Genomic DNA, 115,343 nt, shown 5'->3' with positions numbered 1-115,343 from the left:
GATATCCAGATGGTTATTGGGTTCATCTAAGAGCCAAATATCGGCACCAGACAATAACACCTGCAAGAGAGCTAGCCGATGTTTTTCCCCGCCGGATAAGTGGTGAGGCGAATCACTCCAGCGGGCTTCAAAAAAACCCATCGCTAAGAGGTGTGATTTGACGCGGGTTTCCCATTCGTACCCTCCTAAATCGGCAAATCGTTCGGATAACGTGCCCCAGCGTTCCATCAAATCATTAAGTTGGTCAACAGCAAGGTCGGTTCGGCTCATCGCTGTTTCGATTTGTTGCAATTGGTCGGCCAGATGATGGATTTCCTGATTGGCGAAATAAGCACAATCCCAAATCGTGGGGCATGACAAGGGTTGCCATTGGCTCAGCTGAGCTATTTTGGGTTCTCCGAAGAGCTTTCTAGTCCCGGCATCGGGTTCCAGTGTCCCGCCTACTATCGATAAGAATGTTGTTTTACCCATACCATTAGGTCCGACAATACCGATGCGATCGCCGGCACTGATATTCAAGGTTATATCGGTCACAAGCGTCTTGCCGCCTACGGTAATGCGTAATGACTGTAAAGACATCCATGCCATAATCGTTTGTGACCTCCAAAAAATTTTGCCCATTACTTTTTGATGGTATCATAACGCGGTGCTAAAAGGGAAAAGATAGTGTTGCATCAAGTCCTAAAAGGTGTTATTATATCAAAGCTGTCCGACAGGGCAGCACGGCCACGAGGTGAAGACCTCGGGTAGTCGGTCCTTGAAAACTATATCGTCATGGTGAAGATGAGATTAGACGGTATTAATGATGTCAGCAGATAAACGAGTCATGGAGAGTTTGATCCTGGCTCAGGACGAACGCTGGCGGCGTGCGTAATACATGCAAGTCGAGCGGACCTTCGGGTCAGCGGCGGACGGGTGAGGAACACGTGAGTCATCGGGCTGTGAGTGGGGGATATCGGGCCGAAAGGCGCGGCAATCCCGCATACGTTCCGGGGAACCGGAAGAAAGCTTGGCAACAGGCGCTCACAGGGGAGCTCGCGGCCCATTAGCTAGTTGGGGGGGTAACGGCCTCCCAAGGCGACGATGGGTAGCCGGCCTGAGAGGGTGAACGGCCACACTGGGACTGAGACACGGCCCAGACTCCTACGGGAGGCAGCAGTAGGGAATCTTCCACAATGGGCGCAAGCCTGATGGAGCAACGCCGCGTGAGTGAAGACGGCCTTCGGGTTGTAAAGCTCTGTCTGTCGGGACGAAGACCGGCCCGCGAGGGCCGGGGAGCCGGTACCGACGGAGGAAGCCCCTGCAAACTACGTGCCAGCAGCCGCGGTAAGACGTAGGGGGCAAGCGTTGTCCGGAATTACTGGGCGTAAAGGGCGTGTAGGCGGTGCGATACGTAGCGGTTTTAAGCCTCCGGCTCACCCGGAGGAGGGCGGCTAAACGGTCGCGCTGGAGGGCAGGAGAGGTGCGTGGAATTCCTGGTGGAGCGGTGAAATGCGTAGAGATCAGGAAGAACACCCGTGGCGAAGGCGGCGCACTGGCCTGGCCCTGACGCTGAGGCGCGACAGCGTGGGGAGCGAACGGGATTAGATACCCCGGTAGTCCACGCCGTAAACGATGGGTACTAGGTGTCGCCCGGGTCCACCGGGCGGTGCCGGAGCTAACGCACTAAGTACCCCGCCTGGGGAGTACGGCCGCAAGGTTGAAACTCAAAGGAATTGACGGGGGCCCGCACAAGCAGTGGAGCATGTGGTTTAATTCGACGCAACGCGCAGAACCTTACCAGGACTGGACACGCGCGTGAGCGCCGCGAAAGCGGCGGGCCCTTCGGGGAGCGCGCGCAGGTGCTGCATGGTTGTCGTCAGCTCGTGTCGTGAGATGTTGGGTTAAGTCCCGCAACGAGCGCAACCCTTGTCGTGTGTTGCCAGCGGTGCGGCCGGGCACTCACACGAGACTGCCGGTGACAAACCGGAGGAAGGTGGGGATGACGTCAAATCCGCATGGCCTTGATGTTCTGGGCTACACACGTGCTACAATGGTCCCGACAACGGGATGCGACGGCGCGAGCCGAAGCCAATCCTTCAAACGGGATCTCAGTTCGGATTGCAGGCTGCAACTCGCCTGCATGAAGCCGGAATTGCTAGTAATCGCCCATCAGCATGGGGCGGTGAATTCGTTCCCGGGCCTTGTACACACCGCCCGTCACACCACGAGAGTCGGCCACACCCGAAGCCGGGCGATCCAACCGCCACCGCGGAGGGTCCCGTCGACGGTGGGGTCGGTGATTGGGGTGAAGTCGTAACAAGGTAGCCGTATCGGAAGGTGCGGCTGGATCACCTCCTTTCTAGGGAGCTTCCCATGACGATATGGTTTCCGAGGACCGGCGTCCGCACGCGTTAACGTGCGGGCCCTGTCAACGGACAAGGAGGGCCGATGGCGCAGTGGTTAGCGCACCCGCCTGATAAGCGGGAGGTCGGTGGTTCAAGTCCACCTCGGCCCACCATTTGACGGACCTTGACAACTTTACAGGAGAAAGAGACAACCAGCACACGGGGGATGCCTCGGGTGCGGATGGGGCGAAGAAGGTCGTGGCACGCCACGAAAGGCCTCGGGGAGCGGCGTCGCACGCAACGATCCGAGGGTCACCGAATGGGGAAACCCCCAGACCGGCAGGTCTGGACGGTTCGCCACAGGGCGAAACCGAGTCCAAAGCGGGGAACTGAAACATCTCAGTACCTGCGTCGAGAAAGCGTCAGCGAATCCCGTAGTAGCGGCGAGCGAACCGGGACGAGTCCAAACGTGCGCCGCGTGACCGGACATACCGGCGCGGCGCACGGGTTGCGGGCCTGTCTTGTCGGCGTATGTCGACCGACACCGGCCCTCCGGCCTTGATCCGAAGCTGTTGGAATGCAGCGCCCGAGCGGGTGAGAGCCCCGTCGGAGCAGAGGTCCGGAGGCCGGGACAGGTTCCAGAGTACCACGGTCCTCGTGGAAGACCGTGGGAAGCCGGGCGGCCCACCGCCCAAGACTCCCGACCATCCGTCACCGATAGTGGAAAGTACCGTGAGGGAACGGTGAAAAGCCCCCCGGGAGGGGAGTGAAAGAGATCCTGAAACCGTGTGCTGTCAAGCCGTCAGAGTGGGGTTCGCCTCATGATGGCGTGCCTATTGAAGAATGAACCGGCGAGTGACCGGCAGGCCGCGAGGTTAACGACCGGGAGGTCGGGAGCCGGAGCGCAAGCGAGTCTGAAGAGGGCGGCCAGTGGCCGCCGGTCGACCCGAAACCGTGTGATCTAGCCGGCGCCAGGCTGCAATCCCCTTAAGCCGGGATGAAGGGCCGCACCCGTGTCCGTTGAAAAGGGCTGGGAGGAGCGGCGGCTAGGGGTGAAATGCCAATCGAACACGGAGATAGCTGGTTCTCCCCGAAATCGCTTGAGGGCGAGCCTCCCCGACCAATACCGACGGGGTAGCGCTCTGTGAATGGAAGGGGTCCGTGAAGGATTACTGCCTGTTCGCAAACGACAAAGTCGTCGGTAGGCGGGAGAGAGTCAGACGTTGGGGGATAAGCTCCAAGGTCAAAAGGGTAAGAGCCCAGATCGTCCGCTAAGGTCCCCAAATGACCACTGAGTGGCAAAGGTCGTCGCGTGATCGAGACAGCCAGGAGGTTGGCTTAGAAGCAGCCATCCTTGAAAGAGTGCGTAATAGCTCACTGGTCGCAGTCGCGCGGCGCCGAGAATGTGCGGGGCTAAGTGGTCTACCGAAGCGGCGAATCGGCCTCCTACGGGAGGCCGGTGGTAGGGGAGCGTCCGCCGGGGGGCGAAGCGTGCGGGGAACCGTGCGTGGACCGCGGCGGAGTGCGAATGCCGGTATGAGTAGCGAAAAGGCCCGTGAGAATCGGGCCCGCCGAAAGCCGCAGGGTTCCGGAGGCAGGATCGTCCGCTCCGGGTTAGTCGGGCCTAAGGCGAGGCCGTTCAGGCGTAGTCGATGGAGACACGGTGGAGATTCCGTGACCAGCCGATCACGGCGAAGGAAGCAGGACGTGGCCCGCGGGGGTCTGCGCCCCGTTGGTGGTGGGCGTCCCGCAAGGGGGACGGAACAGACAGTACGGAAGAGAGCTCGGCGGACCACCGAGAAAAGTGCGACTGGAGTGATCGGGTGTCCGTACCCGAAACCGACACAGGTAGGCGAGGCGAGGAGCCTCAGGCGCGCGAGTGACCTCTCGTTAAGGAACTCGGCAAATTCCCCCCGTAACTTCGGGAGAAGGGGGCCCGGCCGCGCCCGCGGCCGGGGGCACTACAGCGGCCCAAGCGACTGTTTACCAAAAACACAGGTCCCTGCGAAGTCGTAAGACGCCGTATAGGGGCTGACGCCTGCCCGGTGCTGGAAGGTTAAGGTGAGGGGTGCAAGCTCCGACCCGAAGCCCCAGTCAACGGCGGCCGTAACTATAACGGTCCTAAGGTAGCGAAATTCCTTGTCGGGTAAGTTCCGACCCGCACGAAAGGCGTAACGACTTGGGCACTGTCTCAACGAGAGACTCGGTGAAATTGCAAGTCCTGTGAAGATGCAGGATCCTTACGACTGGACAGAAAGACCCCGTGGAGCTTTACTGTAGCCTGCCATGGAACGCGCGCGACGTGTGTACAGGATAGGTGGGAGGCGGAGAAGCCGCCGCGTCAGCGGCGGGGGAGCCATCCTTGGGATACCACCCTCACGGCGTGCACGATCTAACCGCCGCCGTCACCCGGCGCGGGACAGTGGCAGGGGGGCAGTTTGACTGGGGCGGTCGCCTCCTAAAGCGTAACGGAGGCGCCCCATGGTTCCCTCAGCACGGTTGGACAGCGTGCAGGGCGTGCAAAGGCACAAGGGAGCTTGACTGCGAGCGTGACAACGCGAGCAGAGCCGAAAGGCGGGCTTAGTGATCCGGTGGCACCGCGTGGCAGGGCCATCGCGCAACGGATAAAAGCTACCCCGGGGATAACAGGCTGATCTTCCCCAAGAGTCCATATCGACGGGAAGGTTTGGCACCTCGATGTCGGCTCATCGCATCCTGGGGCTGAAGTCGGTCCCAAGGGTTTGGCTGTTCGCCAATTAAAGCGGTACGTGAGCTGGGTTCAGAACGTCGTGAGACAGTTCGGTCCCTCTCCGTCGTAAGCGCAGGATACTTGAGGGGCGCGACTCCTAGTACGAGAGGACCGGAGTGGACGAACCGCTGGTGTGCCCAGTTGTGTTGCCCAATGCAGCGCTGGGAAGCTAGGTTCGGAGCGGAGAAGCGCTGACCGCATCTAAGCGCGAAACCGACCCCAAGATGAGGTATCCGAGGCGGACCTCTGGGTCCGCCACGAGACCCCCACACGACCAGTGGGTGGATAGGTGGTCCGTGGACACCCGGTAACGGGCGGAGCGAGACCATACTAATCGGTCGAGATCTTTCTCCTGTGAAGTTGTGAGGGTCCGGAAGACTCTCTACGCTTGTCGGTGCCTCAGGTGGCGTGTGTTGACCCGTTCCCATCTCGCACACGGTCGTCCCCCACGCCGCCGCTGGTGGTACTGGATCCGTCGGGATCTGGGAGGCCCAGTCGTGCCGACAGATTTTTATTTTGAACCCCTCTCACATAGGATGAGAGGGGTTTTTTTATTGATCAAGCATGTACTAGATCAAAAAATCAGCAGGTAACATGACGAACTTAAGGCTATGGCGTTTGTGCTATTGAGACAATCCTCTATTAGAACATATGGACATGATATTTGACCCTGTATAGTAAATACGCCACTGCAGGAAAATTTCTTCCGGTGAAATTCTTCACAATTCAATAAATTGGGTCCATTAAGCCCTTCGATTCTTCCCCCATAAGGCCTAATTTCTATGGCCAAAGAGCGAGATAATTGATGCTAAGAATGGGAACAGCAAAGGGGGAACACTCATTGCAAAAGGTTGCAATTATTGCCAGTGGCGAAAATATCGATTCGGCCTATAAAGTCTTAAATATAGCTAACGCGGCGGCCACCATGGACGTCAAAGTCATTGTCTTTTGTACTTTTGGCGGTCTTCAAATGCTTTTTAAGGATCCACAATATCCAATGATTCCGCTTCTCGAACCTTTTCAAGATCGCCTTAAAGATATTCCGACAGTCAAAGAGTTACGAGAATCGGCCATGGAAATGGGCGTGACATTTATTGCCTGCCAAATGACGATGGACCTCATGGGGATTACTGCGGCTGATTTAGTTGATGGCATTACGACAGCGGGCGCCACTGCGTTTATGGAAGAAGCTCTCGACGCTGATTCCACGATTACCTTTTAGGGTAGTGTGATTTAGAGGTATTGCAAAAACGCTCTCAATGTATGAGAGCGTTTCTTTATTGGCGCCACTATTGATAGAAAAAAGTTTTCGTCAACCTCGTGAATTTTGTGATAAGGCCGTAAATCTATCCCACAAGTATCTTGGTCATAAGATCTCTTAGGGAGAAAACATAGTTATTTCGATAATCGAAATCGAATTTATGAACAATAAAGTTAGCGAAAACGACTAGAAAAGGAATGGTCGAATGGTCCTATGGGCGAAGTTCAGTTTCCCTTTATACTCGCTATAGAAATATTTATAGTGGTGGTTAATTTTTCTAAAAGAGCTTATAAAATTTTTTAACTAAGAAAGTGTCGACGAGCAATGGCGGAAAAATTGATGGTAACCAGTGATATTCGACGAGTGCGCTTCATTGTGGAAGGAACAGTACAAGGTGTGGGATTTCGTCCCTTTGTCTATCTCCTTGCGCAATTATATGAATTAAACGGGTTTGTCCGCAATGACGGGCAAGGCGTCATTATCGAAGTGGAAGGCCCTTATCACATTATCCAAACATTTCGCTCAAAACTCGTGAACGATCTTCCAGAGCTTGCAACCATTACATGCCTCCGTGAAGAGCATTGTGAAGTTCGCCATGCGACAGGGTTTGACATTCAGGATAGCACGTACGGAATTCGGCGTACGCTCACTATTCCTCCCGATGTGGCCTTGTGTCCGGAATGTCGGAATGAACTTTTTGATACTTTTAACCGGCGGGTTGCCTATCCATTTATTGCATGTACGCAATGTGGTCCGCGTTTTACCGTCACCCAAACCCTTCCCTATGACCGCACGGCGACAACGATGGTCGATTTTCCGCTGTGTGAAAATTGCGATAAAGAATATCATGATCCCGCAAATCGTCGGTTTCATGCGGAAGCCACCGGCTGCTCATCATGCGGTCCAACGCTTGAACTGCTTACAAAACGTGAGAGGTTAACGACCGCAGTGATTGCTCAAGCGACGCGTCTTTTGGCCCAAGGAGGCATTGTCGGCATTAAGGGCATTGGAGGATATCACTTAGCCTGTGCAGCATGGAATGATGATAGCATCGAACGCCTTCGGCAAATTAAAGCCCGTCCTAGCAAACCTTTTGCTCTGATGGCCCGTGATTTGGATACTATCCGCAATTTTTGCGTGGTGACGCCTAAAGAAGAAACATTACTAGTGTCATCTGTGGGTCCCATTGTGCTACTGGCCCACCGTCCAGACGATTCCCTCTTATCAAGTCGTATTGCTCCTGGATTGATGAAAGTGGGAGTGATGCTGCCCTATGCCCCACTGCATGCCCTGATCCTTGAACGCCTCAAAGAAGAGGGATATCCCCCCATTGTTGTCATGACAAGTGCCAATCATCACGGAGAACCGGTGATATTCGACGATTATATTATGGAATCTTTTTCTGACCAAGTTGATGCTATATTACGTCATAACCGCCGGATTCAGGTCCCTGCTGATGATTCTGTAGTACATGTTACTGATAATGGTACGCCTATTATCTTGCGGCGGGCTCGCGGATTTGTGCCGGCACCGATCAAATTGCCCATCTCGATATCCCTATCGACTTTAGCTCTTGGCAGCCATATGAAAAGCACCTTTTGTCTTACGCAGTGCGGTGAAGCGATTTTGAGCCCGCACATCGGCGATTTAGATACCGCCCTTGTGCAAGACCGCTACCGCTATGTTCTAGCTCACATGCTCGCTCTCGGCGATATTGAGCCTGCCACTATCGCTCTCGATTTACATCCACAATATGCCTCAAGCAATGTGGCCAGCGCTTGGCCTGAGGCCGAAATCATCGGAGTGCAGCATCACCACGCGCACATTGCTTCTGTGATGGGCGAGCATTTCATTACGGAACGGGCAGTTGGATTAGCCTTAGATGGCACGGGGCTCGGCGATGATGGAGCGATTTGGGGTGGAGAAATTTTTGTGGCTCGTCTCACCGATTTTGAGCGGTCGTGCCACTTGCGTTATGTGCCGTTGGTGGGCGGTGATAGGGCTATCCGTGAACCCTGGCGTATCGCGGCAACGTATCTTCAATTGATTTTTGGTGATGCATGGCTGCAATTTCCCTTGGAGTTTGTTCGCACCGTGCCGTTACAGTCCTGGCGCATTGTGAAACAACTCCTGGCGCGTAACGTGCATAACCATCTAACATCGAGCACAGGAAGGCTTTTTGATGCAGCGGCAGCTTTAATCACTGGACGAATAGCAGTAGATTATGAAGCCCAAGCGGCCATGGAACTCGAACAAATTGCGCGCGAAGATGTTGAACCGTATGGATTGCCTGTCATGGCGAGCCCTCTTCAAACGGGAATAATTGATCCCTTCCCACTGATCCGGGCTGTCATCACTGATTTATTACACCATGAAGATAAAGGGATAATCGCTGGGAGATTTCACAAAACCTTAGCATGGATGTTTGCCGATGCGGCAGCTGATATTGCAGGAAAGCAAGGCATTGCGCACGTTGTAGGCGCAGGAGGCGTTATGCAAAATCGTGTTTTCGTCAGGGCCCTGAGAAACCGGCTAGCTGCACGGGGTTATGAGCTCAAGGTGAACGAAAAAGTTCCCCCTAATGATGGCGGGCTGAGTTATGGCCAGGCTGTGGTGGCTCAGGCCATTTTGGCAGCACGGCATAGACAAAATCCCAATAGTGGAAAGGAGTACCAACCATGTGTTTAGCCATTCCTGGAAAAATCGTGGAAATCGAAAATGAAACCGAAGCCAAATTGGATGTAACTGGAGTCAAACGGCGTGTTGATGTGTCGCTTTTGAGACAGCAAGGTATTGCGATTGCCCCAGGCGATTGGGTTGTGATTCACGTGGGATTCGCCATGAATAAAATCAACGACCATGAAGCTCAGAGTATGCTACAAGAACTTCACAATCTGGGACCCGAAAACTATCAGGATGAATTGCGGTTATGGGATGTTGCATCGTCTGACACACACGAGTCTAAGGAGTCCCAACGATGAAGGCGGCGTGGTACTTAACGATTCCGGCCGCTTCCCATGATGACAGCGAAGTGGTGTGTGTGACATGCAGTGATGCTGCCGAAACCATGGAAATTGAACGTCTGGAATCTTTATATGAAGCGGTGGCATTGAGTGAACGTGGGCCGGTACGGATCGATGTATCCCTGATTGAGACTCCATCCGCCGGGCAAAAAGTCTTAGTGCATGGCGGCGTTGCCCTCGGCATTGTTACCGAAAACGATTGAAGGACTGACTATTAAGGAGTAGGCCATGAAATATATGGATGAGTATCGCGACAAAGATCTTGTTGCACGGGTAGCCGAAGAAATTGCCCGCATCTCAGATGGGATGCCGGTCAAGATTATGGAAGTCTGTGGAGGCCATACCCATGTCATTTTCAAATATGGGTTAGAAGATTTGTTACCCGCGAATGTAGAAATGGTGCACGGCCCCGGGTGTCCTGTCTGTGTTTTGCCTATTGGTCGCTTGGATGATGCCATGGCTTTGGCCCAAATTCCCGGTGTTATTTTTACCACCTTTGCCGATATGATGCGGGTTCCGGGTTCGCAGTTCAGTCTTTTAGACATTAAAGCGCAAGGGGCTGATGTGCGGTTCGTCTATTCTCCATTGGATGCGCTAAAAATTGCCCAACAAAATCCCGATAAACAGGTCATCTTTTTTGCGATAGGATTTGATACCACGACGCCATCGACAGCCGTTACGCTAACGCGCGCCAAAATGTTAGGCGTAACTAATTTTAGTGTATTTAACAATCATGTCATGCTCATACCGGCCTTGAAAGCCTTACTCGATGCGCCAGATTTAGACATTACGGCCTTTCTTGCCCCGGGACATGTCAGCATGGTAATCGGTATGAATCCCTATGAGTTTATTGTGCGCGATTATGACAAACCCGTGGTGATTTCGGGATTTGAGCCCCTTGATGTCTTGCAATCGGTCTTGATGGTGGTGCGCCAATTGAGAAAAGGCGTGCGGCAAGTGGAAAACCAATATAGCCGGGTAGTGTCCCCTCAAGGTAATGTCTTAGCCAGGCGCATGATTAACGAGACGATGGAACCCCGTGAGGAATTCGAGTGGCGAGGGCTCGGCACGATTCCCCATAGTGCCTTGAAATTGCGTTCAGCATTTGCCGCATTTGACGCGGAACAGCGTTTTGAGATCCCCGGGCGCAAAGTCCCTGATCATCCTGCATGTCAATGTGGATCGGTTTTGCGCGGCACAATTAGACCATGGGAGTGTGGGGTATTTGGGACCGCGTGTACTCCAGAGCATCCTATTGGCACCTGCATGGTGTCTTCAGAAGGAGCCTGTGCAGCTTATTACAATTACGGCCGCTATTCGATGGCGCGAGAACGACAGCAACTGACGGGAGGGAAGTTGTGATGGGTCAGGTTCGAAGAACTCAAGAAGAGGTTTTAGAGAATATTACCAAAGCGCAGCAGGCAAGGCGAAGACACATGACGTTAAAACAAGACATGATCACCATGAGTCATGGCGCTGGTGGGAAATCCAGTCATGAATTGATAGAAGGTTTAATTCGACCGATTCTTGCGAATCCCGTATTGGATACCCTCGACGATGCTGCAGTGCTGCCCTTGAGCCGGTTTATTTCCCTAAGCAATGGGAGTTTTCCTGAATTAGCCTTTACCACAGATAGTTATACTGTTAGCCCGGTGAAATTCCCTGGGGGCAATATCGGTGATTTAGCAGTGAATGGTACGGTCAATGATTTGGCTATGAGTGGTGCCCGCCCCATTGCCTTATCCTTAGGGTTGATTTTAGAAGAAGGATTACCGGTTCCGCTCTTGCGTGAAATCCTAGAAAGTATTGCGATGCATGCCAAAGAACTGGGGATATCTATCGTTACCGGAGATACCAAAGTGGTGCCACGCGGGAAAGGTGACGGTATATACATTAACACTGCAGGAATTGGAATTGTGGAGCGTACGTGGCCCATGGGCCAGCATATGATTCAACCCGGTGACAAAGTTCTTATTAGCGGCAGTGTGGGTGATCATGGGATTGCGGTAATGCTGCAACGAGAAGGCTTGGAGATGGAATCAGAAGTGCAAAGTGACACCGTGAGCTTATATGACCTCGTTCACCATCTTTTTGTTCATATTGGCAGTGCCATTCATGCCTTAAAAGATCCCACTCGTGGTGGAGTTGCGACCACGCTCAATGAAATGGCTGTCAGTTCCGACGTGGCTATTAAAGTTTATGAAGAGGCTGTACCGGTGAAGGAATCCGTGCGCGGAGCTTGTGAGATTTTGGGTCTTGATCCCTTAACTATTGCTAATGAAGGCAAAATGCTTGTGGTGGTCGCTAAAGAGCGGGCCGATGAGGCCTTATCCCTCATGCGTCAGCATCCCAAGGGGCAAGATGCCCGCATTATCGGAGAAGTGCAAGAAGAACCCCGGGGCATGGTGTTTTTAGAGACACTTTTAGGGGGCACAAGGGTGGTGGATATGCTCGTCGGAGATCCCTTGCCACGTATTTGTTAGCACCCAGACAAGCTGCCATTTTTGACAACGAATAAGGAGGAGGAGTTCAATCATGTGGTCCAATTTATTAGATCCAGCCCATTTGATTATTTTGTTAGTCGTGGTGTTATTGATTTTTGGTCCAAGGCGTTTGCCTGAGCTCGGATCTTCATTAGGGAAGACGCTAAAGATGTTTAAAGATGCCCAAAAAGGTCTAGAAGACACCAACGCTCGGGACCAAAATCCTCCCCTACCAAAGGAGTAAGCACGCGTGCAAACGGTAGAAAATGATACGCAAGGGCTTTTGCGATTTAGTCGCTACGCATTTCCTCCTAATCGCTTAGGATACTGCGGTGGTGAGGATCATGCCGGCTTATATCAATACATGGCGGCCCAAAGAGTCGATGGGGGATTGAGAGATATGGCCAAAAATTTTGAAGGCGCCTATCCCTATCTGCGTTTGATCGCTCACAGTGTGGGCATTGAAGATCCCCTGGATGAACGGGTCGTCGAAGCCTATTGGCTGGGAAACGCGTGGCTCGACAGGGTTGCTCCCTATGATTTTTATCGGTTTTTGGAACAGTATTACAAAAAAGTTATGGCACCCGCCCGATTTGACATACTTAAAGATTCGCTCACTCAAGGAGCTCGTCCGCATCATAATTTTCATGTATTTGGAATTTTTCTTTATTTACAAAAATCCTTGACAGGTTCCGTTCCTCGCATGGAACGGGTATTAGGTGCGGTCGATGGATGCCGAATTAGCTGGGGTCAGGTGATTGCGGTAATCGGCAATCAACTGGTCGTCAACCGGCCACCGGTGATGATCAAAGACGATCAATGGGTGATTGGGAAACCGGTACCTGTCCGCGTGGACTGGAAATTGGACCAGGATGGGCGGCTTGCCGAGGTGCACGTAGGAGACATCGTCTCCATCCATTGGGGATGGGCTTCAGAGCGTCTATGGCCGCCTCAAGTGGCCCGGCTCATCACAGATACCCGAACCTTTCTGAAATTGGCGAATCAACGGTTTTTATGTGAATAACTGCTGTGAGTACAAAATCCCGGAAAAGGAGTGAGGCATGATGCCATACACTGTGTGGTCCTTAGCGTCTTTGGGACCCTAAAAGAGGGCCGAAAGACGTGATCATCAAGGAAGGGGGATAGGAATGGATTCATCAATTAATTGGGATGATTTGCCCAAAGTTAGTGGCCGTCCACTGGAAGGTATTACTGAACACACGGCTCAGGATGTCCAACAAGCTGTCCGGGAGGTAGACGAAAGACTTAACGCGATTGATCCTGATGGCACTGTTTCTCGCAATTTTATTGATCGTTTCATTGCCATGGGTTTAACCCGGAGAGATTTCATCAAATGGAGTTCTATGATGACCGCGGCGTTAATGCTCCCACCCATATTTGAAAGTCGGGTGGCACGAGCTGCGGCCGTATCCACGAAGCTTCCGGTGGTATGGATTAACTTGCAGGATTGTGATGGCAACACGGAGTCTCTGTTGCGAACGTCTGATCCGGGATTTGCATCGTTGATTTTGGACACGATTTCTTTGGACTATAACGAAACAGTGATGGCGGCCGCAGGCTATCAGGCGATGGACCGTTTGAACGAGGTCATCGCTAAACACAAAGGTCAATATGTCGCCATTTTTGAAGGATCCTTGCCATTAGGAAATAATGGCACCTTTTACACCACCGGAGCCAATGCCGAAACCGGTATTTCATTGACTAAAAGAGTGGTTGCGGGCGCCAAAATGGTTATGGCAGCGGGAACGTGTGCTGCTTTTGGTGGCATTCCGGCCGCGCAGCCTAACCCGACGGGCGCCAAAGGTATTGGCGACGGCTTAAATATTCCAGTTGTCAATATCTCAGGATGTCCGGCTAACGCGATCAATTTGGTTGGAACCATTTTGGAAGTGGTGATGTTCAACGACAATCCGGCGTTAGACCGTTATGGTCGGCCGCTTTGGGCGTATGCACACCGTATTCACGACAATTGTGAGAGGCGCGGACATTTTGATGCCGGTGAGTACGTGCTGAATTGGGGCGACACCGCGGCACAAAATGAATGGTGCCTATTCAAGATGGGCTGCAAAGGTCCGTACACCTATAATAACTGCCCGCAAGTACGGTGGAATCAGCAAGTGTCTTGGCCTATTCGTGCGGGACACGGCTGTATTGGTTGTGCTGAACCCAATTTTTGGGACACGATGAGTCCCTTTGAACAACCCCTGGGTGCGAAAGTCTACGGGTCAGCCTTAGGGATCGGGATTGACGCTTCTGCGAATACCGTAGGTGAAGTGGTTGTCGGAGCGGCCGTCGCTGGAATTGCCATTCACGCTACTGCGACGTGGATCCGTGATAAACAATCACCAGGCTGGAAAAATCCGCAGTCTAAAGATATCCCACCCAAACCCCCTTTGAATCAGTAACGACAGAACGACAGGAGGAAGAATGATGGCTCAGTTAAAACGGTTCACCATTGATCCCATTACCCGCATCGAAGGGCATTTGCGGATTGAAGTGGACTTGGATCCCAATAATGTGGTGAAAGATGCCTACAGTTCATCGGGCATGTTTCGCGGTATCGAACTTATTATGCAAGATCGGGATTTTCATGATGTAGGACTTTTTGCCCAAAGAATTTGCGGTGTCTGTACCTACACCCACTACCGCGTTGGAACCGAAGCCGTCGAGGCTGCTTTAGGCGTTCAAATTCCCACCGATGCCCGGATTGTGCGTAACCTGTTGCACGCGTCATTATTTTTGCATGATCACGTCGTTCACTTTTATCAATTGCATGGGATGGATTGGTTTGATGTGGTAGCGGCCTTAAGTGCCGATCCGGAAAAAGCGGCTGCCGTGGCGTTGAAATATTCTCCCACCCCGTATAACGCAGGTGCGGGTACGTTCCGCGCCGTTCAAGAACGGGTATCAGCGCTAGTAGCTTCCGGAGAATTAGGACCTTTCGCCAATGGTTATTGGGGCAATCCTTCGTATAAGTTGACACCGGAACAGGATTTAATCATGCTGTCGCATTATCTTGACGCTTTAGCGGTACAGCGAACTCTCGCGCAGGCTATGGCCGTTTTCGGTGGAAAAAACCCGCATCCGCAGTCGTTGGTGGTGGGTGGCGTCACTTCCATTATGGATATTGTGGATCCATCCCGGGTCGCGGAATTCTTGGGCAAGATGCAAAGTGGTGCCCAGTTTATTCAAAATGCCTATCTCCCCGATATCCGCATGATTGCTGACGCCTATATCCAAGAAGCGAAGTCTGGTGAAGGATATGGCGTGCCGGACTTCATGTCCTATGGAGCTTTTCCTTTAGACAATATTCCGTGGCCTAAAGGAGCGATGCTATTTCCGTCAGGGGTCTTTAATCGCAATACCCAAATGGTCACCGATCTGAATGCGGATCAAATTAAGGAAGATGTGACTCGAGCTTGGTATCAAGGACCCAATGAGGGTGTGTATCCTGGCGAAGAATCTACAATTCCTGATTACACCGGTTATGAAGCGGATGGTGCTTTAAATCGGAGCGGGAAGTACAGCTGGATTAAAGCGCCACGTTATCAAGGCTTGCCCATGGAAACGGGACCTTTAGCGAGACTTTTGATTGGGCGTGCCCGAAAAGATCCCCTTATTGAAAAGGCTATGACAGACTTTGAACGGTCTGTGCCTCGAGGTTTTAGCCCTGATGAGTGGTATTCCACAGTGGGGCGCACGGCGGCACGGGCCGTGGAAGCGGACATCATTGCCTCGCAAGTCGGGGCTTGGGTGGATGAACTAGCAGCTAATGTTGGACAAGGACAAACCCAAACGTACACCGCGCCGTCTAATACCTCGGGGGAAGGTTTTCGTCTCTTGGATGCACCCCGGGGTGCCTTAGGACATTGGATCCGCATTGAGAATGGCCGGGTTACTCATTATCAAGCAGTTGTTCCGAGTACATGGAATGCCAGTCCCCGTGATCACAAGGGTCAAATGGGACCCTATGAAGCCTCTTTGATAAACACCCGCTTGGCTGTTGCCAATCAACCCTTGGAAGTGCTGCGCACTGTGCATTCGTTTGACCCCTGTATCGGATGTGCTGTGCATATTGTCGATAGCAAAGGTGCTGAAGTAGCCCGGTTTCAGGTCGACGTGTAAGTCGGCCTGATAAACGGGGCATGAATGACGCCAGAAGGAGGAATCTTAAATCATGACGGAAGAAAAGACCCAGAAATCCAGACACGTGTTATTTTCTCCTGCAACGCGGTGGATGCACTGGTTGCGGGTGGGATTAATTGCCTATCTGGTTGTGACAGGATTCGAGATTGGTCAGCCCTTTATTCTCTATAATCCCCTGGTGCCCACGTGGAAGGATTTCTTGATGAACTGGGTCCGGGGTACACATGAAATGGCCGGATTCACGTTAATTGCGACCGAAATCGTCCGGATTTACGATTTTTTCCGTACGCATGAATTTAAAGATGCTCGCATCATGTTTTCCAAAGAAGCATGGAAAAAGCAGCTGCGGTACTATGGACTTTTTGGGCGTCAATACCGGCACCCCGGCGTGCGCTATGGTCCATTGCAATTCGCGTTTTATGCCGCGTTTTATGTGGCCTTGATTTTAATCTCGCTGACCGGAATTCTTCTCTTTGGTGCCAATTATAATGGGCCGGGATTTGGATCCTTCATCTATCATCAGTTAGGATTTTTTTACCCGCTGTTTGGAGGATTGGTTGGCTTACGGATGGTGCATATTTGGTTGGCATGGAGCATCATTTTCTTCGTGGTGGGCCATGTTTACATGGTCATTTGGAATACCGTGGAAAATCGGGATGGCACAATTGACACCATGTTGACCGGAACGCACATGCAGGTGGCTGACTCTCAGGAAACGGAGTAGGCGCATATGGAAAAAATACTGATTTTAGGACTCGGGAATATTCTGTTTTCCGATGAGGGACTCGGTGTGCACATGGCGCATTACCTCAGTGAAAAATACCGATTTGAACCGACTGTGGATGTCATGGATGGAGGCACCTTGGCTTATCAATTGATGGATCATATTGCTTTGTACGACCATGTTCTCATCGTCGACGCGGCCCTCATGTCCCAAGCTCCCGGAAGCATCTTTGCGTTCCGTTACGAAGATGCGGTCAAATGGGGATGGCATATTACCGCCGGAGCACACGAGATTGAAATTGTCGGTGTTCTCACGTCGCTGAAATTGCTTGGCGAATTGCCCGATGTAGAGTTTATTGCGATGGAACCCTATGACATTGTGAGCACACACATTGGGCTAAGCCCCGTGGTGCGAGACCGTATGAAGGCTCTGGAACAGGTGATCGTTGAAAAATTAGGGAATTGGGGAATTCAATGCACCCCGGTCCGTGAGGTCTCGTTTGACCGGAGCGACAAGGATCTTTTGGATATCGCGCCCGATCAGACAGGGAAGGAGAATAGTCATGTGTTTGGCGCTTCCGCTCAAAGTCGTCAAGGTTCTTGATGAATCCCGGTGCCTCGTGGAAGGAGGAGGGCGAACGAGACATGCCTTCTACGACGGCATTGAAGACCTGCATGAGGGAGATTGGGTTTTGGTCGAGGCGAATTTAGTGCTGGAAAAATTGTCGGAAGAAGAAGGTCGGCAAGCCATGGAAGATGCCTTGCGGTACGTATTTGGTAATGAGGATGATGAATCTCAGGTGTAAGGAGACAGGCAGATGCTTCTTATTCGGCTATTGCTTCAAAGGCCCAAACGAATTCGCCGCAATGAAGTTGTATCGCGTCGCGAGTTCTTTCAAGAGCTCTTACCGCTTCCACGCCCGGCACAACATGGGAATCCCGTGGTTGCAGATGCCGAAGATCATTCCGTTTCCTTTATGCCGCGATGTCGCCCTCCGGGAGCTGTTGCTGAGGACACGTTTATTCAACAGTGCGTCGGTTGTGCTCTATGTGCGGAGGTTTGCCCTGCTGGGGCCATCGTGCCTGATGATCAAGGCATGGCGATGATGGATGTGAATCGCCAACCCTGTCTGGCGTGCTTAGATGTGCCGTGCAGCCGGTCCTGTCCTCATGGAGCTTTAAAACCTCTGCAAGAGGCCTGGGAAATAGCTATTGGACGCGTAGTGGTGTATCCTGACAGTTGTTGGCGCCTGACAGCAGGGCAAGATTGTGGCGAAGCGTGTCTCAATGCCTGTCCCTTAGCGCATAATGCTTTGAAACTTTATCCGGGGCAGGCACCTGATATCTCCAATCTGATTTGTCTCGGCTGTGGACAATGCGTCAAAGCATGTCCAAGCCCCGGAACCATTACCATACAACCTCGTTAACACAAAGTGGCAAGAAGAGAAACAAAAGAAAGAAGGTAGTAGGATATGGATTGGCAAGTCTTTCGGGATGCCAAGGAAAGTGAACTGGCCGAGCAGAGGGCATTTGTCGAGCAAACATTGCAGTGGCGGGTTCCCGGGTTCCACTGGAGTGCAGCCAGTGTCAAACAGTGGTATGAGGAACGGAACCAGTGGCCTGAAGAAATCCAGCGTGCGGTCGAATTTCTCTACCAGTATGATTACCCTTTGCGTGTTTTGGAAGAAGAAATTGTCAAGGACGAGTCGTGGTTATGGAATGATTATGATGGAATGAGACAAAAACTTATGGAGACCGAAAACCATTTCTGGCAGAGTACTGCCGCCAGTGCCGGTGAGACTTGGACGGATGAATCCCCAAGCCATGATATGAGTATGCAGCAGTGGTGGCAGAGCGTGCGAGGACGACGAGGGCCACTTTTGGCTGTGTTGCGCTCAAAACTCCCCTTAGAAAAATATCTGCAGCATCTTAGCATGATTGCACAGTCCAATGATTATGAAGCGGTAGGACACCTGGGCGATACAGATCATGCTTCACTCCAGCTGGTTCCTAAACGATTTGTTGATCTTCTCCGTGATGTCAATCCCGATGTCATGCGTCTTCTTCCGCTCCACATGGATCTCTCCCGGGAGCAAGGCCGATTGTCCGTGACCTTAACGGATTGGATTGGGGAAAGCAGATGGCCAGAGAATCCTTCTGAGGATGTTTTGAAAGCATTGGCATGGTTTGATGTGACCGGCACCATTTTTCTCAACAGTTTAGGGTGGGTGCGTTAAGGAGGGCGTTATGCACGAAGCCGGGCTTATGGCTAGCGTACTAGAAATTATCGACCAGTCGCGTGTCGAAAACAATATTCGTCGGGTTACAGAAATTACTTTAAAAGTCGGCGTCTTAAATGGCGCCTTGCCCGATGCTTTGCAATTTGCCTTCGATGCCCTGCGCAGTGAATATGTGTGGCTCGATGCATCATCCGTTCTTCGGATTGAATCGGTTCCGGCGATCCTCTTGTGTTTTGAGTGTCAGTATCAAGGGCCCGGATCTGAGATGACCTGTCCAGCTTGTCAATCGGTTTTAACCCAGCTTATACAAGGCGAAGAATTTGACATTGTGGGTTTCGATGGTGAAGTTGATGAGCCGAGTAAATATCCTGCACTTCAGGAACCTCTTGGACGAGGAGGACATTAAGCATGCACGTAGATCTACACCAGGATGTATGGGCCTTAAATAACAGCGAAGGAAATCACAATCGTGAATGGCTCGATGATCATAAGATGTGGGCGGTCAATATCATGGGATCGCCTGGTGCGGGAAAAACGACGTTACTGGAACATTTACTACCGATTTTGCGCAAGGATTTCCATGTGGGAGTCATTGAAGGAGACGTGGCAACATCGAAAGATGCCTTGAGAATCTCCGCATTAGGGATTCCTGTTATCCAGCTTGAGACGCAAGGCGTTTGCCATTTGGATGGCCGCATGGTCAAGTCTGGTCTCCGGGCCTTGGAACCTTTGCATTTGGATTTGCTCTTTATCGAGAATGTGGGAAATTTAGTCTGCCCTGCAGACTTTTACTTAGGAGAACATGCCCGCCTCGGCGTTTTAAGCACCGTGGAAGGTGGGGACAAAATTGTCAAGTATCCTACCTTGTTCCGGCGCATTAACGCCCTCGCTATTACTAAAACTGATTTGCTCCCGTTCACAGATTTTGATATGGACCAAGCATCCAAAGATTTTGCGAGTCTTGGGGCGGGACGCCCACTGTTTCCCCTATCCAAAAATGAAGGAATTTCTGATTTAGCCCAGTGGATTCGTAACATGGCTCTTAATATGTCTACAACTGAGCAGGATGTCTAAAGGCCACTTATGAGAGAAAAAAGGAGGAATGACCGGTGTGTATGGATAAGAACAGCTACGAAGAGTGGCAAATCGTTGCAGAACAATATGCGGCCCAAGTCAAACTGTATGCGGACCACATAGAATCATGGAGTGACCGCTTTAATGCCGCGGGTTTGCCCGATGCGACCAAGACGTTCGAAAGAGCGGTACTGGCTTTGGATATGGCGTACAATGAACTGCTGAAGGCTAGAGACATTCTTCATGCCGAGCATGATCACGATCATTTCCATGTGGAAACGTTTAATGTCGGCCCATCGGCGTCAGAAATTCATGACCATGATCACAATACAGATGGAAGAACCCAGTATCATCCTCCCCATGATCATGCTCACCCGCATGCTCATGCCTAAATGCGGGATTTCGTCCAGCGATTTTGCACGATGTGACGTTTACAGGCTCTTTTGGCGGCATCACCGGAAATTTTGGAATCACCTGCGCGTTGCTGGGGAAGAGGTCGGATCACTTTAATAGGGTCCTGGGAAACCAGGACCCTCTTTAACATCGGTATGCGATTTATTTAGGAGTTGCAATAATACCATATTTCTTTAACAAATCTAAGGCGGTCTGCCGATCAATGACCCCAACATGAACCACTTGATTGTTGATAATGGTACTGGGGACACTACGAATATATAATTTGACGGCCAGTTCTCGTCCTTCCAACGTGCCCACATCTACTTCGCGCACCGTAAACCCATATTGATTCGCCAATTCCTTCCATTGGCGAATGGTGGCTGGACAGGTGTGACACCAGGGAGATGTGGCCACAACGACCTCACCCATATTGGTCACCTCTTAACTACACCGCATACACTGAATTTTGTCCCGGACAATCTTTTCGCGGTAGCGTGTGAGAGCCTCTTCCCCTGTAACCAGATGTCCCCAATCTTGTTGCGGGTCAATCTTGAGCTTGGCAATCCATGCTGTCCCGTAGGGATCAATATTTAACAGCGCGGGTTGGTCTTTTAAGACGGCATTGGTCTCTAAAATGGTGCCGGATAATGGGCAGACTAGAGGTCCCGCCCATTTCCCGCTTTCGAGCGATGCTAAAGATTTTCCCCGGGCAACATACGTCCCCGCCCTTTTAGGGCGCACAAATAAAATACGACCGGACAGAGTTTGGGCAGGGTCGGTCATACCGACCGAGACCACCTCGCCCTCCTCGTCGTCCTTGCTTTCCTTTCGTACCCAGACATTATTGTCAATGTCGTAATAAAGGTCTTCGGGAATATCACAGCCTTGAATTTCAGCCATCTTGCACCTCCTGTCTCTTCTGTTGGGCGCAGGTGGGAATTAATGGGTTGGCAAAGAATATTCCGCTTGGGACAAAAACTGTTCAATGAGGCTTAAGGCATCGGATTCCATGTCGCCCACATACAGTTCTTCAGGACGGTGGCCAAAAGCGATGCCCACTAGTTGGGTGTAGTACATGACCGGAAGTTTGGCGCCTTCACCAACGGCATCAATCGCACGCGGTTGCAACGCATCCAATCCTCCGGCACATTTCGGGCACATCAGGGCGAGAACATCGGCGCCGCTGGATTTTGCCTTGGACAAAATCCGCCCAGTTAATTTGCCCGAAGTCCTGCCATCAGACAACAGGTTCTTACCGCCACAGCACGTGGTTTCGGCCGGGTGAGAGACGACTGTGGCGCCAAGGGTCTTCAACAAATCATGCATGAAGTGCGGATGCTCGGTATCTTCCCCTGCAATTTGAACAGAGCTTAACATATTCCCGGGGCGGTGATAGAGACAACCGTAATAAGGTGCAACCCGAAGCCCAGTTAAAGGAACCCGCACATGTTGGGCAATCTTATCCAAGCCCACAACGTTAACGAGATACTCCAACGTGTTGCGTACGGACGGCTTTTCGGTGAGGGGCGGTTCGCCCGCCTCATTCAGCATATTTTGGATTTCATCACGCACTGCACCACCGACTTCAAATGTGTAGGCGGTCCGGGAAAGTTCATGGTAACAGACATTGCATGACACCATAACCTCCGTCTCACCTTGATGAAGAAGGTGGGCTAAGTTTCTAGCTGGGAGAAAATGACTTTTTACCCCTTCTCCTTTGAGCTCGCCGGCGCCACAACACGAATAATCTTCCACTTCGACCAATGTCATCCCTAAATCCTTGGCAATGACGCGCGTACTGACATCATATGCCCGGTCAATGGTCTTTAAGGAACATCCGGGAAAATAGGCGGTTTTCATCGTGCCTGCCTCCTTAATTTGGCATATTTGTGATTAAGCTTGTTGATGCGTTAACAACAATGCACTGCGTGACCAATGTCGCGGCTTGCCGATGAATAATGTGCGCATGACGCGCCCATCGCGAAGCATTTTGATCGCCGTCTTGCGCATTTCGGGTGAAAACAGTTCCTGCCGACGGCCAAGACGGCTTAAAAACTCAGCTTGTAAACGAGGCAGGTTTAACCGGCCGTAGGTAAAGAGTTGATGGCGATAAGTGTCATGATTGGCTAAGTATGCCGGGTCCATTTTATCGGGCACAGTATGGTGCAACCATTGGCCGATGGATTCTATGACTTCGGCAGTGTTGACCCCTTTGGGACAATGATTCGTGCAAATATAGCACCCCACGCAGCGCCAGATGACATCCGCATTTTTTATCAGGTCCTCTTGACGGCCCGTACGGACCCAATAGATGAATTGCCGGGGATTGAATTCGGGAATTTCGTGGGCCACGGTACAGCCTGCGGTACACATTCCGCATTGAATGCAGTTGTCAATACTGGCGCCAATCGCACTATGACGCACTTCGTCCCACGAGTCTAATTCAGGACGGCTGTGCACGCGGGATTTAATCATGGTATTCCAGCGTCCCGAAATGTCGATGCCGTCCATGACCAAATTATCATATTCCATAATTTGGTCATCCTTTAATAAGGAACGTTCGATAATACCGGATCCTTTAGGCATTTCCTCACCTCCACAGGGCTTATTGGCCTCTAAGAGACCGGCGAGTGTTCTTGTTCCATAGGAATTCCCGTAGGGACCGCTTCTTTGGGAATGGGTAAGCCTAAGAGATAGCTCACCACCCCGAGAACGGTCGGGATTGTCGAAAAAATGGATTTCGAAGTGGTAAAGTACATTTTGTACAAGTAGTCCGCATAAACGTAAGCCAACACGATATCGTTCGAGTACATTCCCCACCGGTGCAATGTGAATTGCTCCAGTGCAATATCTAATTGGCCTAGACGGGCAAATAATTCTGCGTAACCGGCGCCAAATGCTCGGAAACGGTCCTTCCCGTTATGGCCCGGCTCGTTGGTAAACTCCAACAGATAGGGCAGGGCGCCGGTTCCTGTCTTCCACGAATACACCCACGTCGTGGCGAGAGGATACTGTTTGGGTGAATAGAAATGGAGAAATTCAATGGCGACATCATGTGCGGCTTCTTTGGGAAGCATTGGCAAGCTAAGACCCAAAGCCCGGACTTGATCATCGACATCCTCGTCCATTTCGATCAGAGCGGTGAGGAAGACAATTAACTGTTGCAGCGGCAATTGCTTTTCGATCGTCGGTAACCAGCGCCTGATCGACCGAAGCCGCATAAGGGCTTCACGCCAATCTTGAAGGGACGCCAACGCCATCATCCGTGGATTGGCCACATGTTGCAGCTGTCGGGTGGTCAAAGTCAATCCTTGAATAACCGAATCCAGAGGAATCGCATCCAGATTGGATTGGATGGATGCCCAGACTTCTGTCATGGACGGGTTTAATAGGCGTCTCAAAAAGTCTTCGTTTTCGGTACTCTCAGGGGAATTCATAATGTCACCTTCGCTTTTAAGTACTCGTAGACCGCTAAGCTTGCGACATCTCCTTCTGCAATACTGTCTTCAATCGCTTTGGGACCGCTGGCTGCGCCAGCGACGAACACACCGGGCCGGTTGGTTAAACTCGCATTTTGCATGGGCGATGCTTGTTGGATAAAGCCGTGGGATTCTAAAGAGACCTGGAATTTCTGGGCTAAATCATGGGTCCCCCGGCTTGGTTCCATACCTGCTGCTAATACCACTAAGTCAAAAGGCCATTCGAAGGGTCCGCGGACCAAGGTGTCTTCGCCTTTTAGAACCGGACGTCCATGCAATTGGGTCACTTCGGCAATACGTCCTTTGACATAGACCACGCCTGCTTCTTCTTGGGAACGCCAGTACAAGGTGTCTTCCCACAGTCCGTAGGTGCGTACATCCATATAGAACATGCTAATGCGGGCTTTTGGCAATTGTTGCCGTAGTTCGATAGCTTGTTTGGCCGAAACGGCACAACACACGCGGGAACAATAGGTGTTGCCGACTTGGCGATCCCGAGAACCGACGCAATAAATGAATGCCACGGATTCCGGAACTTCGCCATTGGAAGGACGGCGAATGGGCCCTTTGGCAAACATTTCCTCTAATTCAGCCCCCGTAATCACATCAGGAAAGAGGCCGTAGCCATATTTTCCATCCCGGGCCGGATTAAAGTGATCAAATCCGGTGGCTAACACGACCGCTTGCGCTTTAATGTTTTCTTGATGAGCCCCTTCAAGCTGAATATGAAAGGTGCCATCAGATTCGAGGACCGATCCGACCTTTGTATCCGTGTAGACCTTCACATGAGGATCCTCATTGACGGTTTGAATCAGACGTTTTAAGAGTTCGGGACCACTGCTGAAATCGGGCATCAGGACCTGATATTGATGACGGGCTACGGCCCCGCCCAAAAAGTTTTGTTGTTCGACTAATGTGACCTCAAATCCCAAGTGACTTAAGGTGGCGGCGGCTTGTAATCCGGCCGGCCCTCCTCCAATGACCGCAACGGACGTAGACATATTACCCCTCCTTTAGTGGAGATTTAATGACTCAAGCGGGGGAACATACAATTGTTCGGGTTCACGTCCCGCCTTGAGTTCTTCCAAATACGCTTCATATTGGGCCTTGGAGGTCCGCCAATCGATGCCCATCTTATCGAGCAGTTTCTCCCAGCCCGAAGTGTGCCATTGAATTTGAACGACTTTATAGGGATCGGCTCCCGCGGCTAATGCCGCAAATTGCACATCGGCCATAACCGGAAGCTCGTAATTATAGCCATGGGCTTTGCCGATCCATTGGTTCTTGTCAAGCGTGGTGGTGCATCCCGTGTCTTGTGTGATAGCAACGTCCGAGTGGGCTTCTTCCACCATGACTTTAATCTTGCGTTCCAAGGAGAATGATCGGGAAAATTCACGCTCGGTCAAGATGTGGCGGAAGCCGAAACCGCAGCAATCATACCAAGTGGAATAATCGGCCACTTGAGCTCCTAAGGCTAAGAGGATGGCTGTTGTGGGGGCAGGACGCTCTCCTCCATAAATGTTGGGATCGTAAATGACATCTTCCGGAACTAATTTCCACACATGGCACGCAGGATGCACAGTGGTCACAATGTGGGAAACATCATGCACTTTGAGGGCCGCAATTTTATCACGTAACACGTGAAGCCACTCGCTATAGTGGACAATTTCTTCGGGAATTACCAGCTCACGGCCCACTTTGTTCATAATCCGGCGTACTTCATCCCGCAAATCCTTGTGCTCAATTAGCAAGTTCCGCATTTCTTTGTAATTGCCAAATGAGGTACCGCAATGAATTAACGGGTAATATCCGGTTTCATAAGCACGGTGCCAATTGCGAACGGCGACAGAAGCTAATGCGACAAGATTTGAGGTGCCAGAACCATGGTAGTTCCATGCTGTGCAGCTGGTTTGATGGGTTTCATCAAGATATTCGAGACCGAGCTTATTCATAAACCACATGATGCTGGTCGGATAGCCCGGAATGTTGCCACATTGACCACAGGATTTGTGGTGCCAAAGCTTATTCGTGGGAATGCGTTTGGTGCGTCCTAATAAGGTTTCGACTTCAATGGGCCGGTTCTCCTCGGTAATATGGATAACCTTGACTTCCCCTTTGGCTTCAAGTTCGGCAAGTTCTTCGCGGGGGTCTTTGGGTTGGGCTTTCATTAAGGCCCTTTTGTCTACCGTCTTGGTGACAAATTCCCACCCACTGGTTCTTACCTTATCGCTAATCGGACTGGTTGCCATGGATTTCCCTCCTTTAACTGTGTTAAACTGGCTCAACTTATGCGAATCTACGAAGTCACTATCTAACCGTTGAACAATCAAGACTCGATGGAAATGAGTGACAAGTCCCAGTAATGGTTAAGAGAAACTTAGCGAGTGGATTCCACCATATCGCGCAGGTCTTCAACCATATCCGAGACCACTTCATAAAGGTTGGGGTCGATTTGTTCGATTAAGCGAAATACCCCAGTTTCTTCATAAATGGTGTAGAGTTCATACGATGTTTCTGGAGACACACGCCATGCCGATGTTGTGACTTGCAGCGTGTACACCGGGATAGCTTTACGCTTGATGGCGAGATCGGTCGAACTCCAAGGGATCTTTGGCCCCCAGTCCGGGAAGAAATCTGGTTGAATCATATCCGGCGTAAGCTGATTGCCAATGGATAAGACTTTTAACAACACCCGACCATAGGGTTTTAGTAAACGGTGGACCGCTTCCATCCCTCGCCATACGGCAACTTCTCGCATAATCATGACCAACCCGCCCGGAGAATTGTGAAAAGGACAACGCATTGCACAGGTATAACACTGCGCGCAAGCCCAGATATACTCATCCATCATGTCTTTGACGGCCTGTGCGTCGCCAGATAATACTGTTTGCACAACAATACGGGGAGAATAGTCAAAGAACCGGTGAGAGGGACAAGAACCACTGCAGACACCGCAGTTGAGACAGCCATGAATGACTTCCTCGTAGCGCAAGTCACTCTTTATGGCTTGTAATAGACTTTCGGCATCTTGGTCCCCGACATCATCCGGATCGAGGCGTAAGTGGGGCATGACGGCTTCTTCGCTCATACGGGTCACCTCCTTATTTCCAACCAGTTCGTGCGGATGTATCCGCAGTGAACCGTTATCAGGTACCTAGGATAAGTAAACGGCACGATCGGCCTCGAGTAGGAGCGAATGGAAATCAGCGGCCCCAATCCACGTGAGCGGCCACTCGATGGAAGACGGCTCAATCTGAACCAGGGGTAAACTGAGTCGGCAACCGTAGAATGTGACACCTTGGTCTTTGGCATTACGGATGAAATCCGTCAGAGTTTTCCCACTGCCATCTAGAGCCAGCACATGGTCGGCAAAGCCTTGGGTAAATATCGAAAGCCCAGTTTGCGTAAAAATAATGGCGGCATCATCATCCATAGCCTTTGCCACAGTAGCCATGAAAAAGACGGTGAAACAGCGTTCTGGGGCTTCAATTCCGCGAGTTTGAACATAGACAAAACGTGCCATGATCAGCCTCTTTTCTAGTCGGTTCCACTTGCTCCCATTACATGGTTCTTTCGAACCAAGATCCGATCGCCGTCATCGTATCACGGCATTGAACGAGGTTAAATGACTATTGGGTACGAATTAAATTTGAATTAACAAAGTTAAGAAAAAAGGCAAAGAGACAATGCGTCATATGGGCCAAATCAAAAAGTAGGGAAAACGCCACAATCTGACGTTTTCAATTGGTGAGGGCATTCACAAAGCGTCATAGCCAGGGCCATATGGTCCTCTAGGCGGGGTGCTTTCGGACCTGTTTAAGTGTAGCCATCTGGCAAAGAATGACCTTAGCGCACCACAATGAAGGTGGTGACAACCATCATGTAACCGGTGCGTGGGAGGGACGAAAATGGCTACCGTATCAGAGTGCAATATTCCAGAAGATCGTTATTACTGGATTGATAAACATGTATGGGCCAAACGTCTTGCTGGCGACGAGATTGAAGTCGGCATTACCGATCCGGCTCAGGCGTTGGCCGGTAAGATTCTTGTCTGTCGCATTAAGAAAGTGGGACGAGAACTGAAGCGGGGCGCGAGTGCCGCGACGTTGGAGAGCGGAAAGTGGGTTGGCGGTGTTTCGACGCCGGTCGCAGGCGTCATTTCTCAAATTAACGAAGACGCCGAAAACGATCCGGAAAGTCTCAATCGCGATCCGTATGGCACGTGGCTATTTCGATTACACGCGCCGTCCGCTGATGAAGATTTGGCTCTTTTAGTGACTGGAGAGGAAGCGGTGTCGTTATACCAACAAAAAATTCTGCAAGATGGGATTACGTGCCATCATAGCTGAGAAGAATCTGTAATCATCTACCGGTAAGAATTAGGGATGTATACACAAGGAGGAACAATATGGAAGAGCATGTTCTTGATGTGCGGGGATTGTCATGTCCTATGCCCATCGTCAAAACCAAAAAGACGATGGACCAGCTTCAAGCCGGCAATCAACTGGTCGTGTTAGCGACCGATCCCGGCGCTGTGGCAGATTTTGAAGCCTGGACCAAGCGGACGGGTCATAAGTTGTTACAAGCCGAAAAGGTTGGAAACGAGTTTCACTTTCGGATTGAAAAGGTGGGGCTCAAAGCCCAGGAGGGATAAATCATCATGAGTAAAATCTTGTACATTCAAACATCAGGACCCGATACTCCCGAACGTACGGCGTCCCCATTTTTTTTGGCGACTGCGGCATGCTTATTGGATCATGAAGTGACGATGCTGTTTACCATGCGGGGGACGCAACTGATGAAGAAAGGGGTCGCGGAAAATCTTTATGTGAAAGAAGGCGGTGAGACCCTGCAATATTTTATCGACCAGGCGTTAGATGCTGGCGTAAAATTTTTAGTGTGCACACCGTCTTTAGATCTGAATGATATGACTAAAGACGATCTCATTGACAGTGTCTCCGGAATTGTGGGAGGGACCTTTGTCAATGAAGAAGCGTTAGCGTCGGATTTGGTTTTGTCGTTCTAATCATCGTCTTCCCAAAATGCGTGAGCACGGGAAGCCTACCGACCCTATCCCGTGCCCTAAAATCCACCGGATGCCTGTGGATGGGTGTAATGTGAATGGAGGGAATGCTTAATGCGAGTCATTCATTTAGGACGTGTCTCCATTCCCCGGTCATTATCGGTATTTCATGCCGTGGCAAAGGTTGCTAATGCCATGGACGAAATGGTCTTGGTGTCGTCGACACCAAATGGGCCGTTTGTGTCAGTTGGATACCATCAATTGGCCAACCGGGAATTAAATGTGCCCTATTGTGAGTCTCATCATATTCCGATTGCGCGCCGGTTGGTAGGCGGGGGCGCGGTCTTACTGGATTCTCATCAAACGTTTTGGCACTTGATTCTGCCTGGCGCCCATGCAGCCATTAAAGATCTCTATGCTGCGCTGCTACCAGCACCTGTTTCGGCTTATCAACGATTTGGTATTGCAGCAGAGAAACGGCCTTTGAACGACATTGTTGTCGGACAGAAGAAGATTGGGGGAACGGGAGCCGCAAGTATTGGTCAAAGCATGGTTTTCGTCGGCAGTTGGATGTTTGATTTTGATCGCGAGTTGATGGCAAACGTCTTAAATGTCCCGTCAGAGAAGTTCCGGGATAAGACGATCCAATCACTCAAAGACTATATGACGACGATGAAAGATGAACTTGGAACCAATCTTCCGACACCGGAAGAGGCGATGGCGGTACTCACCGAAGAATTTGTGAACTTGCTCGATAGCCCGGCTCATGAAGATGTTTTGACCGCTGAAGAAGAAGCGGAAGCTGAACGTTTAGCAGTACAGCTTTTCGATCCGAAATTTGTTTTCCAAAATGAGGGATGGATTACTCCCGGGCGGAAAATCAAAGACGGTGTATACCTCTACGAAGGCTTACATAAAACGCCCACGGGACTGATTCGCATGATATGGCTCGAAGCGGACGGGTGGATTGAAAACATTTGGCTCGGTGGCGATTTATTAATTGAGCCCCCAGATGCTTTAACCCGGTTAACACAGGACCTGACTCAAACCCCATTACGGGTTCGAGAGTTCCCTGAACGCCTTCAGGGGAGTTTTGCTCGTCACCCGATTACAGGATTAACACCCGATGATCTTCTTGCAGCTTATCAACAAAAGGTGTCGATCACGCCGGATATGTCCACGCCAGTCAAATGATGGAGGGCGATATGATGCCATCATCCCTTCGCGAGCGTATTTTAGAATATCTTGATCAACACAAAGAGGTTACGACGGAACAACTCCAAAGGATTTTTGGTGTCTCCCGCCGCCATATTCAGCGTCATCTTCACCAGCTGGTCAAAGAAAACCGGGTATCTATGACCTTACTTCCGGGATCTCATCATACCGGGGTATACCAAAGTGTTTTACCCCGGGATGAAGAGTTTCATGCGATTCCTCAGTTGCTTAGAGCCATTGAGAAAGTTGGAGGAAAGGATCTTCTCGGAAAGGTTTTAGAACAATTCACCGATCAATATTACGGTCAGTCGATTGATCAATCGCTAGAACAGTTAAGCCAAGAGGATTCGGTGCTCATGGATTGGAAAAAGAGCCCGAATGGGTGGTGGATCACGATGCGCCAATGTCCGTTACCGAATACTCCAGACGCAGAACTGGTTTGTCAGGCCGAGGCCCGCACCTTTTCCAAACATTTCAAGGCTCCGGCCATTCATTTTAGCCGGGCCGAAACCGGGGTCTGTCAATTTTTCATTCCACAAAAAACGGTGACAGACCAAAATGAGTCCATGGCAGGGAGGGCTAAGACCACAGGGCGTTTTTCACCCCCCATACCATCTAGGGAAGGTGGCACAGATACTTATGAATAATCCGGATGGGACCAAGGAATCGATTTTGATTATTAGTGATTTTCCTGAAAGGGTATCGACTTCACTGGTATCCTCATTAGGATTTGAAGACAAAACCCATGACGATGAACAGATTGCCGTACTCAACTTGGGGGGACAGGAGCGCCTCGCCGTTCCCGACGTGTTTTATGATGGATATATTCAGGTACTTACAGACGCCAGAAAACACGTGGGGCAATGGATAGACACGGTTGATTCGTCCTTGCTCATTGGTCTTGGACTTGGAGGGCTGGTGGCTTTATGGGCCTGTGCCGATAACCGGCAGGCTCCGGTGCGGGGAATTGTGGCTATCGGCAGTACACCCCATTTAGAATTTCTTAAGGACCGCCATCCCTATTATGATTGGCCTGCTGATCCGGTGAAAAAGACGTTGCTAGATTGGGACGTCAGTTACAAGGTGCCCCGCATTGGTTCCCGCCATGTTTTGCTCTTGCATGGCGATCATGATCAGGTTATCGGCGCAAACTGGATTGAGGAATTTTTTCTTCTGGCCACAGGGGTAAGCCGGTTTCCTGACCATTGGGAATATCACCGCATTCGGGGTCTAGGACACGACTGGGATCATGAGGGGCAAGCTGTTCAAGAGGCCAGGCAATATCTTCACGCCTTCCGCAAAAAGGTTGCCACCTTGGTAGGATAATGAGGAGATGTTCGCATTCTTGGTCGGTACGGGCGGGATTCCTTTCAGACTTCTGAGCATTCTTTGTTACAATAGAAAAGAATGTCTAAGAAGGGGTCGATGAGTGATGAAATTCCGCTGGTCTCATCGCAATCATCTGTCGGCAATCCAGCAGCGTCAGGCGATCCTGGCGCAGTTGCCGCAGATGACCGCGGAGGACCAAAGACGCATCTTTTCCTGGTCTGTGGGGGCTGAAACTTTAGGATCATTTCAAGAGTGTTTGACCGGAGAAATGGTCTTGCCAGTCGGTGTGGTTGGGCCCATGACGATTGAAATGGGATTATATGAGCGCCGTGATGATGGTCAGTTGCAGGAAGTGCAACGACAAATCGATCACGTTTTTGTTCCCTTGGCTCATACAGAAGGGGGACTGTCCGAATCGATGTTGCGGGGTTCCCATGTCAGCAGCTTGGCTGGCGGCATTAAGACTTGGGTATTGCGCGATGAGATGACCAGGGACTGTGCTTTTGTGTTTGACACGACACAAGATGCGATCCATTTACATGAATGGGTGATGGCACATCAGGACGATTTGAAGGCGTGGATTAACAATCCCCTTCATGCCGATAAGGTGGTTCAGCCGGGCGAACGTTCTGCAAAGGTTTCTTCTCATGCTACCCTCCTCAATATCCGCACACATGTGGTGGGCCCTGTCTGCCATGTCCTTTACGGATTTGATACGCAAGAAGCTTGCGGTCCGAATATGATTACACGAAACGCGTACGCCTTGAATGAATATATTGTCGAGCAAATTGAGGTACAAGGTCTGGCGCCGCATAGCATCTTTTTAGAGGCCAATATGGGCGGAGATAAAAAACCTAGTTATGAATATTTTCACGGTGGGCATGGGAAGACGGTCGTGGCGGAAAGCATCATTCCCGATGATATTATTCGCCGTTATTTAAATACCACTGCGGAAAATCTTCAGGCTTTAGAGTGGACAGGACTCCATGGCGCCCATGATAGTGGTATGCCTTCCTTTGGCTTTACCCCGGCATCGGCCGTGGCGGCGATTTTTGCTGCGACAGGTCAAGACTTGGGTATGGTCGGAACCAGCAGCATGGCTCATGCTACGCTATCTCGGGTCACAGAAGGGATTGCCTTTAGTATCACGTTGAGTGGGCTCGAAGTGGGCACGGTAGGTGGGGGAACAAAATTACCCCATGCTAGGTCATATTTGCGTATGATGGGGTGTGAAGGTCCTCATTCGGCGAGGCGATTAGCGCAAATAATTGCGGCCGCCACCTTATCATTAGAAATTTCGGCTGCTGCCTCAATGGCAAGTCGCGGCAGTGAAAATTTCTTTCGCACGCACTGGAAACATGGAGGCCTTCGTTAGAAGGCCTCCATGCCTTTTAGACACATTGAGCGCGTCGGAACAAGGGTGTCTGACATAACAGGGCTAAATAACACGTGGTGCATTTGGAAGGTTTCAAGGCCTTAAAAGACAATGGAGAATGCGAGCTTGGTGATGCGATGCCCTTGCCAAAGCCCGGCACGATCTTACGCCGCCCTTCTCTAGAGTCTGGACCTTTGGAGTCATCAAGACCGATGCGGCGTGCCTTGGTTTCAATGTCTTCCCGTAAGCGGTCCAAAAATTTCCGACCGTCCATTCCTACCCTTTCAGCATCGTCTCGGAGCCTGTAATACATGGCGTCCATAATCATTAAGAGTTCGTCTTTCATCTCGAGCAAAACCTTGTACCGTTCGAATGGAACGGTGGGTAAAGCCCCTTTCAAATAATGCTCAGCAAAAGCTTGATGTCGTGATTCATCCTTTAATATCCGTCCGGATAATTTGCCAAATAGCGCCTCAGGTTGCGTTTTGGCATATAACGAATAAAAGTTTTTGGCAAAAATATCACTGATCAAAATGCCCCAGACCCAATCCAAACGGTCTCCTTTACGTAGACGGTTATGGTAACGCAGCATCTCCGGCATCTGCCGGATCGTTAACGGATCGGCCTGAAGACGTTGGTATAGCCGGGTGAGCACCTCAAAGTGGCGTGCTTCATCCATCAGAAAACTGCTGAGGTATAATTGGGCAGTGGTTTCCCCAGCTCCGGCCATTTGGGGAAGCGCAACACTGGCTCCGATCATGGCGGACTGTTCCCCTAAATACACGGGAGTCAACATACGTGCTAAGGCATGGGCTTGTTCTTCGTTAAATTGAATCGGATCTGCCCAATTGACATCCTCGACCGTCCACTGTGACTTCACGCCTTTATGAAATAACCGTACGAGCAGGTCTTCTTCAAATTGTGGGTAGACTTTTATCACCTGCAACCGTCCTTTCACCCGTCTAGCGATTTTTTTTGAAGAGATTTCCGAATAGCCAATACCCTATAGGGTCAATGACACTAATGACTGGATTTGATCAGCCATCCACTTCCTGCATCATCACGATGCTTTATGCGTCATGTTACCGGGACATTATCATATCACGTCTTACGCTTATCGTTTGCCTTGTGAGATAGTTCTTGGGTGGGACTACCAAATTTCTCACAGGCCGCTCCCTCCAAGAGGCAAAATATGCCTACGTACTTGTAAACATACTAAAAGTTACGGGTCTTTGCAAATGATATGTAAGCAGTAAGCCAGATACCGGATGATTGAGGGAGTGATGGGTGCACTTTGTTCTCTCAATATGCGGGGGCGACCACGCTTTTTTGCTAGCGGAAGAGTTATCGGTTCATTGCCAATTGCTCCACTTTCATTTCCTGAGCATAAAAATGGCGAGAAGAAAATCTTGACTTGAAGAGATTGTGAAAGCTCGAAAGTGTTTGGGAAAGCTTCCTATGCTTTATCCATGCAGGCAGCTTTTGCTAAGATGCTTATCACCTAGTATGATGGCACGATTTTTGAGAATGGCCGGAAACGGGTCATCTTTTTCTCTCGGTAATTAATCGCTCACAAGGTTGGATATTTTGCGGGAACTTCTTGCAGCATTAGACATTATCATCTTGATACCATAAGGCCTTCGCATGATGATAAAGCCCACTTAAAGTTTCGATAATATGTTAATGTTTTATAAGCATCTTGTAATTTTCAATCGTTAAGAATACAATGACATATGTAAGACTTATTCTTAAACAGTAAAGATTTTAATAAAGGAGATGTTGCTATGGAAACGATGGACACGACCAGTTATCCCACATTGCCCCGTTTAAATGAACCGGCTCCGGATTTTGAAGCCGATACTACCTTTGGACGTGTGCGCCTATCCGATTACCGGGGAAAATGGGTCGTGATGTATTCGCATCCGGCAGATTTTACTCCGGTCTGTACGACCGAATTTATGGGATTTGCGGCACGTAAACCTGAATTTGACGCGCTGAATGTGCAACTATTAGGTCTAAGCATTGACTCAATTTTTTCCCATATTGCTTGGGTTAACGCGATTTCCGAGAAATTTGGACAAGTGACGCCATTTCCGATTATTGCTGATTTAGATATGCATGTCTCGCGGCTATATGGAATGATTCATCCCAAAGCAGCGACAACGCAAGCTGTGCGGGCTCTCTTTATTATTGACCCCGAAGGCATCTTGCGCCTCATGATTTATTATCCGATGACTACAGGACGGAATATTGACGAAATCATCCGGGTAGTCAAAGCGCTACAAACTGCGGATCAATATCATGTAAATACGGGAGCTAATTGGCAACCGAACGATCCGGTCATCGTCTCACCGCCCCGCACCATGGATGAATTAGCCGCACGCAAAAAAGACTCAACACTGAATATTAAGGATTGGTATTTCAGTACCAAAACCTTGCAGTAAAGAAATTTTTGCCATAGGAGACGAGATGAGGACACCGGTTATGGCGTCCTCATTTTCTTATCTGCTGGCACAAAGTAAGCGTCAAACCATTCCTAGTGCATATTTGCATATTTCTGTATGATTTGCCAGAACGATGGAAAATTCGTTACCAGGCGGATCGCAAATCTCTTATCAGTCGCGCTCTCACGGGGAAAGCCACGATGCGATATATGCCTTGTTATTTGGGGCGCAACCAGGGTCGGTCCCTTCAGGTTCCACATCATAGACAGCATCAGCCGTTTCAAATGCTTCGGCGATAAATTGGGCGCCATTGTTGGTGCGCAGAACGAGGGGCATGTGCCATGCGGTTGACGTGGGATGACGGTTTGGTGCAGAGTCGAGCGCTCATCGGTGGCTTAGCAGCGAAACCCGATATGATCCATCACAATCATGTGGGCACAGACGTCGGTAATCGTTAGCGCAGACAAAAACCAGTCTTCTTTGGCAATCACAGAGACAATATTCATTTAACAGAGCTGGTTCGGAACCGTAATCACGCGATTCGCTCCGCGTCACGAGCGAAGGAAACCCACACCCGATATCTCCTGGTAATGTATCCCATAGTGTCGTCATCGTCATCTATTACGTGTGACAAGGCAATTTGCCTGGATATTGAGGGGTTAATCCGCATGGCCCAGATAAAATGTCGAGTGACAGATCCTTCTATCTGAGAGGATTCCACCACGGCGAGCATGGCGATCAATCGCTATAATAATTTCTGGGGTTTATTATCACTTGACGTGTTTAGAGATTAGCGAAATCGAATGTTGGCGAATAATTAATTACCTGTTGAGTTCCCAATTAAAAGGTAAAACCCATGTGTTTGTCGAACAAACATTATCACAATCACAACGAGTAACCTAATCGATTAAACTAATAATCGTGTAAACCCGGTGGGGTTCGCTTGACTCACCGTTTTCTGATCATAGCAAATGGCTCAGTGGGGTTATTAAATCTTCTGGAATATATCATATTTCCCGAAAACATGGAAGGGAGGTCTCCTGTGTATTGACACCGACGGCTACAATGTTGTGTCGCCAAATCTTTTCAATGCATTTGTTACGACCTATACCACAACCCATACTGCGAATTGCAAATTCCTCATGTCAACGTGACCCATTGGGCAAATCTTGTCGCAAGTATTTGCGGAATTCTGCAGTGCGCTCTCAAAGCACTGACAACTGTATGTGGTTATATAACTTCGTGACGCACTGCACTCTACATAGACTTATAACCACCCTGTCGAATTAGTTTGGCGGTTGTTGGATGATAATTCATCTCTTGAGGCATTAGTAAAAGTATTTTGTGAGAAGTACCCGATAAGCAATCCGGAACAAATCGCCACGGACATTGCTAAATTTCTACAAAAATGGATCTCCAGCTTGGTCCGAAAAGAATGAGTCGTCCGAATAGATCACTGCGTAGGGGGAACCCATGAAATTATTCGCGCATAATAGGCGCTGGATGTTATTGATGACCGGACAATTCGTCTCGTCAGTCGGAAATAATTTTTATACTCTGGCGATTTATTGGTATGTTCTTACCATCACACATTCTCGTGTCGACGTTCTGTGGATTGGATTGGCTCAAACTTTGCCGGCGGTTGGCAGTTTGTTTTGGGGAGGGCTGATCGACCGTTTTGATCGTCGCTTCCTAATTATTGTGTCGGATTTGGGTCGGTTTGTGTTGGGCTCACTACTGTTTTGGTTGACTAGTTCTATTGAACGTCCTTCGATTGGGATATTGTTCGTGGTAGTCTTTGTGCTCAAGTCACTCGGGACGATTTTTGGACCATCCCTTATGGCATTTATTCCCACCCTCATCTCCAGCGACCAATTACCTTCGGCCACCGGCATTTTCAAGGCGATATCCGGTTTGGCCAGTTTAGTGGGTGTCGCCATGGGCGGCATTCTCATGGCCCTGTATGGGCCGTCCACTCTGTTTGGCATAGACGCCTTAACTTTTCTGGTTTCTTTGGCCTCTTTATTGTTGATTCGCACGTCGGGTCCGATTCGCACAACAAACACGGATGTTCCGTTGTGGTCTGCATGGAAGACCGGGATCCGCGTCTTGTGGCGATCTTTGTGGATCCGGCGATTTGTTCTGGTAGCTATGATGGCCAACCTCGTGCTTGTGCCGCTAGAGATGGTATTGCCCCAGTGGGTCCACGGGCCTTTAAAAGGAACGCCTATGACGTTAGGATGGCTCAATACAGCATTTTTGGTTGGATTCATTGTGGGTGCAGTGATGGTCGGATGGGCACAAAGATGGCCGACGGCGCGCGTACTCGGATGGGCCTTCGCGGGAATGGGCGCTTTGGTGGTGTTGTTTGGCCAAGTCACTGCAATTCCCTTGCCTTATGCCATTGCAGCGGGAATTGGTACGACCATCGGTTTGGTCGAGTCTCTCGTGACGTCATCTTTGTTAGCAGCGATTCCCGAGAAAGTGCGCGGCCGTGCTTTTTCTTCCTATAGTGGGATCTTGAACTTGATGACTCCCGTGGGGATGGGGCTCACGGAGCTGATAATTGGATGGTTAGGCATCGCCGCATTATTTGCTGGCGCGGGTTCGATGGTATTGCTGCTGAGTCTCATGTTTCTTATTCCGGCCCAGCCGCCTACGTCGGAAGCGATGATGGCAGCCGTCGGCGATCCTCGCGAACGGTCCACGCCAACCTATAATAATTAAAGAGGACAAGATGGTATTGTGACGTATTTTATCCGTATCGGGAAAGTCTGACCCAGGCAATTCTACTTTTAGCTGTTTTGTTATCGTCGTCGATTGCGATGTTAGTTCAGTCCTTCGCGTTAGATTTGCAAGAGTGGATGGTGGGATGAAACCGGCTATCATTGTCATCTTTAATAATGGATCTCTAAAGTCCTCGCTTATTCAACAAAAAATTCTTATTCAACAAATAATTAAAGAACGATTCCGGATGAAGTTCGAATATTCATTAGCTCTTGCGCAATTGCCAACGCGATCACTAAATGGATCAAGCAACCGGACCATTATGGCTGCTCAAATGGTATGTATTCCCATCTACGTAGCACCATTGGAATTTTTGGAAGCGCCAGGCGCTTTCGAATAATGAGCGTATGAAATTCATCAACGCATAAACGGTCCGTCAATCCTTCGTTCGTGAGCAGTAAACACAACGGGTGTGTGAAGCTAAAATGATTGAAGAAATTCGGGTTCATGACCAGATAACCCGCGAAGCGTTTGGGAGGCATGCGGGCTCGGGGCGAGTTGTCATTCTTCCACCATGCCTTCGGTAGGACCATAAGTGAGAGATATTTGCCGCACCGTGCGAAAGCCGAGTACGCTGATATTCGTGAATATACTGGTGACGGCCATGGCCCACAGAACGGGGCGCACGCCCAATATATGGATACCCAGACCCGCAAGCACAAAGGCGACGGGTAAGAGGAGATCGCCGAGGGTCGTATCCCACGCATCGATGCGTCCGATAACGCGCGCTGGAATCTGCTGGCTTATCGCTGTGTCGGAAAACACGGATTTTATCGCGAGGGCAGCTCCCATGAGTCCCACGGTCACAGCCACCCATATAAGGTTCCCGTGTAATGCTAAAAGGATCATAGGGAGTGCGATAAAGATCGCACTTATGAGTTGGATGACCACAAAAGGTCTGGGCCAGGTTGCCCGATAGGCTATCAGTACTCCCGCCACTCCACCGACCATGGTAGCACTCCGTAAAATTGCCCAAGCCAAAATGCCGGCATAACTTCTGTGGGTGATCGTCGGGCCTACCACGGCAAACGCTCCCATAATCATATTATTAAAGGACGTTGCCAGCGCAAGCCATAGAATCCATCGGAATTTGATTAAGCACTTCCAGCCCTGTACAAAATCTGCGTACCAACTGGTCCGGATAGCAAGTTCAGGCGGTGGCGTCTTATAACGGATCCCCCGGAGGGTTAGGGCACTGAATCCAAAGGTGCCCGCATCCAATAGAAAGACACTCCAGAACCCGACATCGCGCACTAAAAATGCGGAGACCAGTGGGGCGATAATCCGCGTACCCTTACTCGCCAGGCTCTGTGCGCTGACAACCTGCTGGAGAGACGCCGAGGGAATCAGCTGTCGGCGGAGGCTGGTCGCTACTGGATCGTAGAGACCTTGCAGCGCACCTTCCACTGCGGCTTCGCCGTAAAGCCATAGGATGCGCGCGTCATGAAAAATATACAAGAGCGCCAAGGCCGTGAGGGCGAGGGCTTGCACGCCGTCTGCGATGATCATCAAAGGAACTCGCGGTAATTTGTCTGAAATGGCGACGCCAAATGATTGCACCACGACGCGAACGCCCCACAAAACCACAAGAATCTTCGCAAGGCTCACCGCAGAATCGCCCAAGGATAAGATCGCAAATACAAATGCAATGGGCATCAAGTTATTCCCGAAGGCGGATACGGTTTGACCGAGCCAGAAGCGTGTAAAATGAGGAATGCGAAAAATTTCCGGAACTCTCATAATAGGTGTTATCCCCTTTGCGGGATACGAAGATGGCATTTTTATTTTTTCAAGAATCCCCGTCCCGTTTATCTCACAGTTTTCGGCGAGACAGTGCAGTTTGACGGCAACGTGAGAGTTGTTGATCATGTAACCCGTAACGGGCAGGTCCGGACAGCAATTCAAAAAAGCATGGAACCTCCCTCGGGGGAAACGAAGCGCCTTTGGTTTTTGTTCCCTCCTTCGGAGCCTCACAAGAAGTTACTATGGCCGTTAGAGTCACAATAATATTTCCCAAAATATTATCACATCCGGCAAGCCCAATAACATTCCACTTCACTTCAGTGTATATTTTCACTATCATGAGTTAAGAAGCCCGAATCATACCCTGATTTTGGGGTGTGATGTGCTGAAGGGGGATGGGTTACAAGCCGCATTGGATGCCGTTAATCCGGTTGTAATCGGGAAAATCCAGCACCTTGTTGAACGCTATAATCAAATTGATCGGAATTCCTTCAATAGACCAGCCTAACTTTGATGCGACAATCCGGAGCGAGATTGGAAATTCGATAAATTTCTATATAATCGCCACCAGATCGGAATTGATTACGATCCCATGATCTGATGGCGGTCAGTTCTATCGATATAAGCGGTTTTATGCGGGGCCGTGAGGTTTGGTGGCATTTTGCCACTCTTTTTGCCGTAATTCAATGCGCCGAATTTTTCCAGAGACAGTCTTCGGCAAATCCGTCACGAATTCGATTGCCCGGGGATATTTATAGGGCGCCGTTTGCGTTTTGACATGATTTTGCAGGGTTTCAGCTAATGCCGCACTGGGCTCAATTCCTGGTTTCAATACGACAAAAGCTTTGACAATTTCTCCACGGATGGGATCGGGGGAAGAGACGACGGCTGCTTCTAATACTTCGGGGCGTTCGACAAGGAGGGATTCCACTTCAAAAGGACCAATGCGGTATCCAGAACTGATAATCACATCGTCTGCGCGGCCTACAAACCAAAAATATCCATCCTCATCCACAATGGCCCGGTCTCCGGTTATGTAATAATCCCCGACAAACCGTTTTTGGGTTCCTTCCTCATCATTGACATAGCCCTGAAATAGCCCACGCGGTCGTTTCGGATGCACCTTAATCGCAATATCTCCTTCTTGACCTGGTGGTAAAGGAACACCTTGATGATCAATCACGGTCATTTCAAATTCCGGCGCCGGTCGTCCCATAGATCCCGGTTTAATCGGTTGTCCTGGAGTGTTACCGATTAATAAAACCGTCTCAGTTTGACCATAGCCATCGCGTATATCAAGGCCTGTAGCCTGCTTAAAGATTTGAATGACTTCGGGATTGAGGGGTTCCCCAGCTGATACCGCGCTTCGAAGATGTGGAAATGACCAAAGGGAAAGATCTTCTTTGACGACTAACCGGTAAACGGTTGGTGGTGCACAGACCGACGTAATGGGATGTGTGGATAAAATGTGCAAAAACTGTTGGGGATCAAATTTACCGGTCATATTATCGACGAAAATGGCGGCACCAACCATCCAAGGTCCAAATAATGAACTCCATGCGGCTTTGGCCCAACCTGTATCTGAAATATTCCAATGCAGATCGTTTTGGTTGAGTCCGAGCCAATATTGAGCGGTGATGGTATGGGCCTCTGGATATCGTTGATTATGTAGAACCATTTTGGGATATCCGGTAGTGCCGGAAGTAAAGTAAATTAATGTGGGATCAGTGGAGTCCGTAGGAAATCCATCGAACACCGGGTTGTCCAAATGATAGGGATCAAATGAGATCCAATTGGGTCGGACTCCTCCTACCACAATGGGATGCGTTAAATGAAGAGCCTCGTCCTGTAATTTATCAGCAATCTCGGGCAGAACGATAGCTGAGGTGGCGTGAGAAACTTGTAAGCGGTACAAGAGATCTTTAGCGGTTAACTGCGTTGTTCCGGGCATAGCGACGGCGCCTAATTTATTTAACGCGACCATGATGGGCCAAAATGCCGGGTCTTTTCCTAGAACAATAAGGACGCGGTCCCCTTTGCCGATGCCCTGAGCTTTTAGCCAATCGGCAGTCTGCCCTGAAAGACGTGAGATATCTTGGAAAGTTAACAGCATATTCGTGTCATTATGCATCATCGATAACGCGAGCGCGTCCGGCTTTTCTTGAGCGTAGCGGTCGATCACATCACGGCCAAAATTCCATGGATTGTCCGGTGTCATGCTTATGCCTCCCCCATAACGATTGATATTGTCCCAATACGCCAAATGCTTGAAATATTCCTGTTCAAATTGAAAATTTTGTTCGATTTTGACTAGCATCCGCATCTAACAGAAATGGTGACTTGGAACGAAATGTGGGCGTTATATGTATGAAAGGGGTAACGGAAATGAAGTTCGCGTTCTTGAGCATGTCATATTGGATGGCGGGACTGTTAGGGATGAATGTGTTGGCAGGATGCGGGTTTAAGCCGTCGCCAGTGGTCAGTCATCATACCCATGTCTCCGCCAGCCCTTCATCTCAGTTTGGCGTATCAAAAACTCACTCAACCCATATAAAATCATCGACGTCATCTGAAATGATGCCGCACTCGACGCTTCTACGGCTCGGAGACTTGTCGGTTCGGGTGCCGAATACCTGGAAGGTTCACTCGTTCCATCAATTATCCTTAGGAGTGCGCCAAATCGTTGCGAATACGGGCAAAGCACGTCTTACGCTGACAATGGACCCACTGAACCGGTCCGATGTCTTTCAATTGCTTCCGACTCTTCCTAAACCGCAGGGACTTATCAAAAATCCTTGGAATCAGAGTCCATATTTTACCGAAGCAATGGAAAATATTCATGGCGAATTGTATGTGACGATGTCGGATCTGAGCTTGCTGGGTTCTCGGTATGCGATGAATATGTCTATGCCTACCAGTGAATCAGAGACGGCGCAGAGTATCCTCGCGTCTATAAAGGCGCCTCAGCCATTGAGTGTTACCCAAGGAGTTCGTTTGTTGCTAGCCAAGACTCGACTGTCCCACACCCCTTCTGAAAGTACATGGACCATGGGGCAATACCGGTGGCTGCTGGTAGGCGGCGAGGCGGCTACGGCACAAGAGCCTTTTTTCCTCTTTCGTTCCAAAGATGGGGGAAGACACTGGAACCTGGTGAATTATACGCGGTGGACGGCGTCACCCTACCAGGTTTTTCCTGACACTGTAGGAAACCCCGCACTCGCATTTTGGACAACTGAAGACGGACTAATTGCCCAACCATCGTATGCGACCCCGCAGATTCTCCTGTTTCGGACCACGAACGGCGGAATATCATGGCAAGAGACACGGATCAATTGTCCTAGTCAACCTAATATCGGCAAAGTGCCAACCATCATCTTGGCGGGTCATGGTCATATCACCGTATCGGTTTCCCTCAGTTCTGGAAAGATTTTTCAAGTGTCTAGCCAGAATAATGGGATTAACTGGCAGGGATAGGAATATAGAGTGGAGGTTTTGTTTGTGACTGCGCTCCGCGTTGAGGGGGGCGGATGACGGCTGAAGTGATTGAAGTGATTAATGAGAGCGTGAGTGTATGCAATCTGAACCCCATAAATTAGCACTTTTCGTTTTGCGATTGAAATTCCCTTTATTCTATATGAAAACTTGTTCGATCTGTGTTGGCCTCCAAACACGGACTTTTGCATTGCGTTGTCTTATCGTAGAGATTTAAAGACGTTTTTGCATAGAGAAAATATCTGTCAACATGTATAAAAACTTTCTAAAGAGTGTAGTGTTGTGATTGGAATTTGACATGTGTAATGACAGGTGATATATATTCCAAAATGGAGGTGAGATGATGGCTACGGAAGAACTGGTAGAACCCCTAGGTATTGAATGGGTCCCCTCGGCGAAAAGGCATGGGAAACCCTCTCAATTATTTTCGTTGTGGTTTTCAGCGAACTTAGGAATGCCGGCATGGCTGGTTGGGGTATTAGGTCCGGTATTAGGCTTAGATTTAGGTCAAACTCTCTTGGCTATTATTTTAGGAAATATTATTGCGTCTCTTTTAGTGGGACTGACGGCAAAAGCAGGCACGGGCCAAGGACTAGCTCAATTACCATTGAGCCGCAGTATTTTTGGGCGCCGGGGCAATTATTTGCCTTCCTTTTTAAATACCTTATCGGCTATCGGGTGGTACACGATTAATACCGCGGTAGGCGGAGAGGCCATGGCGAAATTATTACACATTCCCCTAGCCCTCGGATTATTTCTCGTTGCTGCGGGTCAAATAGCCCTGGGATATTTAGGCTATGATATTATTCATCGATTTGAACGCGTTATGGTGTATGTTCAAGGCCTGTTATTTGTCTTGATGAGTTACGAAGTGATTCATCATTTGCCGCATCTGGGTTTAGCGCACGCAGGCAATTACGGAGATTTTTTGTTGGAATTGGCTGCCGTTGTCTCCTATTCTTTTAGTTGGGCGCCTTATGCATCAGATTACGGCCGTTACTTGCCGGAAACCACTTCACCCCAAAGCGTTTTCTGGGCGACATTTTGGGGAACATTTGTGGGCACGGTGTGGGTCGAATGTATTGGCGCGGTGGTTGGAGCGTTAGGTTGGGGCAATTTGAGTCCCATTGGGATGGTGCAAAACTTGATGGGACCATTAACCGGTTTTGCCCTGCTCGCGATTATATTTGGCACAATGACAGCGGACGCTATTAACGGCTATACGGCAACTTTGTCCTTATTAACGCTGGATATTCCCATCCGCCGCACTCATGCTGCGATTTTCTTAGGCGCGGTCGGCTGGCTTGTGGCCTGGTTGGCCAATTCCCATTTGCTGGCTGATTATGAAAACTTCTTATTGCTCCTCAGTTATTGGGTCGCACCCTGGGTGGGAATTGTGTTGGTTGCGGCCTATCACGGATTGATTAACAAAGATCGTGCGCTGTCGTCCAAAGGTGTAGACACCGCAGCGATCGGCGGATTTCTTGCTGGAATTGTGGCCGTCATTCCCTTTATGTCGACGATCCTTTTCGAAGGTCCTGTCGCCAAAATGTTAGACAACGGTGATACAGGATACTACGTAGGTATGCTGGTGGGGGCGTTGGTGTATTATCTCTTATTGCGTCTTCGCAAGTCCGCCGCGCTATCCCATTCGTTATCATAATCCTAAGGCTCAGGTTTTCTGGCGGTGCCTAAATGGGGCGCCGCCATTTTTCTTTAGGACGGGCAATTATGAAGGAGAAACAGGTTTGTCCGTCACAGACAATCCCGCCCAGAAATCGAGTACCATGGTGTTGTAAACATCAGGTTTTTGCCTATTAGCAACGTGCCCTGCTCCGGGAATAAGGCCTACTTGCAACAGAGGATTACCGATATCGGCTACATGAACGGCAGCATGGCGTTCGTAGGATTCTTGCGAGCCATTAAGCACGAGTGTCGGAACAGAAAGAGTTCTGAGGGCGTGATCATCGACACGGGGATAATGAAAGGTCATATCATCAAGAACCGCCATTAATGTATTCTTCCAGCGTGTACCATGGAGCGTGAGAAATTCTTGAACGATTTGGGGCTGTTCTTGTTCAATACGTTGAAATTGCTCATATTGTTGCCGCATTAACGGTTCGAGTTCTTCAGGAATAAAGGGCGAGTAGCCACTTAACACGAGGGTTTGACACAAACCTGGGTTGTTTAAGGCCACATGTATGGCAAGAGAAGCGCCTAACGATAAGCCGACAAGATGTCCTCGACCTTGGTCTTCAATGAGATCCATGAGCCATGAAAGCGTTGAAGAAAAATAGGGACGGGTGCCGTCCAAGGGATTTGACCCATGTCCCGGTAAATCAATGGGAATCACCGTAAAAATATCGTGCCAGGCGGTAATTTGGTGGAGAAAATGACTCTGTGAAGTGCCCATAAAGCCATGAAGCAAATAGATGCGATCCAAAATGTACCCTCCTAATCGAGAACCTCTGCCAACCCGAAATGGAAGTTTGTTAACACTTATTGGTTTCTTAAAAATATGATACGGCAAAATTCCCTATAAAACGCCATATTCTTGGTAAATTGAAAACAGGGACGTGAGTGCCTTCCCAATGGCGAGAAGTCTTAGAATGGGATCCGGGCAATGAAATTTGGATCCCGGATCCCTATATGGGAGTTATGGCTTCAACGAGGAGGCCGATGTTTGAGCAGCCGACAAGACCATTACCGATAAGGCAGTGAGAGAAGAGGTATTGCCATTGGTAGTCGGAATGACCCACACTCGAACCGGAGCACCCACCTGTAACTTGCTCCAGTTCCCTTCCGGAACATAAATGGCGGTATGAGACGTCAGAGCAATATTGGCGAGTTGCGGTTGGTTGGGCACTTTGAGTGTGAGTAAGGACGGACTTAATGCACTGATTGTGCCGTTAATGGGTGGAAACGACACATGAATGACTTGGGCAATGACTTGGTTATCGGCGGTTCCCCGACCTTTGACAAAAACACGATAGCCTTTTTGCAAGTATTTGAGACCGCTGGTGCCTGTTAATGGCGGTTCCCCGGGCATGACATATTGGGTATGGTCGGTTAATTGAACTATGCGCGACAATGTTGTTAAATCGCCATGGGGATCCTCTAATGTTAAGGCCACCGTATTGGCATTAAGATTCGTAATTTCCCCCCGTAGTGCCACTTGGATAGCGGGCTGGCCTGTGACCGCGCGGGTCAAGGGACCGGGTGCTTTCTGGTAGGCATAGTGCACCACCACAAAAGCGACCAACAACGCCATTAACCATCCTGCAGTTCTCCGGGACATAGAAAATTTCTGCTTCATGTCCATCCCTCCTGGTTAGGAGATATTCGAAAGCAGGACATTTTAGTCCCTGTTGCGAACAAGCAATACAAGAAAATTTTAGGAGTTTTGATGACGATGACACGACGCGATCACCAGTTTATGCAAGGCGCTTTGATTGTTTTGGCAGCGAGTTTGTTTTGGGCGCAAAGTCTTCACAATGGTTTAAGTGGGGATGTGTTTTGGCAATGGGCGGCGGGCCAGTATATGATTCATCACCATCTCGTCTTACATCGTGATGTTTTTTCCTATACCCTGTACCACAAGCCTTGGGTCACAGAAGAATGGGGCTATGAAGTTCTCTTAGCGGCCTTGGTGTCTGAGATGGGAGGCGTAGCATTTTGGTTGATGTCAGCCGGAATGGGAACTATTTTGGTAGTGTCATTGGCCTGGTTGTTATCCTTGCGGGGCATTAAAGGTCTTAAAAATGGCCTCTTGGTTTTAATGGCGACCCCTGGATTGGTCGAATTTGTCAAGGACCGGCCTCAATCTTTTAGCTATGTTTTTTTTGTTTGGATGCTCATCATTTTGTGGGATGCCAAAACGCATCCGAGGCGTCTTTGGTGGTCGGTACCCTTACTGTGGGTATGGACTAATATGCATGGCAGCTTCCTTCTGGGGTTTTTGTTGCTCCTATTGGAAGGTATTTGGATAATGGTGCCGATTAATACGGCCCGGGTTAAAACGGTGCCGAGCCAGGTATCGCTGAAACAATGGGCGGGGGTCTTTATCGTGTCGGTCCTGGGCTCGTTCATTAATCCCAACGGGCCCGGACTTTGGGCCTATTCTTGGCATGTGTCATTTTCTGAACGTATTGCACAGTATATCGCGGAATGGCAATCGCCGAATTTCCACATGATGATTTGGGTTGTCGTGATTTTGGTTCCCCTATTCCTTCTGGTGTTGCTGATGCTGTTTGGTAACATCCCAGTGAATTGGCCCGACTTTTTTCTTGTGGCCGGTCTCTTTTATGCCACAATGAAATCGATCCGGTTTCTTCCTTATTACGATGTGCAGTGGGCTGTGTTACTGGGAGTTTTCACCCGGGATTGGCCTTTTCGCCGGATTCAAGGATATGTGGTAGCACCGATTGTGCTGTTGTTAACCGGGTTAATCCTTTTTGAAAAACCCATCGTCCCCCCTGGAAAACCGGTAGGAGAACCAATTTTGGCAGCACAATATCTTAAAACCCATCAGGGCCGGGTTTTTAACATGTATCATTGGGGAGGATACCTGATCTCCCAGCATATCCCCGTGTTTATTGACGGTCGGACAGACTTTTATTTACAGGGACATCAACTCAACCAATATATGGCTATCAAAAATTTAACAGAAAATCCGAATATCATTTGGAAGCAGTATCATGTGCACTATGTGCTGTGGCAACCGAAAACCGCGGTGTCGACATATTTATTATCATTGCCTAAACAATGGACACCTATTATAAAGACCAAGACGGCCATTTTATTTGAACACCGGGGTTCGTGGTGAGATATCAAGAAGAACACACAAAAGAAAGGAGAGACGGTCTTTGGTGTTAAGAACGCCGATTATTGAAGCGCTCAAGGCTTATAGTGCTAGCGGCAAAGCCAGGTGGCATACGCCTGGTCACAAAGGCCGGATGCCCTTACCCTATTTGTTAGGGGAGTGGGACGTGACAGAAGTGCGCGAACTGACCCCCAAATCGGATGGCCACGATCCTATTCATGATTCTGAGCGCCTCATGGCCCAAAGTTTTGGTGCCCAAAAAACATGGTATTCGGTCCAGGGGGCGACCTTGCCAGTTATGGCAGCCGTTTTAGCGGCGTGTCCGCCGCGGTCTTCCGTTGTGGTGGATCGCATTGCCCACCGCTCGGTGCATGCGGCCTTAATCCTCGGACACCTTCGGCCGATTTGGGCCTATTCCGAGATGGGGCCCGGGGGTTATCCGTTGCCTGTCAACGATGAGGAACGTGCCCGGCTCATTGAACAATTTAAGCCGAAAGCTGTCATTGTGACAAATCCCACTTATGAAGGACTCGCAGCGGATCTTTCGGCCACGGCAGCCATTTGCCGTCAGCACAACATTCCATTAATCGTTGATGAAGCCCATGGCACACATTTTTGGGGACATGAGGGTTTTCCCCGTTCTGCATTGATGCAAGGCGCCGATTTAGTGTGTCATGGGGTGCACAAGACCGAACTCAGTTTAACGCAAACTGGTCTATTGCACCTGAATTCTGAAATCATTTCCATGTCTCAGGTCCAAGATACGTGGGATCTTTTGGCGACGTCGAGCCCTTCTTATCTCTTATTAGCGTCTCTTGATTACTTCCAATATTTACGCCATCAGAGAGAATACCACCGAGGCTGGCAAGTTTTAGCCGAGCAGTTGCGAGACTTGCGTGTGAGGTGGCGGGATCAGGGGCTGAGCCTGTTGCAAGATTGGTGGGAGCGTCAAGGCGGACAAGCTGATGCCGCTAAATTGACCATTCTTGGAGACGGATCCCGTCTTCTTCACCGACTCGAACAATTTGGGGTGGAAGAAAAATCAGATCCCTTTGGCGTGACGCTCATTGTGACGCCTTATGATGACATCAATACGGTGAAGTCCGCCCTAGCTGCTGTTCTTGCTCACCGAGACATTGATTATCACCGGGCTGCTCACTGGAGACGCTGGCCTATCCTGCAACAAATAATGCCGCCTTACCAGGCGATGACGGCAGAAAACGAATGGATTCCCTGGTCCAAAGCTTTAGGCCGGATCGCAGCAAGACCCTTGATACCTTATCCCCCGGGCATTCCTCTCGTTGTTCCGGGCGAAGGCATTAATCAAGACGTGATATCATGGCTAACAGAGTACCGGGAATGGTACTTAAGGGGCAGTGGAGACCTAAAAGGATTACAACCCCCTCCCCCAACAGGGGATGATGAAGGGAAGGATGAAGGGCTATGGGTGATCAAAAACGCAGTGCCCTAATTTCATTTGAGGGTATAGAAAAAGTCGGTAAAACGACGCAGATCTTGCGTTTGGCAGCATGGCTGCGAACCATTGGATATCCGGTAACGGTGCTTAGGGAACCCGGGGGCACCATGCTTGGCGAATCACTACGAAGCTTGTTATTGCATACGGTACAAATACACAGTGCTGAGGCCGAATTATTACTTTTTGCAGCGGCCCGGGCGGAACTCGTCAAAACGGTCATTCGCCCCTTATTAGCGCAAGGACACATTGTCATCATGGACCGGTTCAGCGATTCATCCGTGGCATACCAGGGATATGGTCGGGGAATCGATGTCCAGTGGGTCGAAACAGTAAATCAGCACGTCACAGAGGGATTAAAACCTGACCTGACATTTTGGCTCAAGGGTCCTTCATTTTTCGAAGGAGAGGACCATATTGAAAAGTCGGGAAGAGAATTTTTCCAACGGGTGGAATCCGGCTATAATAAACTCGTTGAACAAGATCCTGCCCGATGGCATATTGTGGCCAGTATGCGTCCGGTGGAAGATGTGGCGAAAGACATTCAGCATGTGGTGAAATCCTATTTAAATATTGAGTAACGTCCTGCATGATGACGACAAGATAGAGCGTAGACGACGTATGCAAACGGGATACTTAACATGGCACAACCGTGAAGGGTCTTTCAGGGATGGATTTATTTATGAGGAGGTTTCTTGGTGAAACTGGTCATTGCCATTCTTCAGGACAAAGATGCATCGGGAGCGGTTACCGAACTTAACCGGCGGGGATTTCGGGCGACGAAATTGGCGAGTACGGGAGGCTTTTTGCGCGAGGGCAACACGACGATATTGGTGGGAATTGAAGAAAAAGATGTCGAAGCGGTCATTCATATTTTGAAACGGACGTCAGCTGCCCGGCAAGAGACGCTTACGCCACAAACGCCCTCGCATAGTGGAGAACCGTATATTCCTTTCCCGGTTGAGGTGACTGTGGGCGGGGCAACAATATTTGTCGTGGACATTGATCGTTATGAAAAATTCTAAAGCGTATTTAAGTTCGTGGCCCCTGATTCTGCAGGCGTGGCAAACCAAGCGTTTAGGCCACGCCTTGGTGATTCAAGGACGCCAAGAGAAGGCGGATTTACTAACCACCGCGCTTTCACGACAAATGACCTGCGAAGAACAGGGATATAGAGGGTGTGAGTGCCGGTCCTGTTCACGTGATATCTTCGACCATCCGGATGTCATTCATATCCAACCGGAAAAAGACCGGATTCGTCGCGATCAGTTACAGATCGTTTTGCAGAATATTAACCGGCCGCCACTGTGGAGCCATCGTTTGGTTATTTGGGTGGACCAAGCCCACCGTTTAACCGAAGCGGCCCAAAATTATTTGTTAAAAAGTCTCGAGGAACCCCCTAGCTATGTCACCTTTATTTTAGTGACAGAACAAACTCATGGACTCTTACCTACGGTGAGAAGCCGATGCCAAGTCGTGCGGGCTGATCCCGATCTCCAGGATGAAGCTAGGCAGTTTGATCCTTATCAATTTTTTGCCGGCAATGACTTAACCAAAGAACAACTGATTCAGTTTTCTTATTGGGTCAGAACCCAATATCGCCGGCACCAGAACAAAGCCTGGCTAGAACTCTGGGAAGCGAGTTATCAAGCTTTTCAACATTTGAACGCCAATGGTTCCCAGGACTTGATCAAAGAGATTTTACGGGACGTGTTCGATCATGTCCGGCAATAAGGCCATATGGTGGGTCTATATTTTACGATGTCAAGGTGATGTGTTTTATACCGGAATCACAACCAATCTGGTTCAGCGTTTTCGCGTTCATCAGCGAGGAAAAGGCGCCAAATTTACCCGGGCACATAAGCCGCTGGAGGTCTGGTGTCAGTTTGGACCATACACCAAATCCCAGGCGTTGCGCGAAGAATACCGCATTAAACAGCTGCCCCATAGAGCAAAGGAGGCCCTTAAACTATCGTGTCTGTAAACACGGATCATCACTGGGTAGAACCCGGGCATGTATACCTGGTGGGAACGCCTATTGGAAACCTCGAAGACTTTTCGCCCCGAGCCCAAGCGGTATTACGGCAGGTTGACCGGATTTTATGCGAAGATACCCGGGAAACAGAAATTCTTTGCCGTACTTTTGATATCCACCGTCCCTTGGTGTCGTTTCATGCCCATAATGCGTCACAGCGTCTGCAACAAGTGGCAACGTGGATTGCCCAAGGAGAAAGTCTTGCACTGGTTTCAGACCGGGGAATGCCGGCTATTTCTGATCCGGGTCAAGAACTAATGGTCTGGCTTTATGAAAACCATATTCCGTTTTCGGTCATTCCTGGCCCGTCGGCGCAGGTTACAGCATTTGCAGCTTCAGGATTTCCCCACCCCTATGTATTTTGGGGCTTTATCCCGCCACATGGAAAAGCCCGGCGCGAGAGACTACAGGAAATTCATGCTTGTCCTTATGCCAGTGTGATTTATGAAGCCCCTCATCATATGGACAAGACCTTAGCCGATCTTGTGGAGCTTTTAGGGAGGGATCGCCTGGTTGTTCTCGGGCGGGAACTGACTAAACACTTTGAAGAGTTTTGGAAAGGGACGCTGGGTGAGTTAGTGAGTCAAAACCGGACTTGGAAGGGAGAAATGGTCTTAGTGTTAGGACCAATGCCTTCCGTTTGTGATCAAGAACCCGACTGGGGCAAGCTTATTGATGACGTGGAAAATTTGGTTGCAGCAGGGCACACAATCAAAGAGGCGACCCAGCAGATCGCCTCCCAATATCACATTTCCCGTCGAGAATTGTATAATCGCGCTCAAAAGAGCCGGAACAATTAAACCGCTTCAATATGCAAGCTTTTTAAGCAATCGTGGCAAATATTCTTACCGCGGAAAGTCTCAATGTTTTCGGCGTTTCCGCAGAAAATGCACGCCGGTTCATATTTCCGCAGGACGATTTTTTCTCCATCGACATAGATTTCTAAGGAATCTTTGTCTTCAATTTGTAATGTCCTCCGCAATTCAATAGGCAGGACGACGCGACCAAGCTCGTCCACTCGACGGACAATTCCTGTTGACTTCATGCCTTCACTCCCTCATATTCGACAAGCTTTTGGAAGTATAATACCAGAACTACCAAAATATAGTCAACAAACTTGAAAAATTTTGTCGAGTAAAGGATTGGAAAAAACAGGGATAAAAGATGGCCGTGCCGACAATGATGAGACGGAAGATGGCACTAGGATTAGCACTGCATTTTGGTTATCCCCGAGATATGCTTAAGACACGCAACATGAGTTCCCGGATGAATTGGGAAGACGGAGGTTTGGGAGGCTAGAAAACGTGATTGAGAATGATCGTATTCGCCTGCTAATGATGCAAGGAACATCTATTGAAGACATGGTCACTATTTTAGGTATTTCGCGTGAAGAAATGGACCGACAGATTCGGTTGATCTTTAGTGAGTTGTTGAGTCGGTACGGAACAATAGCGGGAACCGGGGAGAATATGGCACGCTTTGCTTCCAATTGGGATTTGCTGACGGGTTCTTTAACACGCTATGCAGGAGAACAGGCATTGGCGAAACTCATACGTGACGTAAGAGCGCATAATCCTTTAACGATAGCCTTTTTAGACATGGATAACCTTAAAGCGGTAAATGATCATTTTGGACATCAGGCGGGAGACCGTCTATTGTGTCGTGTCGTCCATACGATTTTTAGTCAAATTCGCCGTAGCGATTTAGTGATCCGGTGGGCGGGCGATGAATTTGTGCTGGTGCTACCGGGTGCATCAGTTCCTGTCGCCAAAGAGCTCATCGGGAGAATTCGCACAGCAGATCCGGAAATTCAATTTTCCATTGGTCTTGTCCAATACCACCCGGGGGAAGATTTGAATGCCCTCATTGACCGCGCTGATCAAGCCATGTATCAAGAGAAGCGGGCCAAAAAGGCTACAAATCAATTACCCGAAAAACAACGAATGGGCATAGAAATTGATCGCCGTCACGCGCTTTCCTATGACCAAAGATTACCTTTAACCAAAAGTTTTCGCATGAGTCCCGAGGACAATTAGTGTTCACGCCGATTTGGGCAAGATATTTCTCAATTTGGAAAATCATGAGAGAGCAACGAGCCTCTGTTCGGTCAAAAAATAAAGGCAGCGGGGATTTGCGTATCGGTAGAAAGGTTCGCAATGCGGTGCTCCATATGACCGCAGCCGGTGCGTAGCGATTACTTTCACCAAAGGTTGGAGCGTTCGGTGTTCTTCTCTTCGCCTGTCTTGGTGTAATACGCGGGCAAGCTCGGTGACTCGCCTCAGAAGCATGTGAATGACCCGTCTGAGAGCACCTAGGAAGCCGTAAAACCAGGAACCGGAAAGATGACAGATAGCTGGATCAGTGATGATCAAACTGATCATTCCATTCTAATGGTTTATGGGTTCATCTGATAATGACCCATACGTGGGGACAACGTGCTTTTTGGCCTATCGGATTTTCCTGTCATCCATTTTAATATTGTGTTTATATGATATATTGGAAATAGGAGTAAAATCTTTTGGTTAATAAGACTTGGAGTCGGTAAGAGACAAAGACAAATACATGTTAAGTGCGAAGGAACAATGTCGCAAGTTTTAAGCGCACACCGGTCCAAAGGGAATGATTATGCATGGAAAAGGGCATGGTGACACAGAGATTACCAAATGACCTGGGGAACAAGATGAAGGCGATTTCATGAATTATAACGAAGATTGCCGACGGAAAGACGGTTTGAGCGGGCTAGAAGAAGAACAGGGTGGCTAAACGTGCCATTGTCCAATGAGAGGCACTCACATAGAGCGTGAGTACGCGTTGTCGGCATGAGACATCCTACCTTCATGAATCGTTGGGGATTTTGTGTGGTACGCTACGGGGCTGTGTTTTCGCGTTCGTGGCAAACGGGTAACAGTGAAACGAGTGAAAAGGAGGCATAAAGGTGAACCATGCATCGACGATTCGATGCGCGCACTGTGGAATTGTTTTGGCAGATTCAATAATCCACTGGCGTGGAGAGGTGTATTGTTGTGCGGGATGTGTTGCACAAGCTCAGAAAGTTGCGAATCAAACGAAAGAACTTGAGCAACTTCGGCTCTTGGTCACAATAGATCCTCTGACACAAATGGCAGCACGTGGACAATTGGAGAACGCCTGGGCATCCATTTCCCATCCACTTCGCGCGGCGGTGCTGTTTGTGGATATCGACCACTTTAAATCTTTGAATGACCGCTGGGGCCACAGTTCTGGGGATGCGGTGTTAACTGAGGTGGGACGGCGTATTGCGATGCAGTTGCGAGAAGGTGATGCCTGTATCCGGTACGGGGGCGAGGAGTTTGTAATTTTGTTGCCGGAAACATCGCTGTCTGACGCCCAGCGTGTGGCAGAGCGTATTCGGTCTCAGATCAGCGCTCAGCCATTTTTGATTCGTGGTCGTTCATTATGGGTCACCATCAGTGTAGGCGTTAGTGCGAATTCGGAAAAAATGCCGCGGTCGTTGACGACTCTCCTTGATGAAGCAGATCAAGCCATGTATTCCGCGAAACTGGGCGGGCGAAATCGAGTCGCTTTAGCATCGGTGTTTGTACCCGATCAGGAGCGTCTCGGATCATGAATACGATCTATCTGACAGGATGTTATTTAATTTAGACTAAACATCCACCTGGATATGACCGGTGGCGAATTGTAATCTGATATTGACCCCATCTCGTTGCGTCTAGAGAGAATAGTGGCCAATTATGGGCCCCGCTTTTTTCACAGGTACGTTTATCCGTTGGGCATGATAAGCTCACAAACACTAGGAGGAATGACATCATGAAGATCGGAATGCTGGGATTAGGACGAATGGGTTCCAATATGGCCCAGCGCCTTTTACGCCATGGACATGAAGTGGTGGTATGGAATCGTACGTCTGACAAAGTGCGCGAATTGGAGAAACTGGGGGCAATAGGGGCTGAGTCAATTCCGGATCTGATTAAAGAATTGCCACACCCGCGGGTGGTCTGGATGATGGTACCAGCCGGAGAAGCCACGGAAACGTTGTTTGAAACCTTGATACCCTATCTGTCTCGGCACGATATTGTGATTGATGGGGGTAATGCGAACTTTCGCGATTCAATCCGGCGGGGACAGCGGGCCGAGGAACTTGGTATCGAATTTATTGACGCGGGAACTAGTGGGGGCATTTGGGGCTTAGCCAACGGCTATGCCATTATGGCCGGCGGAAGTGACACAGCGATTGACCATGTTCGTCCTATTATGGAGAGTTTAGCTCCAGAGGATGGATTTTTGCATGTGGGTCCAATCGGTGCCGGACATTTCGTCAAAATGGTGCATAACGGGATTGAATATGGGCTTTTACAAGCCTATGGCGAAGGCTTCGAGATTATGAAAAAAGGTCCTTTTGAGTTAGATTTTGCCGCCATTAGTCATATGTGGAATCACGGAAGTGTGGTACGCTCGTGGTTATTGGAACTCGTAGAAAATGTATTTAAAACAAATCCTGACCTCAAAGGCATCCGCGGATACGTGGAAGACTCGGGAGAAGGACGCTGGACCGTGGAAGAGGCTATCAAGGAATCGGTGCCTGCGCCTGTTATTACCTTGTCGTTAATGGCCCGTTTTGCGTCACGGCAAGAAGAGTCCTATAGTGCACAAGTTATTGCCGCCCTGCGCAATGCTTTTGGAGGCCACAATATCAAACACGATCCTTCCTAAAGAATTCTCTTCTTTAGATTGAGAATTCCAGGCGGATAGATAGGCTATCTGCCTGGATGTTTTCTTTAAGCCAAGACAAAATATTTTTCTTGAACTCTCCCCTTTTATTTTAATTTTGACTTTGTTGTGGCTAATGATTTTTAGAAAATCGCGTTTACCCCATGCGTGGTCAGCGCACGCGCCCAAATGCTCTGATTACTCATGGCTATCATATCGGCGGTGATTTTTTGTTGTGATAAAATGCTATGCCAAACCCAGATAGTGCTATGAATGGCAATAACGCGGCCCAGGGGACTTCTGGGAGTTGTCCATAGGGCGGGGACTTAAGACTAGCGAAATAGGGGGACGTGACTTTCATTTGAAAGACTTCGTGGACGTCAGGCCACGACGGAGGCAAGGTGAAAATGATGCGTATCGTCCGCGAGGGACCGTGAATAGTAGTTTTTCCTAGAATTTCTGGGGCGTAATGGCTGAAAGTGGTTAAGGTTTGATTAGGCCATCCCCACAAAACAACTTGAGTTCCGGAACTAAGCTGCCACCTGGCTGGCGCGATCCAAGTGGCCATGCCTTGATGACCATGTTCTGTTATAGTGAAATCTTTTTCCGGAACGACAACCGATAGATAATCAGTTGACGCCTTAGAAAATTGGTGTACTGAGAGCAGGTGTACATTGCGCGACGGCACGGAGGTGCTATGCGCCTTGTGAACACCTTCAAGTAATGAACCCAGATTGAGCACGACGACACTAATGCCTGCAATGACGACTGAAATGGTCAGCGACTTTCCCACCCGGTGATTCCAGATTTTTTTCATCGTGGCGTCCTCCTTTCATGGGGAGATTGGAAAAGTTTTGCAAGCACTAACATGACTGAGTTATTCATGGTTTCTCAAACTGGCATGGAACATTTCGTCAGCCAATGCGATTAGGACCGTCTTGGTATGCAAGGTAGCCAACGGCCAAAGACCGTGCGTGCCTGGCGCTGTCATTGCTTCGATCGCCGTCAAGGGTTCAAGATGATTGGGTAGATGAAGATTGGTAGGGTTAGGCGTAGAAGCGGGAAACGAGGCAATCGACCATCTTTGATAGCGAATCCCTTGAGATGTTTTCACTGCGTCGCTCCACTCGATATCAACATATGTCGATCGCTGTCCGCCGACCGTACTTGGGGGAAGGCTAACAGCATAAGCAGTGGCCACCACCCCATGGACCAGTTGAAATGACTGGGATGCTACGATATTATCGCCGTGATATAGTAAGCAGGCATGAAATCCGTAGGTCGCCAGTCGGGACGCGTTAGCCGTGCTCCACATTTCGACGAGTGTTTCTTTTCCAGAATGGGGCATGACGTAAAGATCCGCCTGGGTTGCAGAATCGGGACCCAATACAGAGGATTCATTAGCATAATATGCGGGACTCTTTTGAAATTGAGGCAACGAAGGCAGGAATGTTGCAACCCGGTACCGTTTAACGGGACTGGGATTGCCAAACGTTCCTTGGGCCAGGTTAAATAAGGGACGGAGAAAGAAGAAAAGTACGGCAGAAACAAGCACGGCCCCACTAATTCGTCCCCAACCGGCAAATCTTACCGTCGAGGACATCTGAATTGTGGGCATGTGGAGTTTGAGGGGTTTTAAAAGGATTACTAACATAACGGCCAACAACCCAAACAAGATGAATCCCAGAACGGGATGGATATAATGAAAGGTGACAGATGGCCCAAGAATATGAACACAAAGAACGATGACGGCAAGTCTTATCCAGTTGAGGATTAAGGCACCGAATAAGGCAACACTACTCAGCACGGTTTTTTTTCCATTCCCGCCTTGTAACATAAACCAAATCACGGGAATCACTATAGCAGCCCCTAAGAGGCTATCAGCGCCGCTGCAAGCCTCAGCCACCACTACCAAAATATTTTGACCATGGTAATTGACCCCAAAAGTTCCCGCAATTTGAGCGGCATGTAACCAGGATACGTGATGGGACAAATCATTTAATACGGCAATGGCCCATTTGACCAGAGCGGTTTGCGTGTTATTGGCTATGGCTTCAAAAATCGGCGGCCACACTAATACCAGATAGAGTAAAGGGGCAAAAACCTTGCGCGTCGCTTCAATCCCCCAAAATATCCAGGTCATCGCCAATATCCATAAAGGCCACAACAACAGGCCGCCGTGATTAAACACAAAGAATGTGGGCCAACGGACGGGGCCTAAGACTAGGGATAACCCGACAACAACGGCTAAAGTGAGTCCTAAAATACCATTTAATTCACTATCATCAGGGCGGTTGAAATCCCCGGTCAAAATACTCCAAGTCGCCCAGCCTAGAGCCAAAATAGGGATCCAAATTAAATCCGCGATGGGAGTATCCGCCAAGACATTCTGCCATAAAGGAGAGGCGTAGGCCAATAGAGGAAAGATGGAAACGATGACCCACAAAGTCCACAGCATGCCAAGCGAATGTTTACGATGGCTATGAATCTCTGTTCCTGTCATGATGTCTTTGTTGTTCCTCCCATTCCTGAAAAATCTATAAGGGTCGGATAATCTGGAGTGTGTGGAATGCTCCCGAAAGGCGCTTCCAGACAGCCATGGCGATTTCGATTCAATCCAGCAGCTTTGTAGCATGGTAGATACAGCGTAATCAAATATATAAGATGCTGTCAGTCCTACCTGCGGTCTCAATGGGTATCTCAGCTGGGTATAGAAGGCGAAGAGGGGGAATTTTAAGGCATCATAAGCCGTGTTTTGGCCTAAATGCTTGACCAGACTATCACGAGGAGGTAACTTGACGCCTATGGCGGATAAGGGTTAAACCCCATGGAACGACCAGAAGTAGGGGTAATGCTGCTGCCCACGGAACTTCTGGTAATTGGCCCACTGCAAAGGCTGATTCACTCATTTCGATGCCAGTATTGGACCATGTGTCTCCTTTTGGTAGCTGGATGTTTGCACTATAAGAACCAGCTGTGGTGACTTTGCCGCTACTTTGCGAAAGAAGTGTAGGCGTTTGAGGAGAATCTTTGGAAAACGTATAGACATTGACAAAATCTCCGATACCAAGACCGCTCCAGTTCCATGTGGCCATTCCCGAAGTGGACGTGGATTCTGTAATGGTAATAGAGCCTTCATCAGTGCCGTTGACACTATCTTTCATAGAAATGGTGATTGGCGGTGTATTCGCACTGGGACGGTTCGTGTTAATAATCTTAGTTTGATGTCTACTCGCCGTGCCCGGTTCTGCTGCCAGTACTAAGTGGCCCATAGATAACAGCGCTGATCCCGCCAGACCAAGTATTCCAGAAAATCGCCAAAATGTGGTGCTCACCAGTATATCAACCCCTTCTTATCGTAAGGCTAAGGATATCAACACGCGTTCGAACCTTTAAGGACACCAAAGCAAACGTATGATGATAAGGCAACCATAACGCATGAGGCCTGGTTTAACAGTCGCGATTACTATCTCAAACTTCGTCTCCTGTTCACGACATACTTGATGAGGAATTCATTTGAGGAGTTTAAAAGGGAATTTGCAAAGCCTATGCGATGGTCGCCTGTTTTTAAAGTCAAGGGGATACTATACGGTGTTGTTTATATACCCATATTCCCAAACCTGTGACCAGTAAAGCAGGCAGAACACTAGCCATGGGTAATTCGGGTAATTGCCTGTAAGGTAAAGATGTAATTGAGATAGAAGACTCTTGACGCACGTCTACACCGTTTCCACTTCCTTCGGCTGATGTGGACTGCGGCGTGTCATGTTCCGAGACATCAATAAAAGACGCGTTAGGTGGAGGGAAGGGACTTTGCATGGCGAAGGTCATGGTCCCGTTATCAACTTGATTGGATCCAATTGGGTAATTGAATAGGTGACTCCCAATATTATCGTTCTTGACAAAATTTTGTGGCTGATTGGAGGTTAATACCCTGATTTTGCGGAATAATCCGGAGTTTTCGGGTGTTTTGACATTGCTAATCTTAATGGTCCATTGCCACTGTTGGGGGCCAGGTTCTGTGTTTTGGGAAGAGGCATTCACATAGTCCATAACTAAGGCATCTTGTGAATGTTTATGTTGACGTTGCTGTGAGGTTGCGAGAGGTGTTGCGCTTTGGGCAAAGAATGGCACACTCAGACCCGCGGTGAGCAATATACGGAGAGGAATCATCCACCAACGATGTGGCATAATTTGTCTTCCTTTCGATTCCGAGCCTACACCCATGATTGAAGCAGATGGCATGTTGCCACTCTCATCCGGCCTCGCATTGCTAGCTCTATGAATGTCTCATGACAAATGAATCTTCAAATGCCAGTAAATCCAACAGAACAAAAAAGTCAAATGGAACTTTTATTGGGTTCGTGAAGTTAGTCGGATTGTACTGATCGTGACAAGGAGTTAATCTTTACGCCATAGGCAACACGATCGCGGGTTAATAACCAGGCATACCCTACAAACAATAAGCCCATAGCTAAGAGCAGAATTCCCAAAATATTTTTAGGCGAACCATAACCTATCAACAATATGGATAAAAATGCCCACAGGCTGAGACCGGAGATTGCTCCTAAGCGTTGGCGTTGATGAAGAAGTCGCGCGGTAGCAAGCACCACCAAGGTTACTGTTGCCGCAGACCACATGGGATTTATGCCCCAGACAAAGTGAGTGGCGGAAAATCCAGTGAGGGCATTTAATCCAAGACCCGTAGCAATGCCACTGGCGATAGCGAGAAGAACGGCTTTAGCTGGAAAGGTGTCTTTCCACAGGAGCACGACTAACGTGGGACCGACGACGGCCGCATTACGCAGCGTTAAACCGAACACACGCCACCAAGCCAGTTGGTCTGGGCGCCACAGGCCATATAAGACCATGATGATACCTTCCACGATGAGTCCTAGTCGTAGCCAAGGCAGGCTGTGGGATTGCCCTATCACATCTTGAGTCACACTAATGGCACCAGAAAATAACAGGGGCCCACACCACATGATAGCCAAAGACCACATGGCCATCCCCAAAATAGCCACCCAAAAAGGGGAACTGTGGGCCAATACAATGTGGAAGAAAGCCTCGAGTCCATCCATATGTGGATCCGGTGTCAAAAGACGGGTCATCACGCCAAGCCAGGTGCTGACCGCGATGATGACCAAAAGCCAGATCGTGGATAGCCATGTTGCCCATCTGGCATGGCGAATATGGCGGGCAGCGGCAAGCGTTTGAATTTCTGCTTGCGCACAAACAACGTTTAAAATGTTCATGCCAAACCAGACGGCGATAATTCCGTGGCCGACGCCCCATAGATGCCAATATTGTGAGGGCATACTGGCTAAAGGATGAGGAAACGGCTGATCCAAGGTATGGACGGCATAAACGATGCCGACCATCACCATAAACAAATTAAATCCCTGCGTTTGAGCAAGAGACAGTATCCCAGCAAATTGGATAGTGACAATTAATAATAAGGTGGTGACACTTAAGCTAAGCCATAATGGCCAAGACAAGGCAGTTTGCAGAAAAATTGCGGCGGCAAGCGCATTAGATAACGCGAAAATGGGGAAGGTCCCCCCAATCACTATCCCGCTTAAACGGCGAACGCCTCGACCAAAAGCACGGCCTAACAAATCACTATTAGAAATATAAGCATAACGGTGGAACCAAGGCATTAGCAAAGAAACAAGAACAGACATGAGGGCTACGCTGACGCCATACCATAGAGCACTGATTCCGTACTGATAGGCGGTATCGATTTCCACTACAATCAGGGAAGAGGACCACAACGCAGTCACCATGATAAGAATGGTCCAAAACCCCAATTGGTGATTCCCGCTGCGAAAAGCTTGCACACTTGTGGCCGTCCTTTGTCTTCCCAATAACACGAGAAACCCCATATATCCAAATAATAGGGCAATCACGGTGTCCACTCCTCCTATACTATAATTCCTATCAAATTACTCATATATCATTCAGAAATTGGTGTGAGCTGTCAACAGAATTTTTAGGGGGGATGATAATTCTCTTTTCCTTCTTGTTTACCCCACCAGACAATGATCGCACGTATCTATCAGAAGAGCCGAAAAAAGAGACCAGGCAACAGTTTTGTGATGCCGTTTTCTTGATAGGGTTCCGATGTCCGGCAACACAGGAAAATTTCGTTCGGGCTGGTAATGGTCCAAGGAGCCAGAACGTGAGACAACAACTGACACTGACTAGGTTAGCAGGGGTTGGTAGTCTGAAGTAACGAATTGTTTTTCGGGGTGAGTCGCATATGGGGAAACGCCGGAAAAGAGGCACTAGAGATATATTGTTGGACAACCAAGAGCGAACGCTACTGCGGTTGCTGAGCGAGGGATATGATTTTGACGCCATTTCGAAGACAATGAATCTGTCTCCGACAAGGATTTCCTGGTATTGGCAAGACATCTTTCGGAAAATGTCAGAAGTCGAGCGTATGACTTTTGTTGGAGGGTCACCTTCTGTGGTGCCGCAGAGTGGTGATCGCCCTACGATATTGCCGCGTACCATCGGGGAACGTCAGATTCGCCGAGCTATTCAAAGATTACACCATCGCGTCCAAGGTGCCTGGTCCTGTTTATATATTATTGATATGTCTGCCCGAATGCCAGACCACCAACAATGCGGGGAACATGCGCTTAGCCCATTCTCTGATGTGGATTTGATAGCGTATTTGCGGCATGATGATTTGGTCATCCAATGGGTTCCCCATGAATGGGTAATTTTCTTGCCTTGGGTTACGGTAAAAAAAATTCATGATGTTCTTTCTCGGATACGGGGGGTGGTTAGCCCTTGTGCCATTGGATGGGGATCGGGCGATACCCAATCCACGGCGGAGGAAGTCCTCGGGCAAGCGCGAGAGCGGGCGTTGGCCGATTTGACGGATCGAACCTTGGGGCAATATTTAAAGCCACCCCCTTCCCCCTTAAGCTAATCGAACAAAGCAGCCGACAATTTTTCTAAAGCGGTGCGGTGATTACGAAAATACGTGGCGCGTGACAAGTGTAGATGTTCAGCGAGTTCTTCGTGAGTGCCCTGTTTCTTTAAGTAATACAGCACTAACAAAGTGCGTCCGCCAATATTAGAGCCCAAGTCGGCGGAAGACAGGGCGTCAAGAAACCAGGTCCGTAACGTTCCTTTGTGAGCAATGCTTTGCCAATAGCGCGAGAGATTGGTTTCATTTAATGCTATATCTGAAGACAAAACTTGCAAGGCATTTTGAACAGTTTGCACCGGATCTTCGAGAGGCTCTCCTTGAGGTGAACGTAGAATTCTTTGCAACCACGGGATGACACTCCCTTGACTGTAGTCGAGAATCTGCGATCCATCTGCGTGGTCGATAAAACCAAGATAGTGCAAAAGTGCGTGAAAAGATGAGGTCATGGGATGTTGCGGTGTTAACGCCCATACTATTTTAGGATACTGCACCGAATGTTTAATCACGTGACTAAACAACATGAACGGGACCGCCATGTTATTGTCATGGCTGACGATGCCCGTGATAACGAGCTTAGGCTCCGGATGACTGCGGAAAAATGTAAGGGTTCCTAAACGTCTTTTTTGCTCATCAATGACGGAAAAGGATTCCGTATTTTCCTGCGTGTTTAAGTCTGACTCATGGATAATCTGCCATTCCTGTTCTTGCCAGGTGTCCACTTCGAAGGCTGAATGGCCCAGTTTCCAGCGAATAAGACCAACGAGTTGTTCCCAAACGAAGGGAAAGGAATTTTCTGTGGTTTCGACAAGATTGATGAAATAGTGTGCCGTTTTCCGTGTCCATTGTTCCCAAATCCAAGGACGCGCTTGTTGTGTGGCGTGACGAATTCGTTGGCGCAGCCCTTTATATAAGCCAAAATATCCGCCTTGAAAGACATCCAAAAACGGGGAGTTTGTGAACTCATCCCATGATTCATTAACCGCGTTGTGCCCAATTAACTGATTTAGTAACTCACGGGTAAAAATGGGTGTCAAAGATGCGGCAGCCATGAGAAGATCAAAGGACTGATGGCTGCCTTGCCCAGCTCGCCATCTCATGCGACGCGAGCCCGGGTGACACACCTGTTCGATCAGAAACATGGGCAGCTGGGTGTGGAAAAGGTTAGCATTTAAGTGACTTTCCGGAGGAAGCATGTCTTTGACTAATTTAATGCCTTGGGCCATAGCATATAAGAGGCGAGGGCGTCCCCGCGAAATGGCCATGGCTTCGGATACGAGATCCGGATCATGCAATTCAAATTGGCGACAAATCTCCAACATGGTTTCTTTATCAAAGTCTGCTAACGGGAGAGTTTCGAGCACATGCTCCGATTGACCGGCCCAAAGTCTTTGGGGAGCCTCTTTGCCTGTTAAGACAATGCAGGCGCCCAAATGACGCATATCGGTTAACACGGGCCAAAACCATAATTGATGACGGCGCCATTCATCATAGTCATCAATAATCCAAATCAAGTCTCGTGCTTTAAAGGCCAATTGCGACCATTCGCATTTCTTGTCGGCGGGTTCAAATTCAAATACTTGTTGTACGTAGCGGGTGATATCTTGTTCATTTTGGCCGATTAAACGCGCCTGGGAATATAATGCACGCTTCCCACAATGTCTTTGATATTCAAAGAATTGTTCAGCAACATGAGATTTGCCGGATCCGGAAGGTCCAAAGAGATATACGATAGGACGTTTGGGATGCGAGAAATCCGTCAGCGTATTGAGAAGGGCCCACTCTTCATGGCGACCTAACAGGGAACTAGGTGACATGGGGGATGCCACGGTTAAAGACGGCTCCATCATGGCCGCACACCTCCTATTCAAGTGAATTAGTGCTAACGAGTCATTATCGTAACGAGGCAGATTTACAATAATTCAAAATGCTTTAGTCCGTGTCTCAGAATTGTCTCAATTATCGTCTCAATAATCTGGCAATCATCGTCTGGCGTTTGTGTTATGGTTTCCGACCGCATCGTCTTGTCTCTGTTATGCAAGAGACCCCACGGCAGGGGAATAATTGCTTGTGCCAGCGGGGACTGAAAGGATGTGAAAACACACCACTTTATATAACAGGTTTAATGAGAATGGGAATCGTCAGAAGTGTCTACGGTCAAAAGCGGCGGCCTGGATGGTACGGCGAGTGGCCAAGACCTCCGCTTATGAGACATATAAGAGGCGGGGCTTTGCGGCCGTCCAAATGGAGCTTTTGATAGCCATGACTGACGCCAGTGAGTCCAGGCTAATTGTGTCAGCGGAATGGCGCACGCGAGCATTTGCCACACGCCTGCGCGTCTTTTGCGCAGGCTTTGTTGGGTCACAGGAATTTGAATAATACGGAGCCCGTGACGTTGAGCGGTTAACAAGGTTTCGATATCATACAGCCATCCGGTTTGACGGGGATGCGATAAATGTTGGCGGGCAAACCACCCGGGAAACATTTTCAGTCCGGCTTGGGTATCCGAAACGGGAAGATGCAGAGCTAATGTCGCTAATTGGTGAGCCGCTTTTGAGGTGATCCGCTCAAACCATGGGCGTTTATCCTCTATGCGGTAGGCAATCGCACAGCCATGTTGGTAGGTTTCCAATAAGGATGCCATAATGGGCAAAGATTGAGGGGGATATTCGAGATCCGCGTCAATGAAAGCCACGAGATCCCCAGTGCTTACCGCAAAGCCCTTCGCAATGGCATGACCTTTACCTAATGACTTGTGTGTCGAAATAATCCGGCAGGAAATGGAAGACATTTGCTGGCGAGCCCACTGAGCACGCAAAACGGTATCATCACTCGACATATCGTCGACCACAATGATTTCAAAGGCATAACCTGCGTCCCCAAGGATTTCGGCCACCGTCATCATCGTCTGAGCGATTAGGCGGGCTTCGTTTTTCGCGGGAATGACGACCGAAATGGTGGGGCACTTGGAGGTATGGCGACTTCTTCGATTTCTTTGACTTGAGGAAGCTTTCATCCGTATCCCTTTCTTTCCTGAAATCCTAAAACCATTCGCTTAGGCATTACGCTAGCATCGGACGGGGCTTAGAGCAGTCCCAGCCGGGGTCGCAGGTTCTGTCTCGGAGAGCATCTCGACAGAATTCTTCATAGTGGTTGTGTCTTCGTGTGGTGGTCATGACGATTGTGAACCGCAAGCCCAAGGATCGTTTGACGGGCTTGGAGTACCAGGGAAGGATAGTTTAACCTGCAAGAGGTTTAAATCTAGGGAAGAAGACAGGATTATTCGGGTTTCCTGCGTGGCCATGAGATCTGGGATTTACTAAGAACCACCTCGCCTTCGGATAAGGTCACAGGGTCACAAAAACTGCATGGATTTGATGCCGAGTTTTTCGCTTTGCCATCACCGCACTCCTCTTCCGAGCACTTTTTTCTGAGGCAACGAAGAGATTTCAAGGATTTTTTACGAGTCAAATCGCCATTTTGACGGCGGAAAAAAAGTGGTCTATAATCTAAGAACTTGCAACGAGAGGGAGCGTTCGCATCCTGACTCCGATAATAGCGAGCTGATGAGGGTGGGAGATCAGCCGGATGGATTCGAGCTATGGCCCTTGAGCAGGAGTGCGAAATTTGAGTAGTGCTCCCGGTGTCTCCGTTAGCGGACCAAAGAGGCCCTATGGTGAACAAGGGTGGTACCGCGGCAATTGTCCGCCCCTTGACAGTGGGGCATTTTTTTATGGAAAACGCGTGAAATACAGGTGAGGAAGGTGTGCATCATGACGTCAGGTGAGAACCAGGCATCAACAGCGCAGAAAGTATGGTATTTAACAACACCCATCTATTATCCCAGTGATAATTTGCATATTGGTCACGCTTACACGACGGTGGCAGCGGATGCGTTGGCCCGCTTTCATCGGTTAAAGGGAGAGCCAGTTTGGTTTGTCACCGGCACAGATGAGCACGGGCAAAAAATTGCGCAAAAGGCAAAGGAAGCTGGAAAAACACCAAAAGAATTCGTCGACGGCATTGTTAGTTTTATTCGTGATCCTTTGTGGAAAACTTTAGGCATTTCCTATGATCGCTTTATTCGCACGACCGATCCCGATCATGCCGAGGTTGTCCAAAAGGTGTTTGAGCAATTGTTAGCCCAAGGCGACATATATAAAGGGACCTATGAAGGATGGTATTGTCTTCCTGACGAAACATTTTGGACTGAATCGAAATTGGTCGATGGAAAGTGTCCGGATTGTGGACGGCCGGTGGAGCGGGTTCAACAAGATAGTTATTTCTTCAAAATGAGTCGCTACCAGGACCGGATGATTGAATATATTCTTTCCCATCCCGATTTTATTCAACCTACTAGCCGCCGCAACGAAATGCTGAGTTTCCTTGAAAGTGGACTAGAAGACCTGTCGATTTCTCGGACGGGGATGAGTTGGGGCGTTCCTGTGCCTCATGATCCGGACCACGTGATTTATGTTTGGTTTGATGCCCTAGTCAATTATTTGACGGCTGCTGGCTATCTAGATGATCCCGATAAGTTTGCTAGGACCTGGCCGCCCAATGTTCAATTAGTTGGTAAGGAAATTGTGCGGTTTCATACGATTATCTGGCCTATTATTCTCATGGCGCTCAATTTGCCCTTGCCCGAAAGGGTCTTTGGGCACGGGTGGTTGCTGATTGGGGACACGAAAATGTCTAAATCCCGCGGTAATGCGGTTGATCCCATTACTTTAACCAAGAAGTACGGGGTCGATGCCGTGCGTTATTATCTTTTGCGGGAAGTGCCCTTTGGAGCCGATGGCAGTTATACCGAAGATGCCTTAAGACTGCGGATTAATGTGGATTTAGCGAATGATTTAGGAAACTTGCTGAGCCGGACCACGGCGATGATTAACCGGTTCGCCCAAGGGAAAATTCCCGAGCTCCATCCATCACCCCAAGAGATCGATCGAACCTTAGCAAGATTGGCTGCGGAGATTTTTGATGAAGTGGACAAGGCCATGCAACAACTTCTGATTTCCGACGCCTTAACCCAAATCTACCGTTTGATTCATGCCGCGAATAAATATATTGAAGACCGGGCTCCCTGGAACTTGGCCAAGGATCCGGCCAAGAAAGAAGATCTTGACAATGTGCTGTATAATTTGGCAGAGACGTTGCGCATCGTTTCTGTCTTATTAACGCCATTTTTGATTGAAACGCCGCAAAAGATCCGGCAGCAACTGGGGCTCACGCAACCAGTAGTTTCATACCAAGAAGCCATTTTTGGCCAGCTTCAGGGCGGTGAACGGATTAACCGGGGAGATCCGCTGTTCCCGCGCTTAGAGCTATCTGGTGAGACAGCGGAAGATAAGGAGGCAGGACGCGTTGTGTCAGCATCACCACGTGTCACGGGTTTGACCGCTCAGGATTCTCACAATGATCTTGAACAGGTCAATGAAATAACCATTGAAGAATTTCAAAAGATTGATTTGCGGGTAGGGACCATTGTGCACGCGGAAGTGGTACCCAACGCGGATCGTTTGTTGAAACTGACCGTATTTGATGGTGTGCGGGAACGAACGATTGTCTCTGGGATTCGGGCGCATTACAATCCCGAGCAGCTGATTGGACAACAAGTGGTTTTGGTGGCCAATTTAAAACCAGTGAAATTGCGGGGCATTATGAGTGAAGGAATGTTGTTGGCAGGATCCGATAATGGGCAATTAAGCCTTGTTGCGCCCGTCGCTAAATTGCCTGAAGGGGCACGGGTCAAGTGAACCTGCTAGGATTTGACTCACATTGTCATCTTCAGGATCCTGCATTCGACGCGGATCGGGAGGAGGTTTATCAGCGGGCGCGTGAGCAACGCTTGGGGATGATTATCCCCGGTTATGATATGCCGTCCTCGGAACAGGCGATCCGTTTTGCCCAGGCCCATGAGGCGGCATGGGCCCTTATTGGTGTGCATCCGCATGATGCCAAAACCTTTTCGGATGCCGACAAAGAACAACTTAAAGCCTGGGTTACCGAACACCGGGTCATTGGCATAGGCGAAATTGGCCTCGACTATCATTACATGAATAGTCCTAAAGATGTTCAAATCGCGGTATTTCGGGAGCAAGCGGAACTCGCTCGAACATTTAATTTGCCCATTGTCGTTCATTCCCGGGAAGCAGAAGAAGACACATTGGCGGTCTTGCGCGATCTGCGGGGCGTTCAAGGCGTTTTGCACTGTTTCACGGGAAGTCAGGAATTTGCCCAGGCGCTGTTGGAATTAGGCTTTTATTTGTCTTTTGCCGGACCGATTTCTTTCAAGAGTGCCCATGGGTTACGGGATATTGTTAAATGGGTTCCAATGGACCGCCTTCTCATTGAAACCGATTCACCATATTTGTCCCCGGTGCCGTGGAGAGGGCGCCGGAATGAGCCGCTACGAGTCATTCGCGTGGCCGAAGTGGTCGCGGCTCAAAAAAATTTTTCGACACAGCAGGTATTTGAAGCCACTACGTCGAATATATTCTTTGTGTTTCGCGTTTTAGGACGATAATAACAGTTTTTGGAAGATATGGAGGCGAATGGTAGCGGAAGAGCACTGATGAGGCATCAGTGAACTCTCGCCGAAGAGCAAAACAGAATTATAAAGGAGGACAGCTTTTGGCTACATGGACTCTAAAAGCGGTACGGCCATGGTTATTTGGAGCCTTAGCCGCTACAGCCATTGGCACGGGGCTGGCTAGCACACATTATCGCCCAGTAAGTATCAATGTTTTCAGCCCAACAGGTAATCGATCGATCAAATTATGGACGTTTAAAACGAAGGTTCGGAACATATTAGCTCAAGCTCATATTCCGTTAAGTCCCCGGGATAAAGTGCATGTCGTTGAGAAAAATGGGAATGCGTCGATTTCCATTCGGGAAGCTGTACCTGTATGGGTGCGCACCGCACATCGACATTTCAAGTATTGGACCACAGATTATCATGTCGGCAGTATTTTGTCGGCCCTAGGCATCAAACTCGGTCCATTAGACAAAGTCAGACCACCGCTCACCGCTTCCATTGCTCCAGGAAGCACCGTCGATGTCATTCGCCAGTGGTTGGTCAAGAAAACGATTACGTCAAGTTTGCCTTTTACTGTTACCTATCGTCCTGATCCGAATCTTATTAAAGGACGGCACCAAGTCCTTCAAAATGGACAGCAGGGTGTAGAATCCACAACCATTCAATACCTCGTACAAGATGGTTCTCCCCTTACTGGCAAGGTTGTTGCCAAGAAAATCATGAAATCCCCCTCACCAGAAGTTATAGCCTATGGAACTGCTCAACCTTTAACGGTGAATGGGCAAGCTTTGCCCATCACAGGGGAACTCTATATGGTCAGCACGGGATATTGGCCGAATCCGGCGTGGTCTACCGGGTTAACGGCCATGGGAACAGCCGCACATTATGGGATTGTTGCAGTAGATCCGGCTGTGATTCCTTTAGGGACCCATCTATATATCCCCGGATATGGCTATGCAGTGGCTGAAGATACAGGTTCCGCCATTGTGGGAAACCGCATTGACTTGTGTTTTAATGATCAAAGTCAGGCTATTGAGTGGGGCGTACGACCATTAACGGTGTATATTCTTGGTAATTAATTAAGGCAGGTGTCAGTTCACACGGCAGATTTTATTGATCCTAGAACCGTTTTGGGACTACAGCGGGTGCTCGCAACGGTTATGGCACGACCAGACAAACATTTAGGTCAAAACTTTTTAATTGCTCCAGAGCAGTTTGATCTGATCGCGGATGCTACTCTGAAGGCGCAGCCGGACTGGGTTCTAGAAATTGGTCCGGGCCCTGGCGGACTGACACGGGCGCTATTGGAACGGGGACTCACGGTCGTCGCGATTGAAGTGGATCCAACCTGGGTGAATTGGCTCTCCTCGACGCTGGCTTCTGAGTATCCTAAATCGCTAACGGTTCTAGAGCAGGACGCCTTAGGCATTTCTTGGCAATCGTTAGCCGATGAACGGGGAGGATCCTGGAGCATTTGCGGGAATCTCCCCTATTACATTACCTCGCCACTTTTGGCTAAACTGTTTGAAGATGCATCATCATGGCAACAAGCCGTCTTCATGGTCCAAAAAGAGGTCGCTGTCCGCTTATTAGCGGAACCCGGACAACGAGAGACATCTGCGCTTAGCGTGTTATTGCGTTATGTCGCGGATATTCGCGCCTTAGGCGAAGTCTCCCGGCACCAATTTTATCCCCCACCGGAAGTTGATTCATTTGTGATACAATTAACACGAATCCCGTCCCCGGCGATTCCCTTTGAGTCCCTTCAACGGGTGGTACGCGCGGCGTTTTTGCATAGGCGCAAGATGATCCGGCAGTCATTAGCCAAGGCTCCAGGCTCGTCATGGAATTCGCAACAGTGGGCAAGAATTTTGACTGAAGGAGGCATTGATCCGGCAAAACGGGCCGAGGCGTTATCGTGGTCGGAATGGATTCAATTAGCCAGGCTAGCGGCGAAAAAGTGAGGTGATTGAGCATGCTTTTCGAAAGTCCTTCCAAAGGACGGTTAACGATCGAAAGTATGTTTGGTGAGATTCTTGGATATATCTCTGAAGCCCCGAATGCACGCTATAAACTGATTATTGGATCGGATTCGCATACGCGCCATGAAACCATTTTTGTCACGGCTGTGGTCATTCATCGTCTCGGAAAAGGGGGACGATACTTTTTTAGCAAATCCCAGCGTCGAGCTATCAAAAGTTTGCGGCAAAAGATTATGTATGAGACGTCATTAAGTTTAAACGTGGCGGCCCAATTGACAGACCTTCTACAAAAATCAGGGCATCCTGATTTGGATGTGGAAATCCACATTGACGTGGGGCAGCAAGGAGAGACCAAAGATTTAATTCGAGAAATCGTGGGGATGGTTACCGGAAGCGGATACCATGCTGCGATTAAACCATTTTCTTTTGGAGCCTCCAAAGTTGCTGACAAGTATACGAAATAAGCTGGGCACAGTCTTTGTTGCGGAGACTTTTAGTGACCACCAATCTCGCTTGCGTTTTTTAGAAAAGCGGGTGACCAAATGACCCTGTTGTGAACTGGGATTGTTCAGCCGCTTTTTTGGTGTGCGGAAAACATCTATTCCTGGATGAGATGGCTGGTATGATTCTGATGGATATTGGGTTTTGTCGTTTCATGTAAGGTCCAATTAAGCTGATCCGTTATTTGGTCCCGTCTCAATTTTGGTGCGAGAGACCGCAAAATGTTAGTCCTGGAGTTCCTCTTGACAAAATACATTGTGTGGTCAAACATGTTATGGTGTATATCTAGGTGTGCGCTATTGGTTGCTTTGCACTGGCGAAAAGGAGCTGGAATTATGTCACTCAAGGCAATTTCTCCGCTAGATGGTCGTTATGGGGAGAACACCCGGCCCCTCACCGAAGTCTTTTCTGAATGGGCTCTCATAAAATTCCGGCTCGAAATAGAAATTCGCTGGTTCATTTTTATGTCCGAATCACCGTGGATGCCCGAGGTTCGCCCTCTTACCAGAGAAGAACGAGGGTTCCTCGAAGATCTTCTAGCCAGTTTTGGAGATGAATCCGCCCGCCGCATTAAGGAAATCGAGAACCATATGCAACACGACGTCAAGGCAGTGGAGTACTACCTCAAAGAGCGGATACGAGCAACTACCTTGGCGCCATTGGAGGAATTCGTTCATTTTGGATGTACGTCAGAAGACATTAACAATCTCGCCTATGCGCTGATGTTGCGGCAAGGTATCGCCATTTGGCAGAAAGAAGCCGCGCACCTTGTTGGCAGGGTCGCCCGAGATGCTCAGCAAGCAAGTGGTGTTGCAATGCTGTCGCACACGCATGGTCAGCCCGCCAGCCCCACCACCGTGGGAAAGGAATTGGCCGTGTTTGTCTATCGTTGGAATCGACAGCTTTTGGCCATCGAGAAATTTCAGTATATGGGGAAATTCAATGGCGCGGTCGGTAACTTTAACGCCCACTGGGTGGCCTATCCACACGTGCCGTGGCCAGAGGTGGCTCGAACGTTTGTGGAAAGTCTGGGCCTTAAGTATAATCCCCTCACCACCCAAATTGAGCCTCACGACTATATGGCAGAGCTCTTCCATACGCTGGTGCGGTTTAACACGATTGCCACAAATTTTTGTCGAGATATCTGGCTGTACATTTCTAAGGGGTACTTTCAGCAATCGGCGGATCCTGATCATGTGGGATCGTCAACGATGCCCCATAAAGTCAATCCGATCCATTTCGAAAACGCCGAAGCGAATTTTCTATTCAGCAATGCCGTGTTGAATTTTTTAGCAACTAAGTTGCCAATCTCTCGAATGCAACGCGATTTGAGCGATTCGTCAGCATTACGAAATATCGGCGTCGCGATTGGGCATTCCTATATTGCCCTTCAATTTTGTGGCAAGGGACTGGGTGATTTGTCCATCAACGAGGGCCGCTTGGCCGAAGATCTAGAGGCCAACTGGAATATTCTGGCCGAAGCGATCCAGACGGTGATGCGAAAAGAGGGTGTGGCGCGTCCGTACGAGCTATTGAAGACACTCACCAGGGGTATCGCCGTTACGGCAGACGATCTCAAAGGGGTTATCTGTGAGGCACCCATCAGCGCCGAGGAGCGGGATAGATTGCTTGTTCTAGCGCCTCATGACTACACGGGATTGGCAGACGAACTGGCAAAGGCCCTAGGCCCTATCGACGGCGACTAAAAGACAGAGTGGTATCAACATTCGGTTAAACGCTGGCGTTCTGGATTTCGCTTGATTTCCTAACACGATACCGCCATGCCAAGGATATGCTCTTTGGGGAGTTATACACTAGATGTCCCAAGATAGCCGGTAGGAGACTATGACTAATCGTGGTCGTCGCGAACCAAGAACCGCCGAGAACTCCGAGTGTGACATAGGACTTCCAAGTCATGGATTTCCGGGTTTGGCGGTTTATGGCATGAGGAATGGAAAACAATCCGGCTGAGAGAACTAATCCAATAAGGGTATCAGACTTAGGAACCCCAAATCTATAGAAAACTTCTTCCAAGACAGCGCTTCCGATTACCGAGTATTCCGCCCACAACATATCGCTTTTTGGCATGGGGCGAAGCAGCAACGCCACGGCGCGATCGAAAAACGGCATAATATTGCGAATTTGTATCGCCAAGCCAAGCAGCGACGCACCAATCGCGAGCACATAGGCCAATGGGGTGACGAACCACGCCAACGGAGGGATGCCCTTCCATAGAATCGGCGCCAACAGCGGCATATAGATTGTGACGCGACGAATCAAGTCCCTTCGCGGGATCCCTCTGTACGTGAAGATCCTATTTGAGACGAATTGGACAACGACGAATAATAATGCATATGCTATATACGACATGCCCGCCTCCACGCTTCCAGAGTTTGGCCGGGGAAGGGCCAAATGACAATGACACTTACTAGCTAGTCTTAGACCTTTATCGTCGCCCCAGATGGGACATTAACCTTTGTCAGGGTTGGCTTACGGTACATTTGATCACCCCCTTCCTCTCCTGCCTTCGGAACCCTGACCCTTCCCCAGCCAAACCGCGGAACCCAGTCGATCTACGCCGGCGCAATGAGTTGGTTCTTTTGCAGGTCGGCCACAAAGGCATAGACGTCGTCCGCCACGTCACTCGCATCCGGGTATTCCCGCTGCACCATGTCGACAATCCCGGCCACATTGCGCGTTCCATCAATGCATTCCCAGATGCGGGTGCCCACGTCATTGAGCTTGAACATGTCATACTGGAGCACTAAATGGACGACGCCGTTGATGGCCTGATGCCGTACAAAGGGGTTCTTCTTGAAAATCACGTTATCCATGCTGACCTCCCTCCAGTTGTAAGTCCTGTAAGTGGTTTTGAACGGCTACGTTCAACGCTTCGCAGTAATTCATCACGTCGGCCACAAAGTGGTCGAGGTCGGACTGTGGGAAGGGGAGAGACTGGACGCGTAAGTAGCGGTCCAACGCCTCCGGCTGGTGGTGCTCTTCCGCATATCGTTCGAGCTTACGATAGGTCCACTTGAGCGACGGGTTGGTGTAGCCGTGCAAGGCTAAAAACATTTAGAAAAATAGTATTGACCAGATCTTCATGGACTTGGTAGAATAAATGTCTTTAACTTGACACCTATAGAAATAAATGCTAACCTTTATACGTTGCCCTTCATCAGCTGAGGAAGGAAGTGAGCGTGTGGCCGCTAAAAGTATCCTCGAGGATATAAAAAAAGAACTCGAATCCCACGTCGGAGAGAAAATTCGACTGAAAGCCAATAAAGGTCGGAAAAAGGTTGACGAAAAAGAAGGTATTCTGGAAAAAACGTATCCCCATATTTTTGTCGTCAAAATTGAAGAAGAACACCTTTCCGAGAAAAGCGAACGGCGCGTCTCGTATTCTTATACCGACGTGCTAACTGAAACGGTTGAGCTTATCCTTCCTGAATCTCTGTCGAATTAATCACGTTGGTCTCCATGGGAGACCTTTTTCGTATAAAACGATGCATATCCGAACACACTGAGAACGCCTTAGGGCGTTCTTTTTCTTTATGTAATACCCAACACGAGTTTTGTGGAACAGGAGGCAATGGACATCGGCCCGCTTGTTATTATTGGCGGAAAAGAAGATAAGACTAGAACACCGGAAATCCTTTTGCAGTTTGTGAAGCTCATTCAAAAACGCCGCCGTGAAGATGCTGTGGGGGTGGTGACCACGGCATCACAACTGGAAGAACAGGTCTTTCGTACATATCAACACGCTTTTGAAGAAATCGGGATGGTTCGCGTCGAGCCTGTCATTATTGAATCACGTGTCGAGGCCAATGCACCTTTTTGGTATCAGCGCGTGACAGAGCTCGGGGCTCTCTTTTTTGCGGGTGGCGATCAATTACGGATTACCAGTCTTTTAGGGGGCACCGTTTTTGATCTAGCTCTGCATCAGGCTTTTCGTGAAGGTCTCATCATTGCCGGTACCTCTGCGGGAGCTGCCATGATGTCGACGACGATGATCGTGGAAGGTGACCAGGACGATATTCCGACAAGAAGTTCTGTTCGTTTAGCAACGGGAATGGGACTGTGGCCGCATACGGTGGTGGATCAACATTTTACCCAGCGCGGGCGTCTAGGACGGCTTTTGGCCGCATTAGCGCAAAATCCCGGTGTGTTAGGGGTGGGCATTGACGAGGATACGGCGATTTTTGTGGATCAAGACCGGGAGTGGTTGGAAGTCTGGGGATCGCAGACCGTGAGCCTCGTTGACGGGCGCAGTATTGGCGAAACCAACGTCCACAATACCCACCTGGGCCAACCACTGAGCCTAACCCATGTGACCTTGCATGTATTGTCCAAAGGTTACGGATTTCATTTGAAAACTCGGCAGCCGATACGTGTCGAGGAGGAGGATAACGGTGAATATTGATATCACATCCGAGCGATTTTATCCAGGACCCAATCGCCATACCTTGCATAGTGCCTATGAAGCCATTGTGCGTCTGGGAGTTTATGGATCCACTCCGACGTGTGAACGGCAAGATTTTGTTTCCCGGATTTTAACTCTATTACCAGGTCTGCACGATCATGTGTGTTCTTTGGGAGTTCCTGGGGGATTTGTGACACGCCTTCAACAAGGCACCTATTTAGGGCATGTGATGGAACATGTGGCCCTGGAAGTTTTGTATTTAGCCGGCGAAGAGGGCCATTATGGCAAAACCCGAGAAATTCCGGGACAAGACAGTGTGCGAATTGTTTTTGAAAGCCAGACCGAAGCAGGTGGCCGATTGGCGTTGCAAGCGGCTAGCCGGTGGGTAAAGGCGTTATGGGATCAGGACATGATCCCGGCATGGTCAAATACTTTGTCTGTCCTTCTCGATCACATTCGTGAACATCATTTGGGCCCTTCTACCCGGGCCATTGTTGATGCGGCTAAGGCCCGGGGCATTCCGGTATGGCGGCTCACGAGTGAGAATATGGTGCGTTTAGGTCAAGGGGTCCACCAAAAACGCATTATGGCGGCCGTGACTGATGAGACGTCGACTATTGCGGTAGATATTTGCCAGGATAAAGAGTTAACCAAGAAGTTATTGCAACGTCATGGCATTATGGTGCCCAGGGGTCGAACCGTGAACAACTACGATGATGCCATAGAGGCCGCAAAGGAACTGGGCTATCCGGTAGTGGTGAAACCCGTACGCGGACATCAAGGTCAAGGCGTCAGCCTGAACGTCCAAGATGCTAGTGAATTGTCCCGGGCCTTTGCGTGGGCTATCGATCACAGCGGTGATGACGCCATTATGATCGAAGAACAGGTCCAAGGAAAACCCTACCGGATTTTGGTGGTTGGAAATCAAGTGGTTGCTGCTAGCTTGCGGCAGCCGCCGTCAGTAATAGGAGACGGGATCCACAGCATCGATCAATTGATAGAGCAAGAAAACCGAAATCCCTTACGCGGACTTCATCACACGTTGCCGTTAAGCCCAATTCTCCGGGATCAAGGAACCGTGATGGCACTGAACCACCAACATTTAACCCTTCATAGTATTCCGGATCAAGGACAGAAAGTTTGGCTTCGAGAAAGTGCCAATCTCTCCAGTGGGGGCGAAGCGGTGGATGTGAGTGATGACGTTTCTGAGGCTTTAGCCTGGGATATGGTAAGGACTGCACAAATTATTGGGCTAGATATTGCGGGCATCGATATTGTCACACCCAATTTGAGCCAGGATCTTAGGAGCGGGGGTGGCATGGTGATTGAAGTCAATGCCGCCCCAGGACTTCGTATGCATGTCTATCCCTCCCACGGCCAAAGCCGGCCAGTTGGTGAAGCCATTATTCAGCACTTATTTCCCCATCATAACGGGCGTATTCCGGTGTGCGCGATTACGGGGACCAATGGGAAAACGACGGTAACACGCATGCTGGCGCATATTTGGCGGCAGACTGGTCGGGTCGTGGGAATGACGTCGACAGGAGGCATTATGATTGGGAATCGTCTGGTGCAGTCCGGGGACTTAACAGGTCCGTGGTCGGCTCAAGTCATCTTAGGGGATCCTACAGTAGAGGTCGCCATATTAGAAACGGCCCGGGGCGGGATGGCCCGTCACGGTTTAGGATTTTCCGATCTCGACGTGGCTGTGGTGACCAATATTGGACCAGATCATTTGGGACAAGACGGGATTGATACCTTAGAGGATTTGACACATCTCAAAGCGTTACTGGTCGATGTCGTTCGACCTGGGGGCATCGTGGTATTGAATGCCGATGATCCCTACGTGATGAAAATGGCTCAACGAACGAACAACCGCATCATTTGGTTTTCGACAAGTAAAGATCACACTTTTATTGCCGAACAAGTCGCGGAAGGCCATGGGGCGGTTATCCTCAACCATGGATATCTTGTCTACCGCGATCAAGAGGGGATGCGCCGGATTATTGGAAACCGGGTGCTTCCAGCAAGTTGGCAGGGTCGGGCGGAAATCAATGTCAAAAACGCGATGGCGGCAGCTGCAGCGGCCATTGCCATGGGCCTTGATCCGGCTTTTGTGGGCAAGAGTTTAAGTCAATTTGCGGTGGAAGAAAAAGACAATCCCGGGCGCTTAGAGATGATCCCTGGTGAGAAAGTGGATGTGTTACTAGATTACGCGCACAATGCTCCCGCGCTGGAAGCCCTAGGGACAGTGGTGAAACGTCTGCGATATGGGCATGTGCGTACGGTGCTGGGATTACCGGGAGATAGACGCAATCAAGATTTGGAACAAGCCATCAAGGCAGCTGCAGCATTTTCCGATGACATTGTGATTCGGGAAGATGCGGATCTTCGGGGCCGAAAACCCGGAGAAATGACCGACTTCATGGTCCATACCCTTGAACACATCGGATTTAATCCAGAGCACCTCATGACTGTTCCCCAAGAACGACACGCAGTCATTCATGCCGTGGACACGGCACCCCCGCAGAGTTTGGTGGTGGTATTGTTTGAAAACTATCAAACGGTTAAGGATGCTGTGTTCAGTGTGCTTCGGCCTGTGAAGAATACCGAGGACGTTTCCTAAATTCCCCAAAAATGGCCTATTGCCAACATCTTTAGCTCCCTGGCGCTTTGGTGTAAGATACTCGCAGTACAGCCCAGGAGGGATTTTCACGCAACCTGATACATGGCGCCTAAAAGCCTGTGCCAAAATTAACTTAGGATTATGGGTGGAGCCTCGTGATGCACGAGGCTATCATCCTGTACGCTCACTGATGCAGACGATCCAGTTCTCAGACCAGATCGAGATTCGACGGGCGAGTGCTTATCATGTAGATATGCTAAAAGGCCCCGGATCTTCCTTGAGTTTTCCGTTGTCCTTGCGCGTTCAGGACAATTTGGTGACCAAGGCTTATAGACTTGTCCGAAGCATTGATAAAACGATTCCTACAGTGCACATTCGCGTACTGAAGTATATTCCTGTGGGAGCGGGACTGGGCGGTGGGAGTGCCGATGCCGCGAGCATATTGCGTTGGGCAGGGCAGTTTATGTCCCGGCCTCTATCAACAAAAGAGGCCGCGGTATTAGGAATGGATGTGCCATTTCTCGTTCAGGGTGGAACCGCGAAAGCCAGCGGTTACGGAGAAGAACTGGAATATCTCCTTCCTCTTCGTCATTGGCATGTTCTCTTGGTGAGCCCGCGCTTCGGGTTATCCACCGCGCGCGTCTATGAGGCTTTTGACGCGCAGGCTGTGGCATATCGCGCGCCGTATACCTTAGAGGAGATTGTGGAGACATTGCGCCAGGGAATATTACCCGGTAACCTATTTAACGCCTTGGAACCTGCGGCATGGATAGTGAATCCCGCCTTACAATCCCTGAAAGAGACTTTAATCCGCTTCACTGCGAAGCCGTGGTTTTTGACTGGGAGCGGATCCACATATTTTACCTTGTTGCGTGATGAAGATGAAGCGTTGGCCTTACAACAACGGTTGCAAAAACAGCGCATTTCAGGGATCAGCCACATTGCCGTAGCAGAGTTTGGAGGACCTGAAATGTGCGAAAATACCTAAAATATTCAGGGGATACCGGAGAAAAATTGTTTAAGGCGCAAAGCTGTGGTGAAGAGTTCTCTTTATGCGGTAAGATGACTACAATTCCCAAGTGGTGTCTATAAACCCGATGGGGCGGCATCTGCAAGAGAAAAAATTGGAAGAGCCGCAAGATGAAGGAAAACAGCATGAGGAAAGGTTGATGGATCCCTTGAACCAACGTCCAGCGATCGTGCTGGCGGGTCAGCACAATGACGGTAAATTACGCACGATCTCAGATAAAGAGTGGGAAGCTGAAATTTTATTGCAAGGTCGTCCCATGGTCGAGTATGTCGTGGACGCCTTGCGTAATTCCGGCCGTGTAAGTCCCATAATCGTTGTCGGTCCACCCCATTTAGGTTTACACGATGTGATTTGGGCTGATGTCCATCCGGATATGCTGGAGAATGTCTTAAGCGGGTTAAACGCTGTGGACGAATCTAGCGTACTCATTGCCACGGCGGATATCCCTTTATTGACAGGTTATATCGTCAATGCTTTTTTGGATCAAGCCGATCCCCGTTACGATGTCGTCTATCCAGTGATTGAAAAATCTGTGGTTGAAGCGAAATTTCCCGATACCCACCGGACGTATGTACGGTTAAAAGATGGCACATTTACGGGCGGAAACCTGTTAATGGTCAATAAAGACGCCGTGATCAAAAGTCATCGGACTCTGCGCGATTTGCTCAGTCACCGCAAATCGCCGATGCGCCTGGCCTCAGATATTGGCCTCATGATCTTGATGCGTTGGCTCATGGGAAGTCTTCGGATTGTGGATGCGGAACGCCGGATGAAAACATTGCTGGGCGTGGAAGGCAAAGCTTTGATATTTGGTTATCCGGAAGTGGGGGTTGATGTTGATAAACCCGAAGACTGGGTTTTGGCTGACAAATGGCTGAGCCAAACCGATCAGACCTCCTTCCTCGTGCCATGAATCATGATAGGGCTTGCTTTATGTCATCCATAGCCGTCGTCATCAAAAAGGGCCAGTTAGAACAGGCCCAACAAGTTCTGTGGCAAGCAGGCAGAAACACAAGAAGGATAAAACAAGAAAAGCAGGAACAAAAGGGCCCGAAGGACCAAAGGCCAAAGGCGAAGGGAAGGAGGGAACACCACGGACATTAAATCGCCAAGCCGCATGCGCGAGCGGTACAAACGACTCATTGTGCTGACCAGCTATTTGCTTGATCATCCGCGGATTCAGCTGAGTTTAACGGAATTGAGTGGCATATTGCACGTAGCGAAATCGACGTTGTCGGAAGATCTGATGTTTGTAAAGGGCATTTTAGAAAGTTCCGGGCGGGGACGGGTGATGACCCAAGTCGGCGTGCAAGGCGGTGTCATATATTTGCCTAGTTTGGACCGGAAGCGGGCCAAAAATTCCTTGCACAAATGGGCCGAGCGTTTAATGGAACCCGAGCGGTTAACCGCGGATGGTTTTCTTTACATGACCGACTTATTATTTGATCCGGCGATGGTGGATCCGTTGGGAGAATTGTTGGCCGCGCCATTTAACAAACTCCATGTTGATTCCGTGGCCACAGTGGAAACGAAAGGGATTCCTTTGGCCATGGCTTGTGCTCGAGCCTTAGGCACAGAGGTGGTGTTAATCCGGCGCGATAGCCGACTTTCGGAAGGGTCGGCTTTATCAATAAACTATTTATCCGGTTCATCCCGGCGAATTCAGTCGATGTCCTTGAGCCGGCGCGCGTTAAAGCCGGGGAGTTCGGTATTGTTTGTTGATGACTTTATGAAGGCTGGAGGTACGGCACGGGCGGCATCGGATCTCCTAGGAGAATTTGGAGCCACGGTGGTTGGCGTCGGGGTGTTAGTGGCGACACGCGAGCCGGCGAATAAACTGGTTGACAAGTTTTGGAGTTTATTAGAGTGGCAAGAAAATGCCCCGTCTCGTGTGGTGCCGAGTGAATGGGCCAATGCGCTATGCGAAATGAGAGAGGAGCACTAAAGAATGCATGTGGGTCAAGAGTTGACAATAGAGCATATTAGACAAGCAGCCAAAGCCTTGCAAGGTGTGACGGTGATGACTCCCCTGCAAGAATCGGTCTATATCAATGACTTGTTAGGGGCACGAGTTTTTTTTAAATTAGAAAATCTCCAACGTACGGGATCTTTCAAACTACGGGGTGCATATAACCGCATTCGGCAATTGACTCCGGAAGAATTAAAACGGGGTGTCATTGCCGCGTCGGCCGGCAATCATGCCCAGGGTGTAGCCCTTGCTGCGGGGCTGGTTGGCACCACCTCGTTAATTTATATGCCAGAAGGGGCTTCGTTAACCAAAATCGAATCTACCCGGGGATATGGCGCAGATATTTGCCTCTTTGGAGAAACCTTTGATGATGCCTATCATGAAGCGGAACGCGTGGCCCAAGAAACGGGCCGCGTCTTAATCCCGGCGTTTAATGATCCCGCAATTATTGCTGGCCAAGGCACCATTGCACTGGAAATGTTGGATGAACGTCCCCATTTAGATGTATTGGTTGTGCCCGTAGGGGGAGGAGGACTGATTGCGGGAATGGCCCTAGCAGCGAAAGAGCAAAATTGCCGCATTAAGGTGATTGGGGTTCAAACCGATTCCGTTCCCGCATTTGTTCTATCGCGGCAAGAGCATCGTGTGGTAGAAGCTCATGGAGGCCGAACGATTGCCGACGGGATTGCGGTCAAGCGTCCGGGAGACTTAACGTTTGAACTTGTCGAGCAATATGTGGATGATGTGGTAACAGTTTCCGAACATGATATTTCTCGCGCCATTCTCATATTTTTGGAACGCACCAAACTTGTGGTAGAAGGGGCAGGAGCTGTCGGTTTAGCCGCGATTTTGGCCGGAAAAATTCCTTTAGGCTTGGGTACGGTCGGTGTTGTCGTGAGTGGTGGCAATATTGATGTCACCTTATTAAACCGCATTATTGAAAAAGGACTAGTGGAAGAAGGCCGTCAAGTGCACCTCAAAACAACGGTAGGAGACCGGCCTGGTCAATTGGCTCGGGTGTTGCGCCGAGTTGCGGAATTAAAAGCCAATGTTATTCGCGTCGAGCATGAACGGTGGAATCCGCAGCTGTCGCCTGCGGAAGTGGCCATTCAAATGGTGTTGGAAACACGTAATGTGGAGCACGTCCAGCAATTAGTGACGAAATTGCGTGAAGATGGCTACGATGTGGAGATTCTGAATTAAAAGATTCGCAACAAAAATTTCGACAATATAGAGGACTTCGGCCCATAAATGGCGAATAATTTAATCCCCGGATGTCCGGGCCACCTAACTTGGCTACAAGGAGGATTCAGCGTGGAAATAACGGATGTGCGGTTACGCCGAATGACAACTGAGGGAAAGATGAAGGCCGTCGCGTCGGTGACCCTGGATGGGGAATTCGTCATTCATGATGTTAAAGTTGTTGAAGGTCTAAAAGGACTATTCGTGGCGATGCCCAGCCGGAAAACACCGGATGGTGAATTTCGGGATGTTGCGCATCCCATTACGCAAGCAGCTCGGGAGCGGATACAAAAAGCCGTGTTAGAGGTCTTTCACGGAGGTGTTTAACCAATCGACATTGCCATTGTAGATATTAAGGGTCCGCCTCTAGGCGGACTCTTTTTTGCTGGGGGAAGTCATTCATCCCGCGGCGAAATTTTGGTATGCTAACCATGGTATGAGGAACCTCAGGCCCCAGGAATCGGAGGGATCGTTTTGGCGCAGACGGTAGCCGTTATTTTGGCCGCAGGGCGCGGCACCAGGATGCATTCTGGGTTGGCAAAGGCATTACATGAGTTAGGTGGTGTCCCGATGGTCGAGCATGTTGTAAGGGCCGTCCGGGAAGCAGGACTAGGTAAACCGTGGGTTGTGGTGGGTCACCAAGCTGACCGCGTCGAGGAAGTGTTGGAAGGGCAAGCGGAGTTTGTCCGCCAGCCAGAAATGCATGGAACGGGTGATGCGTTAGCGCAAGCTCTCGCAGTGATGGATTCTGATGTGGATAATGTGGTCGTCCTTGTTGCGGATTGCCCGTTGGTTCCGCCTTCTCTGATCGAAAAAGTATTGCAGGTTCACCGCGATTCACAGGCCGCCGCCACGATTGTCAGTATGATTGTCTCGGACCCATCAGGTTACGGACGGATTGTGCGAGCAGATGATGATAGGGTAAGGGCCATCGTCGAAGACAAAGAGGCGATGAGCGATCCCGCACTCTACCAAATTAATGAGGTTAATACAGGTCTTGGGGTATGGTCTGTTACCGGGTTGGCCAAATTGCTGGATACTTTGCCGTGGCATCACGATGAAAAATATTTAACCGATGCTGTAGCCCGCTTAATTGCCGCCGGAAAGCGGGTCGAAGCGTACGTGGCGCCGGATCCGGCGCGCGTGATGGGCATTAATACACGCCGCGATTTAGCCCAAGCAGAAGCCTATCTCCGGGAATTGACCTTAAACCGGCTATTTGATCAGGGCGTGACGATTGTCGATCCGGCTTCGACGTATGTTGATGTGGATGTTGAGGTTGGCCAAGATACCGTCATTTATCCGATGACCTTTCTCCGTGGAAAAACCCGTATAGGACGAGAATGTCATATCGGACCGATGACATCCATTGTTTCAAGTCGCCTAGGAGATGGGGTAAGAGTGGACCGGTCCGTGGTGGAACAAAGCTCATTAGCTAGTCATTCTTCAGTGGGACCTTTCAGTCATTTGCGTCCAGGAACCTCTTTGGATCATAATGTGAAAATCGGGAACTTTGTCGAGTTAAAGAACACTCGCGTGGGAACCGGGAGTAAAGCCGGGCATCATTCGTATTTAGGTGATGCCACTATTGGAGGCGGCGTGAATATTGGCGCCGGGACGGTCATCGTGAACTATGACGGGCAAGCCAAACATCCGACGTTCATTGGGGATGGCGCCTTCATTGGTTGTAATGCGAATTTAGTAGCACCAGTAGAAGTGGGAGCAGGCGCGTATGTCGCTGCCGGATCAACAATTACGCAAAACGTTCCACCGGATGCTTTGGCCATTGCCCGCAGCCGGCAGGAAAACAAGCCCGATTGGGCGCGTCAACGACGAAAATCATAGAATGGAGTAAAAAGGCATGCAGGAAGGGGACCGTTGTTCCAATGAGCTTTGAACGGGAAGGAGAACTCAAGATCTTTACAGGGACAGCGAATCGTGCGCTGGCCGAAAAAATTGTGTCACATTTGGGGCTCTCCTTGGGACAGGCCGATGTCGGCCGATTTTCTAATGGAGAGATACGGGTCCGCCTTCTTGAAAATGTGCGTGGCACCGACGTTTTTATTGTGCAACCGACTTCACATCCGGTGAACGATAACTTGATGGAGCTCTTGCTCCTGATTGATGCGGCGCGCCGGGCGTCGGCAAGACGGGTAACAGCCGTGGTGCCCTTTTACGGGTATGCCAGGCAAGATCGCAAAGAACAGGGACGTGAACCCATTTCGGCCAAATTGGTCGCTAATCTCATCACGGTAGCCGGTGCGCGCCGTGTTTTAACCATGGACTTACACGCGCCTCAAATTCAGGGATTTTTTGATATTCCCGTGGATAATTTACAAGGCGTGCGGATTTTATCTGAAGCCATTCATCAAAAGCATTTAGATAACTTGATGATCTTTTCCCCTGATGCCGGCGGCGTGTACCGGGCGAGGAAAATGGCCAAATACTTAGAAGCTCCATTAGGGTTCATTGATAAACGGCGTCCCGGACCCAATGTTTCGGAAGTTGTCAACGTGATCGGAAAAGTCCGGGACAAGACCGTGGTTATTGTGGATGACATGATTGATACCGGCGGTACGATTGCTCAAGCGGCTCAAGCCATCATGGATCTGGGAGCGCGAGCGGTCTATGCGGCGTGTACTCACCCGGTATTTTCTGGAAGGGCGCCGCAAGTCCTACGGGATTCATCCATTGTGGAATTTTTTGTGACGGATACGATACCATTACAGGAGCCTATGGCGCGGACTACCGTGATTTCTGTTGCTGCCTTATTGGCTGAAGCCATTATGCGCGTGCATGAAGATTTGTCGGTGTCCAAGCTGTTTGAATGATGATGGACGAGATTCGCGCCATTGTGGGATTAGGAAATCCGGGATTAGATTACGCCAAAACGCGACACAACGCAGGGTTCCTGGCACTGGACCGTTTAGCCGCTCGCAGAGGAGGCCATTTTGTTCGCAACCGCTTTGGGTTAGTGAGCAAGTGGGGCGACATTATCTTATTAAAACCCCTAACCTTTATGAATCTGAGCGGCGAGGCGGTCGGGGCTTTAGCGAAGTTCTATAAATTGCCGGCTGCGAGTATTTTGGTGATCTCAGATGATTTGGATTTGCCACTAGGAAAAATCCGTGTGCGGGCCCGTGGTTCAAGTGGCGGTCATAATGGTTTGAAATCCATTACGCACGTGTTAGGAACGGATCAATTTCCCCGGATTAAAATTGGGATCTCGCGTCCGCCAGAACATGTGCAAGTCATTGATTGGGTGCTTGGGCGGTTTAGTCCCGAGGAATGGAAAATTCTCGATGGAGTTTTAGATGAAGCAGCCGAAGCCTGTGAATGGGCCGTGGTCAAAGGTATTGCGGAGACGATGAATCGCTTCAACGGCCAGTAGGCCTCTGGTCTATCGGCGTAGCGTGAGGGGGAGCGGGGCACACTAACGGTAACTTCTGACATCAAGGAGGCCGTTATGGTTGTTTACCGTTGCCGTCATTGTCACCGAATCATTGGAGAATATGGGGGGCCGTGGGACGACCCCCTCCTTGGACTTTCAAAACTGACACCATCTGAGCAACACGATATGCTCGAAGATATTGGACCGGGCCAAGTTCAAGTGAATGTCCTGTGTGAGGGGTGTCTGCCTATCCCTTATGACGAAGGCTTATGGTATAACTAGGGAAAAGTTAGACCACTAATTTCTGCACGATACCTGCGATAAAGGGCGAAAATGTGGAAGTGGGTACAGATGCTAACCGATGAAAGGACTTGTGATGGCTGATTTAAGTTCGCTTACAACCTTGTGGTCTGACTTGGCCCCCTACCGCAATTTGGTGGAGGAATTGAAACAAGGCAAAACAACCCAAGTTTTTGGGTTGTCAGGGTCTTTGCCGTCCTATTTGACGGCTAAAGTTGCCGAAGACATTGCTAGACCCTGTTTAATCGTCACCGTCGGATTTCAAGAAGCGCGGGCGTTTGAAGCCGAATTGACACAATTTCTACCCCAAGCCCCCATTTATTTGTTGCCGCCAAGGCCCTATATCGTGGGCGAGGTTCAGGCGCAGAGCCATGATTGGACCTTGATGCGACTTCAAGCGTTAACACAGGCGGCTCATAATCCCCGTGCTATTGTGATTGCCTCCGTTGAGGCTTGCCGCCAGCTTATTTTGCCGTTACAGGCTGAGCCCTTAGAGATCACCGTGGGCCAAAAATTGCCACTTGAAGCGGTGATGCTGCAGCTAGATCGTCTTGGCTACCAGCGGGAAGGCGAAGCCACTGAACAAGGAACCTTTGCGGTGCGAGGAGGTCTGATTGATGTCTTTGTTCCCGGAGGACCTGCCTACCGTATAGAATGGTTTGACGATGAGATAGATTCATTGCGAATTTTTGATGTCACCACCCAAAAAACCGTGGAGATGATCCAAACTGCTCAAATCGGACCGGCTGCGGAAATCCTTTTATCTCCTGAACAGCGCCAGCGCGGGATCGATCAAATTGCTCACGAATCCGATCTGTTAATCCGCAATTTGGAATCTATGGGACAATTTGATAAGGCGCAAAAAGCCAAGGAGCGTTTTGGACGGTGGCTGGGCGATTTGGCCGAAGGGCGCATATTTGCGGGGATTGAGCGTTTTGCGCCAGCATTTGGCTCCTTAAAATCCATTACCCAGATATTTTCGACGAAGCCGTTAGTCATCTACCATGATTTGCCGCGCATTGGGGAGGCACTGTTAGGGCGCGATGCCGATGAGCGTGAAGAGCGTCAACGCCATTTGGAACGAGGCGATTTTCTTCCCCTAGAAGCCCATGGCACCTTAGATTACGACCAGTTCTTTTCCCGGTTGAAGGGGCATGGGGAACTCAGCTTGTCGCTTATGCCCCATAATCGCCGGGAGAGTGATCTTCATCTGAATCTGACTGGCCGGCCTGCACCACGGATTCATGGGCAAATGGAATTGCTTAAAGCGGAGATTTCCCGCCTTCGCAAATCCCGCATGCGGGTAGGATTGGTTTTGCGCGATACCCAGGCCGTGAATGTGATGCAGCGCCAGCTTCTGGATCTGGGAATTAGTTCCCGGGAGGGATTAGGCGAACGCGGCGAAGTGGGACTTTTGACGGGCCAATTGGGACATGGATTTATCCTCTCGGAATTGTCGTTAGCATTACTGGGAGAAACCGAGCTATCGGGTCGGGAACTGAAACTGACACCGAGGAAAAACCGGGAAAGCCGACAAACGGTACGTATTGGGGATTTGCATCCGGGAGATTATGTGGTCCATATCACCCACGGAATTGGTCGCTATTTGGGCATTAAAACCCTAACGATTCAAGACCAGCATAAAGACTATTTGCATGTGCAATATGCTGGTCAAGACACACTTTATGTTCCCACCGATCAATTAGGACTCATCCAAAAATACATTGGGATTGAAGGCCAAGAACCTAAACTATCCAAAATGGGAGGGCAAGAGTGGTCCCGAGTCAAGGACAAAGTGCGGGCTTCCGTACGCCAAATGGCCGAAGAATTGATTCGGTTGTATGCAATTAGGGAATCACGTCCGGGGTTCAGTTTTGCTCCTGACACGCCATGGCAACAAGAGTTTGAAGCAGCCTTTGGCTATGATGAAACAGAAGATCAAATGCGATCGATAGAAGAAATTAAACGGGATATGGAACGTCCCCGTCCTATGGATCGCCTGCTTTGTGGCGACGTCGGTTACGGCAAAACCGAAGTGGCCTTTCGTGCAGCATTTAAAGCCATCATGTCGGGAAAACAGGTGGCATTTTTGGTACCCACGACTTTACTGGCAGATCAACACTATACCACCGCCAAAGCGCGATTTTCTGGCTTTCCGGTTGCGGTCGAGGTCTTAAGCCGGTTTCGCACGCCAAAGCAGCAGCGGGACATTTTAGAGCGGTTACACCAGGGGCAAATTGACCTCATTATTGGTACCCATCGCCTTTTAGGCAAAGATGTTAAGTTTCGGGACTTAGGTTTGCTCATTGTGGATGAAGAGCACCGCTTTGGTGTGGCCCATAAAGAGCGGATCAAAGCGCTCAGGGAAAATATTGACGTGTTGACCTTGTCTGCTACCCCAATTCCCAGGACATTGCATATGGCGATGGTAGGGGTAAGGGATATGAGTCTCATCGAAACCCCGCCATTAGACCGTCTTCCGGTGGAAACCGTGGTGGCGGAATTTGATGAAGATCTCGTCCGTGAAGCCATTCGCCGGGAGTTAGACCGCGGCGGGCAAGTCTATTATGTCCAAAACCGAATCTTGGCGATTGACCAGACCGTATCCCGCTTGCAAAAAATGTTTCCTGATGTGGCTATTGGCGTGGTGCACGGACGTATGGACGAAACGAGGATCGAAGATGTGATGGCCCGGTTCATTGAGCAAGAATATGATATATTGGTTGCTACCAGCATTATCGAATCGGGATTGGACATTCCTAATGCCAATACCCTCATTGTGGAAGATGCCGACCGCTTGGGATTAGCCCAGTTATATCAATTACGGGGACGCGTTGGGCGGTCCGCTCGCTTAGCCTATGCCTACTTTACCTATAAACGGGACAAGGTGCTCTCTCCACAAGCCGAGAAAAGGCTTGAAGCCATCAGGGAATTTACGGAGCTCGGGGCGGGCTATCAAATTGCCCTGCGTGATCTGGAAATTCGCGGTGCGGGTAATTTGCTAGGCGCAGAGCAGCATGGCTTTATTGCTTCGGTGGGATTCGATCTATATACACAATTGTTATCCGAAGCGGTACGCGAACTTAAGGGAGAGACTGTTCAAACCGACATCGAACCGCAAATTGATATGGCTGTGGATGCCTATCTTCCAGACTTTTACATCAATGTGCCCAGCGCGAAAGTCGAACTGTATAAACGGCTGGTCTCTGCCAAAAACTTAGAGGAAATTGAGGCTTTGGCGGAAGAAATTGAAGACCGGTTCGGTCCGTTGCCCGTTGAGGTGACGCGGTTATTACAGTTATCGAGAGTGCGGGTCATGGCGAAAGATTTAAAGATTGTGCAGTTAAGCCATAAGAAAGATCGGCTCGTGTTGACGACCTTGCCTGAAACCCCTATGGGCGTTGATGTCATCCGGCAACTTGCGGCGCGCTATCCCGGTCGGTTAATTCCTTCGCCCGCCAAAGCACCTGAATTGAGTGTGAAGCTGCCACTTCGGCACAGTGTCGAACACGCGTTAGACGTCGCCGAAGATGTGCTCCTCACCATGAAAGGGGCTCTCGCTGGTGCAAAGCAGGAAAGCGGTTAATGGCCTTGTTGGCCTATTGTTTTGGGGATTACTGGGGTTATTGACAGCTTGTGGCGCTGCCGATCCTGCTAATGTGGCGGAAGTAGATGGACAACTCATTTCTAATGCACAGTGGCAGGCGGTACTCAGAGCCAATGCGCTGTTAACTGGCAAGCTGCCAAATTTTTCGCCACAGTGGAAGACCTACCAAGTCAAAACCTATGCGGATCAAGTAGCCGTTGCCCATTATAGTCAAAAGAAACACTGGCTTTCACCCACCATGGCCGCCAGTGAAGCCCAAGCCAAGATTCAGCAGGTCTTGCGTCGTGAGCATCTGGGCTTGCCCCAAGCCCTTAACCGGTATCACTTAACTTCATCAGCTCTAAAAAATTATGTGACCCAACAAGTCTGGCTGCTGGCCGCCTTTAACCATGTGACAAGCCATGTGCCAGCCCCTTCCTTGACTGAAATTAGCCAGTATTATCACACCCATCAGGACCAATTTGTGACTCCGAAAGAAGTTCTAGCCCGGGAAATTGTGGTGAAAAATGCTAGCCTGGCTCAAAGTGTCAGCCAGCAATATAAACACGGTGCACACTTTCAGGCACTGGCCCAAAAATTCTCGATAGATCACCAAAATGCGCTATCTGGCGGCGAAATGGGATGGGTATCAATTCCTGCCCATTCCCCCTCTCCCACCATTCAATTCCTTCGTGCCCATTCTCCGGGACAAGAGGGTATAGTTCATATGCATTTAGGCTACGCTATCATCGAAGTTCAAGCGAAGCAAGGTGGAAAGCCATTGCCGCTGAATCATACCGTAGAAGCCGGCATTCGAAGCGAGTTGTGGAATCAGTCCAAGACACAGGTCTTTGATCACTGGTCTCAACCGATCATACGCCAAGCTCACGTCAGAATTTTTTAATCAGCTGTTTTTTCTACCATCCGGTATATCTGGAAAAAATGCATAAACGCCGCGGTTCGTCGATATACTACCCCTGAAAGGCCGCAGGCGAAAGGAGGGCCATCAGTGAAAGCTACCGGCATTGTGCGCCGAATAGATGACTTGGGTCGGGTGGTGATACCCAAAGAGATACGGAGAACGTTACGGATTCGTGAGGGAGACCCCCTAGAAATTTTTGTCGACCGGGATGGAGAGGTGATTCTCAAAAAATACTCACCGATTGGGGAATTGGGAGATTTCGCCAAAGAATATGCGGATTCGTTATATGAGGCGGTCGGCCACATTGCCCTCATTGCGGATCGGGACGCCGTTATTGCGGTGGCCGGAGCTCCTAAAAAGGAATTTCTGAATAAACCCTTGGGTGCTTTGGTGGAAAAGGCGATGGAAGAACGTAAAACGCTGGCCTATAATCGTGGCGATCACAAACCGAAGGGTAGCTTAATTGGGGATGATGAAGACGATAAGTTCCTGGCGGAAGTTATCGCACCGATTATTTCAGAAGGCGATCCTATCGGAGCCGTCATCATTTGCAGTCGAGAACCTGATGTACGTATGGGAGAAATGGAGATTAAATTGGCAGAAACAGCGGCGGGCTTCCTAGCGAAGCAGATGGAACAATAATTTTCACCCGTCATCCTCCACATCCCACTCTTATCCGGTAGGAAGTCCGCAATGGTCGCTGAGTCGTGCCGATCATTGCGGTTTTCTTATGCACCATATGTCCTTACTCGAATCTTATGACTACACACCATGTGGCGGAGTCGGTGCTGGCTGGAGATTCCACGTGTCATAGCCTTCCGAGTCGGGCCTACCCGGGAAATCAATAGGATCAAAATTAAAGTTGATCGCATAAACTTTCCACGGCGCGCCTTGGGACGAATGGGGCAATTTGGTTAACCATAGAGTTACAATTTCGGTAGTATTAACATGACCACCGGGTTTATAGATGTGAGTTACCGTTAAGCGGTAATCGACAATGGCCTGGGACGCGGTTAATGAATAAATGGCTTTTTGCGCGATGTCCATGTGGATTGATGCCAGCCGAGGCGGATTTTGCTCGGCAAGCGACCGCATTTCATCGTAAAGCCATGCCGTAAAAAAATCGGCCTGGCTGCCTCTCACGAGATATTGGTCAAGCATCGCTAATTGCTTTGCGGATTCCCTGGGATTTAAGGCGAGTTCCGCCTGTAAGACTTGATTGGTGACAGCAAATATCTGCTGTTTAGGTTCTTGAAGACGGTGATAGCCGACAATCCCCGCTGACACAAAAATGGCAACACCGGCAGACAAGATAAGCCAAATTCGTCGCTTTCTCATAGCAGGTCCGCCTTTCCTTTTTTTAGTATAGGGATTTATGATACAAACGCAAGTCATTTAGGCATAGCGATTGTTAAAGGCTGACGCCCTATAAGACGTCTTGCGTAATAGCATTTGGGTTAGGCATGATAAGACAGGGCTTGTGGCAGGATTTGCTTGGGAGGCGGAGAGATTGGGATATGAAGTAGGCGAAAAATCGCAAGCGTGGTTTGAACGAGCCACACGAGTTATTCCTGGAGGGGTCAATTCTCCTGCGCGGTCCTTTCGTGCGGTGGGGGGAGATCCTCCCGTAGTGATGGTGCGAGGTCTGGGACCCTATTTTGAAGATGTTGATGGGCGGCGCTATATTGATTATCTTGCCGCTTTTGGGCCGTTGGTCCTGGGCCATGCGAATCCCCATGTCGTGCAAGCGATTAAAGATCATGTGGATGAGGGCACTTTATGGGGAACCCCTGCCCCTAAGGAAATTGAACTGGCAGAAGAGTTGGTCGCGAGCATTGACGGGCTCGACCAAGTACGGTTTACATCAACAGGTACGGAAGCGGTCATGTCGGCCATCCGATTGGCCCGTGCATTTACTGGCCGACCTGTGGTGGTCAAATTTGAAGGGGCTTATCACGGCCATAGTGATGGCATGTTAGTAAAAGCGGGTTCAGGCGCGTCCACGGTAGGCACACAAGACAGCCTTGGCGTCCCTTGGGGCGTGGTGAAGGACGTCGTCAGTTTGCCCTACAATGATATTGCCATTTTGGAAGAAACCTTGGCCAAAATGGGTGATCAGGTGGCGTGTGTTTTGGCGGAGCCGATTGTGGGCAATATGGGTATTGTTCCACCGAAAGATGGCTACCTGCAACAAATGAAAGAGTTAACCCATAAGGCGGGAGCGCTGTTAATCTTTGATGAAGTGATTACCGCATACCGGTTCCACTATGGATCGGCGGCGTCATTACTCGGAGTTATTCCTGATCTCTATGCATTAGGGAAGATTATTGGCGGAGGATTACCGGCAGGGGCCTATGGAGGACGTTATGACGTTATGCAGTACGTCTCTCCCCTGGGCGGCATGTTTCAAGCCGGCACTTTAGCTGGCAATCCCTTGTCGTCGGTGGCAGGGCTTGCGACCTTGGAGGTGTTGAAACGCGAGGAGCCGTATCAGCGCATGGCAGAGCTTGCGAAGATTCTAGAAGAGAATATTCTAGAAATTGCTCAGGAATTTGATCAACCCATTACTATAAACCGTGTGGGATCAGCGTTTACTGTGTTTTTCCAGGAAAATCCGGTTTATGACTATACCACGGCTAAAATGTCTGATCCGGTGAAATTTGCACGGTTTCACCGGCTTATGTTGGAACGGGGAATTTATTTGGCGCCTAGCCGCTTTGAAGCCTGGTTTGTGTCCGCCGCGCACACAAGACAAGAGATTGATAAAACGCTCGAAGCCTGTCGCGAGAGTTTTCGGGAATTGGTCCGGGATTAATCAGGATGAAGTCTCAGAACAAGCTCACAAGAGCTTGTTCTTTTTATTATCTCCCACCGAATATCCTGCATGAGAAGCAATGACGCAGGTTAGGTGGTTGGGTGATGAAGAAAAGTACGTTGTGGCGGGGAGCTTTTTGGTTATCCCTGGGTGCTCTGATATCGAAGTCCATTGGAGCCATTTACCGGATTTTTTTGCCGCGCATTTTAGGGGACTATGGCGTCGGGCTTTTTCAAATGGCCTATCCATTATATGCTTTGCTACTCGCTGTATCTGTGAATGGAATCCCAACAGCATTATCCAAAGAAACAGCAGAAAAGTTATCGCATCATGACATCAAATCCGCAGAACAATTAGCTGCTTGGGCTCAAATTTTTCTTTCCGGAATTGGCTTGGTAATGGCCGTCATGTTGGAATTTTTGGCACCTTGGGTTGCACGTTACGTTTTTCATGAACCCGAAGCGACGTTATCCATTCGTGCATTGGCACCCGCTTTGGCGTTTGTTGCCTCTGAGGCGAGTTTGCGGGGATATTTTCAGGGATATCAAGAGATGGCTCCAACGGCCATCTCGCAAATTTTGGAACAAGTTTCCCGGGTAGCGGTGATGTTTCCCTTAGCTTTGATGTGGTTGCCTAAGGGAACTGCTTGGGCAGCCGCCGGGGCCACTGTGGGCGCTCCCGTCGGGGCTATGATCGGCATGCTTTTTTTATTGGGGGCCCGGTTAAAAAGAAGACGGTGGGTTTTATACCGTCCCATTCCCTGGTCCGAGTTGCGGCAATTATTTTTGGTGGCGATGCCGATGTCCTTGTCAGGTCTTTTGTTTCCGTTGATGTTTCTGGCTGATTCCATGTTTGTGCCCGAACAGTTAGTGAAAACGGGTTTAAGTTTGCGTCAAGCCACGGCTCAATTTGGCCGGTTAAGTGGGGAGGCCATGCCGTTAATTAATTTGACCATGGTGGTGGGGGCAGCATTGGCGGTATCACTTGTTCCGGCTATTGCACAAGCCATGGCCGAAAATGACCCGAAACTGGCCGCCAAACGGGTCAATCTGGCGGTGCATATGATTTGGCTATTAGGATTACCTATGGCCGGCGGGTTAATTGTATTAGCGAAACCGCTGACGCGATTGTTATATGGAGAAAGCGGCGCCATGCGGGCTTTGCAGGTCTTGGCTGTGGGCAGTGCCATTTTGGCTATCCAACAGGTCTTAGGGTCTTCGTTGCAGGCTAGTGGGCATGGATGGATTCCCGTGAAAAATTTATTATTCGGTGCTCTGGCCAAATTTGTTTTGACATGGTGGTTAACCCCTTTGCCCTCCTTGGGTATTCGGGGAGCTGCGATTGGAACGGTGGGGGCCAGCGTTGTGACAGCATGGCTCAATTGGAAAGATTGGTCAAATATTGTGCACCCGTTGGATAGTCCCTGGAAAGATGCTATGTGGCCTTTTGTGGGGACCATCGTGATGGTCATGGGGATTCAGACCTGGATGCGATTTTGCCATATCCCAGGGATTATTGGACCCGTCGTGAGTGCGATAGGGGTGGGAATCATCATTTATTTTGTGCTAATGGCCGCTTTAGGCGAGTTAAATGTGTTAAAGGCCTTGCGAGAATAGGCTAAAACCCTATATTCTTTGGTATGTCAGGGATAACCTGGTATACTGAGATATCGCTTTGAGGAAAGGAGCCTGGAACGTTGTCCGAATGGACATTTCGCCCTTCAGGTGACGCAGAAGATCGTTTTATTATTGAAGGCCCATTTGACGGGGAAGATCTCTATGCGCGCATTGGCGCCTATTTTCCCGGCAATTCGCGGGCGCTTCTTCTGCCCCAGGGTGAAACGCCCAGGGAAATCGAGTGGCAAGATCTCAAGACGATTCAATTACAAGCGGGAGACCGCTTGCAACTTCCGGGTAATCCGACCTCCGTCGGTCCTTTAGAGCATGTCATGACGCGGTTATTAGCGGAAGATGGCTGCCCATGGGACCGGGAACAAACTCCTTTGTCCCTCCTCCGCTACTTACTGGATGAAAGCTATGAAGCCAGTGAAGCGATTGTTGCCGGGGATGAAGCGGGATTGGCAGACGAATTGGGCGATGTCCTGCTGCAAGTCGTGTTTCACAGCGCCATAGCGAAGACGTTTTCTTTAGCCGATGTGGTTCACGGACAAGTGGCGAAGCTGATTCGGCGGCATCCTCATGTCTTTTCTGATGAACACTGGACAACCGCCTCAGCAGTCGCTAGCCAGTGGGATCAACTCAAAACGCTGGATCCCCCGAGAACTCATGTGGCCGAGTGGGTATACCCGAGTTTAGTCTGGGCAAGGCGTCTTGGTAAACGCGGAATTTTGCCAACGAGTAACGTTTTCAATGCCGTATCCGAACTCCTTAAGGTATATATTGGAAATGGTGAGGGAAAACTGGAAGAAACGTTGGCAGATGCGGCCTGGGCCGTTGCCGACGTGAGCCGTCAGTATCATCAGGATGCGGAATGGTCCTTATGGACACGATTGGCGTTTTTCAGTAATGGCATGAATTTCTCCTAAGCGAGACAGGATTTTTTCTCTTTTTGGCGAATAACGAGCATGAATCTCAGTGAAATTTAGTGAATGATCAGGAGGGATGGCAGTGAACAAAGCGGATTTAGTATCAAGCGTAGCGGAACGGGCCGGTATGAGTAAGAAGGATGCTGAGCGTGCCGTCAACGCCATGGTGGAGTCCATCGAAGAAGCCTTAACCAAGGGTGATAAGGTTTCATTGGTAGGTTTCGGAACATTTGAAGTGCGCGAACGCGCAGCTCGAATTGGACGGAATCCGAGGACGGGCGACACCTTGGAAATTGCGGGAGGCAAAGTGCCGGCATTTAAAGCTGGAAAAGCTCTTAAAGAGTCCGTGGCTAAATAATTCGTGGTGTTTGAACGAGCCCTGCTGTTCGCAGGGCTTTTTTGCATGGCATGATAAGCAATAAGAGTGTACAGACAGTAAAACAGTAAAGGAGTGGTTCCATGCGTATTGACAAGTTTCTAAAAGTTAGCCGGATTATAAAACGACGGACCTTAGCCAAAGAGGTGTGTGATAGTGGGCGGGTGTCGGTCAATGGCAAGGTCGTCAAGGCAGGATACGAAGTTCATGTGGGCGACCAATTGGAAATCCAATTGCCGTCTGGAACAAGGCGCGTCGTCATTGAAAAGATCGTGGAAAATGTTCCGGCCAACCGCGCATCAGAACTTTTTCACGAGGTCTAGCCCGGCTTTTTCCGGCATAAGCTTCTATGACATCGAAGAAAGCGGGGCTGTGCCATGGACGAAAAACGCGACAAGACTCGCACCCATCTCTTGACCTTGACTAACCGCACTCAATTAGCCATTGAAGGGGTTCAGCATGTAGAAAATTTTGATGATGACGTCATTATGTTATCCACGGATATGGGCATTTTAACCATCAAGGGACATAATTTGCGCATCCACCAGCTGGATCTCGATTCCGGCAGTTTTGTAGCCGAAGGGGATATTGATTCTCTCGTATATTCCCGCAAAAAGCCTGGCAAAAGTGACGGAACATGGGCGAGATTATGGCGCTAGGAGTGATGTCTTCATCATGTCACCGGAATTCACCATTGCGGCATGGCTGTTAGCCGGGATTAGTTTAGGGCTATTATCGACAATTTATGGAGCCATGCGCACGCAATGGCACATCTGGAATCTCATTGGTCATTTTTTGGACTGGCTATGGTTTGTTATCGCGGCTCTTTTGATTTTAGTCGTCTATTTGTGGACGGATTGGGGCGTGTTTCATGCGTGGAGCTTGTTGATTATCGCGCTAGGTTACGGGTTATGGGTCTGGTTGGCTGCCCCAACAACCTTTATTTGGGTATCACGGATTTTGTTTGTTCAGGCGCGTATGGTCTTTTATGTGACATTTCCCTTCCGTTGGTTTCTCTCCACACTGATCGCACCGTTTCCCCATGTGCTGTTCTCGTTCCGTCAAAAAATCCTGGCCAGCAAAAAAAAGCCTCCTTCGCCTCCGCCTAATTCCCCCGAAATGTAGTGCGAAAACCTCTTGCCTGTTTTATAATGTAAAAACCATGTCATAATTTTGTAATAAGTTTGTACACAGTTTGTACACAACCTGTGGATAACTTGGAGAGATTATGCAAATTGAAATTCGCGGACTCGAAAAATTATCATTTCGTGAACGGCAAGTGGTGGCTTTAAAGGAAACAGGAGTCTCCAGTGAAACCATCGCGAAACGGTTGGGCTTGTCGCCGGCGACAGTGGCAACGCTTTACAACCGGGCGAAAACCAAAGGGTATCAAGTCGTTCTGGTCATTAGTGGGGATCCGTTGGGCGTTATGGCCGCGGAGGATGAGGACGAGGAGGAGATTTAGTGGCTATTGCTGGACAAAAACGGGTACGCTTACGTTGGAATTGGAAGCGCTTTGTCACCGTGTTTGTGTTGGGGTATTTAAGTTTTTGGACCGTTCAATCGGGAATCCATATTTGGGTTTTGTGGCATGATGAACTGACGTTAAATCACAACATCCAAGCTGTGCAAACACAAAATGCAAAATTGCAACAGGATATTCAAGAACTAAAAAATCCGGTGATGGTTAAAAATATGATTACGGGAAAGATGGCCATTCCTGATCCGGCTCTCAGTCAACCGTAGAACTGTCGTAGTCACCAAAGCCATTTTTTGCTAAATGATAGTGAGTCTTTCAACCTTTTACCGATTGACAGTTATGACCTTGCATCTTATAATTAACGTTGTCGTGAGGCGAGTTGAGCTTTTATTTAGGAGGAAAATATAAGACGTATGCCGTCTGAACTTGAAGTAGGGCAGATCGTAGAAGGAACTGTGAGCGGTATTGCACCGTTTGGAGCTTTTGTTGTATTGCCCACCGGAAAGACTGGGCTGGTTCACATTTCGGAAGTGGCAGATGCATACGTTAAGGACATCAAAGATTATTTGAAAGAAAGTGACAAAGTTACGGTAAAGGTTCTCTCAATGGATCCTTCCGGGAAAATTGCACTTTCAATTCGTCAAGCTCAACCCAAGGCTCAACGAGAAACACCGTCACCACGTGATGCGGGACATCGTGAGCGCCGTGCTTCATCGCAAACATCTTTTGAAGATAAAATGCAACGGTTTATGAAAGATAGTGAGGACCGGTTGCAGGATTTACGAAGGAATACAGAATCTAAACGGGGCGGTCGTGGAGCGAGCCGCTAATTAGTCGCTAGTTAAATAACAATTTGCCGGGATGGCGGAATAGGCAGACGCAGAGGACTTAAAATCCTCCGGGCAGGGATGCTCGTACCGGTTCAAGTCCGGTTCCCGGCACCATTATACGCGTGATAAATGCGTTATTTTTTTATTTCTTAAAGTATTTCTCATTTTACCCTCTTATCCTTGAGATTGGAAATCATTCCATTTGCCACAAAAAAACCCGGTTGGTAATTTTTTATGGAGCTCCCCGAAGACAACCAAACCGTTTATTATGATTGATAGGGATAATGAGGGGGATACGCATCAATGATCAATCGTCAAAGCCGTAATCGCAGCATTGTGTTTATGGCCGTAATCACCGCATCCTTTGCCGTGGTGGGGACCCGATTTTGGTATTTGCAAGTCAAAGAAGGCAGTCATTACGAAGCCTTAGCGCAAGCTGACACCTTGCGTAAGCTACCGATTCCAGCACCCCGAGGTAACATTGTGACTGCGGACGGAAAGGTTGTGGCGACATCAAAACCGTCCTGGACACTATATTACCTCGCCAATGGGCAAAATATGCCCTCGTCCGAATTGACCTTGTTGGGCAAGGAATTAGGCGAGTCGCCTGCGTACTTGAGTCAGTTGATCAGTAAGCAAATTGCGCAGCTACCACCTTACGATCCGGTCGTGATTACCTCAGGACTTACGGCCAGTGAAATGACCAACATTGAAGAAAATATTAATGAACTGCCCAATTTGCGCATTCAACCCATTGCGGTCCGTTATTATCCCTACGGCAATTTGATGGGGAATATCATTGGTTATACGCAGCGTATCAATGCCCAGGAATATCAACAGCTGAAAAATAAAGGGTTTTCTATGACCTCGATTGTTGGTGCGGCGGGTTTGGAATATGAATACAATCAATATCTTCATGGCCATGCTGGTGGGGAATATGCAGAAGTGAACCGGCAAGGGCAACTTGTGAAGCTGCTCAGCCGTTCTGGTCCGACTCCAGGAGATACGCTGCATTTAACGATTAATTGGCGCCTGGAAGAAACGGCACAAAACTCCTTAGCGTATGTGATGAAAGCCATGCGACATTCTACCGTAGGCTTTTCACACAGTGCGGGCGCAGTGCAAGGGGCTGTGATTGCCATGAATCCCAATAATGGCGATATCTTGGCAATGGCGAGTTTACCGACTTATAATCCCAATAAGTTATTGCCGACAAATCCCAAAGAATATAGTAGCTATTACAATAAGTTAGCCACCAGCCCCTTAGCCAAAATGGGCATTAGCCCTTTCATTGATGAAGCCATTTCGGGGTGGTTTGCACCGGGATCGGTATTTAAACCGATTATGGCTGTAGCCGCCTTGGCTTCGGGAGTCATAACTCCCACCACCGAAATCTACGATCCCGGCTACTTTCCTAAAGATCGCGCTTTTGGCAACTGGTATGCTCCTGGTTTTGGCTGGTTGAATGTTGAGCAGGCTTTAGGACTGTCTGATGACGTGTTTTTCTACACCTTGGGTTATGACATGGGCATCAATACGATGGACAAATGGATGCGGAAGTTCTTGTTGAATAAACCCACGCACATTGATTTACCAGGAGAGATCACGAGTCAAATTCCCACACCCGCTCGTTTAGCCGCATCAGGACAAGGCCCTTGGACCTGGGGATGGAATTTGAATACTGTGATTGGCCAAGGTATTGCCCGCTATACCCTGATTGCATTGGCTCGTGCTGACGCGGCCATTGCCAATGGCGGGACCTTGTATTGGCCACATTTGGTGAGCGAAATTACCACGCCTTCGGGCAAAGTCGTGAAAAAGTTTAACCCAGTAGTCCAAGGAAAAATTAATTTACCCTATTCTATCTGGCATGCTGTGCACCAGGGCATGGATATGTCTGCACAAGATCCCGATATTGCTAAAGGCGTCTCGGGAACCGGTTATGGCGCGTTAGCGGGGCTTCCGGTACCCGTCGCATCGAAAACGGGGACGGCTCAGGTCGTGGGGCAGTCAAATAATTACAACGCCTTCTTCTTGACTTATGGTCCCATGCCGCATCCTCAAATTTTGATTCTGGTATATATCCGCGAAGGAAATTGGGGAGCAGACTCCGGATTTGTGGCGCGAGCTATTTACGATCAGTATTTCAAAATTCAAGATCCCAAGGCGCAGCCTTTATTTGACAGTGTTTTTGGTCTGAATTGGAAGTGGCCTTATAGTTATCAAAAACCGGCGGCGCCGAAATATTAACGGCTTGAGGATGAATGGCGGCGGCGGTTCCAATAGTATTTGATGGATGCCAAATTTTGTTTCATCAATTCAGGAAGAGGTAATGCATCAACCACTGCTTCTGGCGGTGGTTCACCTTGTGCTCCAACCTCTTGCCATGTACTACCGGACTCTACCGGCCAAAAGGTTATTCCTCCTTGGCGGGCAATCTTATGGGAGAGCGAGCAAAATGACCCGGGAACTGTTAGAACCACATCAATGTGGTGGGCGACCAGGGCCTTGGCTGCGGTCGGTCTCCGGTGGGTTTCGGCGGTATAACCCGGATTGGGATAATCTGCGGTGACGTTGTTCTCGGTATCCCGGACCCGGATTATCGGTCCATCCGGCAGCGGTACAATAGTTTCGTGATCGGGTCCAATTACAGCTCCTATACGCATTTTCATCACAGTCCTTTTCTCGTTCATTTATGCACGGCACAACTCATGAGGCATCATCATTCAACAAGGCGTTGATCCGTTCCCGAAAACTATCGGGCCAAGCATGACTTCGCTGAGTTTCCTGGTCAATCAATACGACCGTACTGTCTTGATTGGCAATTAAGGTGCCATGTTCTTTTTCTATAACCAAATGATAGAGATTTAAGGAGGATCGGCCTATCGATGCAATCCCCGTATAGACTTTCAGCACTTGGCGAAAATAGGCCGGTGCGAGATAACTAATGGATTGCCTGGCTAACACCAAAGAATAACGTTCAGACCACCAGTCGAAATCTTCCCCGATTAAACTATCGATAAACTCGGTGCGGGCCTGTTCAAAATAAATAACATAAGACACCTGGCTGACATGCTTATTCGCATCGGTTTCACAAAAACGCACGCGTATTTCCGTTTCATGGACAAAGCGTTTGCCGCCTATCAGAATTCCGTTCATAACCAGCCTGCCTTTCGTATCACGATGGTTGGGAGAAGTAATTGTATGGCTTTGGGCATCTCCTCGAGCGTCTTAATGGTTAGATCGGCCTGACAATGAGCAGGCGACAAGGGGTCCCAACCGTCTTGCTCTTCCCCTACGTCATGGCGCTTCAGATGAACGGCAAAAACCGATGCCCGTTTAGCTCCCAAAACGTCATGGGCCAGACGATCCCCAATATGTATATCTAGATCCGGGATGCCATCAAAAATCCGGGGATCGGGTTTAGTAAATCCCCTTTCGGATCCGGTCCATGATGCCAATATCTTATCCCATCCGAGCGCCTTGAGATAGGGGAGTTGATTCGTCATAAAGCCGTTGGTGACCAAATGCAGGCGCACGGGATAATTAAAAGACCAGTGCAAGAAATCCCACACATCGGGATAAACCAAGGGAAGGACCTGGGAGCGAGGAGGCACGGCGGGATCGGGCAAATAGGCCTGAAACAGAGTGTGGACAATGTCTTTCCAGTCATAGGCCCCGGCAGATTGACCCTTTTGGAGCCGCAGCAGGCTTTCTTGCAGCATAAGTTGCCACAGTTCAGGCCATGACTGGCGACGGGATTGGCCAAAGGATATCAGCCACGGTTTGAGGTGAAGTCGCCAATATGGGTTTTGCATAAGCGTACCGTCAAAATCGCAACTGATATTCAGGGGCCTTGTGAGCACAAATAGCCTCCTTGCGGATAATTTCACAAACTTTGTGGGAACTTGCTTTAATTTTGTTATTATAGACGAAAAGTTGATAAAGGGTGACGGGATCAGCATGCTAATTGTGCAAAAATATGGCGGCAGCTCGCTGCAATCGGCTGAGCATATCAAAAATGTTGCAAAAAAAGTGCAGCACACCGTAGAACAAGGGCATCAAGTCGTTGTCGTGGTATCGGCCATGGGAGATAGCACGGATATTCTGTTGGAACTGGCTGAGCAATTGGCTACCATGCCCTCCGCCAGGGAACTGGATCAATTATTGTCGACAGGGGAAACTCAATCGAGTGCGTTGATGGCGATGACGCTCGAACACTTAGGTATTCCGGCCAAATCATTTTCAGGACGCCAAGCCGGAATTATTACCAGTTACGATTATGGAAAGGCACGCATCGAACAAGTTGACCCCAAAGAACTCCGCAACGCTTTGGCGGTAGGCATTACGCCGGTAGTGGCCGGTTTTCAAGGAGTCACTCGTTCGGGCGACGTGGCTACATTAGGACGAGGAGGATCAGATCTCACCGCTATTGCCATCGCTAATGCTTTAGGAGCCGACCGCTGTGAGATTTATTCGGATGTGGCAGGCGTCTACACGGCCGACCCGCGCATCATTCCTTCCGCTTCCCCGTTGGGCATGTTGAGCTACGATGAAATGCTCGAATTGGCCAGTCAAGGGGCTCAAGTATTACAGACTCAAGCGGTGGAATTTGCCAAAGGACAACAAGTGCCAATTTACGCTCGCTCTACCTTTAGTGATGAACCGGGAACCATAATCAGCGAAGGAGAAAGTATTGAAAAACCTCCCGTGACGGCAGTGGCTTTAAACCGTCATATTGCGAAATTAGGCCTATTAGGTGTTCCGGATGCCCCAGGGGTGGCCGCATTGATTTTTGGCGAATTAGCCAAACACGGCATTAACGTGGAACTCATTATCCAAGCGGTTTCCCATAATCAATTAAATGACATTGCTTTTACCATCGAAGAACAGGACGTAAAAAGAGCCGAACCCATTGTGAAGAGTTGTTTACAGCAACTAGGGGGACACTCACTAGTCATTGATACGCATGTGGCTAAAGTCTCCGCGATTGGATCGGGGATGCTGGGACGTCCTGGTGTGGCGGCGCGGGTGTTTAAGGCATTGGCCAACGGGAACATTAACATTCAAATGATTGGTACCTCAGAAATTAAGATTTCGTGCATTATTGATCGTAGTGATGCGGAACGTGCTCTCGCCCTTATCCATGAAGAATTCAATTTGGGAAAATCAGCCGAAATGATTGAGGACTAAGGGGTCAAAAATTTGTGATGCGAATTCTTAAAAAAGAAGGGCAGCAGTGCTGCCCTTCTTTGACTTGTGAGGAGTCTTAGCTTCGGGTTAACGAGGCTAAGTTGATGCCCGGGACCGGAGTAGGGGGACCATTTTTCCTGCCATAATTCCCATCACGCGTAATCCAGCCTGGACATCTTTGTCCTTCATAACGCGCATAAGGCCTGCTAACCCGCCTAAATGTTGCATGTCTTGTGCCGATTCTTTGACCGCCTCTTGAAAAGTATTGCGGAGAACTTCCGCGAAGGAAGCTTCCCCCGCCATATCCAAGATGGTTTGAAAAAAGGCGTTCAAATTTTCCCGGGTTAGGGTTTCGGAAGCGAGACCGACGACCGTGGCTAATTGGGTAAAGACGCCTTGTGCACGCATTTCGGCCAATAATTCTAATAACTCCTTAAGAGTGGGAAGAGCCTCAGCGGGGAAAAAACTCGAGGCTTCAGCTGCGTAGCCCGTGATGACACTCCCCATGGGTCCTTCCAATAATTTGGTCAGGACCGTTACCAAATCGCCTAACTGTGCTAGGCCTTGCCATTGGGCTTCCGTTAACACGGACTGTGGACGCTGTAATTCTGTCTGTGGCATTCCCATCACCCCTTTGTCAGCATTTCCGTCAGAAAGTCTGCTACGGGGATGCCCCAATCCGGTACTTTGCCTTTGGTGCGGAAAAACATCTCTTTATACTACACTTTGAGCAAATAGGGCACATGCCCCATCCGAAAGACTTCGCGGTTGCCGCCATACCATGTATTGGAACTAATATAGAAAGCTTGGTTATTGCCCATGTCCCCAATACAGTCAACAATAGGCTTCATTGGTTGATCGGCCAATTCTTTATTCATCAGACCCACATCTTTGGCAATTTGGCGGGCTGCAACTTCTGCTCCCATGTGGGCCAAAATCCCCAATTTGGGTACTGTTACTGCAGCCGCATCCCCACACGCAAACACATTAGGATATTTGGGATTGCGCATGGTCATATCGGTAATAACAAATCCAACGTCGTCGGAAATGGGCAAATTCTTCATGAAAGCATGGGGGACCCAGTCAGGGAAGATAATTTTCAATTCCGCATCTAAACTGGGGCCATTGGCGAATTCAATCCCGTCTTTGGTAATCCGGGTAATATCGTGGGTATTGTTCCGGTAATGAAAACCCATTGTGCCTGCTTTGGCCAAGAGAGCATGGACAATCCCTTGCCCCGCGTCCTCGGCGATCCACTCGGCCGGGGTAAATACCGTAACTTTGTCTGGTCCCCCTAAGTTACGGGACTGCAGCCAGTTTCCCATGGTTAACATGACTTCTACTGGAGGACCTTCACAGGCTGCTTCAGCAGTGGGAACTAAATCGCGGGTCTTCGTTCCCTGGTGAAAGCGAGCGGAACCGATGGCGACGGGTCCTCCTTTATATTCATGATAAAGGTAATGCCGCAATCGATTGCCGTAATAGGTATCGCTGACGGTGTGGCCATATTCCCGAAATCCTTCAATTTTGTCATAGGCTAAGCGGGCACCGACCGCGATAACCAGGTAATCATAGTGAATGCGATCGACAGCCGCTCCGAGCCTTTCGACGGGTAGAAATTCCACGGTTTGCGTTTCCACATCGATGCCTTGTACATCTCCCTGAATGAAATCCATATGATCTTCTTTCATGGCAGGTATCAGAGGCATATGCATGGAATAAAGAGGATTACGATTTTCAAATACTTCCATAGGAATATTGGGGACAAACAACAGGTACGTTTTGCGATCAATAACGGTGATGTTTACGGCATCACCCGCCATTTCCCGGACTTTTTGAGCAGCACCGAGACCTGCGAAATTTGAACCTAGTACCAAAACGTGTGGTTTTGCCATGACGGCCCACCTCCTTTGTACAATTGCATGCTAGGGATTATCATCTCCTTTTCAAATAAATTGACACCAACAATTTCTGGATTAGATGCCAACAACTTACGTCAAACACGATCTGGACGTATGATGAAAGAAAAGCACCAGAATCATCCGAAAGGAGACGAAAAAAACGGGCATTATTTATCATATTGTGTTAATTGCGCATATCGCGACGGCATTGGGAGGATTTTTAGGAGCCCTTGCTTTATCCATTGATGCTTACCGCTGGCGTCATCAACGGGAATTACCGGACTACTTTTGGAGATATCAAACTTATGTGCAGATTAATACCGTCCTATTGGGCGTATTTGGTACGACCCTATATCTCATGGGAGGGCGCCCTAAGGTCGAATGGCATTTGCTCTACGGGGCGATGGCTTTGTTGACGGTGATGGCACAAAGGGGAGTGGGAAAAGGACGTCAGCTCCGTCAAGTCTTGGCCGAAGATTATGGACGATTTCATGAAGTGTGGGTATATTTTGGCCTAAATTTGTTTTTAATGGCGATGTATGGCCGGGGATTGACGACAGGTTTTTTTGGATTTTAATAACTGTGAGCCATAAAGGAAAGGAAACCCTTTATGGCCCACATCGGGTCATTTAGGTTGAGGAATGGATAGGGCCCATTTTTTGAATACCGGGGTACGGACAAAAGCAAAAGCGAGAGCTTTCTTAGCCAGTGGCCATTCGCGGCCCACGCGAACAACTTGGTGTTCTTTAGACCATAGAGATTGGCGCACGAATAATCCCTGCCCATCTCCGAGGTCCAGGACGCAGCTCATTTCGTGATCATATTCCCGGTGCTTTGGCGTGGCATTTTCTAAATCCTGCACGAGATTATATGCTGCCACTTCTGCTTGCAACATCGCAGTATGCCCTTGTTTCGGCCCTTCAAATGCAACGGCACTCCCGGCTACGTAGATATCGGGATAATGAATAGATTGCATGTCTTTTCCCGTTTCCAGCCAGCCCCGAGCGTTGTCCGAGACTAACGCTTGTTGGGCCTCTTCGCCCCGGAATGGTGGGGTGACAATGGTGAGGACAGAGGGCAATTCTTCTCCGTTCGATAAAATAACACGGTCTTTTTGTACTTCGCGCACTTGAACTGGCCCATGGCGCTGAATATGATGGGCGGCAAAGACTCTTTCCAGGAATGCACTAGCCTTAGGTCCAGCGGGTGCCCACAGTTTGGGCAGGGGATCGATAAATTGGATGGTTCCGGTTAGATGGTGATGGGTCATATAGTGCGATAACTCCAAGGCTACCTCAAATGCTGGACCGCCCGTTTGGACATTTTGAGCCCATCCTACGACCACAGGCCCTCCCTGATAGGCTGATAAGGCTTGTTTTAGGGCCAAGGCAGATTCCAACGTGCACACATTATACCCATGGTCCTTTAAACCCGGTATGTCATCATAAGCCAATTTTTCGCCTAGAGCGACAATCAGTTTATCGTAAGACACCGGTCCTTTGCTGGTTTCAACGGTTTTTTGGTCGCCGTCTATCGATAATATGGATGCCTGAATAAATTGAATACCTGATCTGTGATAAACCGCTGGCAAGTCAAATGTAATCGATTCCGGCGTGGCTTTTCCAAAAGCTACGTTGACTAATGAGGGGCGGTACACAAACCGGGAGCTTTGATCAATAACAGTAATGTGATGCCGCGACAGATCGAGGTGCTTTTTAAGTTTTAAGGCGGCTGTCAGACCTCCAAACCCACTCCCTGCAATCACAATGTGCGCCATAATAGTTTCCTCCCATTGCATTAATGCAATTTATTTGCAATTGCACTCATTATACGATTAATGTAAATGGATGGTCATGGCCCATATGGTCGTGATCGGGATAGTTCGAAAGAAGGAATGAAAATAACCCGGCATACGACATTTGTCATGATAATGTGTCTAAATGGTCCATCAAGAATGGTCGATCGGACATAGACCTGGATAGCTCAGAATCCTAAACTAACATTGAGAAAGGAATGTGATGGATATGACAGCGATGGTACAGCCTCTTCATCCTTCAACCACACAAATATTTCATGGCATTCTTATTGCGGGTCTATTAATGGTGGGGATTATTGGGCTTGCATGGGGTGTTGTGACGATCGAACGTCTATGGACTGCCGTGGAAATGTGGCGAGACCGGACATTGCTTCATGCCACCTACCGGACACAAGGTCCATTGTGTGTTTTGCGGTCTGTAGCGTTTTGGCCCATAATGCGTAAGGCGGTTTCGCGCCATAAAAGAGTTCCGCGACGTCATGGATTTCCTCACCATTCTCCGGTGAAGTGGACGATTTTTAAGAATCATGCGCGAACTCTATAAGAACCATGCCGCTGAACCTGTATATTTGGACAGCGGCATCGATTTTTTGATTACTGCTGATGCGTAAAAGTGGATATCAGATGTCAAATGATACCCAATAAGGCGCGACTCACGGCCGCAATGCGGTTGGTCAATAAGGAGAGGTCATCTGAGAGTTCAAGCAATGTTGAGGTAAAGCGCAGTTGGGATTCCTCTACATGGGTAAGAATATTTAGCCGAATTTTAGCTTCTTGTCGCAGGAGTTCAGGATTTTCCTGAACTAACGAGAGTGCTTGCTCATCATCGTCTAATGAAATGGCGTCGGCTAAGCGGTGATATTGTTCATCCAGCCGGGTTAATAAGGCTAAGGTATCAGTCCACAATGCCGGAGGCCAACTGAAATTGCGGCGGACTAATTTATCGCGAGTATTCATGACTTTAATGGCTGTATCGGATAGATGTTCCAAATGATTAGCCAAGTATAATAAGCGGACTTGACTAGTTAATTCGGCATCTGTCAAATGGCTGACTTGTCCTAATTGGAACAAATAATGAGTAATCGCATGGTGTAAAAGATCGACATCCGATTCGGCTTGGCGCATGCTGCGGGAAATGCTTTCCCTGGGCATTTCGAGATAGGCGGGTAAATTGTCGAAGATTTGATTTTGAATGATACGAGCCATTCGCGCAATTTCTTGTGCCGCCCGGGTGAGGGCCACATGAGGATCATCTAATAAATCCATGTCCAATAAGGGACTGATCGGCTTAGGACGAATGTCTGGCAGCCAGCGCTGCATAAGGCGAGCAATGGGGCCTAAAAATGGAAGGAAGAGAACCGCTAAAAGAATATTAAAGAGCGTATGGGCATCCGCCAATACTCGTCCCGGTGCGGTTTCAACCGATAATAATACGTGCTCAAATGGACCTAGAGATGCCAGGGCTAAAAGTGACAGCGAAAATTTCATGAGAAAGTAGGCGGTGGCGGTACGCTTGGCACTGCGGGATCCCCCGAGCCATGCGCTATACATGGCAGCTGCAGTTGATCCGACATTGGCTGCAAAGACGATAACGAGGCCAGTCGGCAAAGAAATCAGCCCATGAAGACGGAATGTGATCGCCAAGGCGATGACCGTGGCAGAATTTTGAATAACGGCTGTGAAGAGAAGAACCAATAAGTACGTAAGAAGGGCATGGTGATTTAACACTTTAAGTGCGCTGCGCACACCGACTTCAGTGGATAAATTATGGACAGCACCGATCATGACCATCATGCCATAAAAGATGAGGCCAAAACCGAGCGTCAACGAGCCCAATGATGCATTATCTTTGCCCCGCTGAATGATCAGTATGACAACGCCTAAAAAGACTAAAATTGGTGCATAGCGAATAAAATCAAAAGAGATTAACTGGACGGTTAGGGTAGTGCCGATGGCGGCACCCAATATCACTTCCAAAGCTTGTCTCAATTCTAACAGGCCCGCACTGACAAAGCTGACGACCATAACCGTAATGGCGCTGGAAGACCCTGCTAGCATGGTCGTGGTAATGCCAAGAATCACCGAACCCAACGGATTTTTGGTCATAACAAGCAACAAGGATTTCAGCCAGCCCGCGGTTAACCGTCTTAGACTCTCGCTGGTTTGGGATAGTCCGAATGTAAAAAGTGCCATCCCTCCTAATAATGCTAGCCAGCTTTGGGTCATGAGAGTTCTCCTTAATTAATCATGTTCTTCAGAATGACCTGAAGGAAAGGGTGAGCGCCGAAAAGGACGACGATCTCCATTTTCTACAAATACTGTCATTTCTGCAATATTAACCGCGTGGTCCGCAATGCGTTCCAAGTAGCGGGCAACCAATGAGAGATAACTGGCTTGTTCCACGACATCTCGATGTTGGCGCATGGCTTCCATCAATTCATCATGTAAATGAATATATAACGCATCGACCGCATCATCTTGGCGGTAGACGTCATGAGCTAAGGCAATGTCATGATTGTTAACCGCTTGCGCCGCTAATTTCAACATATTTAACGTCATAGTGCCAAGGCGAGGGATGTCAATCAAGGGTTTAAAGTATGGACTATGAGCGAGAATCTCGGTAACTTCAGCAATATCACAAGAATAGTCCGCAATCCGTTCCAAATCGCGTACGATGCGTAAGGACGCGGCTAAGATTCGGAGATCTTTTTGTCTAGGTTGCTGCAACGAAATTAATTGAAGGGAATCTTCTTCAATGGCGTTGGTTTCGTCATCAACATAGTCATCATGGTCAAGAACCCGCTGAGCAGCCTCTTTATCTTGCTGGTAGAGCGAGTTAAGGGCTTGGCCTAACATCTGATAGACATCATCAGCCAGGTGATTAACGCGCCGAATAATGTCTTCGAGTGAACGGTCATAACTGCTAACAAACATAAGCCTCGCCCCTGTAAAAGTTTTTCAGTCTATTATACTCTGTACAACAGGTATTCGATTCTGGTTGACCAAATATAGGTGGCTCTGCTATGCCATAAGAGTGTGTTTGCGCAATTTGAACACGGGCAGGGTTTTGGACCCCGCGAAGGATTCGTGAAATATGTTACATTTACTAATAGCATTCGGAGCGCCTGGAGCTTTATCTTATACAAATGGGCGGGTTTCCCCGCCTGGACAAAATAAGGAGTCGCAAAGACAATGGCACGATGGTTGGTAATTTTAGCGGGAGGACGCGGAGAACGGTTTTGGCCTTTATCCCGCATGATGCATCCAAAGCAATTTCTGACGCTGATGGGGAACCATAGCATGATTCGTACGACGCGGGATCGTGTTCGTTCGCTCATTGGACCGGAAAACACATGGGTCGTGACGGGTCAAGATTATGTCGACAAGGTTAAAACCAATCTTCCCGATGTCCCTTCCTCCCATATCCTAGGTGAGCCCGTGGGAAGAAATACCGCGCCATCAATTGCCTGGGCTGCTGCGTCAATTTATCAAGAAGACCCAGCTGCGGTGATATTGATTTTACCTTCGGACCATCTTATTAAATATCAGAAACGCTTTCAGAAATTAGCGGATCTGGCGTTGCGATCGGCGGAAACTCGCGGTGGATTTTACACCTTCGGTATCATTCCGACTCATGCGGAAACCGGTTATGGCTATATTGAACACGGCAGTGAAGTGGAACATGGAATTTTGCATGTGAAACGATTTGTCGAGAAGCCGCCGTTGGAAGACGCGCAAGTGATGGTGGAGTCGGGTCGCTTCTTTTGGAATTCCGGAATGTTTGCATTTAAAGCCGAAGAGTATTTAGCAGCCATCAGGATGTTAATCCCCGATCTTTACGAAGGAATTATGGCCTTAATCCATCATCCGGACCGGATCAACACCATTTTCCCTGAACTTCCGCAAGTGTCCGTGGATCACGGGATCATGGAAAAAGTGAAAAATGTTTATGTATTGCCAGCTGATATTGGTTGGGATGATGTGGGAACCTTTGCTGCATTGGCCAGGCATCTTCCTCGTAACGATGAACAAAATGCTGCCAAGGGTCACGCCATATTTGTGGATAGCCAAAATGTTACAGCGATCTCAGAAGGTCCCGTTGTGTCGTTTATCGGTGTCAAGGATTTGTTTGTGGTGGCTACCAAAGATGCTGTGCTAATCTTATCCCCCGATCGGAGCCAAGATGTCCGTCAAGTTGTGCAGGCCCTCAAAGAAGGACAACATGAGCATTTATTGTAGACCGCTATGGGATTGGACATTGGAGACAAAAATGAAATCGTGAGAGTGTGAATGAGAGAGGGGATGGGACCGGTCGAGAACGTGTTGGAAAGGATAGAGCGAAGGGGCATTAACACGAGAAAGGCAGGAATACGATGATGACAGTCAGAAAAGCGGTTATACCAGCAGCGGGATTAGGTACGCGGTTTTTGCCTGCAACCAAAGCCCAGCCCAAAGAAATGCTGTCCTTAATCGATAAGCCTACAATTCAATATATTGTTGAAGAGGCGGTATCCTCGGGAATCGATGACCTCTTAGTGGTAATCGGACGGGATAAAGGGAGTATTGAAGACCACTTTGATCGCGCTCCAGAACTTGAGGAATTCCTTCGCAAGCGGGGAAAGATGGATTTATTAGAGGTGGTAATGGGGGTTTCGCGCTTAGCTAATCTCCACTTTATTCGACAAAAAGAACCGTTGGGGTTGGGGCACGCCGTATTATCGGCTCGTCGTCATGTCGGGCAAGAACCGTTTGCTGTGTTGCTAGGAGATGACGTGATGAAAGCCAACCCGCCTGTGCTCAAACAATTGATGAATCGTTGGAGACCGGAACTTTCGATTGTTGCGGTGCAGCCCATCAACCGTGAAGAAGCTAACCGCTACGGCATTGTTTACGGAAACTGGACCACTGACGGGACATTTAAAGTCTCCCATTTAATAGAAAAGCCGCCAGTTTCTGAGGCGCCTGAGAAGCCTCTAGCCATTATGGGACGGTACATTTTAGATCCGGCCGTGTTTGCGGTTTTAGAAGATATTAATCCCGGAGCCGGAGGCGAGATTCAATTGACCGACGCTTTGGACGTGCTCGCGCGTCAAGGACAACTGATTGCGGTACCGTATCAAGGCAAGCGCTTTGATGTCGGGGAAAAACTTGGGTTTATCAAAGCAACGGTGGAAGCCGCGTTAGACCGGGATGATCTGCGGGATGACGTTATTGCCTACTTAAAAAATTTAGTAGCCCAATTACAAGTCGAAGATCCTTCGTTATAGTCACCGTACAGTGACTGTGTAACGAAAAAATCTTCTCTGCCTGTGCTTTTTCGCCACCACTTGACCTGGTATGGAAACTTTCGTCGTGCCGAGCCTTTGGGAATCGCCCCAAAATGCCTTCTATTTTAGGTCGCAGATAAAAGCGTGTTCGGGTGTGACGTGACCATGATGGGCCATGTCCAATTTTGGACATGGCCCATCATTGTGTCGAGAATTTCTTTCATTCCCATGTCAACAACTACCAGAAAATGCCATAGTGTTTTTGTTATCGTTCCTCGTGAATTGTTTAAGGAGGCGTACACCATGGCAGGAAGTCTTCTCTTAATGGATATGCATGTCAGTTCCGAACAAGAACCTCTTTTGCCCTCTCACAATAGTGAAAAATTATCGCTTCGCGGGGCGCAATTTGTTATGGCGGTATTGGGATGGGTTTTGGGACAAGCGATGATTTATCACAGGCCAGCGCCTTTTCTGTGGATCGCCTTATTACTGGTGTGGCCCCGGTGGCGCCGGTTCTTTGGACCCATGCTCATTGGAGGTATACTGGGGACCGCCTTAGGCATTAATGGGTGGTCGGCATTAGTAGTTGGTGTTTTAGCGCTCAGTGTGCCCGTTCCCTGGCGACGGGCGGGCTGGCAGTGGATGCAGTGGCCATTATTAATTGGGGGCACAGCGCTGTTATTTTTACTGGGACATGCTCTCAATGTCTTTGATAGTGTCATTACCGCTCTCATTTGCGGGGGAGCCTTACTGCTGTACTGGGCGGCAGGCCGCCAAATTCAGGTGATTGATACGGGTCAGGGCGATCAAACCACCTTGATAATGGGATTAGCCGCAATGGGTTCCTTTATTGCAGGGTTAGAAGGCTGGAAGTTTGGCCCCTTTGCTCCAAGCCTTTTGGTCGGTGGTGTATTAATTTTGGCGGCCGCTATCTTAAATGGTCCGGGAGGCGGCGCTGTGGCCGGGGCCACATTGGGTTTTACTTTGGCCGTCCGCGGTACAGGTCCCGGCGACGAAATCGGGATCCTTGTCACGGGCGGCTTTCTCGCCGGCTTATTAGCCACACGATATTGGCGTTTAGCTTCCATGGGATTAATGTTAGGGATTGTGCTCTACGCGGTTTTGATTAACTTGCCCAAGGAACTAAGCATATTGTGGATTTCTCTGGGAACCGCCTCTTTGCTTATCCAGTTGTTATCCGGCGCTATCGTAGATCTGGGAAGGGTTTGGACAGAATTATTGGTGCGTGGTGACACGCCAGATACCTTGCCAGCACGATTAAACAAAATTGCCGCC

114 protein-coding genes, 2 tRNA genes and 3 rRNA genes (2 of these 119 only partly in view) are annotated in these 115,343 nt (G+C 49.3%); 84 read left to right on the top strand and 35 right to left on the bottom strand.

Annotation, left to right across the window (positions count from 1 at the left end; all coding sequences use genetic code 11):
- Nucleotides 1–588: the 5' end (the start) of an ABC-F family ATP-binding cassette domain-containing protein gene (locus tag AOA63_RS10480; RefSeq protein WP_053959649.1), read on the bottom strand. It extends 1,002 nt beyond the left edge of the window; only the first 588 of its 1,590 coding nucleotides appear in the window; it begins with the start codon at nucleotides 586–588; the stop codon falls past the left edge of the window.
- Between the two features lie 235 nt (nucleotides 589–823).
- Between AOA63_RS10480 and AOA63_RS10475 the strand changes: the two genes are divergently transcribed.
- The 22 genes from AOA63_RS10475 to AOA63_RS10375 all read left to right on the top strand — a co-directional run bounded on the left by AOA63_RS10475 (nucleotide 824) and on the right by AOA63_RS10375 (nucleotide 20,439).
- Nucleotides 824–2,341: ribosomal RNA gene (locus tag AOA63_RS10475) — 16S ribosomal RNA — on the top strand.
- An 83-nt stretch (nucleotides 2,342–2,424) separates the two neighbouring features.
- A tRNA-Ile gene (locus AOA63_RS10470) sits at nucleotides 2,425–2,500 on the top strand.
- Between the two features lie 26 nt (nucleotides 2,501–2,526).
- A 23S ribosomal RNA gene (locus AOA63_RS10465) occupies nucleotides 2,527–5,430 on the top strand.
- A 35-nt stretch (nucleotides 5,431–5,465) separates the two neighbouring features.
- Nucleotides 5,466–5,583: ribosomal RNA gene (gene rrf, locus AOA63_RS20585) — 5S ribosomal RNA — on the top strand.
- The 16S, 23S and 5S rRNA genes sit together here with 1 tRNA gene alongside, the layout of an rRNA operon.
- Nucleotides 5,584–5,917: 334 nt before the next feature.
- On the top strand, nucleotides 5,918–6,298 hold the full coding sequence (locus tag AOA63_RS10460) for a DsrE/DsrF/DrsH-like family protein (protein ID WP_242848315.1): 381 nt from the start codon (nucleotides 5,918–5,920) through the stop codon (nucleotides 6,296–6,298).
- A gap of 363 nt (nucleotides 6,299–6,661) precedes the next feature.
- On the top strand, nucleotides 6,662–9,025 hold the full coding sequence (gene hypF, locus AOA63_RS10455; protein WP_053959647.1) for a carbamoyltransferase HypF: 2,364 nt from the start codon (nucleotides 6,662–6,664) through the stop codon (nucleotides 9,023–9,025).
- The gene (locus AOA63_RS10450; RefSeq protein ID WP_053959646.1) at nucleotides 9,016–9,318 is read left to right on the top strand and encodes a HypC/HybG/HupF family hydrogenase formation chaperone; all 303 of its coding nucleotides are present in this window, start codon (nucleotides 9,016–9,018) and stop codon (nucleotides 9,316–9,318) included. The genes hypF and AOA63_RS10450 overlap by 10 nt, the downstream gene beginning before the upstream one ends.
- Nucleotides 9,315–9,563 (top strand): hypothetical protein, encoded by a 249-nt coding sequence (locus AOA63_RS10445; RefSeq protein WP_053959645.1) that lies wholly within the window; start codon nucleotides 9,315–9,317, stop codon nucleotides 9,561–9,563. Before AOA63_RS10450 ends, AOA63_RS10445 begins: the two co-directional genes overlap by 4 nt.
- Nucleotides 9,564–9,588: 25 nt before the next feature.
- A complete protein-coding gene (hypD, locus tag AOA63_RS10440; protein WP_053959644.1) occupies nucleotides 9,589–10,722 on the top strand; it encodes a hydrogenase formation protein HypD in 1,134 nt (377 codons plus the stop codon).
- Nucleotides 10,722–11,843, top strand: a complete 1,122-nt coding sequence (gene hypE, locus AOA63_RS10435) for a hydrogenase expression/formation protein HypE (protein WP_053959643.1) — start codon at nucleotides 10,722–10,724, stop codon at nucleotides 11,841–11,843. The genes hypD and hypE overlap by 1 nt, the downstream gene beginning before the upstream one ends.
- Before the next feature lie 52 nt (nucleotides 11,844–11,895).
- On the top strand, nucleotides 11,896–12,087 hold the full coding sequence (gene tatA / locus AOA63_RS10430) for a twin-arginine translocase TatA/TatE family subunit (protein WP_053959642.1): 192 nt from the start codon (nucleotides 11,896–11,898) through the stop codon (nucleotides 12,085–12,087).
- A 6-nt stretch (nucleotides 12,088–12,093) separates the two neighbouring features.
- Nucleotides 12,094–12,867 (top strand): DUF6390 family protein, encoded by a 774-nt coding sequence (locus AOA63_RS10425; RefSeq protein WP_053959641.1) that lies wholly within the window; start codon nucleotides 12,094–12,096, stop codon nucleotides 12,865–12,867.
- Between the two features lie 124 nt (nucleotides 12,868–12,991).
- Nucleotides 12,992–14,269 (top strand): hydrogenase small subunit, encoded by a 1,278-nt coding sequence (locus tag AOA63_RS10420; RefSeq protein WP_053959640.1) that lies wholly within the window; start codon nucleotides 12,992–12,994, stop codon nucleotides 14,267–14,269.
- Between the two features lie 22 nt (nucleotides 14,270–14,291).
- Nucleotides 14,292–15,989 carry a nickel-dependent hydrogenase large subunit gene (locus tag AOA63_RS10415; RefSeq protein ID WP_242848314.1) on the top strand — a complete coding sequence of 566 codons (1,698 nt, stop codon included), beginning with the start codon at nucleotides 14,292–14,294 and terminating at the stop codon, nucleotides 15,987–15,989.
- Nucleotides 15,990–16,041: 52 nt separating this feature from the next.
- Nucleotides 16,042–16,734 (top strand): Ni/Fe-hydrogenase, b-type cytochrome subunit, encoded by a 693-nt coding sequence (cybH, locus tag AOA63_RS10410; protein WP_053959638.1) that lies wholly within the window; start codon nucleotides 16,042–16,044, stop codon nucleotides 16,732–16,734.
- Nucleotides 16,735–16,740: 6 nt separating this feature from the next.
- Nucleotides 16,741–17,337 (top strand): HyaD/HybD family hydrogenase maturation endopeptidase, encoded by a 597-nt coding sequence (locus AOA63_RS10405; protein ID WP_053959637.1) that lies wholly within the window; start codon nucleotides 16,741–16,743, stop codon nucleotides 17,335–17,337.
- The gene (locus AOA63_RS10400; protein ID WP_053959636.1) at nucleotides 17,297–17,539 is read left to right on the top strand and encodes a HypC/HybG/HupF family hydrogenase formation chaperone; all 243 of its coding nucleotides are present in this window, start codon (nucleotides 17,297–17,299) and stop codon (nucleotides 17,537–17,539) included. Before AOA63_RS10405 ends, AOA63_RS10400 begins: the two co-directional genes overlap by 41 nt.
- Nucleotides 17,540–17,551: 12 nt before the next feature.
- Complete coding sequence (locus AOA63_RS10395; RefSeq protein ID WP_053959635.1) at nucleotides 17,552–18,160, top strand: 4Fe-4S dicluster domain-containing protein; 609 nt, start codon at nucleotides 17,552–17,554, stop codon at nucleotides 18,158–18,160.
- Between the two features lie 45 nt (nucleotides 18,161–18,205).
- Complete coding sequence (locus tag AOA63_RS10390) at nucleotides 18,206–18,970, top strand: hypothetical protein (protein WP_053959634.1); 765 nt, start codon at nucleotides 18,206–18,208, stop codon at nucleotides 18,968–18,970.
- A gap of 10 nt (nucleotides 18,971–18,980) precedes the next feature.
- A complete protein-coding gene (locus AOA63_RS10385) occupies nucleotides 18,981–19,379 on the top strand; it encodes a hydrogenase maturation nickel metallochaperone HypA (RefSeq protein ID WP_053959633.1) in 399 nt (132 codons plus the stop codon).
- Nucleotides 19,380–19,381: 2 nt separating this feature from the next.
- Nucleotides 19,382–20,047, top strand: a complete 666-nt coding sequence (gene hypB, locus AOA63_RS10380) for a hydrogenase nickel incorporation protein HypB (RefSeq protein ID WP_053959632.1) — start codon at nucleotides 19,382–19,384, stop codon at nucleotides 20,045–20,047.
- Nucleotides 20,048–20,088: 41 nt separating this feature from the next.
- Nucleotides 20,089–20,439, top strand: a complete 351-nt coding sequence (locus tag AOA63_RS10375; RefSeq protein ID WP_053959631.1) for a hypothetical protein — start codon at nucleotides 20,089–20,091, stop codon at nucleotides 20,437–20,439.
- A gap of 163 nt (nucleotides 20,440–20,602) precedes the next feature.
- Here AOA63_RS10375 and AOA63_RS10370 read toward each other — a convergent pair whose 3' ends face one another.
- The 9 genes from AOA63_RS10370 to AOA63_RS10330 form a co-directional block, all read right to left on the bottom strand.
- A complete protein-coding gene (locus AOA63_RS10370) occupies nucleotides 20,603–20,872 on the bottom strand; it encodes a thioredoxin family protein (RefSeq protein ID WP_053959630.1) in 270 nt (89 codons plus the stop codon).
- Between the two features lie 12 nt (nucleotides 20,873–20,884).
- Nucleotides 20,885–21,343 (bottom strand): glycine cleavage system protein H, encoded by a 459-nt coding sequence (locus tag AOA63_RS10365; protein ID WP_053959629.1) that lies wholly within the window; start codon nucleotides 21,341–21,343, stop codon nucleotides 20,885–20,887.
- Nucleotides 21,344–21,382: 39 nt separating this feature from the next.
- On the bottom strand, nucleotides 21,383–22,303 hold the full coding sequence (locus AOA63_RS10360; protein ID WP_053959628.1) for a CoB--CoM heterodisulfide reductase iron-sulfur subunit B family protein: 921 nt from the start codon (nucleotides 22,301–22,303) through the stop codon (nucleotides 21,383–21,385).
- A gap of 33 nt (nucleotides 22,304–22,336) precedes the next feature.
- Nucleotides 22,337–23,029 carry a 4Fe-4S dicluster domain-containing protein gene (locus tag AOA63_RS10355; protein ID WP_053959627.1) on the bottom strand — a complete coding sequence of 231 codons (693 nt, stop codon included), beginning with the start codon at nucleotides 23,027–23,029 and terminating at the stop codon, nucleotides 22,337–22,339.
- 29 nt (nucleotides 23,030–23,058) lie between these two features.
- Entirely contained in the window at nucleotides 23,059–23,820 is a 762-nt protein-coding gene (locus AOA63_RS10350) for a hypothetical protein (RefSeq protein WP_139061564.1), read from the bottom strand.
- 56 nt (nucleotides 23,821–23,876) lie between these two features.
- Entirely contained in the window at nucleotides 23,877–24,923 is a 1,047-nt protein-coding gene (locus tag AOA63_RS10345) for an FAD-dependent oxidoreductase (protein ID WP_053959625.1), read from the bottom strand.
- A gap of 12 nt (nucleotides 24,924–24,935) precedes the next feature.
- Nucleotides 24,936–26,171, bottom strand: coding sequence for a heterodisulfide reductase-related iron-sulfur binding cluster (locus AOA63_RS10340; RefSeq protein ID WP_053959624.1), 1,236 nt, complete (start codon nucleotides 26,169–26,171; stop codon nucleotides 24,936–24,938).
- A 128-nt stretch (nucleotides 26,172–26,299) separates the two neighbouring features.
- Nucleotides 26,300–27,010, bottom strand: coding sequence for a 4Fe-4S dicluster domain-containing protein (locus AOA63_RS10335; RefSeq protein ID WP_082343892.1), 711 nt, complete (start codon nucleotides 27,008–27,010; stop codon nucleotides 26,300–26,302).
- Between the two features lie 66 nt (nucleotides 27,011–27,076).
- Nucleotides 27,077–27,445 carry a DsrE family protein gene (locus AOA63_RS10330; protein ID WP_053959623.1) on the bottom strand — a complete coding sequence of 123 codons (369 nt, stop codon included), beginning with the start codon at nucleotides 27,443–27,445 and terminating at the stop codon, nucleotides 27,077–27,079.
- Between the two features lie 385 nt (nucleotides 27,446–27,830).
- Between AOA63_RS10330 and AOA63_RS10325 the strand changes: the two genes are divergently transcribed.
- From AOA63_RS10325 to AOA63_RS10295, 7 genes are all read left to right on the top strand, one after another.
- Nucleotides 27,831–28,271, top strand: a complete 441-nt coding sequence (locus AOA63_RS10325) for a glycine cleavage system protein H (RefSeq protein WP_053959622.1) — start codon at nucleotides 27,831–27,833, stop codon at nucleotides 28,269–28,271.
- 59 nt (nucleotides 28,272–28,330) lie between these two features.
- Nucleotides 28,331–28,576 (top strand): sulfurtransferase TusA family protein, encoded by a 246-nt coding sequence (locus tag AOA63_RS10320; protein ID WP_053959621.1) that lies wholly within the window; start codon nucleotides 28,331–28,333, stop codon nucleotides 28,574–28,576.
- 6 nt (nucleotides 28,577–28,582) lie between these two features.
- Nucleotides 28,583–28,948: a DsrE/DsrF/DrsH-like family protein gene (locus tag AOA63_RS10315; RefSeq protein ID WP_053959620.1), complete on the top strand. Its 366-nt coding sequence runs from the start codon at nucleotides 28,583–28,585 to the stop codon at nucleotides 28,946–28,948.
- 111 nt (nucleotides 28,949–29,059) lie between these two features.
- Entirely contained in the window at nucleotides 29,060–30,139 is a 1,080-nt protein-coding gene (locus AOA63_RS10310) for a lipoate--protein ligase family protein (RefSeq protein ID WP_053959619.1), read from the top strand.
- An 11-nt stretch (nucleotides 30,140–30,150) separates the two neighbouring features.
- Nucleotides 30,151–30,807 carry an HTH domain-containing protein gene (locus AOA63_RS10305; RefSeq protein ID WP_171822689.1) on the top strand — a complete coding sequence of 219 codons (657 nt, stop codon included), beginning with the start codon at nucleotides 30,151–30,153 and terminating at the stop codon, nucleotides 30,805–30,807.
- Entirely contained in the window at nucleotides 30,785–31,486 is a 702-nt protein-coding gene (locus tag AOA63_RS10300; protein WP_171822688.1) for a hypothetical protein, read from the top strand. The genes AOA63_RS10305 and AOA63_RS10300 overlap by 23 nt, the downstream gene beginning before the upstream one ends.
- A 106-nt stretch (nucleotides 31,487–31,592) precedes the next feature.
- Nucleotides 31,593–32,864, top strand: a complete 1,272-nt coding sequence (locus AOA63_RS10295) for a 3-hydroxy-3-methylglutaryl-CoA reductase (RefSeq protein WP_053959616.1) — start codon at nucleotides 31,593–31,595, stop codon at nucleotides 32,862–32,864.
- 16 nt (nucleotides 32,865–32,880) lie between these two features.
- Here AOA63_RS10295 and AOA63_RS10290 read toward each other — a convergent pair whose 3' ends face one another.
- A complete protein-coding gene (locus tag AOA63_RS10290) occupies nucleotides 32,881–33,804 on the bottom strand; it encodes a hypothetical protein (RefSeq protein WP_053959615.1) in 924 nt (307 codons plus the stop codon).
- A gap of 844 nt (nucleotides 33,805–34,648) precedes the next feature.
- Here AOA63_RS10290 and AOA63_RS10285 point away from each other — a divergent pair.
- From AOA63_RS10285 to AOA63_RS10280, 3 genes are all read left to right on the top strand, one after another.
- Entirely contained in the window at nucleotides 34,649–35,308 is a 660-nt protein-coding gene (locus tag AOA63_RS10285; protein ID WP_197648387.1) for a peroxiredoxin, read from the top strand.
- Between the two features lie 1,298 nt (nucleotides 35,309–36,606).
- Nucleotides 36,607–36,747: a PqqD family protein gene (locus AOA63_RS20580; RefSeq protein ID WP_082343890.1), complete on the top strand. Its 141-nt coding sequence runs from the start codon at nucleotides 36,607–36,609 to the stop codon at nucleotides 36,745–36,747.
- A gap of 34 nt (nucleotides 36,748–36,781) precedes the next feature.
- A complete protein-coding gene (locus AOA63_RS10280; RefSeq protein WP_053959614.1) occupies nucleotides 36,782–38,035 on the top strand; it encodes an MFS transporter in 1,254 nt (417 codons plus the stop codon).
- A gap of 561 nt (nucleotides 38,036–38,596) precedes the next feature.
- On the opposite strand, the gene AOA63_RS10270 is transcribed toward AOA63_RS10280, so the two are convergent.
- The gene (locus tag AOA63_RS10270; protein ID WP_053959612.1) at nucleotides 38,597–39,835 is read right to left on the bottom strand and encodes an MFS transporter; all 1,239 of its coding nucleotides are present in this window, start codon (nucleotides 39,833–39,835) and stop codon (nucleotides 38,597–38,599) included.
- A 634-nt stretch (nucleotides 39,836–40,469) separates the two neighbouring features.
- The gene (locus AOA63_RS10265; protein WP_053959611.1) at nucleotides 40,470–42,056 is read right to left on the bottom strand and encodes an acyl--CoA ligase; all 1,587 of its coding nucleotides are present in this window, start codon (nucleotides 42,054–42,056) and stop codon (nucleotides 40,470–40,472) included.
- A gap of 188 nt (nucleotides 42,057–42,244) precedes the next feature.
- Here AOA63_RS10265 and AOA63_RS10260 point away from each other — a divergent pair, with 188 nt between their 5' ends.
- Both AOA63_RS10260 and AOA63_RS10255 read left to right on the top strand, forming a co-directional pair.
- The gene (locus tag AOA63_RS10260) at nucleotides 42,245–43,312 is read left to right on the top strand and encodes a hypothetical protein (RefSeq protein ID WP_206742825.1); all 1,068 of its coding nucleotides are present in this window, start codon (nucleotides 42,245–42,247) and stop codon (nucleotides 43,310–43,312) included.
- A 358-nt stretch (nucleotides 43,313–43,670) separates the two neighbouring features.
- Entirely contained in the window at nucleotides 43,671–44,993 is a 1,323-nt protein-coding gene (locus AOA63_RS10255) for a purine-cytosine permease family protein (RefSeq protein ID WP_082343888.1), read from the top strand.
- Nucleotides 44,994–45,059: 66 nt separating this feature from the next.
- Here the strand turns inward: AOA63_RS10255 and AOA63_RS10250 are convergent, their stop codons facing one another.
- A complete protein-coding gene (locus tag AOA63_RS10250) occupies nucleotides 45,060–45,773 on the bottom strand; it encodes an alpha/beta fold hydrolase (protein WP_053959608.1) in 714 nt (237 codons plus the stop codon).
- Nucleotides 45,774–45,986: 213 nt separating this feature from the next.
- Nucleotides 45,987–46,646, bottom strand: a complete 660-nt coding sequence (locus AOA63_RS10245) for a DUF5666 domain-containing protein (protein WP_053959607.1) — start codon at nucleotides 46,644–46,646, stop codon at nucleotides 45,987–45,989.
- 96 nt (nucleotides 46,647–46,742) lie between these two features.
- Between AOA63_RS10245 and AOA63_RS10240 the strand changes: the two genes are divergently transcribed.
- The 7 genes from AOA63_RS10240 (at nucleotide 46,743) to rsmI (ending at nucleotide 52,461) form a co-directional block, all read left to right on the top strand.
- The gene (locus tag AOA63_RS10240; RefSeq protein ID WP_053959606.1) at nucleotides 46,743–48,155 is read left to right on the top strand and encodes a hypothetical protein; all 1,413 of its coding nucleotides are present in this window, start codon (nucleotides 46,743–46,745) and stop codon (nucleotides 48,153–48,155) included.
- A 43-nt stretch (nucleotides 48,156–48,198) separates the two neighbouring features.
- Nucleotides 48,199–49,623 (top strand): aminotransferase class I/II-fold pyridoxal phosphate-dependent enzyme, encoded by a 1,425-nt coding sequence (locus AOA63_RS10235; RefSeq protein ID WP_242848377.1) that lies wholly within the window; start codon nucleotides 48,199–48,201, stop codon nucleotides 49,621–49,623.
- Complete coding sequence (gene tmk, locus AOA63_RS10230; RefSeq protein ID WP_053959604.1) at nucleotides 49,596–50,207, top strand: dTMP kinase; 612 nt, start codon at nucleotides 49,596–49,598, stop codon at nucleotides 50,205–50,207. Before AOA63_RS10235 ends, tmk begins: the two co-directional genes overlap by 28 nt.
- 117 nt (nucleotides 50,208–50,324) lie before the next feature.
- Nucleotides 50,325–50,651 carry a cyclic-di-AMP receptor gene (locus AOA63_RS10225; protein WP_020374268.1) on the top strand — a complete coding sequence of 109 codons (327 nt, stop codon included), beginning with the start codon at nucleotides 50,325–50,327 and terminating at the stop codon, nucleotides 50,649–50,651.
- Nucleotides 50,638–51,360 (top strand): hypothetical protein, encoded by a 723-nt coding sequence (locus AOA63_RS10220; RefSeq protein ID WP_053959603.1) that lies wholly within the window; start codon nucleotides 50,638–50,640, stop codon nucleotides 51,358–51,360. Before AOA63_RS10225 ends, AOA63_RS10220 begins: the two co-directional genes overlap by 14 nt.
- The gene (locus AOA63_RS10215; protein ID WP_053959602.1) at nucleotides 51,347–51,610 is read left to right on the top strand and encodes a GIY-YIG nuclease family protein; all 264 of its coding nucleotides are present in this window, start codon (nucleotides 51,347–51,349) and stop codon (nucleotides 51,608–51,610) included. Before AOA63_RS10220 ends, AOA63_RS10215 begins: the two co-directional genes overlap by 14 nt.
- Nucleotides 51,601–52,461 carry a 16S rRNA (cytidine(1402)-2'-O)-methyltransferase gene (gene rsmI, locus AOA63_RS10210; protein WP_053959601.1) on the top strand — a complete coding sequence of 287 codons (861 nt, stop codon included), beginning with the start codon at nucleotides 51,601–51,603 and terminating at the stop codon, nucleotides 52,459–52,461. Before AOA63_RS10215 ends, rsmI begins: the two co-directional genes overlap by 10 nt.
- Here the strand turns inward: rsmI and AOA63_RS10205 are convergent.
- Nucleotides 52,458–52,706, bottom strand: a complete 249-nt coding sequence (locus tag AOA63_RS10205) for an AbrB/MazE/SpoVT family DNA-binding domain-containing protein (RefSeq protein ID WP_020374272.1) — start codon at nucleotides 52,704–52,706, stop codon at nucleotides 52,458–52,460. The two genes, rsmI and AOA63_RS10205, sit on opposite strands and share 4 nt — an antisense overlap.
- Before the next feature lie 259 nt (nucleotides 52,707–52,965).
- On the opposite strand from AOA63_RS10205, the gene AOA63_RS10200 reads away from it, so the two are divergent.
- The 3 genes from AOA63_RS10200 to gnd all read left to right on the top strand — a co-directional run bounded on the left by AOA63_RS10200 (nucleotide 52,966) and on the right by gnd (nucleotide 56,371).
- Nucleotides 52,966–53,697 (top strand): GGDEF domain-containing protein, encoded by a 732-nt coding sequence (locus AOA63_RS10200; protein WP_053959600.1) that lies wholly within the window; start codon nucleotides 52,966–52,968, stop codon nucleotides 53,695–53,697.
- A gap of 899 nt (nucleotides 53,698–54,596) precedes the next feature.
- A complete protein-coding gene (locus tag AOA63_RS10195) occupies nucleotides 54,597–55,268 on the top strand; it encodes a GGDEF domain-containing protein (protein WP_053959599.1) in 672 nt (223 codons plus the stop codon).
- Between the two features lie 200 nt (nucleotides 55,269–55,468).
- A complete protein-coding gene (gene gnd / locus AOA63_RS10190; protein WP_053959598.1) occupies nucleotides 55,469–56,371 on the top strand; it encodes a phosphogluconate dehydrogenase (NAD(+)-dependent, decarboxylating) in 903 nt (300 codons plus the stop codon).
- A 208-nt stretch (nucleotides 56,372–56,579) separates the two neighbouring features.
- Here the strand turns inward: gnd and AOA63_RS10185 are convergent, their stop codons facing one another.
- The 5 genes from AOA63_RS10185 to AOA63_RS10165 all read right to left on the bottom strand — a co-directional run bounded on the left by AOA63_RS10185 (nucleotide 56,580) and on the right by AOA63_RS10165 (nucleotide 62,277).
- On the bottom strand, nucleotides 56,580–57,185 hold the full coding sequence (locus tag AOA63_RS10185; RefSeq protein WP_053959597.1) for a hypothetical protein: 606 nt from the start codon (nucleotides 57,183–57,185) through the stop codon (nucleotides 56,580–56,582).
- 60 nt (nucleotides 57,186–57,245) lie between these two features.
- Nucleotides 57,246–58,826, bottom strand: a complete 1,581-nt coding sequence (locus tag AOA63_RS10180) for an archaeosortase/exosortase family protein (RefSeq protein ID WP_171822685.1) — start codon at nucleotides 58,824–58,826, stop codon at nucleotides 57,246–57,248.
- Between the two features lie 322 nt (nucleotides 58,827–59,148).
- Complete coding sequence (locus AOA63_RS10175; RefSeq protein ID WP_053959595.1) at nucleotides 59,149–59,703, bottom strand: hypothetical protein; 555 nt, start codon at nucleotides 59,701–59,703, stop codon at nucleotides 59,149–59,151.
- A gap of 238 nt (nucleotides 59,704–59,941) precedes the next feature.
- The gene (locus tag AOA63_RS10170; RefSeq protein ID WP_053959594.1) at nucleotides 59,942–60,559 is read right to left on the bottom strand and encodes a hypothetical protein; all 618 of its coding nucleotides are present in this window, start codon (nucleotides 60,557–60,559) and stop codon (nucleotides 59,942–59,944) included.
- Between the two features lie 179 nt (nucleotides 60,560–60,738).
- Nucleotides 60,739–62,277, bottom strand: coding sequence for a hypothetical protein (locus tag AOA63_RS10165; RefSeq protein ID WP_053959593.1), 1,539 nt, complete (start codon nucleotides 62,275–62,277; stop codon nucleotides 60,739–60,741).
- Nucleotides 62,278–62,630: 353 nt separating this feature from the next.
- Here AOA63_RS10165 and AOA63_RS10155 point away from each other — a divergent pair, with 353 nt between their 5' ends.
- Nucleotides 62,631–63,311 (top strand): LuxR C-terminal-related transcriptional regulator, encoded by a 681-nt coding sequence (locus AOA63_RS10155; protein WP_082343885.1) that lies wholly within the window; start codon nucleotides 62,631–62,633, stop codon nucleotides 63,309–63,311.
- Here AOA63_RS10155 and AOA63_RS10150 read toward each other — a convergent pair.
- Together AOA63_RS10150 and AOA63_RS10145 are read right to left on the bottom strand one after the other, a co-directional pair.
- Entirely contained in the window at nucleotides 63,308–65,161 is a 1,854-nt protein-coding gene (locus AOA63_RS10150; protein WP_053959590.1) for an ATP-binding protein, read from the bottom strand. The genes AOA63_RS10155 and AOA63_RS10150 overlap by 4 nt on opposite strands.
- Nucleotides 65,162–65,433: 272 nt before the next feature.
- Nucleotides 65,434–66,327: a glycosyltransferase family 2 protein gene (locus AOA63_RS10145; protein ID WP_053959589.1), complete on the bottom strand. Its 894-nt coding sequence runs from the start codon at nucleotides 66,325–66,327 to the stop codon at nucleotides 65,434–65,436.
- 757 nt (nucleotides 66,328–67,084) lie between these two features.
- Between AOA63_RS10145 and metG the strand changes: the two genes are divergently transcribed.
- From metG to purB, 6 genes are all read left to right on the top strand, one after another.
- Nucleotides 67,085–69,070, top strand: coding sequence for a methionine--tRNA ligase (gene metG, locus AOA63_RS10140; RefSeq protein WP_053959588.1), 1,986 nt, complete (start codon nucleotides 67,085–67,087; stop codon nucleotides 69,068–69,070).
- Nucleotides 69,067–69,840: a TatD family hydrolase gene (locus tag AOA63_RS10135; RefSeq protein WP_053959587.1), complete on the top strand. Its 774-nt coding sequence runs from the start codon at nucleotides 69,067–69,069 to the stop codon at nucleotides 69,838–69,840. The genes metG and AOA63_RS10135 overlap by 4 nt, the downstream gene beginning before the upstream one ends.
- A gap of 107 nt (nucleotides 69,841–69,947) precedes the next feature.
- On the top strand, nucleotides 69,948–70,931 hold the full coding sequence (locus AOA63_RS10130; protein WP_053959586.1) for a 3D domain-containing protein: 984 nt from the start codon (nucleotides 69,948–69,950) through the stop codon (nucleotides 70,929–70,931).
- Between the two features lie 81 nt (nucleotides 70,932–71,012).
- Entirely contained in the window at nucleotides 71,013–71,816 is an 804-nt protein-coding gene (gene rsmA / locus AOA63_RS10125; RefSeq protein WP_139061561.1) for a 16S rRNA (adenine(1518)-N(6)/adenine(1519)-N(6))-dimethyltransferase RsmA, read from the top strand.
- An 11-nt stretch (nucleotides 71,817–71,827) separates the two neighbouring features.
- Nucleotides 71,828–72,298: a ribonuclease H-like YkuK family protein gene (locus AOA63_RS10120; protein ID WP_020374289.1), complete on the top strand. Its 471-nt coding sequence runs from the start codon at nucleotides 71,828–71,830 to the stop codon at nucleotides 72,296–72,298.
- Between the two features lie 372 nt (nucleotides 72,299–72,670).
- Nucleotides 72,671–74,041: an adenylosuccinate lyase gene (gene purB, locus AOA63_RS10115; protein ID WP_053959584.1), complete on the top strand. Its 1,371-nt coding sequence runs from the start codon at nucleotides 72,671–72,673 to the stop codon at nucleotides 74,039–74,041.
- A 25-nt stretch (nucleotides 74,042–74,066) separates the two neighbouring features.
- Here the strand turns inward: purB and AOA63_RS10110 are convergent, their stop codons facing one another.
- The 3 genes from AOA63_RS10110 to AOA63_RS10100 form a co-directional block, all read right to left on the bottom strand.
- The gene (locus AOA63_RS10110) at nucleotides 74,067–74,615 is read right to left on the bottom strand and encodes a CPBP family glutamic-type intramembrane protease (RefSeq protein ID WP_139061560.1); all 549 of its coding nucleotides are present in this window, start codon (nucleotides 74,613–74,615) and stop codon (nucleotides 74,067–74,069) included.
- Between the two features lie 293 nt (nucleotides 74,616–74,908).
- Nucleotides 74,909–75,169: a pyrroloquinoline quinone biosynthesis peptide chaperone PqqD gene (pqqD, locus tag AOA63_RS10105; RefSeq protein WP_053959582.1), complete on the bottom strand. Its 261-nt coding sequence runs from the start codon at nucleotides 75,167–75,169 to the stop codon at nucleotides 74,909–74,911.
- Nucleotides 75,162–75,410 (bottom strand): hypothetical protein, encoded by a 249-nt coding sequence (locus AOA63_RS10100; RefSeq protein WP_053959581.1) that lies wholly within the window; start codon nucleotides 75,408–75,410, stop codon nucleotides 75,162–75,164. Before AOA63_RS10100 ends, pqqD begins: the two co-directional genes overlap by 8 nt.
- Nucleotides 75,411–75,537: 127 nt before the next feature.
- Between AOA63_RS10100 and AOA63_RS10095 the strand changes: the two genes are divergently transcribed.
- The 15 genes from AOA63_RS10095 (at nucleotide 75,538) to spoVT (ending at nucleotide 92,466) form a co-directional block, all read left to right on the top strand.
- Nucleotides 75,538–75,801 (top strand): Veg family protein, encoded by a 264-nt coding sequence (locus AOA63_RS10095; protein WP_020374290.1) that lies wholly within the window; start codon nucleotides 75,538–75,540, stop codon nucleotides 75,799–75,801.
- 126 nt (nucleotides 75,802–75,927) lie between these two features.
- Nucleotides 75,928–76,758, top strand: coding sequence for a cyanophycinase (locus tag AOA63_RS10090; protein WP_053959580.1), 831 nt, complete (start codon nucleotides 75,928–75,930; stop codon nucleotides 76,756–76,758).
- Nucleotides 76,748–79,384, top strand: a complete 2,637-nt coding sequence (gene cphA, locus AOA63_RS10085) for a cyanophycin synthetase (RefSeq protein ID WP_053959579.1) — start codon at nucleotides 76,748–76,750, stop codon at nucleotides 79,382–79,384. The genes AOA63_RS10090 and cphA overlap by 11 nt, the downstream gene beginning before the upstream one ends.
- 19 nt (nucleotides 79,385–79,403) lie before the next feature.
- Nucleotides 79,404–80,372, top strand: a complete 969-nt coding sequence (gene ispE, locus AOA63_RS10080) for a 4-(cytidine 5'-diphospho)-2-C-methyl-D-erythritol kinase (RefSeq protein ID WP_053959578.1) — start codon at nucleotides 79,404–79,406, stop codon at nucleotides 80,370–80,372.
- Between the two features lie 109 nt (nucleotides 80,373–80,481).
- On the top strand, nucleotides 80,482–81,327 hold the full coding sequence (gene mobA, locus AOA63_RS10075) for a molybdenum cofactor guanylyltransferase (protein ID WP_053959577.1): 846 nt from the start codon (nucleotides 80,482–80,484) through the stop codon (nucleotides 81,325–81,327).
- Between the two features lie 204 nt (nucleotides 81,328–81,531).
- On the top strand, nucleotides 81,532–82,359 hold the full coding sequence (gene purR, locus AOA63_RS10070; protein WP_053959576.1) for a pur operon repressor: 828 nt from the start codon (nucleotides 81,532–81,534) through the stop codon (nucleotides 82,357–82,359).
- Between the two features lie 3 nt (nucleotides 82,360–82,362).
- Nucleotides 82,363–83,586: a threonine ammonia-lyase gene (gene ilvA / locus AOA63_RS10065; protein WP_053959575.1), complete on the top strand. Its 1,224-nt coding sequence runs from the start codon at nucleotides 82,363–82,365 to the stop codon at nucleotides 83,584–83,586.
- A 111-nt stretch (nucleotides 83,587–83,697) separates the two neighbouring features.
- On the top strand, nucleotides 83,698–83,952 hold the full coding sequence (gene spoVG, locus AOA63_RS10060) for a septation regulator SpoVG (protein ID WP_020374297.1): 255 nt from the start codon (nucleotides 83,698–83,700) through the stop codon (nucleotides 83,950–83,952).
- A 147-nt stretch (nucleotides 83,953–84,099) separates the two neighbouring features.
- Nucleotides 84,100–85,470, top strand: coding sequence for a bifunctional UDP-N-acetylglucosamine diphosphorylase/glucosamine-1-phosphate N-acetyltransferase GlmU (gene glmU / locus AOA63_RS10055; RefSeq protein WP_053959574.1), 1,371 nt, complete (start codon nucleotides 84,100–84,102; stop codon nucleotides 85,468–85,470).
- Nucleotides 85,471–85,511: 41 nt separating this feature from the next.
- Complete coding sequence (locus AOA63_RS10050; protein ID WP_020374299.1) at nucleotides 85,512–86,456, top strand: ribose-phosphate diphosphokinase; 945 nt, start codon at nucleotides 85,512–85,514, stop codon at nucleotides 86,454–86,456.
- On the top strand, nucleotides 86,453–87,016 hold the full coding sequence (gene pth, locus AOA63_RS10045; RefSeq protein ID WP_053959573.1) for an aminoacyl-tRNA hydrolase: 564 nt from the start codon (nucleotides 86,453–86,455) through the stop codon (nucleotides 87,014–87,016). The genes AOA63_RS10050 and pth overlap by 4 nt, the downstream gene beginning before the upstream one ends.
- A 75-nt stretch (nucleotides 87,017–87,091) precedes the next feature.
- Nucleotides 87,092–87,298: an anti-sigma-F factor Fin gene (locus AOA63_RS18945; protein WP_082343883.1), complete on the top strand. Its 207-nt coding sequence runs from the start codon at nucleotides 87,092–87,094 to the stop codon at nucleotides 87,296–87,298.
- Nucleotides 87,299–87,377: 79 nt separating this feature from the next.
- A complete protein-coding gene (gene mfd / locus AOA63_RS10040) occupies nucleotides 87,378–90,902 on the top strand; it encodes a transcription-repair coupling factor (RefSeq protein ID WP_171822681.1) in 3,525 nt (1,174 codons plus the stop codon).
- Nucleotides 90,880–91,806 (top strand): peptidylprolyl isomerase, encoded by a 927-nt coding sequence (locus AOA63_RS10035; protein WP_053959572.1) that lies wholly within the window; start codon nucleotides 90,880–90,882, stop codon nucleotides 91,804–91,806. Before mfd ends, AOA63_RS10035 begins: the two co-directional genes overlap by 23 nt.
- Before the next feature lie 105 nt (nucleotides 91,807–91,911).
- On the top strand, nucleotides 91,912–92,466 hold the full coding sequence (gene spoVT, locus AOA63_RS10030) for a stage V sporulation protein T (RefSeq protein ID WP_020374303.1): 555 nt from the start codon (nucleotides 91,912–91,914) through the stop codon (nucleotides 92,464–92,466).
- Nucleotides 92,467–92,586: 120 nt separating this feature from the next.
- On the opposite strand, the gene AOA63_RS10025 is transcribed toward spoVT, so the two are convergent.
- Complete coding sequence (locus AOA63_RS10025; RefSeq protein WP_053959571.1) at nucleotides 92,587–93,162, bottom strand: hypothetical protein; 576 nt, start codon at nucleotides 93,160–93,162, stop codon at nucleotides 92,587–92,589.
- A gap of 172 nt (nucleotides 93,163–93,334) precedes the next feature.
- Between AOA63_RS10025 and hemL the strand changes: the two genes are divergently transcribed.
- From hemL to mrdA, 12 genes are all read left to right on the top strand, one after another.
- Nucleotides 93,335–94,639 (top strand): glutamate-1-semialdehyde 2,1-aminomutase, encoded by a 1,305-nt coding sequence (hemL, locus tag AOA63_RS10020; protein ID WP_053959570.1) that lies wholly within the window; start codon nucleotides 93,335–93,337, stop codon nucleotides 94,637–94,639.
- 104 nt (nucleotides 94,640–94,743) lie between these two features.
- Nucleotides 94,744–96,255, top strand: coding sequence for a putative polysaccharide biosynthesis protein (locus tag AOA63_RS10015; RefSeq protein ID WP_053959569.1), 1,512 nt, complete (start codon nucleotides 94,744–94,746; stop codon nucleotides 96,253–96,255).
- A gap of 80 nt (nucleotides 96,256–96,335) precedes the next feature.
- Nucleotides 96,336–97,184 (top strand): MazG nucleotide pyrophosphohydrolase domain-containing protein, encoded by an 849-nt coding sequence (locus tag AOA63_RS10010; protein WP_053959568.1) that lies wholly within the window; start codon nucleotides 96,336–96,338, stop codon nucleotides 97,182–97,184.
- Between the two features lie 82 nt (nucleotides 97,185–97,266).
- Nucleotides 97,267–97,542: an HU family DNA-binding protein gene (locus AOA63_RS10005; protein ID WP_020374308.1), complete on the top strand. Its 276-nt coding sequence runs from the start codon at nucleotides 97,267–97,269 to the stop codon at nucleotides 97,540–97,542.
- A 101-nt stretch (nucleotides 97,543–97,643) separates the two neighbouring features.
- Nucleotides 97,644–97,883, top strand: coding sequence for an RNA-binding S4 domain-containing protein (locus AOA63_RS10000; protein WP_053959567.1), 240 nt, complete (start codon nucleotides 97,644–97,646; stop codon nucleotides 97,881–97,883).
- Nucleotides 97,884–97,937: 54 nt separating this feature from the next.
- Nucleotides 97,938–98,219 (top strand): sporulation protein YabP, encoded by a 282-nt coding sequence (gene yabP / locus AOA63_RS09995; protein ID WP_053959566.1) that lies wholly within the window; start codon nucleotides 97,938–97,940, stop codon nucleotides 98,217–98,219.
- 16 nt (nucleotides 98,220–98,235) lie between these two features.
- Nucleotides 98,236–98,685, top strand: a complete 450-nt coding sequence (yabQ, locus tag AOA63_RS09990; RefSeq protein WP_053959565.1) for a spore cortex biosynthesis protein YabQ — start codon at nucleotides 98,236–98,238, stop codon at nucleotides 98,683–98,685.
- Nucleotides 98,686–98,788: 103 nt separating this feature from the next.
- Nucleotides 98,789–99,025, top strand: coding sequence for a sigma factor-like helix-turn-helix DNA-binding protein (locus tag AOA63_RS09985; RefSeq protein ID WP_053959564.1), 237 nt, complete (start codon nucleotides 98,789–98,791; stop codon nucleotides 99,023–99,025).
- Nucleotides 99,025–99,306, top strand: coding sequence for a hypothetical protein (locus AOA63_RS09980; protein ID WP_053959563.1), 282 nt, complete (start codon nucleotides 99,025–99,027; stop codon nucleotides 99,304–99,306). The genes AOA63_RS09985 and AOA63_RS09980 overlap by 1 nt, the downstream gene beginning before the upstream one ends.
- A gap of 147 nt (nucleotides 99,307–99,453) precedes the next feature.
- Nucleotides 99,454–99,870: a S1 RNA-binding domain-containing protein gene (locus AOA63_RS09975; RefSeq protein WP_053959562.1), complete on the top strand. Its 417-nt coding sequence runs from the start codon at nucleotides 99,454–99,456 to the stop codon at nucleotides 99,868–99,870.
- Between the two features lie 25 nt (nucleotides 99,871–99,895).
- Nucleotides 99,896–99,984 (top strand) — tRNA-Leu (locus tag AOA63_RS09970).
- A gap of 189 nt (nucleotides 99,985–100,173) precedes the next feature.
- Complete coding sequence (mrdA, locus tag AOA63_RS09965; protein WP_053959561.1) at nucleotides 100,174–102,120, top strand: penicillin-binding protein 2; 1,947 nt, start codon at nucleotides 100,174–100,176, stop codon at nucleotides 102,118–102,120.
- Here mrdA and AOA63_RS09960 read toward each other — a convergent pair.
- From AOA63_RS09960 to AOA63_RS09950, 3 genes are read right to left on the bottom strand one after another with little or no spacing between them, the layout of a single operon-like run.
- Nucleotides 102,117–102,563 carry a hypothetical protein gene (locus AOA63_RS09960; protein ID WP_139061559.1) on the bottom strand — a complete coding sequence of 149 codons (447 nt, stop codon included), beginning with the start codon at nucleotides 102,561–102,563 and terminating at the stop codon, nucleotides 102,117–102,119. The genes mrdA and AOA63_RS09960 overlap by 4 nt on opposite strands.
- Before the next feature lie 16 nt (nucleotides 102,564–102,579).
- Complete coding sequence (locus AOA63_RS09955; protein WP_053959559.1) at nucleotides 102,580–103,029, bottom strand: acyl-CoA thioesterase; 450 nt, start codon at nucleotides 103,027–103,029, stop codon at nucleotides 102,580–102,582.
- Nucleotides 103,026–103,736, bottom strand: a complete 711-nt coding sequence (locus AOA63_RS09950) for an HAD family hydrolase (protein ID WP_053959558.1) — start codon at nucleotides 103,734–103,736, stop codon at nucleotides 103,026–103,028. The genes AOA63_RS09955 and AOA63_RS09950 overlap by 4 nt, the downstream gene beginning before the upstream one ends.
- A 97-nt stretch (nucleotides 103,737–103,833) precedes the next feature.
- Here AOA63_RS09950 and AOA63_RS09945 point away from each other — a divergent pair, with 97 nt between their 5' ends.
- Nucleotides 103,834–105,063 (top strand): aspartate kinase, encoded by a 1,230-nt coding sequence (locus AOA63_RS09945; RefSeq protein ID WP_053959557.1) that lies wholly within the window; start codon nucleotides 103,834–103,836, stop codon nucleotides 105,061–105,063.
- A gap of 96 nt (nucleotides 105,064–105,159) precedes the next feature.
- On the opposite strand, the gene AOA63_RS09940 is transcribed toward AOA63_RS09945, so the two are convergent.
- Both AOA63_RS09940 and AOA63_RS09935 read right to left on the bottom strand, forming a co-directional pair.
- Nucleotides 105,160–105,684 (bottom strand): DUF1641 domain-containing protein, encoded by a 525-nt coding sequence (locus AOA63_RS09940; RefSeq protein ID WP_053959556.1) that lies wholly within the window; start codon nucleotides 105,682–105,684, stop codon nucleotides 105,160–105,162.
- A 98-nt stretch (nucleotides 105,685–105,782) separates the two neighbouring features.
- The gene (locus AOA63_RS09935) at nucleotides 105,783–106,958 is read right to left on the bottom strand and encodes an NAD(P)/FAD-dependent oxidoreductase (protein WP_171822679.1); all 1,176 of its coding nucleotides are present in this window, start codon (nucleotides 106,956–106,958) and stop codon (nucleotides 105,783–105,785) included.
- A gap of 187 nt (nucleotides 106,959–107,145) precedes the next feature.
- Between AOA63_RS09935 and AOA63_RS09930 the strand changes: the two genes are divergently transcribed.
- Entirely contained in the window at nucleotides 107,146–107,541 is a 396-nt protein-coding gene (locus tag AOA63_RS09930; protein ID WP_242848312.1) for a hypothetical protein, read from the top strand.
- A gap of 48 nt (nucleotides 107,542–107,589) precedes the next feature.
- Here the strand turns inward: AOA63_RS09930 and AOA63_RS09925 are convergent, their stop codons facing one another.
- Nucleotides 107,590–108,741 (bottom strand): NAD(P)/FAD-dependent oxidoreductase, encoded by a 1,152-nt coding sequence (locus AOA63_RS09925; RefSeq protein ID WP_053959554.1) that lies wholly within the window; start codon nucleotides 108,739–108,741, stop codon nucleotides 107,590–107,592.
- 241 nt (nucleotides 108,742–108,982) lie between these two features.
- Here AOA63_RS09925 and AOA63_RS09920 point away from each other — a divergent pair, with 241 nt between their 5' ends.
- Nucleotides 108,983–109,324: a hypothetical protein gene (locus AOA63_RS09920; RefSeq protein ID WP_053959553.1), complete on the top strand. Its 342-nt coding sequence runs from the start codon at nucleotides 108,983–108,985 to the stop codon at nucleotides 109,322–109,324.
- An 83-nt stretch (nucleotides 109,325–109,407) separates the two neighbouring features.
- On the opposite strand, the gene AOA63_RS09915 is transcribed toward AOA63_RS09920, so the two are convergent.
- Nucleotides 109,408–111,006, bottom strand: coding sequence for a Na/Pi cotransporter family protein (locus tag AOA63_RS09915; protein ID WP_053959552.1), 1,599 nt, complete (start codon nucleotides 111,004–111,006; stop codon nucleotides 109,408–109,410).
- Nucleotides 111,007–111,021: 15 nt separating this feature from the next.
- Complete coding sequence (gene phoU, locus AOA63_RS09910; RefSeq protein ID WP_053959551.1) at nucleotides 111,022–111,714, bottom strand: phosphate signaling complex protein PhoU; 693 nt, start codon at nucleotides 111,712–111,714, stop codon at nucleotides 111,022–111,024.
- A gap of 258 nt (nucleotides 111,715–111,972) precedes the next feature.
- On the opposite strand from phoU, the gene AOA63_RS09905 reads away from it, so the two are divergent.
- The 3 genes from AOA63_RS09905 to AOA63_RS09890 form a co-directional block, all read left to right on the top strand.
- Nucleotides 111,973–113,019, top strand: coding sequence for a mannose-1-phosphate guanylyltransferase (locus AOA63_RS09905; protein WP_053959550.1), 1,047 nt, complete (start codon nucleotides 111,973–111,975; stop codon nucleotides 113,017–113,019).
- A 134-nt stretch (nucleotides 113,020–113,153) separates the two neighbouring features.
- A complete protein-coding gene (gene galU, locus AOA63_RS09900; protein ID WP_242848311.1) occupies nucleotides 113,154–114,047 on the top strand; it encodes a UTP--glucose-1-phosphate uridylyltransferase GalU in 894 nt (297 codons plus the stop codon).
- 303 nt (nucleotides 114,048–114,350) lie between these two features.
- A protein-coding gene (locus AOA63_RS09890; protein WP_053959547.1) for a SpoIIE family protein phosphatase crosses the window boundary here: on the top strand, nucleotides 114,351–115,343 show its 5' portion. It continues 1,170 nt past the right edge of the window; the window shows 993 of its 2,163 coding nt (coding positions 1–993); the start codon lies at nucleotides 114,351–114,353; its stop codon lies beyond the right edge, outside the window.

Source organism: Sulfobacillus thermosulfidooxidans (assembly GCF_001280565.1).
In the GTDB taxonomy this organism is placed as follows: Bacteria; Bacillota; Sulfobacillia; order Sulfobacillales; family Sulfobacillaceae; genus Sulfobacillus; species Sulfobacillus thermosulfidooxidans_A.
The sequence above is the reverse complement of the archived record's forward strand: the minus strand, read 5'-3'. Positions and strand labels throughout refer to the sequence as shown.

Excerpts from the sequence above, each read along its gene's own strand:
- hypF (WP_053959647.1), top strand. The coding sequence starts at position 6,662 with ATGGCGGAAAAATTGATGGTAACCAGTGATATTCGACGAGTGCGCTTC.
- AOA63_RS10450 (WP_053959646.1), top strand. The coding sequence starts at position 9,016 with ATGTGTTTAGCCATTCCTGGAAAAATCGTGGAAATCGAAAATGAAACC.
- AOA63_RS10445 (WP_053959645.1), top strand. The coding sequence starts at position 9,315 with ATGAAGGCGGCGTGGTACTTAACGATTCCGGCCGCTTCCCATGATGAC.
- hypD (WP_053959644.1), top strand. The coding sequence starts at position 9,589 with ATGAAATATATGGATGAGTATCGCGACAAAGATCTTGTTGCACGGGTA.
- hypE (WP_053959643.1), top strand. The coding sequence starts at position 10,722 with ATGGGTCAGGTTCGAAGAACTCAAGAAGAGGTTTTAGAGAATATTACC.
- tatA (WP_053959642.1), top strand. The coding sequence starts at position 11,896 with ATGTGGTCCAATTTATTAGATCCAGCCCATTTGATTATTTTGTTAGTC.
- AOA63_RS10420 (WP_053959640.1), top strand. The coding sequence starts at position 12,992 with ATGGATTCATCAATTAATTGGGATGATTTGCCCAAAGTTAGTGGCCGT.
- AOA63_RS10415 (WP_242848314.1), top strand. The coding sequence starts at position 14,292 with ATGATGGCTCAGTTAAAACGGTTCACCATTGATCCCATTACCCGCATC.
- cybH (WP_053959638.1), top strand. The coding sequence starts at position 16,042 with ATGACGGAAGAAAAGACCCAGAAATCCAGACACGTGTTATTTTCTCCT.
- AOA63_RS10405 (WP_053959637.1), top strand. The coding sequence starts at position 16,741 with ATGGAAAAAATACTGATTTTAGGACTCGGGAATATTCTGTTTTCCGAT.
- AOA63_RS10400 (WP_053959636.1), top strand. The coding sequence starts at position 17,297 with ATGTGTTTGGCGCTTCCGCTCAAAGTCGTCAAGGTTCTTGATGAATCC.
- AOA63_RS10395 (WP_053959635.1), top strand. The coding sequence starts at position 17,552 with ATGCTTCTTATTCGGCTATTGCTTCAAAGGCCCAAACGAATTCGCCGC.
- AOA63_RS10390 (WP_053959634.1), top strand. The coding sequence starts at position 18,206 with ATGGATTGGCAAGTCTTTCGGGATGCCAAGGAAAGTGAACTGGCCGAG.
- AOA63_RS10385 (WP_053959633.1), top strand. The coding sequence starts at position 18,981 with ATGCACGAAGCCGGGCTTATGGCTAGCGTACTAGAAATTATCGACCAG.
- hypB (WP_053959632.1), top strand. The coding sequence starts at position 19,382 with ATGCACGTAGATCTACACCAGGATGTATGGGCCTTAAATAACAGCGAA.
- AOA63_RS10375 (WP_053959631.1), top strand. The coding sequence starts at position 20,089 with ATGGATAAGAACAGCTACGAAGAGTGGCAAATCGTTGCAGAACAATAT.
- AOA63_RS10370 (WP_053959630.1), bottom strand. The coding sequence starts at position 20,872 with ATGGGTGAGGTCGTTGTGGCCACATCTCCCTGGTGTCACACCTGTCCA.
- AOA63_RS10365 (WP_053959629.1), bottom strand. The coding sequence starts at position 21,343 with ATGGCTGAAATTCAAGGCTGTGATATTCCCGAAGACCTTTATTACGAC.
- AOA63_RS10360 (WP_053959628.1), bottom strand. The coding sequence starts at position 22,303 with ATGAAAACCGCCTATTTTCCCGGATGTTCCTTAAAGACCATTGACCGG.
- AOA63_RS10355 (WP_053959627.1), bottom strand. The coding sequence starts at position 23,029 with ATGCCTAAAGGATCCGGTATTATCGAACGTTCCTTATTAAAGGATGAC.
- AOA63_RS10350 (WP_139061564.1), bottom strand. The coding sequence starts at position 23,820 with ATGACAGAAGTCTGGGCATCCATCCAATCCAATCTGGATGCGATTCCT.
- AOA63_RS10345 (WP_053959625.1), bottom strand. The coding sequence starts at position 24,923 with ATGTCTACGTCCGTTGCGGTCATTGGAGGAGGGCCGGCCGGATTACAA.
- AOA63_RS10340 (WP_053959624.1), bottom strand. The coding sequence starts at position 26,171 with ATGGCAACCAGTCCGATTAGCGATAAGGTAAGAACCAGTGGGTGGGAA.
- AOA63_RS10335 (WP_082343892.1), bottom strand. The coding sequence starts at position 27,010 with ATGAGCGAAGAAGCCGTCATGCCCCACTTACGCCTCGATCCGGATGAT.
- AOA63_RS10330 (WP_053959623.1), bottom strand. The coding sequence starts at position 27,445 with ATGGCACGTTTTGTCTATGTTCAAACTCGCGGAATTGAAGCCCCAGAA.
- AOA63_RS10325 (WP_053959622.1), top strand. The coding sequence starts at position 27,831 with ATGGCTACCGTATCAGAGTGCAATATTCCAGAAGATCGTTATTACTGG.
- AOA63_RS10320 (WP_053959621.1), top strand. The coding sequence starts at position 28,331 with ATGGAAGAGCATGTTCTTGATGTGCGGGGATTGTCATGTCCTATGCCC.
- AOA63_RS10315 (WP_053959620.1), top strand. The coding sequence starts at position 28,583 with ATGAGTAAAATCTTGTACATTCAAACATCAGGACCCGATACTCCCGAA.
- AOA63_RS10310 (WP_053959619.1), top strand. The coding sequence starts at position 29,060 with ATGCGAGTCATTCATTTAGGACGTGTCTCCATTCCCCGGTCATTATCG.
- AOA63_RS10305 (WP_171822689.1), top strand. The coding sequence starts at position 30,151 with ATGATGCCATCATCCCTTCGCGAGCGTATTTTAGAATATCTTGATCAA.
- AOA63_RS10295 (WP_053959616.1), top strand. The coding sequence starts at position 31,593 with ATGAAATTCCGCTGGTCTCATCGCAATCATCTGTCGGCAATCCAGCAG.
- AOA63_RS10285 (WP_197648387.1), top strand. The coding sequence starts at position 34,649 with ATGGAAACGATGGACACGACCAGTTATCCCACATTGCCCCGTTTAAAT.
- AOA63_RS10280 (WP_053959614.1), top strand. The coding sequence starts at position 36,782 with ATGAAATTATTCGCGCATAATAGGCGCTGGATGTTATTGATGACCGGA.
- AOA63_RS10270 (WP_053959612.1), bottom strand. The coding sequence starts at position 39,835 with ATGAGAGTTCCGGAAATTTTTCGCATTCCTCATTTTACACGCTTCTGG.
- AOA63_RS10265 (WP_053959611.1), bottom strand. The coding sequence starts at position 42,056 with ATGACACCGGACAATCCATGGAATTTTGGCCGTGATGTGATCGACCGC.
- AOA63_RS10260 (WP_206742825.1), top strand. The coding sequence starts at position 42,245 with ATGTCATATTGGATGGCGGGACTGTTAGGGATGAATGTGTTGGCAGGA.
- AOA63_RS10255 (WP_082343888.1), top strand. The coding sequence starts at position 43,671 with ATGATGGCTACGGAAGAACTGGTAGAACCCCTAGGTATTGAATGGGTC.
- AOA63_RS10245 (WP_053959607.1), bottom strand. The coding sequence starts at position 46,646 with ATGAAGCAGAAATTTTCTATGTCCCGGAGAACTGCAGGATGGTTAATG.
- AOA63_RS10240 (WP_053959606.1), top strand. The coding sequence starts at position 46,743 with ATGACACGACGCGATCACCAGTTTATGCAAGGCGCTTTGATTGTTTTG.
- tmk (WP_053959604.1), top strand. The coding sequence starts at position 49,596 with ATGGGTGATCAAAAACGCAGTGCCCTAATTTCATTTGAGGGTATAGAA.
- AOA63_RS10220 (WP_053959603.1), top strand. The coding sequence starts at position 50,638 with ATGAAAAATTCTAAAGCGTATTTAAGTTCGTGGCCCCTGATTCTGCAG.
- AOA63_RS10215 (WP_053959602.1), top strand. The coding sequence starts at position 51,347 with ATGTCCGGCAATAAGGCCATATGGTGGGTCTATATTTTACGATGTCAA.
- AOA63_RS10205 (WP_020374272.1), bottom strand. The coding sequence starts at position 52,706 with ATGAAGTCAACAGGAATTGTCCGTCGAGTGGACGAGCTTGGTCGCGTC.
- gnd (WP_053959598.1), top strand. The coding sequence starts at position 55,469 with ATGAAGATCGGAATGCTGGGATTAGGACGAATGGGTTCCAATATGGCC.
- AOA63_RS10185 (WP_053959597.1), bottom strand. The coding sequence starts at position 57,185 with ATGAAAAAAATCTGGAATCACCGGGTGGGAAAGTCGCTGACCATTTCA.
- AOA63_RS10180 (WP_171822685.1), bottom strand. The coding sequence starts at position 58,826 with ATGCTGTGGACTTTGTGGGTCATCGTTTCCATCTTTCCTCTATTGGCC.
- AOA63_RS10170 (WP_053959594.1), bottom strand. The coding sequence starts at position 60,559 with ATGCCACATCGTTGGTGGATGATTCCTCTCCGTATATTGCTCACCGCG.
- AOA63_RS10155 (WP_082343885.1), top strand. The coding sequence starts at position 62,631 with ATGGGGAAACGCCGGAAAAGAGGCACTAGAGATATATTGTTGGACAAC.
- AOA63_RS10150 (WP_053959590.1), bottom strand. The coding sequence starts at position 65,161 with ATGATGGAGCCGTCTTTAACCGTGGCATCCCCCATGTCACCTAGTTCC.
- AOA63_RS10145 (WP_053959589.1), bottom strand. The coding sequence starts at position 66,327 with ATGAAAGCTTCCTCAAGTCAAAGAAATCGAAGAAGTCGCCATACCTCC.
- metG (WP_053959588.1), top strand. The coding sequence starts at position 67,085 with ATGACGTCAGGTGAGAACCAGGCATCAACAGCGCAGAAAGTATGGTAT.
- rsmA (WP_139061561.1), top strand. The coding sequence starts at position 71,013 with ATGGCACGACCAGACAAACATTTAGGTCAAAACTTTTTAATTGCTCCA.
- AOA63_RS10120 (WP_020374289.1), top strand. The coding sequence starts at position 71,828 with ATGCTTTTCGAAAGTCCTTCCAAAGGACGGTTAACGATCGAAAGTATG.
- purB (WP_053959584.1), top strand. The coding sequence starts at position 72,671 with ATGTCACTCAAGGCAATTTCTCCGCTAGATGGTCGTTATGGGGAGAAC.
- pqqD (WP_053959582.1), bottom strand. The coding sequence starts at position 75,169 with ATGGATAACGTGATTTTCAAGAAGAACCCCTTTGTACGGCATCAGGCC.
- AOA63_RS10100 (WP_053959581.1), bottom strand. The coding sequence starts at position 75,410 with ATGTTTTTAGCCTTGCACGGCTACACCAACCCGTCGCTCAAGTGGACC.
- AOA63_RS10090 (WP_053959580.1), top strand. The coding sequence starts at position 75,928 with ATGGACATCGGCCCGCTTGTTATTATTGGCGGAAAAGAAGATAAGACT.
- mobA (WP_053959577.1), top strand. The coding sequence starts at position 80,482 with ATGGGGCGGCATCTGCAAGAGAAAAAATTGGAAGAGCCGCAAGATGAA.
- purR (WP_053959576.1), top strand. The coding sequence starts at position 81,532 with ATGCGCGAGCGGTACAAACGACTCATTGTGCTGACCAGCTATTTGCTT.
- ilvA (WP_053959575.1), top strand. The coding sequence starts at position 82,363 with ATGCATGTGGGTCAAGAGTTGACAATAGAGCATATTAGACAAGCAGCC.
- AOA63_RS10050 (WP_020374299.1), top strand. The coding sequence starts at position 85,512 with ATGAGCTTTGAACGGGAAGGAGAACTCAAGATCTTTACAGGGACAGCG.
- pth (WP_053959573.1), top strand. The coding sequence starts at position 86,453 with ATGATGATGGACGAGATTCGCGCCATTGTGGGATTAGGAAATCCGGGA.
- AOA63_RS18945 (WP_082343883.1), top strand. The coding sequence starts at position 87,092 with ATGGTTGTTTACCGTTGCCGTCATTGTCACCGAATCATTGGAGAATAT.
- mfd (WP_171822681.1), top strand. The coding sequence starts at position 87,378 with ATGAAAGGACTTGTGATGGCTGATTTAAGTTCGCTTACAACCTTGTGG.
- AOA63_RS10025 (WP_053959571.1), bottom strand. The coding sequence starts at position 93,162 with ATGAGAAAGCGACGAATTTGGCTTATCTTGTCTGCCGGTGTTGCCATT.
- AOA63_RS10015 (WP_053959569.1), top strand. The coding sequence starts at position 94,744 with ATGAAGAAAAGTACGTTGTGGCGGGGAGCTTTTTGGTTATCCCTGGGT.
- AOA63_RS10000 (WP_053959567.1), top strand. The coding sequence starts at position 97,644 with ATGCGTATTGACAAGTTTCTAAAAGTTAGCCGGATTATAAAACGACGG.
- yabP (WP_053959566.1), top strand. The coding sequence starts at position 97,938 with ATGGACGAAAAACGCGACAAGACTCGCACCCATCTCTTGACCTTGACT.
- yabQ (WP_053959565.1), top strand. The coding sequence starts at position 98,236 with ATGTCACCGGAATTCACCATTGCGGCATGGCTGTTAGCCGGGATTAGT.
- AOA63_RS09985 (WP_053959564.1), top strand. The coding sequence starts at position 98,789 with ATGCAAATTGAAATTCGCGGACTCGAAAAATTATCATTTCGTGAACGG.
- AOA63_RS09975 (WP_053959562.1), top strand. The coding sequence starts at position 99,454 with ATGCCGTCTGAACTTGAAGTAGGGCAGATCGTAGAAGGAACTGTGAGC.
- mrdA (WP_053959561.1), top strand. The coding sequence starts at position 100,174 with ATGATCAATCGTCAAAGCCGTAATCGCAGCATTGTGTTTATGGCCGTA.
- AOA63_RS09960 (WP_139061559.1), bottom strand. The coding sequence starts at position 102,563 with ATGAACGAGAAAAGGACTGTGATGAAAATGCGTATAGGAGCTGTAATT.
- AOA63_RS09955 (WP_053959559.1), bottom strand. The coding sequence starts at position 103,029 with ATGAACGGAATTCTGATAGGCGGCAAACGCTTTGTCCATGAAACGGAA.
- AOA63_RS09945 (WP_053959557.1), top strand. The coding sequence starts at position 103,834 with ATGCTAATTGTGCAAAAATATGGCGGCAGCTCGCTGCAATCGGCTGAG.
- AOA63_RS09940 (WP_053959556.1), bottom strand. The coding sequence starts at position 105,684 with ATGCCACAGACAGAATTACAGCGTCCACAGTCCGTGTTAACGGAAGCC.
- AOA63_RS09935 (WP_171822679.1), bottom strand. The coding sequence starts at position 106,958 with ATGGCAAAACCACACGTTTTGGTACTAGGTTCAAATTTCGCAGGTCTC.
- AOA63_RS09925 (WP_053959554.1), bottom strand. The coding sequence starts at position 108,741 with ATGGCGCACATTGTGATTGCAGGGAGTGGGTTTGGAGGTCTGACAGCC.
- AOA63_RS09920 (WP_053959553.1), top strand. The coding sequence starts at position 108,983 with ATGGATATGACAGCGATGGTACAGCCTCTTCATCCTTCAACCACACAA.
- AOA63_RS09915 (WP_053959552.1), bottom strand. The coding sequence starts at position 111,006 with ATGACCCAAAGCTGGCTAGCATTATTAGGAGGGATGGCACTTTTTACA.
- phoU (WP_053959551.1), bottom strand. The coding sequence starts at position 111,714 with ATGTTTGTTAGCAGTTATGACCGTTCACTCGAAGACATTATTCGGCGC.
- AOA63_RS09905 (WP_053959550.1), top strand. The coding sequence starts at position 111,973 with ATGGCACGATGGTTGGTAATTTTAGCGGGAGGACGCGGAGAACGGTTT.
- galU (WP_242848311.1), top strand. The coding sequence starts at position 113,154 with ATGATGACAGTCAGAAAAGCGGTTATACCAGCAGCGGGATTAGGTACG.